Here is a 115343-nt window from a genome sequence, read left to right on the forward strand (position 1 = left end):
GGCCGAGGCCGGTGCCCTTTCCGATCGGCTTGGTCGTGAAGAACGGCTCGAAGATCTTGTCGAGAACGTCGGAAGGAATTCCGAGCCCGGTATCGCGGACGTCGATTGCGACGAAATCGCCGATGAGGGGGGCCTCGTTCAGCATGACGTTGCGCGCACCTATCGTCACCGTGCCGCCGTCCGGCATCGCGTCGCGCGCATTGATGACGAGGTTGAGCAGCGCGGTCTCGAGCTCGGAGACGTCGGCCTTGATCGGCCAGGTGCCGGAGTCGATCTCGAAAGCGAGACGCACGGAGCTGCCGACGCCCGCGTCGAGCACCTCGCGAATGGCTGCGATGCGTTCGCTAAAATCAATCGCCTGCGGGTTGACGCTTTGCCGCCGCGCGAAGGTGAGGAGCTGGTTGGTCAGCGCTGCGCCGCGCTTGGTCGCGGTGTCGATCGCCGAGATGGCTCGCTCGAGCTTGGGATCGTCGGCAGCGCCCTTCTTCAGGATGTGAAGGCTGCCGCTGATGATCATCAGAAGATTGTTGAAGTCGTGGGCGACCCCGCCGGTGAGCTGCCCGAGCGCATCGAATTTCTGCGACTCGGCCAACTGCTTCTGCATCGCCTCGAGCTTGAGCTGGGCATTGCGGCGCTCTGTGATGTCGCGTGTGATCTTGGCGAAGCCGATCAGCCTGCCGTCCTCGTAGATCGGGTCGATCACGACGCTCGCCCAGAAGAACGTGCCGTCCTTGCGGACGCGCCAGCCTTCCTCCTCGTACCGGCCCTTTTCGCGCGCGATTCCGAGCGCCCGCGCCGGCTTGCCATTGGCGCGGTCGGTTTCGGTGTAGAAACGGGAAAAATGCTGGCCGAGGATCTCCTCGGGGGAATAACCCTTGATGCGTTCGCCGCCGACGTTCCAGCTCGTGATGATCCCGTTAGGGTCGAGCATGTACAAGGCGTAGTCGGCAACCCCCTCAACCAACAGCCGGAAACTGCGCTCGCTCTCGAACAGGTCTCTCTGTTGACTGAACTTTTCGACCATTCCCGGACCCCGCCTCGACGGGAACAAACGCGGCATCCGCGAGATGGTTCCCGCCCTGTGGGACATTTCTAGGCAAGCTTTACGGACCGTATGCAAGGCGGGTCCTTGACAAGAAAGCAAGTTCGTCAGATATTTCTGTCATGACAGAAATAACCGAAAAAAAGAAACTCCCCGCCGCCGTCGAGCGCTTCATCCTGCACTGGGGCGACATGGGCGACGAGTGGGGCGTGAACCGCTCGGTAAGCCAGATTCACGGGCTGCTTTATCTCGCCGAGGCGCCGATGACCGCCGAGGACATCGCCGACACGCTCGGCATGGCGCGGTCCAACGTCTCCAACTCGCTGAAGGAGCTGCTCGCCTGGAACCTGATCCGGCGGGTCCCGATCCTGGGCGATCGCCGCGACCATTACGAGGCCGAGACCGACATCTGGGAGATCGCCGCGAGGATCGCGGCGCGGCGCAAGGAGCGGGAGATCGACCCGGCGATCGCGGCCCTTCGCGCCTGCGTGTCCGATGCCACGGACGATCCCGGCATCAGTCCCGTCGCAGCCAAGCGCCTGAAGGAGATGCTGGCGTTCACCGAGCTCGCCGACCACTGGTTCATGCAGATGCTGAAAGTGCCGCGGCCGCGTCTGGTCGCCTTGATGCGGCTTGGCGAGAAGATCGCCAACCTGCTGCCGATCGGCAAGGTCAAATAGCATCGAGGAGGTTGCGATGACGTCGGCAAGACTATCGGGCTCCAACGCATCGACCTCCGCTCACGTAAGACTGCTCGACGACCGGCGTTTCCGCGCGCTGCTGTCGGACGAGGATTGGGGCCGCCTGCCGCTCGCGACATGGCGGCGCTTCTCGAAACGCGTCGCCGACGGCGACAGTATCGTCTATGTCGGCGTGGTCGACGAGATCGCCTTCAGCGATTTCGGCTGGTGGTTTGCGCAGGCCGCACGCCTGATCGGCGGACCATTGCCGACCGGCCGCGACATCGGCGTGCCCATGATCGTCACGGTCACCGAGGACGGCGCGACCGGCGGCCAGACCTGGACGCGCATCTGCGCGCGCAAGCGCGGTTTTCCGCAGGTGATCCATTCCGCCAAGCGTTTTGCCGGTCCGACCGGGCTCGAGGAATATGTCCGCTTCGGCGTGTCGATGGCGCTGCGCATCGCGGTCGAGGATCAGGTGCTGACCTTTCGCAGCGCCGGCTACGGCCTCCAGCTTGGACGGCTGTGGCTTCCGCTGCCGGGCTGGCTGACGCCGGGCGAGCTCACCGTGACGCACCGAGATCTCGGCGAGGGCGCTTTCCGCTTCACCCTCGATGTCACTCACCCGCGTCGCGGCGCGCTGATCCATCAATCCGTCCTGTTCAGGGAGGCCGTATCATGACGCCGCTGTTGTGGACGCTCATCGCCATCCAGATCGTGATGGGCGTGTTCGACACCTTATATCACCACGAATTCACCGAGCGCCTGGCCTGGCGACCGTCGCAGCGCTTCGAGCTGAAGCTGCACGGCATCCGCAACATGCTCTATGCGCTGCTGTTCCTGGTGCTCGGCTGGCTCGAGGTTCACGGCGTGCTGGCGCTGTTGATCGTCGTGGTGCTGGTTGCCGAGATCGTCATCACCTTGATGGATTTCATCGAGGAGGACCTCAGCCGCAAGCTGCCGCCGAGCGAGCGCATCAATCACACGCTGCTTGCGATCAATTACGGCGCCATTCTGGTGCTGTTGATACCCGTGCTAATCGCCTGGGCGATGCAGCCCGTCAGCGTGATCGTCGTCTATCAGGGCCTGCTCAGCATCGCCGCGACCGCCTGCGCATTTGGCGCGGCACTGTGCGGCCTCAGGGATTTCGCGGCGGTGCGGCGGCTCGCCCGCATGCGAAGCGTGCCGGCGGCCGGACTTGTCGAACAGCTACCCGGCCGCAAGACCGTGCTGATCACAGGTGCCACCGGCTTTATCGGCAGCCGGCTTGCGGCAAGCCTCAGCGGGGCAGGACATCACGTCATTGCGCTGATCCGCAATCCCGCGAAAGCCCAGATGCTGCCGCCTCCCGTGACGCTGATCACCAGCCTCGACCAGCTCGCCGCGGACACGCCAATCGACGCCGTCGTCAATCTCGCGGGTGAGCCGATCGGCAACGGCCTTTGGACCGACGCGAAGCGTGCGAAGATCATCGGCTCGCGCATCGACACGACCGGCGAGATCGTCAAGCTGATCGCGCGGCTCGCGCGCAAGCCCGAGGTGCTGATCAGCGGCTCGGCGATCGGCTGGTACGGCCTTTGGGCCGACCAGGTGCTGACGGAATCGGCAAAGTCGCATGCCTGCTTCAGCCACGAGCTGTGCGCGGCCTGGGAGACAACGGCGCGGCCGGCGGAGGAGCTCGGCGTGCGCGTGGTGTATTTGCGCATCGGCCTCGTGCTCGGCACGGAAGGCGGCTTCGTCACGCGCATGTTGACGCCATTCGAGTTCGGCCTCGGCGGCCCGCTCGGCACCGGGCGGCAGTGGATGTCCTGGATCGAGCGCGACGATCTGATCCGGCTGATCGCCTATCTGATCGCGACGCCGGATCTGTCGGGTCCCGTCAACGCCACGGCGCCGATCCCCGTCACCAACGCGAAATTCACCGAAGAGCTCGGCCGCCGCCTGCACCGGCCCGTCGTGTTCCGCATTCCCGGCGGCCTGCTGCGCCGGATCGGCGGCGGCTTTGCCGACGAGCTTCTGCTCGGCGGCCAGCGCGTGCTGCCGAACAAGGCGCTGAGCCGCGGCTTCGTGTTCCGCCACGAGACGTTGCGCAGTGCATTCGAGGCGATCTTGTGAGCGTTCAGGTCGGCGCCACACTCCGAAATGTCGCCGCCACCGCACGCAGCGCCGCGAGTTTCGCAGGATCGCTGACCTTCGAATGCAGCATCACCTTCGAGCTGCCGAGCTTCGGCAGCTTGTGCGCAGGACCGATGTCCATCAGCCCGGGCGGCGCGATACGCCGCGCCAGCGGCGCGATCGCAAGCCCCGCTAGCGCGGCCGCGACCACCGCGGTGACGCCGCCGCCGACGAAGCGCTCGCGCCAGGAGATGCCGGCCTTGTCGAGCGCGCGCACGGCGACGGCGCGGACGCCACAGGGCGGGGCGAGCGTTGCGAGCGGCAACGGCTCCCCTTTCGGCAGGGTGAAGCGGCGTGCGGCGAACCAGCCGAACTCGTCCTCGGCCAATTTTTCGCCGCCGCGGCGGCTGCCTTCCTGGCGCACGATCACCGCATCGAGCTCGCCCGCATCGTAGGCATCCTGCATCTCGCGCGAGAAGCCGATGGTGACGGCGAGGGTGAGGTTGGACGACATGGCGTGCAGGCGCTCAAGTAGCGGCACCAATTCGGGGCCAGCGGCGTGATCGGAGATGCCGAGCGAGAGCGACTGCGCGGCCGGCGCGTCGCCCGACAGCGCGAGATCGTGTGCCGTCATCAACGCGCGGGCGCGATCGAGGAACGCGGCGCCATCGGCGGTAAGGCGGACTGCGCGCGGCGAGCGCTCGACGAGGCGCTTGTCCAGCAATGTCTCCAGCCGCTGCAGCTTGAGACTGACGGCGGCCTGCGTCGTGCCGAGCGCTTCGGCGGCGCGGGTGAAGCTCTGAAGGTCGGCGACCAGAAGGAAGGCCTGGACGGTGGCGATGTCGAGTGTGGGGTTCATTATAAATCATTATCACTGATATCAGGATAGATAAGATACCAAAATGACAGCGACAGGTCTAGTTTCTCCTCCAACGCCGCGCAACTTGCGCAGCTTATCGAGGAGAACGACAATGCCCCTGATCACCGTATCTTACACCACGTCCCGCCAGTCCCCCTCGCTGAAGGCCGATATCGCGAGCGCGGTATCCGAGCTCACCGCAAATATCCTGCACAAGGATCCCAAGGTCACCGCCATCATCGTGAAGTCCGTGGATGCCGGCGACTGGTTCGCTGGCGGCAAGTCGCTCGCCGAGCAGAAGCTCGCGAGCTACTGGATCGACATCCACGTCACCGAGGGCACCAACACCAAGGACGAGAAGGCAACCTATCTCGCCGCCATGTTCAAGCGCATGGCCGAGATCCTGGGCCCGCTGCATCCCGAGACCTACCTGCATGTCGACGAGGTCAAGGGCGACGCCTACGGCTTCGGCGGCCTGACCCAGGAGCGACGCTACATCGCAGGCAAGCTCGAGGTTTCGCTGCAGGCGGCGTGATGCGAGAGGCCGCGGGTGAGCCATCTCACCCGCGGCCTGCAGCCATCAGCTCGCCGCGCGGAATTGCACTTCGGCTTTGTTGATGAAGCATGTTTTGTCGAACAGCGTCAGGTCCAGCGGGTTGGGCAGGCGGACATCGCTGAGATCGGGGCAGGGCTTCGCTGCGGGATCATAGGATCGATCGATCTGCGAGATGAAGACGACGATCAGCCCCGTGTCGCGCGCGAACGACCTCAGCGCCCGCACCTGCACCGTCAGGTCGGGGTTTTCCCGCCTCTGATCGAGCAGTTGCAGATAGTCGATCACGACGAAGGTGCCGCGCGGCGCCGCTTCCATCTGCTTGACGATGTAATCGGCGCTGATTGCGTCCGAGCAATCCACCTCGAACAGCTTGTCGAACTGTGTGGGCTCCACGCCGATCGCACGGAGGCGGTCCAACACATCTCGCTCGGTGTACTCCAGTGAGAAGAATGCGGCGCGATGGCCGGACTTCACGGCTTCGACGGCAAGTTCGAGGCTCATCAACGTCTTGCCCTGGCCGGGACGGGCCCCGACCAGCACCAAATCGCCCGGCCGGAACTGCGCGAACAGTTTGCTCGCCGGCGTCAGTGCGGCTGCTTTCGCCGCGAGCATGCTCCAGGCGGAAAAGCCCTCCGTCGCAGCGATGCGGTCAAGCGCGTCGTGGAGCGGAATGCCGGCCTCGCGGGACAGGCGCCTGGCCTTGCGCTTCAGATGGTAGATGGGCGCAGACAGTTTCATCGTCAAAACCTCCCATTGCGAGCATGGATCGCAACCCCTCCTTATGCCTGGCGCTCGAACAGTCGGCCGATGATCAACTCGCCCGGCATGAGGTCTGCTTTCCCGGCGGAGGGAGGAGGCGTGGGCGGCACCGAAATGAAGCGTAGCTGATTCCGCGACGGTCGGAGAGCGGCGCGGTCGGCTCAACAAAAAAAGTATTAGACTGCCGCTTCCGGCAGCAGCGCGCGGGTCGGTCCGAACAGCTCTTCGAACGCCTGCCTGAGCGCGATGTCGACGTCGGCCATGGTCACGAGCTGGCCGAGATCGACCAGCGAGGTGACGCCGTAACGGGGGTCGACGACGCCGCAGGGCACGATGCCGGCGAAATGCGACAGCTCCGGCTCGACATTAATGGCGATGCCGTGAAACGAGACCCAGCGCTTCAGGCGGACGCCGATCGCCGCGATCTTGTCTTCGTGTCCAGGTCCCTTGTCGGGCCGCCTGACCCAGACGCCGACCCGGTCCTCGCGCCGCTCGCCGCGGACGTTGAAGGCGGCGAGCGTCTTCAGGATCAGCTCTTCCAGGCTCGCGACATAGGCCCGCACGTCCGGCCGGCGGCGCTTGAGGTCGAGCATGACGTAGGCCACGCGCTGGCCGGGTCCGTGATAGGTGAGCTGCCCGCCGCGCCCTGTCGCGAAGGTCGGGAATCGGGAATCGAGCAGGTCGCTTTCCTTGCCCGAGGTGCCGGAGGTGTAGAGCGGGGGATGTTCCAACAGCCAGACCAGTTCAGGGGCCTCGCCCGCGGCGATCGCCGCGACACGCGCCTCCATGGCGGCCACGGCCTCCGGATAGGGCACCGGGGCATCCGAAATCCGCCATTCGACGACTTCGCCGCCTGCGGCGGAAAACGACGTCAAATCGAGGTCTTGGCGGTGGCTTTCAGGGGAATTAACCATTGGCTAACCATAACGTGGTGATCATCTCTGGAGCAAATGAAGAGTCCCAAGTCCCAAGTCTCAAGTTGCGGCGGTCCTGACAGTGCCCACTCTCGACAAAGTCACCGTGGATCTCATGGTCGTCCTCGGGACGACCACGATGCCGATCCATCAAGTATTACGTCTTTCCCGCGGCGCCATCATCGAGCTGGACGCAACTGAGGCCGACGAAGTCAAGGTGCTCGCCAATAATCTGCCGGTCGCCTCCGGCGTTGTGCTGGTCGACCGCAACAGAATCGCGGTCGAGGTCAAGCAGATGCTGCCGCGCTCGCCGGGGACGCGGTAGGCCCCCGGTCACACGGGACCGGGCAAGCGGTAGCGGCCTGGGTATCCTATAAGGCCGATCTCCTGGGGAAGGGCGGCGTTTTTCCTGCCAAGCTTGTGGAATTCAGGGCTTTTGCAGGCTTGTATCCCCCTGATGGATTTGTTAGATCGGCGCCGCTGATCCGGCCGCCCGAACGACCTCAGGCCGGCATCTCCTAGCGCTCGTGGCGGAACTGGTAGACGCGCTGCCTTGAGGTGGCAGTGGGTAACACCGTGGGGGTTCGAGTCCCTCCGAGCGCACCACAATTTGCAAATCGCTGGCGGGTTGCCCACCGTGGCGGTGAATACGAGTGTGCAAGAGCCGTCGAAAGTGAACGCAAGCTCACTGTGTGGCTTGCTCGTTGCCCTCAAGATTTCACCCCCCATCCTAAGTAATGATGAGTTTCAGCGGAGAGCTGGCCGCAATGACCTCACGCCCGTCGGGCACGTTGCGGACGATTGGGGGCGGGGTAATCCGGGAAAATGCCTGGCATGCTCAGTTGCCGACGCTGCTGTTGAGCTCGCCAAACAAGCGGCGGATCGCGTCCACGTTCTTCGTCATCGAGTAGAGGTTGCACACGTTCAGGTCTCGGGAGGTGTCTGGCGAGGACGGTTGTCAGTTGCGGGTTTGGCATGCGCCAGCTCGCGGGTCGGTCAGACATACCCAGCTAGAACATAATGGGAACGAAAGAGGCGATACGGTCGCTCGTTATCGTTCTCCTCGCCCGTTGGGCATCGATGAAGCGGTCCTACACTAACGGGGATACAGAAGAGCGTTTGCAATTCCATGCTGGCCTTCAACTCCAGGGAGCATAGTCGTCACAATTGCCCCTGAACTGCGGATGCCTTGCGTGCGATGTCTCATGCTCGGCGGCCTCGGGCGCGCGATGCCGACGATGATCGTCGTCTTTGTCCCGAGCGCCGTGCTTCCGCCCTTCTTACTCTCTCGCGGAGCCGCCTCAATTGGGCCAGCAGGCTGACGAGCTCGATTCTTGTGTCACGCAGAACAGCCAGGCTGGAAATCCCACTACTCACTACAACACCCCCAAACAGGCCTTTGCCGAATTCGTGACGGAAGCTCGGATTTGTGGCGACGTGCCAACAACGTCTAAGCGATGGCCACCGGGGGCGTCGGTTCGTTTTACGACAATGCGCGAAAATATTCTAAATGGTTGCAATGCATTGCAACAGCAACGCGCTATCGGAAGGGGAATATCAACACACTCTCCGAAGCGCGCGCGTCATTTGCATCAGCACGTTGGCGCTGTACGAGCTACCTCTACTGTTCTGACGATCGGCTCCTCGACCCAGGCCTCGCGGGCAAACCAGTTGTGATTGGCCCGACAGTCCGGACAAAGAGTATTGCCGAAAAACACGATGCTTCGCAGGAAAGTCTCACGATCGGATTTGATGCCGGTCGGAATCGCGCGGCCGGATTGCGGACACTTGACCATGATCATGCCCATACGAGCCTCCCTGAAACACGTATTTGTCGAGAAAAAGGGCCGGCCGGCTGGAGTGCGCTCTCGTCGGTGCGGGTGACTTGGGGGGCATCGCACCTGGGGTCGTTGTTCGAGCAAAAGGGCAGCTTGCTCGTGACGACGCTTCTCCAACCGACCGGATTCCTGCTTGGCGAATTCTTGGGATAGCTGCGGGCTTTCGCCGCAACTCTGAATAATGTCCGACCTCAACCGAACGCTTCTGGGAGGCGCCTAATAACCGTCATGTCGAAATACCCGCGACTTCGTGTCGAACGTTCCCCCTGCGACAAAACCATCAATTTCCTCTCGACGGACAGATCAGCCAACCGCATCACTGGTGTCACTCCCCTCGGTGCAGTCCATTAACTATTCTCTTTTTTATTATTTGTGCAAATTAAAACTCGCCTTGTCGGTCTGATTTACGACTCTCGGCTGATTTATTTTTTTGCGCGGCGCGATGCATTACCGAAAAACGTCAGTCCCTTTTCTCGTAGGCTTCTGCAGGCCACCATTCTCAAGTCGGTTCGGCACGTGGTTGCGCTTTGTCACGGTATTGAATGCTCGCCCGAGGTTCAAATATGAAACAAATTTTGATTATAAGCAAAATCTGCAAATCTCGTTGGTTAATTGCTGCCGATCACGTAAGGTACACTCGTCTAGGTTTCTTCGGCTGGAGGAGACAATGTGGGAATTAATTCTTAACGAGTACAACCTCACCTCGGAGACGCTGCAGCTGGCTCAGATGCGCGCAGAATTGGTCAGCATTGGCGAGAAGGAACGCATTCTAAGAGAACGGAGTGCCGATCGCGAAGCTTATCGGTACCTATTGGATGCTCATCGGTCGATCGCCAGGCCGAGCCTCATGGGAGAGCAGGGGTTGAACATTTCTCCTCAAGACGGGGGCAAGGACGGTCAGCTCGCGGCATGACCAGCCGGATTGACATGTCCAAACGAGCCGGACCGGTGGCGTGTGTTCGGGTGAACGAAATCGCAGGCGCCGCAGACCGGGTTAGATTGAGTCTCGCAGGTGGCGGCGGGTCCGCTTGTCCGGTGCCGCGACAACATCGCATCCCGGAGGCTGTCGCCGCCTCGCCGGTACAGGCGAGGCAGAATGGTTCACATTGGTGGAAGCCGTGCTGGAAAGATCGTCGGCAGAGATAGTATTGAGACCGGCTCCGGATGCAGTATTCGCGCTGTTGGATGGTCGACCAATGATCTTCAGCGAAGCGGGGCAGAAGATTTTTGAACTCGACCGAGTAGGGGCATTCATCTGGTGCAAGTTAGGGGAAGGCTCCTCGCTTGGAGACATTTATCGGGGGCTTGCGGCGCAAGGCATTGACGAGCACACGGCACGCCAGTTCACGCGACAGGTCGTAGAGATCTGGGTCGATCGAGCGTTGCTCGAAGGCGATTGGCGAATGCCGACCGATTGCGCCTTCTCAGCTCATCTGGGTCGCCACAGAATAGACATCCGGGCTGCAAATCCGGACCTCTTGAGGCGGCTGCTGTCGCCATTCAGTGTGTCGGACCAGAGTGCCGGCGGCGACGGCGACATCGCGATCGAGGCAATGATGCTGGATGAACAAGTGTTCTTGCGCGCAGAAGATTCCAGCATTTCCAGATGCGAAGTCGATGCACTAGCCCCTACGATCAAAGCTCACGTCACCGAGCGGCTTATTCGAAACATTCGCTGGGTGTTCTCCCTTCATGCCGCTTCTCTCGTGAACGACGGCATGGGCCTGTTGTTATGCGGCCATCCGGGAGCAGGAAAGTCTACCCTCACATTGCAGCTGGTGGACGCCGGATTTCGGTACGCTGGCGATGACGTCGCGCTGGTTGGCGGTGACGGAACGATCTGCGGAGTACCGTTTGCGCTCACCCTCAAGGAAGGATCGTGGGACTTGCTCTCGCGACTACATGGCGACCGCTACGATGCGACGCATTGCCGCTCCGACGGCGTTCGGGTGCGGTACGTACCCATTCCTGATGCGCAGAACGAAAGCTTCTCCGCAGGCTGGATCATCTTCTTGAACCGGGTCGCGAGCGGTCCGACCGAACTAACCGAAATAGATCGTTTGGATTCGATGAGGCGGCTCATCGAGCACGCATTCGCCAGCGATGGTAGACTGTCGCAGACTGGCTTTCTTGCTTTAAGGCGGATTGTCGCGGGTGCGCAATCGCTTCAACTCACCTACTGCGAGGCCGGAGAGGCTCGGCGCCTGCTTGTGGATCTGTGCAATGGCAAGGCATAGCAGCGCGGTCAGGAGCCTCTGCAATTGCTTGCGAGGCATGCCGCCTGTCGACATAGAGTGGACCTCAGTCATCGGGCTCGCAAATCAGACCCTGACGACGCCGGCGCTCATCGACTTTGTCGACAAATTCGCGTCGGTGCTGCCGGAGGACGTCTGCGCCTATATTCGCCATATCCACCGCCGAAACGGGCTGCGCAATAACCGCCTCGTCGCTCAACTCGAAGAGGCCGTCGTTGCGCTGAACGGTCATGGCATTACGCCGGTCCTACTCAAGGGGGCTTCGACACTGGCGACCGCGCCCGAGGCGCGAAGAGGTGTTCGGATAATGTCCGATCTGGATATCATGGTCATGCCGGACGAGGCCAGAACGGCAGTCGCCGCGCTATCTGGAATTGGTTACGATATCCATAACCAGACCCCTCCCGAAAGCCATAGATGGTATGCCGATCTGAATCGCCCCCAGGATGTCGGGTCGATCGACCTGCAGCAGGCAGCTCCAGGTCCTGCGTACCTCTACCAGAACTTCGGGCATGCGCTGAACCATTGTATTCCTGCGCCGCTCGGACGGGCGCGCGTATATATCCCCACGCCAACCTTCCAAGCGCTGATGTTGATCATCCATGATCAGTTTCAAGACTATGGTTATTGGCTCGGCGACCTCGACCTGCGGCACCTTGTTGAATTGCGCGACCTAAGCCATTCAGCCGAGCCTGTCGATTGGGAGAAGCTTACCTCTCGTGTCTCGGGCGACTTGATGAAGAACGCGGTTGAAACCCAGCTGATCGCCGTTGCCGAGCTGCTTGGCGTCGATATTCCACACGCGTTGCGCTCCCGACTGATTCCTCGCCTGCAGTTCATGCGTCAGTTGATGCAAGCACGCTTTCCGGCTACGCGCGTGCCTCTCCTGGCGATGAGCCTTCTGGACTTCAGAAACTACCGCAGAGAGGCAACTATCGTCTCGACAAAAACAGGGGCGAACCGACGGGGATTGTGGACTGTGCCAAGAGCTAGCACCTTACGACTTCTTTTGAACGCGACGACCGCAGCTCGTGCGGGCAAGGTCTAAGGCCAGCGAACGTCATCGCTTTCGCGATTGAGGCGTCGGTTGGCCAAGCGGGTTTTCGATCCGCCGCCTGTTCGAGGTGGAATTCGCCGCTCGGGACGCACGGTGGAAATTCCCAGCTCAATGCGGTGTGTCCGACTTTCGCGCATCTAGGAATGCTCTCGACCACCAGCATTCCGTTCGGACGATTTACCGTTCTCGGGGATCTTGAACTCCTCGAGCGTGTGGCCCGATTGCAGGGCGGCAACGAGCCAGCGGGGCTGCTTACCACGTCCGGACCAAGTCTCTGTTGGCTGAAGCGGATTGAAGTATTTCGGCACGACCTTCGGGTATTTGCGACGAGGCGGCTGGCCTGTTCCCGCCTCAGTCGCCCCGCTTTCAGCTCCGCCGAGTTGATCCGGCTGGTTGAGCTGCGCAAGACGCTTTTCTAGCTCTCGCTTTTCGGCGGTGATCTTTTCGGCGAGAATCTTTGTCAGCTCCTCGTGAAGGAGCCAAAGTTCCTCAAAATCCATGGCTTCGAGATCTTGCCTTCGCATTAGCATTTCTCGACACCGTTCGACTGACCCGTCGTCATCCAGCCATTCTTCGTCCGAGTGACAAATGAATGTTTGACCAAATCAGTGCTCAAATTGACCATGCAATAAATCTATTATATATTATTTAATAATTAATGCGACGATTATTTTATTAATTGATCTTGGTGGCAAAGAATCTTGCGAAGATGCGTAGAGGAGGCATGGTTTGATCGAGTATCCTCTTGAACGTCTTCAGGATTCAGTCGGCCGGTTTGCGGCTCCGTCGACCGTGTTGTCCGATATCCGGGCCCTGAGCTTCCAAATCGAGCTCAGACGGCGCGCGCTGAAGGATATTGGGATTATTAGCTGCCGTTTGCGTCGCTGGGGAGGCCGCAAGGCGGTAGGCCAACCGAGGCTTAACAAAAGCAGTCCGGCGCGTCAGCATCTAATGCTGCGGCGTGGCAGCGGTCCCTGACGGGATCGGCTCATATGCCATCTCTGATGGGGCTTGAGCAGTTCCCGCGCGGTGATTAAGCAAATAGATGTGCGCATCTCCTGTACGCGGTTAAACTGTGCGGATCGCTCATTTTCCCGGCTTGATTATTAACGTGGACCCAGTTATCTGGAGCGCCAGTTCCAGTTCGGTTCCAAACATTCTTCTGGGATAATCGGGCTCTCTGTCTTGATTAATATATCGACAGAGGCAATATTGGGTTGGGCGCAACTACACGGTGAGATCATGGCGGCTAAGAAACTTGAGTTAGAAGCGATGTCCCTTGACGATCTCTGGTCGCTTCATGAGGAAATCAGCGGGATCCTGTCTGACCGGATCAAGGCGGAAAAGAACGAGCTGGAAAAGCGCTTAGCGGCACTTGGGGGCGGGATGGCTGTTTTGGCGGATTCGAGCCCGGCAGGCGCGTCTTCGACCGGCAAGCCGAGACGCAAATATCCTCGGGTGCTGCCGAAATATCGGAATCCGCAGACGGCCGAGACCTGGTCGGGACGTGGTAAGCGGCCGCGCTGGTTGGTTGCCGCAATGAAGTCTGGCCGGAGAATTGAAGAGTTTCGCATTGGCGAAGCAAGTCCGAAGCTTCGCCAGCGCGCGTGACTAATCGGTAATTGGCAGGAGTGTAAGGGCCAATAAGAGGCGCTACTCGCATGATCTGTGCTCTAGTAGGCATTGCGCCCTCGCAAGACCTCTACCGGAGTTCGCAGGAGGATTGCGAGATCCAACCCAAGACTCCAGTTGTCGATGTACCAGAGATCATATTGGACACGTGTTTCGACCATGACTGCTGTGGGAGTGGCGCCCCGGCAGCCATGGACTTGAGCCCAGCCAGTCAATCCCGGCCTGACCCGGTGCCGAAGCGCGTAGTTTCGCACAAGCTTGTCAAATTCACTGTCGTGAGCCACGGCGTGAGGACGCGGGCCCACGAGCGACATGCTGCCATCGAGAACGTTTAGCAGTTGCGGCAATTCATCGAAGCTCATTCGGCGCAGCCATTTGCCGACGCGGGTAACGCGTCGATCGGCGCGGTTGGCCTGAAGGATTACGGGCCCGTCCTCGAGCACACGCATGGTCCGGAATTTACGGATCAAGAAGATTCGGCCGTTAAAGCCACAGCGTTGCTGCCGAAAGAATACAGGACCCGGGGAATCTAACTTGATCGCCGCCGCGGTGAGCGCAAGCAGCGGGGCGAGCATCACCAATGCGAGGCCCGCACCGATAACGTCAATCGTCCGCTTGATCGCGCACTCCAGCGGTGTGAGGGGGCCACGCTGGAGCTCTACACAAACGGCGCTTCCAAGACTCCGCTTGGGGTGTCGAAGCAATTCGGATGTCGTGCCAACGGGCACGAATATAATCGGGAAGGGCAAAACGCGCAGATCGGCAACAAAGGCTCGCAGTTCGGGCCATCGCTCCGGTTCAGCTTCCACCACCACCTGATCAAGATGGCAAGTGCGGATGTAGTCGATGACGCGCGTCGTGAGCCGCCTTCGGCAGGCAGGACCGAAGCCTAACGGAGGCAAGCTGAACCGTTTCTTCACGAGATACCCGTGCATCGACAAGGTCTCGGACAATCCCACGTTCTTCGCCAATGGTTGATCGCTGATCAGAACAATGTTTGTAGTGGCGAACCTCCTGCCGCTCAGGGCCCTTCCGAGAAGCACCTTGACTCCCCACCGTTCGCCCAAAAGTAAGCTCAGGCTCAAGACCGCGAAGAGCAGGCCTGGGTGCTGAGATGTCTCCGGGCGAATTGCGAAGCCGTACACCGCCAAGATGAAAAGTACTGAAGACATCCAAGCTAAACAGACCGCGCGCATCTGGTTTCGGAGGACGAGGAGCTCAACCGGCTGATAAAGGCCGTAGGTCTTCAGCAGGCAAACGAGACAAGCTGCGCTAACCAGCGCCAAGCCAAGGGCGTTGGCCAAGTTGGCCGCGGCTTGCCCATACTGAGCTTGGTAAAGCAATGTAGAGACGAGACTGGCGAACAGAATAGTCGCAACATCAGCACCGAGCACCACGTGCTCGATCGCGTCATAACGGAGGGGCCATTTGGGCTCGCGGAATACCGTCGGTTCGGGACTGAGGCGATCCGTAACCTCCCGATCGGGGAAATGTCGGTTCACGAAATTCATGTGCCGGGGGCTCTGCGATTTAATATTTAATTATTTATTAATTAATCGCGCTTATCAAGCAAAAACCCGGGTTCCGCAAATTTAATGGCGTGCGCCCCTTTGTCGCCGATCTGCGATCGTGGCGTGGGCTGAGGCGCGGCTCTTGAGGTTATCGAGAACCCCTTTGCGAACTCTGCGCGTGCACCTGGTCGAGGAACGTCGGATCGAGTTCCGAAATCAGGCCTTCGAAATAGATCTTACCATCAGCCGAGGCTGACCGGTACGCGGTCACAAGGGCTGGCTTGAGGGCAGGGCGATGCCTAACGACGAGGCTGACGTCCCGTTTGATCAATTCCCGCAGGTCGGGCTCCCGCACCATGACATCTGCGGCGAGTGCGACCGATACGCGCAACGGAAGCAGGTCCAAATCATTCGGCGCAGTATAGTATGACATTCTGAGCATCGCCGCCGTGTTGGGCTGGGGCGAACTGTGCTTCGACGTCGCCGCGAGCAAGAGCCAAATGTCGCCGCGGAGTGGCGAAGAGCGCAATGCACGGGCAAACTCGTCCGAAGTCATGGGAGGAGCTGTCCTTTGTTCGTCGGCAGCCAGAGCTGAATCCCGGTTGAATGTTGATTCCCCTCGGATCAACAAATCTTTGCGCGCTGCCGCAAGGGAAATCGTCTTCGACATCGCGCTCGGCCCTGCTGCTGCAGTCGACAGAACTGCCGGCAAAGACGATCTTGCACCGAGATACCGCTCAGGAAGGGCCATCCACGCTGCCTCCACGATCAGCACAATACCAAGTACCATCAGGCTAACGCGGGGCCAAATGGCGACTACCGTTGGGGTCGACGTTCGGCGAGGCGCAGGTGCTTGAACTGCAATTTGGTCAGACGTCGCTTTCGGCTCAGGAGATATGGCGTCACGTCCTGCGTCGGAGAGGCTTTGACCGAACGCCAGCCCAAAAAGCGCAGCGACCAGAAGCGATGCTCCTAAACCCAGAATACCATGATCGGAAAACGCGAGTATCGTCACTGCAATCAATGCACCGGCGCCCAGCGCTGGGAAGACGTAATCGTAAGCACGCGACAGAGCACGTCTGATCAGCACAGAAGCGCAGAGCAAGGCAGCAACCACGACCGCGCAGAGAAAAGCCCACCCCATGTCTATAACGATCGTGGCGGCGGCGGTTGGTCTTTCCAGCGAGTCGCCAACTCCGGCGTCCTGATAAATCGGCAAAAGTACCGTCGAAGCACCCGCACCGGATCCTGCCGGCGCGACGTCCTGCAGCATCCGTTCTGTCGCGGCCTGACTGCTCATTGACAAGACGATCGTCAGATCGGTGTTCGTTCTGAAGGGAATGACCGTAGCCGTGGCAATGAAGACAATCGTGGCAGTCGCAAGGACGCCAGCGGTACCCCACAATCCCGGGAACCACCTGCGAACCGCGAACACCGAGAGCAAGATTTCTGAGCCGAGGAGGGCCGAGACGAGTGCAGTTGAGTTGCCCCGAATGAGCAGCGCCGCCATACAGACAATCAATGCGATGGTCGCGACGGACAACGCAGGGAGAGGGCCTAGCGCAATTGTTCCTGGCCGACTGCGTCGGAGTATTTGATCGACCGCACGAATTGCCGTTGCGCAGGAGAGCAACACACCGAGCACCGCGACGGTTGAGCCATCGGGCCCAGCCACACCGGTTATTTCCCTGCCGAACCACAAGGCGGTAACGATTGTGGCTATCGACAGCAGAATATGTAGCAGTCGCGCTGCGCGATGTCGGTCAAGCGCGATGACTGCTGCAGTGAGACCTGCAGCAAGCACGGCGCAATACTGCACGAGCGAGAACATGGTCGCCGTGGTGTCGACTGTGATTTTTTCGGCGAGGGGCTCATTTAAGGTCGCCGATGCAGTAGCCCAAATGGGATTGCCGAGTTTGCCAATCGGCATCGGCACCGCCTGCAAAGCCATCCAGAGCGCCGGAGCCGCGAGTACAACGACGAGACTAGGACGGAGCAGTTTAGCAAGCCCGAGGGAGGAGGGAGGTAGAAAGATCGCGACCGTTAGCGCCGCTGTTGCGAGTACGACCGATATCAATACCCAGGCCTGCAGGCTTTCTGGCATTGCAAACGCCGCGGCAATCGCCACCAACTCGGCCAATATGACAAGCCGGACCATCATGTGAACACCCGTGGTATTGTGCGGTCACTCCGCTGGTCCCTCAGGCCAGCTAAAGGGGCAGGCCGCTATGAGCGAGCCTCAAGAGCCAGAAAGACCATAACGGATGTAATGGCTATCATGGTAATAGTAGCTCCGATGACCGTCATATCGAGCCATCGCCTTGGTATCGGTCTTGCTGAGAACTGCCCCAATCAGAGATTCGTGAACGTTTGGTGCCGTGTGCAGTGCGTGTTGCACGACATCAATCTTGGTCCGGCCCCATTCAACAACGAGAATGTAGCAGTCAATCAGGGATGAAGTGGCTCGAACATCCACCAACGGCGTCAAGGGCGGAAGGTCGACGATGATGTAGTCATACTCCGCTCGTAAACGGTCGAAGAGTTTGCTTATCGAGTCCGCGCAAAGAATTTCGCTGGTGTGGAGCAAAGGTCCGCGACGCACGGCGGGCAGAAATGCAAGATTGGTCGTCGGGTCCCTCCAGACAGCTTCGGCGAGCGACCGGCTACCGTTTGCTACTTCGATGATCCCGCAGGCCGCCTTGGGCGCGAAGATGCCGGTTAGTGACGGATTCCTGAGGTCGCAATCGACGATGATAGCTCTTTTGCCGGTGTGCCCGATCAACTGTGCGAGCGAGGCTGCAATCGTGGTCTTCCCCTCATTCGGTAACGCAGAGGTAATGCCGACGACCTGGGAAGAGATTTTCGCCGGGTTGTGGTCGATCGCTAGCTTGATGGAACGAATGGCCTCCGTATATCGAGATAGTGGCATCCCGACCACGGTCTGATGAATTGCGGTTGGAGACGAGGCTATCCGTCGCTGAACATCATCATCGGTCTTCTGAAGGCGGATTGGTGGTTTGGGAGATTTGCGGGCCGGCAACAACGGGACCAAAGATAGACAAGGCAACTCCAGTACGGTTTCCACCTGTGAAGAGGTCCGAAAGACGCGGTCCATGAGGTCTCTGAGGAGCGCCAAGCCGATGCCCAGCGCGAGACCGCCGAGAATGGCAAACGCCAGGATCAACCTTGCTTTCGGCTTGCTCTTGCTCGCCGGCGGCGAAGCCGGAAAAAGTACCCGCGTATCCGAGGTGGGAAACGTCTCCTGCTGTGTAGAGCCCATGTAGCGCTGAAGGAAGGTCTCGTACAAGCTATGCAGGCCCTTTGCCTTGCTTTCCAAGTCCTTGATGGTCAGCTCAGCAGAATTGACCGAACGGGATTGCGAAACGGCTTTGGATAATTGCTTTTCGATCTCTTCCTGGCGCTGTTTGGCCAGTTCGAATTCGCTTCGGCTGACCTCGGCAAGTCTCTTGACCTCGTCAAAAATGGAGACGCGGAACTCTCGCGCGCGGTTCCGGATATTGACGACTGCCAAGTGGTCACGACCGACCCTCGCGGCCAACTCGGCCTCCCGTCTGGTGAGCTCCAGATATTGCTGGCGTAGCCCGGTAATAATCTGGCTGTTAAGCGCATCCGTTCCAATAGCATCCAGATTGTCTATCGAGGACGGCTTTTTCGGGTCGACGGCAAGGAGAGTTTCATAACGAGCCAACTTGGCGGTGGCTTCAGATGTCTGAGCACGTGCGGCGGCCAATCGATTGTTGATCTCCGTGATCTGCTGCTCGTCGATGGGCTTTCCACCCAGAGAAACAATGTTGTTCTGAGCCTTGTAGACGTCGACGGCACGTTGCGCGGCGAGGGCTTGGTCCCCCAGATCACGTAGCCTCTCCTGCAGCCAACTGGTTGCCTTGCGATTGGCGTCGAATTTTGCATTGAGCTGGTCTGCAACATAAGTGTCGGCTATCGCATTCACGATCTCCGCGGCCCGAGCTGCGTTGCTCGAGCTGTAGCTGATCTCAATGACCCGGCTGTACCCGACACGTCCAGCGGAAAGCCGACTGAGAAATGCGTCTACGAGAGTGTCCGATGGTTCGCCATTCGTCTCGGGTGGCGCATCCTTCTTCGATCTAGTCGAGGGCCATGGCCAAATTCGTTGCCAGAGCGCCTGCAAAGAGAGGCCGGATGCACTAAAGTCCGGATCCTCGGCCAGTTTCAACTTGTCAATTACTGCAACCGCATTGGCCTTTGATCTCAGGAGCTGAAGCTGTGTCTCGATTTGACTGAGATCGAAGGCCGGCTCGGCGAGGAGTGATTGCTGCTGGACAAATTGAGGCCTGGGATTGGCCAAAAGGATCTGAACCTGCGCCGTATAGGTTGGGGAAGCCACACGGAGATAGAGCAAGCTGGCCGCAGTGGCGAGTACGGCGGTAACAAGGATTACGAGATACTGACGCCGTAGAAGCCCGATGCCGAAATTGATGACGTCGGTGATCCCTCCACCGTCCGCCTGGGCGGGTTGAGCCGGTCCGTTCACCGGCAGCCGCATTCTATCCGCATGTTGAAGATTGTTCTGAAGCATCACGTACCTGTCCGACGATTGGTCACATTGCGCCCGCCCGCCCGCAGGCGGCATTTAAAGCGATCTGCGAGATGGTATGAAATTATATACCTTATAAAAACCTGCTTGCCAAATTAAATAGACAATATATTAATCGAAGCGGAGATGAAAAATGCAGGTGTGGCGGCTTTGCTCAAAGGGGCGTTTGCTAATGCCCTGAGATTTCCGTGACTTGCAGGCTGATCTAACGGCTTTCGCCGAAATCGTGCGACGGTTTCGTGGTTGATTGTGAGCGTGAAGATTAATCTCGACGGGGATTATGGTCCGCCTCAACGAATTGAGAGCGGACAGAAGGGTACCCAATGTTGGAGCTGCGATCCTTGGCGATCCCTGATGTCAAAGTCATTCGCACAGATCGGTTTTCCGACGCCCGCGGTTACTTCTCTGAGACCTTCCAGCGATCAGCGTTTGCAGAGAAGGGAATTCTCCATGACTTTGTTCAAGACAATCAGTCCAGCTCGGATCAGATCGGCACGGTGCGCGGCCTGCACTTCCAGCGGCCGCCGTTCGCCCAGGCGAAGTTGATACGGGTGTTGAGCGGGGCGATTCTCGATATTGCAGTTGACCTCCGGCGTTCATCGCCCAGCTTCGGCAAGCACATCGCGATACAGCTGGACAGTGAAACCGGCGAGCAGGTGTTCATCCCGAAGGGGTTTGCGCACGGCTTCTGTACGCTGCAGCCCAAGACCGTCGTCTTATACAAAGTCGACCAGGTCTATGCCCCAAGTCATGACGGTGGCGTTTATTGGGCTGATCCAAGGTTAGCGATCGAGTGGCCCGTGACGTCCTCAGAAGCCCACGTGTCGCCAAAGGATCAGACTCTTCCTACGCTCAGCCAGCTCGGTTGCGTTTTCGACTAGTGGAGACGAGTAGAATGCGTATCTTGGTGACCGGCGGAGCGGGCTTTATCGGTTCTGCGGTCTGTCGCCGTTTGGTGCTACAGACCGGTGCCGCAGTGATCAACATAGACAAGTTGACGTATGCAGCCAATCTGGCTTCGCTCGCGAGCATCGAGAAGCTGGAGACTTATGCGTTCCTGCAATCCGACATCTGCCATCGCGCGGCCATGGATCTTGCGTTCGCTGACTATGAGCCTGACGCGATCATACATCTGGCCGCCGAAAGCCACGTCGACCGCTCCATCAACGGACCCGACGCCTTCGTCAATACCAATGTGGTTGGCACCTACACGCTCTTGGAGACGGCCAGAGCCTACTACGAACGTCTACCGGCTTCGAGGCGGAGGCACTTCCGATTCATCCATGTGTCGACAGACGAAGTCTACGGCTCGTTGGGACCAGATGATCTATTTCGCGAGGATACGCCCTACAGGCCGAGCTCGCCCTATTCGGCGAGCAAGGCCGCCGCGGACCACCTCGCACTCGCGTGGTTTCGGACCTACGGCCTGCCGGTGATGGTGTCGAACTGCTCGAACAATTACGGGCCGTATCAGTTTCCGGAAAAGCTCATCCCGCTGACGATTCTCAATGCGATCGACCGGAAGCCTCTGCCGGTCTATGGCGACGGAAGGAATATCCGCGACTGGCTTCACGTCGATGATCATGCCGCGGGCTTGATACGACTTTTGCACGAAGGAAGGCCCGGCGAGAAGTACAACTTCGGCGGAGATGCCCAGCGATCCAACCTGGAGGTCGTCACCCGGATCTGTGACGTTGTGGATCGCTTATCTCCGGGCGCGGGGTGCAGACGTTCTCTCATTACGTTCGTGCCGGATCGTCCCGGGCATGATGCCCGCTATGCAATAGACGCATCGAAAGCACATCGCGAGCTCGGCTGGAAACCGATCAGAACCTTCGAACACGGCCTGTTCGAAACCGTCGGATGGTATCTCAAGAACCGCCCCTGGTGGGAGCGTGCTCGTAGTGGGGTCTATGACGGCTCGCGTCTGGGTCTCCTGGCCGCCCAAAACTGAGGTGGAGATGACAGATCGACCAATCCTCTTTGCCGGACGGAATGGTCAGCTGGCAATGTGCCTTCGTGATCTTGCCACAACGCGCGGTTTGCCTGCGGTGGCTCTCGGGCGCCCAGAACTCGATCTGGAGAATCGGGAAGGTATCGACAAGCTCATTGCGTCGATCGGGCCGTCTGCGATCATCAACACGGCCGCCTATACGGCGGTAGATCAGGCCGAATCTGAAGCGGCGAGGGCCTTCAGCATCAATCGCGATGGCGCGGCCACGCTGGCGGATGTCGCGTGGCAAATGAACATTCCGCTCATCCATCTCTCGACCGACTATGTATTCGACGGTGCGAAACCCGAGGCGTACGACGAAAGCGACATTCCGGCGCCGTTGAACGTCTACGGCGCATCCAAGCTTGCCGGGGAGGCTGCTGTATTGGCAGCGCACCCGCTCGCGACCGTGATCAGATGCTCCTGGCTTTACAGTCCCTATGGCAGCAACTTCGTCCGAACGATGCTGCGGCTATGCGAGACGCAGCAGGTCGTAAGGGTTGTCAGCGACCAACATGGTAACCCGACTTACGCGTTCGACCTCGCAGAAGCCGTCCTTCGGATCGCTCAGCAATCACTAACCGACGATCGCAGGGCCACGGCCGGCATCTTTCATCTCGGTGGCCAAGGTGAGGCAAGCTGGTACGATTTTGCGCAGGCAATCTTTCACGAGTGTTCCCGTCGTGGAGCGCGGATTCGGGCGCTCGAGGCGATCACGACTGAGGAGTTTCCGACCGCTGCGCGCCGGCCTCTGAACTCGCGTCTGGACTCATCCAAGGCCGAACGCGTGTTCGGGATCCGCTTGGCGCCTTGGCGCCATTCACTCCAAGCTTGTCTGGACCAGCTGGTCGGAGAAGGAGAAGCCGATGCTGAAGGGAATCGTGCTGGCTGGCGGCAGCGGAACGCGCCTCTATCCGATCACACGAGTGGTCAGCAAGCAGTTGCTTCCGATCTATGACAAGCCCATGATCTACTATCCCCTGTCGACGCTGATGCTGGCAGGGATCCGCGAAATTCTGATCATCACCACGCCGTCGGATCGGTGTCAGTTCGAGGGATTGCTAGGCGACGGCAGCCAATGGGGGATCAAGCTTAGCTATGCCGAACAAACCCGCCCCGCTGGTCTGGCAGACGCGTTCATTGTCGGGGCCGATTTCATCGGAAGCGATCGCGTGGCGATGGTGCTTGGGGATAATATTTTCTTCGGCGATGGCCTGAGCGAGTTGCTTGCCAGGGCGGCAGGTCGCGCGGAAGGCGCAACCGTCTTTGCCTATCACGTGCGAGACCCAGAACGGTACGGCGTGGTCGCGTTTGATGAAGCGGACCGCCCCGTGTCGATCGAAGAGAAACCCAAACGGCCGGCTTCGAACTGGGCAATCACGGGGCTGTATTTTTTCGACAACCGCGTCGTCCGCTACGCTCGCCGTGTCGAGCCATCGGCGCGCGGCGAGCTCGAGATTACCGATCTTCAGATGCGTTACCTTTCGGCCAATGCGCTCCACGTTGAACGCATGGGGCGGGGATTTGCGTGGTTGGATACCGGCACGGTCGAATCTCTCATCGACGCAGGAACGTTCGTCCAGACCCTGGAGAAGCGGCAGGGAATGAAGATTGCGTGCCTCGAGGAGGTCGCGTTCAGACTTGGCTTCATTGATCGCGATCAACTTCTAGCGTTGGCTCAACCATTGGAGAAGAGCGGCTACGGCAAATATCTGAGCGAAATCACGCGACTGCCGCAGTTTGCCTCGCGTTAGCACCACTCGGCCGATATCGAAGCCGGCTTAAATTATATGTATTGAATTGACCATGGTTTAAAATGTAATTAAAATATTAAGATGCGATTATTCATTTAATCGGTATGCTCATGCTGATTCAAAAGGCGACCGCCTTCGGCCGTGGAACTCGGCACGTTTTTTGGGAGCAGGATATTCCAGCCCTTTGGCAGGAATCGCCGGTCGCGAGCGCTTTCACGGGTTTCGACGCACTTGGCCTCTGGGCTCCGCGGGTTGTTGATCGATCAGTAAGCGGATCATTCGCTCCAGTGAGAGACGCCGCGTTCTTCAAACAGGCGCATCGGACCGACTCGGCGGGCTTGCGCGGCGTTATGCCCGCTCTCTTCGCTGCACCTTCCAGGTCGCGATTGCCTGCGCTGCTATCTTCGACGTCTTTGACGAGCGGTCATAATGGCCTGGCGCCGACGTTCTCATCTGTGGCGGGCGAAGCGGCGCAGAAATCACAATCGGCTTCCACTCCCGGCGCCACTCACTGGGTCCATCCGACTGACGGCGCCTGGAATGTCGCAGCGAACTGGAGCGCCGGGCTCCCAGGCGCCATCGACGCTGCCTTCCTCGATGCGGCAGGAACGTATGTCGTCACGAGTTCGGCCGGTGTTGATATCGGGAGTCTGATCCTCGATGCAGGTGCGACGCTTTCGTTGGATGCCGGCTCGCCGTTTATCGTCGAAGGCGATGTGCTGAACAATGGGACAGTCGAGGTTGGAGCGTTCCTCGGCAATCGCATTCCGACCGGGGAGTTCAGGGGTGACGTCAGCGGTACTGGATCTTTCGAGATTGCAGACAAGGCGATCTTGGAGATCGGAGGTTCGGTTTCCGGCCAGTTCTTGAATGGATCGTTCTCCGGCATAACGGTGTCGTTCGAAACGGGAACTGGGACGCTTGTCCTCGATCAGTCGGCCAACTTCCACGGCTTGATCGCGGGTTCGTCGCCGGGAGCGCCGCTTGCGCCAGGCAACCTCATCGACTTGAAGGATCTCCCCTTTACATCGTCGATGTCGGCGACCGTCCAATACGACAATAGCTCGAATATCAGCACGGTCGATTTCAGCAACGGTGCGGCCAATGTCTCCTTGCTGTTCTCGGGGATGGACTTGAATTGGAATTTTGAAAGCGATGGGCAGGGAGGCACCATTGTTTCCGATCCGCCCACGAATCCCATTGTACTGGAAAACCAGAAGCCAGGTACGCCGAAGAGTGTCTGGCAGATTCAGCCGGGCGAGAATTCAACTCTGACAGAAGGATTTGCGACAGCAATCAGCACCAATGTCGGAGGGACGGTCCAATTCAAGATCAACAACCTGACCGGCAACCCGAACTATCGCGTCGATGTCTACCGGCTCGGCTATTACGGCGGCGATGGTGCCAGGCTGGTTACGAGCCTGCAGCATCAGGCCGCAACGGCGGTCGTCCAACCCGATCCATTGCGCGATCCGTCGACCGGGCTCGTCGATGCCGGCAATTGGAGCGTGACCGATTCCTGGAGCGTACCGGCCGATGCGGTCTCGGGCGTCTACATAGCCAGCGTCGTCAACGGCACCGAGATTTTCCAGATCCCATTCATCATAAGGAACGACGCTTCGCACAGCGACATCGTCCTCCAGACAAGTGATCAGGACTGGCAAGCCTACAATGGCTGGGGAGGGGCCAACCTATATTTCGGGAATGGTCCGGGCGTCCGTGGATCAGCCTACGCGGTCAGTTACAATCGCCCCCTCATAACGCGTGACGGCGAGGGAACTTTTTCCGAGGGGGGAGACTCCCCGTTCACGGCTGAGTTTGCGGCCATTCAGTGGCTCGAGCAAAACGGGTACGACGTTTCTTACATTTCGGGAATCGATGCTGCGACAAACGGCTCGTTGTTGCTCAATCACAAAATCTTCATGGACGCGGGGCACGACGAGTATTGGACCGAAGCTCAGCGTGCCAACGTACAGGCCGCAGCGCATGCTGGCGTGAACCTTGCATTTCTCACAGGCAACGAGATCTATTGGAAAACAAGGTTGGCACCCAGCATCGATGGCAGCGGATCAGCCAATCGCACACTCATTAGCTACAAGGATACGCACGCAAATGCGTTGATTGATCCAACAGGACAGGCGACCGGCAATTTCTCTGACCCGCGGTTCGGTCCGCCTCTCCCCTCGAACGAGTTGACCGGTACATTGTTCGCGGTCAACGCATTCCGGTACGATACGATCACGATACCGTATCCAATGACCCAGTTGCGCTTCTGGCGCAATACGGCTGTCGCGCAAACGTCACCCGGGCAGACCGCCTCGCTCGTACCTGGCCTGTTAGGCGTTGAATGGGACACGGCGCCGGACAACGGATTTCGCCCAGCGGGGTTGATGAGTGTCTCATCTACCACATTGCAGGTGAATGGACAGCTTCTCCTCGATTATGGCAACACGTTCGCAAACGGCACGGCAACCCACAATCTCGTGCTGCATCGGGATCCCGTCAGTGGCGCACTGATATTCTCGGCCGGTTCGATCAACTGGCCGTGGGCGCTTGCAAGCGACCACGACGGACCTGCGACTCCGGTAGACCCTAATGTCCAGCAGGCGATGGTCAACCTTTTCGCTGATATGGGCGTTCAGCCGGCGACGCTGCAAGCAAACCTGACGGCCGCGATTCGGTCGACCGACACCACGGCGCCGACGTCTAGTATCGGCAATCTCTCGGCTGCCAGCGTTGTCGAGGGGCAATCGATCACGGTGACGGGGACGGCCAATGACGCGGGCGGAAAGATTGCCGGCGTCGAAATTTCCACAGATGGTGGAAACACCTGGCACCCAACCAACAGCAATGTCGGCGCGGCGACCGTGACCTGGTCATACACGTTCGTCACAGGGGCCAAAGGGACCTATAATCTCAAAACCAGGGCGGTCGACGACAGCCTGAACCTGGAAACATCCGGTGCGGGCGCAACCTACACGGTCACACCATCTTCCAACCTGACACTCTTCAGTAGTACCGATACGCCTGCGTTGCTCTCAGACAGCGACTCCGCCTCGGTTGAGCTCGGCGTCAGATTCGTCCCGGCCGTGTCGGGGAAGATCACCGGCATTCGCTTCTACAAAGGGCCTCAGAATACTGGCACCCACATCGGAGATCTCTGGACCGCAAACGGCACGCTGCTTGCGAGCGCCACCTTCACCAACGAAACCGCGAGCGGCTGGCAGCAGGTCAATTTCGCCACGCCTGTGAGCGTGAACGCTGGCACGACGTATGTTGCTTCCTACCACGCGAACACCGGTCACTATTCGTCGACCGACTTCTACTTCATCGGTTATGGAGGCGTTACGAAAGGTGCGCTCACCGCGCCGGGTAGCAGTCTCAACGGTGTCTATGCCTATGGCAGCGGCCCGACCTTCCCCAGCACCGTTTCCTCCACGAAGGCCCCGAATTACTGGGTAGACGTCGTTTTCGATGATTCAGGCGTGGCGTCGCCACAAGCTAATGGCGACAGTGGCTTCACAGTTACCCAGAATGGCTTGCTGAATATTGCGGCATCGACGTTGCTTGCGAACGACACCAACCCGTCCGGGCTGGCTTTCTCGCTTACCAGCGTCGGTAACCCGGTCAACGGAAGCGTAAGCTACAACTCGCAGAACCAGACGGTGACCTTTGCTCCTACCGATGGCTATGCCGGCGCGGCGAGTTTCACGTACACGATCACAGACACGAGCGGCCAAAGTGGTTCCGGCCAAGTGTCCCTCAAGGTCAACTATCCGGTCTCCTCGCAGAGCCTGTTCGGCACCAATGATGCGCCAAGCGTCCCCAATTCCGGGGATACCAGCCCCGTCGAAGTCGGAGTCAAGTTCACCGCATCGGTGAACGGGACGATAACCGGCCTGCGCTTCTACAAGGGATCGTTGAATACGGGTCCCCATATTGCGGATCTCTGGAGCTCGACCGGAACTCTGCTCGCAACTGCGACGTTCACGAACGAGACAGCCAGCGGCTGGCAGCAGGTCAACTTCTCTACGCCTGTGGCGATTACGGCAGGCACCATTTATGTCGCGTCTTACCATACCAACGGCAATTATTCCGGTACCCAGAACTATTTCACGACATCGCTTGCCAACGGGCAGCTAACAGCTCCGGCTGGCAGCAACGGAGTCTATGCCTACGGATCCGGAAACACGTTCCCGACGAATACCTTCAAATCCTCGAACTACTGGGTCGACGTCGTCTTCAACGGCTCCTCTAGTCCCAACAATACGGCGCCAACTGCGGTCGCCGACACCGGTGATGCCACCGAGAAGGGCGGCGTGAGCAACAGCGTCGGTGGCACGGCGGCGACTGGCAACGTGCTGACCAACGATACCGATCCCGACGCGGGCGATACCAAGACGGTCACCGCCGTCAGCTTCGGCTCGACCGGCGGCACACTCGGTTCAGCGCTGTCTGGAGCCCACGGCAGCCTCGTGCTCAATGCCTCGGGCGGCTTCACATATACGGTCAACGAGACCGATGCGGCCGTGCAGGCCTTGCGGCAGTCGACCGACACGCTCAGCGATATCTTCAATTACACGATGCGCGACGCCGCCGGCGCCACGGCATCGTCCACACTCACCGTCACAATCCATGGCGCCAACGACGCGCCGGTGCTGGCCGCCCAGACCGGCAATCAGACCGCAACGGTCGGTACGTCATTCTCGTTGACGCTGCCTGCGGGTACCTTCACCGACGTCGATTCCGGGGATTCGCTCGCCTACACGGCGACAGCCGCCGACGGCACGGCACTTCCCGCATGGCTGACCTTCAACGCCTCGACGCGGACCTTCAGCGGTACACCAACGTCCAGCAATGTTGGCACCCTCAGCATCAAGGCCTCGGCCACCGATCTCGGCGGCCTGTCAGCCAGCGAGACGTTTGATCTCACCGTGACGACAACGCCCTCAACCGTGAGCCTGTTCTCGAGCTCGGACACGCCGGCCATCCTGTCGAATTCCGATGCGTCGCAAGTCAATCTTGGCGTGAAATTCACGTCCTCCGTGGCCGGCACGATCACTGGCGTCAAGTACTACAAGAGTGCAAACGACCCCGGGACTCATACGGGCTCGTTGTGGAGCAGTACCGGCACGCTGCTGGCGAGTGCGACGTTCACCAACGAGGGCAGCAGTGGCTGGCAGACCGTCACATTCAGCAATCCCGTGTCCATCTCGGCTGGCACGACCTATGTGGCGAGCTTTCACAGCAATGGTCATTATGCGTCCACCACCAACTACTTCACCACCGCGCGCACCAGCGGTCCACTCACGGCTCCTGCGAGCATCAACGGCGTCTACACCTACGGCGCCGCTAACCTGTTTCCGACCAGCACGTACAACGCCAGCAATTACTGGGTCGACGTCGTCTTCAACGGAACCAGCGGCAGCAACCAGCAACCGGTGGCTACGACTGACAGCAGCTTCCACGCCACTCAAGGCGTCCCTCTCACTATCGACGGGGCGGCACTGCTTGCCAACGATACCGATCCGAACGGAGACGCTCTGACGATCACTGGCGTGAGCGGTGCCGCTAATGGGACCGCCAGCTTCAACGCCCAGAACAATTCGGTGACGTTTACGTCAGCGAGCGGCTTTACCGGGCCGACTTCTTTCGACTACTCCATCTCAGACGGCCGTGGCGGCACTGCAAGCGCCTCCGTCAACGTGACGGTGCATGCCCCATCGTCCAACGTCGTTAGCCTGTTCAGCTCCAATCCCACGCCGAGTGTTGTATCGGCCAACGATGGCCAGGCGATCGAGGTTGGTATGAAATTCCAGGCCTCCGCCCCAGGTGATATCATCGGGCTACGCTTCTACAAGGGACCGTCCAACACGGGTACGCACGTTGCCGATCTGTGGAGCAGTACCGGCACGCTTCTGGCGACGGCCACGTTCACCAACGAAACGGCGAGTGGCTGGCAGCAGGTCAGCTTCAGCACTCCGGTGACGATCGCGGCGGGGACCACGTATATTGCGTCTTACCACAGTGCGGGGGGCTATTCTGCGGATCCAAACCTCTTCGCCAGCTCCCTCACGAGTGGACCGCTAACGGCTCCGTCGTCGTCGTCGAGCGGCGGCAACGGCGTTTACGCGTATGGGACCGATAGTTTGTTCCCGACGAGCAGTTTCAACGCGACGAGTTACGCCGTAGACGTCCTGTTCAGACCTCAGCTAGCAGCATAGGAGACGTAAGATGCACGCCGAACTTTATACCGATGGAATCGAAGAAATTACCGTCAGTGGAACCATCGTCCGCGTCGATCTGGTCAGTCTTTCACCGACAGAGCGTGACGCCAACAACGCTCCGAAGCGCGTATTTTCTCAGCGGCTGATCTTTTCGGTCGAATCTTTCGCTAACTCGGTCGACGTAATGCAGAAGGCGCTCCAGGGCCTGGTCGATGCGGGCGTCGTCCGGCGGAACCAGCCAGCTCAATCGCACAACGGTGCGTCGGGAGTACGTGATGCGCTGGCGCACAACACACGGTCTCTGAATGTCTCTTCGAACTTCCGCTGACATCGATGCCGCTGGCGGCGCGAAGGACCGGGTTGCGGACGCGCCCGCGCCCGGATTGTCGACCCAGACGGCATTGGAATGCCTGTCCAAGGTTTCCAGTCACCATGGCATAGATCTGCCGGTCGAACGCTTGAAGCATGCGTATGCGGTAGCCGGCCCGCTCTCGTTGAATCTCCTGCTGCGCATGGCGAAGGATGCAGGCCTGCGCGCGAGGAGCACGAAGCTGGATTGGGGCGCGCTGATTCATCTTGGAGAGGCCTATCCGGCGCTGGCGAGGCTCGCCAATGGCAACTGGATCGCCGTTCTTGGTGCGGGACGGCGAACTGATGGTACCGAGGTCGTCAGCATCTTCGACCCGCTCGCCGACCGCAAGCACGAGGTCTTGGTTGTCGAGCGCGATCGATTCTGTGCGCAGTGGGCCGGTGACACGATCCTGATCAAGCGCGAGCAGTTGACACAGGATGGCCGAGGGAGTTTCGGCCTCCGGTGGTTTGTGCCGGAACTGCTTCTTCAATGGCGGCTGTTCAGGGACGTCGCCATTGCCGCCATCCTGCTCTATGCGTTGGGCCTCGTCATCCCGATATTTTTCCAGCTCGTCATCGACAAGGTTTTGGTTCACGAAAGCTTCACCACTCTGTACGTACTCGCGGTAGGAGCGGCCGTAGCGCTCGTCTTTGACGCGATATTCGGCTTTCTGCGGCGCTACTTGTTGCTATATGCGACCAACAGGGTCGACATTCGCGTCGCTACGAAGACGTTCGGTCATCTCCTCGGGCTACCGGTTACGTTTTTCGAGCACATGGCCGCCGGAGTCCTGGTCAAGCACATGCAGCAGGCGGCGAGGATCCGTGAGTTTCTGACCGGGCGCTTGTTTCTGACGACCCTCGATGCGCTTTCGCTGTTCGTCTTCCTGCCGGTCCTTGCGCTTTATAGCGTCAAATTGACTTTGATGGTCCTGGCCTTCACCGCCGCGAGCGGCGCCGTCGTCGGCCTGCTCATGGGTCCATTTCGACGACGACTGTACGATCTATATCAAGCGGAAGGTGCGCGGCAGGCTCTCCTCGTCGAAACAGTTCACGGCATGCGCACCGTGAAGTCGCTGGGGATGGAGCCAGCGCAGAGCAGGGTTTGGGATAGCCGCTGCGCGCAGTCCGTGACCATGCGATTCGGTGTCGAGAAGATCTCCGCAGGCGCCCAGGCGCTCACCGGATTTCTCGAGAAGATCATGACGCTCGGAATCATCTCCGTCGGGGCACTCGATGTCTTCGCCGGCGAAATGACAATCGGCGCGTTGGTCGCCTTCAATATGCTGGCCGGCAGGGTCTCCGGACCGCTGGTCCAGCTCGTGACCATGGTGCATGAATACCAGGAAGTGGCTCTTGCCGTGAAAATGCTCGGCGAGGTGATGAATCAGAAGCCTGAGCGCGACGGTCGGAAAGATGGGCTGCGGCCCGACCTTGCCGGCAAAATCGAGTTCGAAAGTGTCTCTTTTCGCTACGGATCCGAGGGATCCCCGGCGCTTGATGATGTCTCCTTCACCGTTGAGCCAGGATCGATCTTCGGGATCGTGGGACGGAGCGGCTCAGGCAAGACGACTCTCACCAGGCTGATTTCGGGCATGTATCCGGTGCAGCAGGGGCTGCTGCGCATCGACGGATATGACTCGAGGGAGCTCGACCTCGCGCATCTGCGCCGAAACCTTGGGATCGTCCTGCAAGACAATTTCCTGTTTCGCGGGACGATTCGCGACAATATCGCCTGCGTGAAACGTGATGCCACCTTTGCCGAGGTCGTCGCTGCAGCTCAGCTCGCAGGCGCCGACGAGTTCATCGAACGGTTGCCGCGTGGCTTCGACACCATGCTTGAGGAGGATGCATCGAACCTGTCCGGCGGGCAGAAGCAGCGGCTCGCGATTGCGAGAGCTCTGATCGTCAATCCAAGGATCTTGATTTTCGATGAAGCGACGAGTGCCCTCGATGCCGAAAGCGAAATGATCATCAGGCGCAATCTCCGCCGTTTGGCGGCAGGACGTACCGTTATCGTCGTCTCGCATCGGTTGTCGATGCTGACCGAAGCAAGCCAGATCCTGGTGATGGACCGCGGCCGAATCGTCGATATGGATCGCCACGACCACCTCCTGTCGAAATGCACTATCTACAGGCATTTGTGGAATCAACAGATGAAGCAGATTGCATGAGGGAGACTGGTCCATCACGCGCGGATGTGAATCCGAACGGTCTCGTTCCGGCCAGATCGGTCGAGCGCCGCCGCAAGCTATTCAGGCCAGTACCGAGGCGAGCGCCAGTCATCGCCGAGTTCCAGTCCGATGCGACCGAACTCGAGCAGCAAGCGCCACCGCGGCTCGCGCGCTTCATCCTTTACGGCGTACTTGCACTAATTGCTTTCGTGGTCATCTGGGCTTCCGTTTCGCAGGTCGAGATGATCGTCACGGCGCAGGGAAAACTTACCACGACGCGTCCCAACCTGGTCGTGCAGCCGTTGGAAACGTCGGTCATACGCGAGATCCACGTCAAGGCCGGTGATCGCGTCAACCGCGGCGACGTTCTGGCGACGCTCGATCCGACGTTTTCGCAGGCGGATTTCGACCAACTGCGCGGCAGAGTGGCTGGATTCGATGCGTCGATCGATCGTCTGAGCGCTGAATTGAACGGAATCGAGTATGCCGTCAAAGAGCTGACGAACGCGGATCAGATCCTGCAAGGCAAGTTGTTCTTGCAGAGGAGAGCCGCCTACGAGGCGCAGATTCAGAACTACGACGCACAGATCGCATCCGCGCAAGCCAATCTCAAGACGGCACAGAATGAAGAGGCGGTTCTCCTTCAACGGCTCGACACGATGCGTTCGATTGAAGCGATGCGGACCACGCTGATGGATAAGGAGGTCGGTTCGAGGCTGAACTTCCTGCTGTCTCGCGATGCTCGGCTCGAGGTCGAAAGCAATCTGGCGCGTGTTCGCGGCAGTATCGCCGATAGTACCCATCGGCTCGAAAAGGCCCGCGCTGATCAGAAAGTGTTCGCCGAGGAGTTTCGTCGCACCACCTATCAGGAACTGGTGGAGACGCTGCCGAAGCGCAATAGCGCGGCAGAGGAATTGAAGAAGGCCGAGCTTCGTCGACAGTTGATCATCCAGCAGGCGCCGGCAGATGCCGTGGTGCTGGATATCGCGAACCGGACAGTCGGCTCGGTGGTTCGCGAGGCCGAAACGTTGTTTGTTCTGGTTCCGCGCGACGTGCCGCTTCAGGCGGAGGTCAACGTCGAGGGGCGGGATATCGGTCAGGTGGCGCTCGGACAGTCGGTTCGGATCAAGTTCGAAGCGTTTCCCTTCCAGAAGTATGGAACTGCAACGGGAGAAGTCCGCGTCATCAGTCAGGATACGTTTTCCCCGGATACGAAGGCCGAAGGTGCGCGCCGCGCGCCAGCTCCCTATTACCGCGTACTGGTCGATTTGTCGGACACGCACCTTCGGCTGCCGGCTGAACGCATTCAACTGATTCCGGGTATGGCGGTGACGGCCGAACTGAAAGTCGGCAAGCGCACCGTGATCTCCTACTTCCTCTATCCATTGCTACGCGGACTGGATGAAAGCATCCGGGAGTACTAGGTAATTCAGCGTAGATGCCGGTTCAGGTAGATCAGTCCTCATCCGGAGAGGGCGCGCGCTCGCGAGAGTCGAACTACGCCCTTTGAGGCTTGGTGCTGCAGCCCGAACATGGCCGCCGGGCGCACACCCATCGTCTGGATGGATGTTTCCCGACCAGTAAAATCGCTCGCAGGAGGCGTGATCTCCAAACGCCCAATGTGTTGCTTGTCTGTCCACCTGCCGCCTGAGAGCACTAGGCCTTAGCAGATACTTCGTCCAACGTCCCTCAGCTGACTGCACTTCAGGGCCGAAGTATGCCTTCGGGGTGGCATCACAGGCGATTGTCGAAGAGTGCTGCGCGCGCTGTCGGGTGCGCGTGTCGGCACTTGCATCGAACTGACGGAGGAAGTCGCGGCGGTGGAGGGCAAAAGCGCCGCACGCTGTTTCATTCCATATCGTCAACCGCGGGGCCGAAAGCTTCAAAGTCGCGAACAAATACCGCGAGAAAATAGGGACGGATCTAAAATTTTAATTTATTTATCTTCTTGAAAATAACCGCCCGGACGGTATTATAGAATAATAATTAAATGCTGTTTCGATTGAATAATACATTTTTCTGCAGAGGGTTGCGGTGCGTGCGTGGATGTTTGCGATGGTCCTTCGATACTCAAGGTATGGCCGACACCGTCGATCTCGCGAGCGCGGTTGTGGGCTGGCCGGCGTTCGACATCTTCGCATGCGCAGTGGGCGTCGCCTCGTATGTAGTTCCACCGCGAATGGCCGGACCGCATTTGTCAGGAGCCAAGTCGCGTGTGGTGGCGGTACGTCACCTTGTTCGCATGTCAAACGCATCTATGAAGGACTCGCGTTATGATTTTCGTAACAGTCGGAACGCAAGTGCAATTCGACCGTCTGATCCGAACGGTCGACGAATGGGCCGGTGCACGCGCAAGGAGCGATGTTTTCGCTCAGATCGGGCCATCAAACTATCCATTCAAGCACATCCGTACCGAGCGGTTCATTGACCCAAGTCGATTCAAAAGTTGCGTCGAGGCGGCAAGCGTGGTGATCGCTCATGCAGGCATGGGCTCCATTATCACCGCCCTCGAGCTCGGAAAACGAATTATCGTCATGCCACGCCGTGCGAGCCTGGGTGAACACCGAAACGATCATCAGATCGCAACGGCAAAACAGTTCGCCGCGCAAGGCCGTATTGAGGTCGCTTTCGAAGAACGGGAATTAACGGACAAATTGGATCAGTTGGACATCGTCAATCGATGCGAACGCCTCGGTGGTGAAGCATCGCCGCAGCTGATCATGGCAATTCGGAGTTTCATCGAAACGGGACATGTTCGGTCCGGACCTAACAGCGCTTCAGCTTAGGCGGTGGATATGAAAATACAATACGGCCGAGCCTCTTCTCCTGTCCAGTCGTGCCGTAACGATGACGGAGACCTCCGCCTAAGCCAGCAACGAAGATTGCCAAAAGCGCACCGCCCTGCTCGACGTCGCCATGGCAACCGTGAGCTGGAATGTCCTAGACACACTGCGCGTCTGTCCGTGTTCACTTGGCCGCGGAGGTCAGCGGTGTGGCCATCGCCAGGACTGTCGAACTAACCTAGCAAGTTGAAAACCTCACGCGAGTTTTGATCACTGGTGCAGTTATGTCGAACGATACAGTTGGCATTGGGGTTGTCGGATACGGCTATTGGGGACCGAACCTGGTCCGCAATTTCGCTGCTCATCCTTCGGTACGTCTAGTTGGTATAAGCGACCTTGATCCGGAGAAGCTCGCGACCAGCAAGCGTCTTTATCCGGGAGCGATAACGACGTCCTGTTACGACGAATTGTTCAAGAACCCGGCCATCGATGCCGTGGCCATCGCTACGCCGGTTCATACACATTATGAATTGGCGCTATCCGCGCTCAAGGCGGGAAAGCACGTTCTGGTTGAAAAGCCGCTGGCACAAAGTTCAGATCTGGCCCGACGCCTGATCGATGAGGCAGCTCGGCGCGGTCTAATACTGAGCGTGGATCACACTTTCGTCTATACGCCGGCCGTGCGGAAAATCCGCGAGCTCTTGCTTAAGAAGGAGCTCGGTGAAGTCTATTACTACGACAGCACGCGGGCCAGCCTTGGCCTGTTCCAGAGCGACGTCAACGTGATCTGGGACTTAGCGGTGCACGACATTTCGATTATCCACCATATCTTGGATGAGAGGCCTGTTGCAGTTTCGGCGACGGGATCGTGCCATGTGGCCGGCTCGCCGGAAAGCATGGCCCATATCACATTGTTCTTCGATAGCACATGCGTTGCCCATATCAGCGTCAACTGGCTCTCGCCAATCAAGGTCCGGCAGACGTTCATTGGAGGCAGTAAGAAGATGATCGTCTATGACGATCTTGAACCGACGGAAAAGATCAAGGTGTATGACAAGGGTATCACCGTGGACGGCCCCTCCGATCACGCCCATCAATTCCGGATCGGTTATCGGGCTGGAGATATGTGGGCGCCCCACGTCGCTCCTAAGGAAGCGCTGCAGGTCGAGGTCGAGCATTTCATCGCTTGTGTGCGCAATGGGACGCCACCGATCTCGAGTGGCATGTCCGGACTGCGGGTGATCGAGGTCCTGGAGGCTGCATCTCGGTCGATCGCCGAACACGGCAAGCCGGTCCTACTGAAACGGCAGGAGTACAGGAGTCCGGAACGTGCGACGGCGACGGTTTGAAGCATTGGCGGGCGACACGGTATCCGCGAACAGCGCGACGGTCTCGCGATGAATTCGGTAGAACGTTCCATCCTGTTTTCAGCGGCCGACCGCTATGGCAGCCTTATCCTGGTCTTCGTTGCCACCGCTATCCTCGCCCGTCTGCTTTCGCCGGCAGAATTCGGGGTCTATGCAGTCGTCACTGCCATCACGACGGTGATTGGCGCATCCTTTTTTGAGTTCGGGGGCGGAAACTATCTGATTCAGAAGCGTGAATTATCCACGGCGGACGTTCGCTCCGCGTTCACCATCACGCTCGGAATATCGGTAGCAATTGCGCTTCTGCTGTTCGTGCTTGCGGGCCCGCTCTCGGAGCTCTTTGCCCAGGACAGTCTCAGAAAGGGCATCCAGGTGGCGGCGCTGAATTTTGTTCTAGTCCCGTTTCACGGGACAACATCCGCTCTGCTCCGCCGCGACATGAAATTCGGCACGCTGGCCGTGTGCAACCTGGCAACCGGAGCGGCGACGGCCGTCGCATCGATCGTGCTTGCGATGGCGGGATTCAGCTACATGGCGCCAATCTGGGGCGGATTGGCGGGGAGCATTGTATTCACCGTGATGCTGCTTGCCAATCATCGGGACTGGGGCGTCTTGCGTCCATCGCTGCTCGGGCATCGCGAGGTAGTCAACTTCGGTCTTTACTCCAGCGCGGTCAGCGTCATCAATCTCGTCTACAATCTGGCGCCGCAGCTGCTGCTCGCCAAGATCCTGGATTTTGGATCTGTCGGTCTGTACACCCGGGCTACCAATCTGACACAAATGTTCGACCGGCTCGTCGCGCAGGCTCTAAATCCTGTCATTATGCCGGCGATTGTCGCACAACGCAGGGCAGGGGCGGATCTGAAGGCCGTCTATCTCGAGGCAGTTGAACTCCTTTCGGCTGTGCAGTGGCCGTTCTTGATTTTTGTCGCGCTCATGGCTCAGCCGATCGTTCTGATTTGGCTCGGGCAGACGTGGCTGGAAATAGTTCCCTTGGTCCGCATTCTCTGCATTGCAAATCTTGCGCTATTCGTGGCTTGCCTTACCTATCCCGTGTTCCTCGCTGTTGGAAGCGTACGCGACGCCTTGGTGTCTTCGCTCATCTCGCTACCACCTTCGCTTCTGGTCGTTCTGGGCGCATCGTTTTTCGGCGTAGAGGCTGTCGCAAGCGCGGCCCTCGCAACACTGCCGTTCCAGACCGCCGTGGTGATATATTTCCTCAAACGTCATCTGGCCTTCAGTTCAGGGGAGTTTTTCCGCGCCTCTCTGAAGAGCGGCCTGGTGACGTTCGCTATGGCCCCCGGTGTACTGGCTTGCGCCGCATTGATCGAAGCGGGCATGCTTACTTCCCTGACCGGCCTGATACTGTCGTTCCCCATTGCCGGCCTCGGCTGGTGGTGCGGATTGACAATGACCGGCCATCCGCTGCTGCATCAGCTTCGCCACGTTGCAGACGGGCTCTTCCGGAGTGCGCCGAGGCTGCGTCGATCACGTCCGGCATAATCTGGAGGACAACCATGCCTATAACGAAGGATGTGAAGCTAGGCCGTGACGTCAGGATATTTCATCCCGAGCTGGTCAACCTGTATGGTTGCACCGTTGGCGATGAGAGCAAGATTGGAGCCTTCGTCGAGATTCAGGCGGGGGCAAAGATAGGTGCGCGTTGTAAGATTTCGTCGCATACCTTCGTCTGCGAGGGCGTCACGATCGAAGACGAAGTTTTCATCGGCCACGGTGTGATGTTCACGAACGACAAATATCCGAAGGCGACAACCGCAAATGGTCGTCCTCAGCTGGCTTCGGACTGGACACTTCAGCGCACTCACGTCGGTAGGAGAGCCTCCATCGGCTCGAATGCGACCATTCTATGCGGCGTGACGATCGGAGAGGGGGCCTCCGTAGGTGCGGGAGCGGTGGTGACAAAGGACATTCCCCCCGGCGCAGTCGTGGCCGGCGTGCCTGCTCGGATTCTGGCCGCCGCTGACGACGGGGTGCCAAGCGGTCGTAGCTCAGCAGAGCCGCTTCAGAAAGACTATCACCGGTAATATATATTCTGCTTGAATTTAACGCTTGATTAAATTTAATAGTGGGATTTAAATAGCCGATATAATGTCGATCAAATCAAGGCTTTGAATCTTGATACCCTTCCTGGACCTGAAAGCGCAATACAGCCAGATCAAGCCGGAAATCGACGCCGCAGTGGCGAGGGTCGTCAGTAGCGGGCACTTTGTGCTCGGACCCGAGGTCACAGCCTTCGAGGAACGCTTTGCAAACTATTGCAGGACCACCGCTTGTCGCGCGGTGAACAGTGGCACCTCGGCGCTTCACCTTGCCTTGCTGGCGGCCGGCGTCGGATCCGGTGACGAAGTCATCACGGTCTCCATGACGTTCGTCGCAACAACCGCAGCTATTCTCTACAGCGGCGCCAGGCCGGTATTTGTCGACGTTGACCCGGTAACATGGACGATGGATCCCAGCTTGATCGAAGCTGCGATCACACCGCGAACCAAGGCGATTCTGCCAGTTCACCTCCACGGGCTGATGGCCGACATGGATCCGATAATGGCCATAGCGCGTCGCCACGGGCTGGTCGTCATTGAGGACGCCGCGCAGGCGCACGGCGCGGAATATCGCGGACGTCGCGCAGGCTCGATCGGCGATCTGGGATGTTTCAGCTTTTATCCGGGCAAGAACCTCGGAGCGTTTGGCGAGGGTGGGGCGGTCGTCACCGACCGGCCTGAATTCGCACGCCGCGTGTCCCTGTTGCGGGATTGGGGGCAGGAGGCGAAGTACGACCACGTCATTGCCGGATACAACTATCGCATGGACGAAATCCAGAGCGCGGTACTGAATGTCAAGCTGGACTATATTGAGCATTGGACGGACGCACGTCGGTCGCTGGCTGAGCGATACAATGCGCTGCTTTCTGGTCTTCCATTCGCGCGTCCCCAGCCGCCCCAGTACGCCCGCCACGTGTATCACGTCTATGCGGTCAGATCGGAGCGCCGCGACGACGCGCTGAACCGGTTGCGTGATGCCGGGATTGGCGCCGGGATTCACTATCCCGTCCCAGTGCATCTGCAGAGGGCATATGCAGAACTCGGCTATCGGGCCGGTGATCTCCCCGTCACTGAGATGCTCGCGAACGACTTCCTCTCTCTTCCCATCTATCCCGAGTTGCCGCCGGAACGGACGGCCGAGGTTGTCGGAATATTGAGGAGTGCGGCGCTGCGGCCTAGCGCAGACATCAGCACCCGGTCGGAGCATCCACAAAGCTTCATGACATGGTCCCACAACAGGAGAGCGTCTTGATCGATATCAAGGGTAAACGCGTTCTGGTCACCGGCGGGGCGGGATTTATCGGCTCCCACATCGTTGATCTGCTCTGCGACGAGGGCTGCATCGAGATTGTTGCCCTCGACAACATGATCAGAGGCCGGCCGGAAAATCTCCGGCGGGCGCTCGGGCGTGGGCCCGTAAGGCTGGTTCACGGCGACATTCGCGATCGCAAGCTGATGGAAGCGTTGGTCAAGGCTGCCGACATCGTCTTTCACCAGGCCGCGCTCCGCATCACTCATTGTGCGGCCGAACCGCGCCTGGCTAAGGAGGTCATGGTGGATGCCACCTACGACCTGCTGGAGCTGTGCATCAAGCACGATATTGAGAAGATCATCGCGGCCTCTTCGGCATCGGTATATGGCATGGCCGAGGAGTTTCCGACGACAGAGCGGCAGAATGCCTACAATAACCGAACCCTATATGGGGCCGCCAAGGCGTTTAACGAAGGGCTACTGCGGGCTTTCAACGATGCATGCGGCCTCGACTATGTGGCATTCCGGTATTTCAACGTCTATGGCAGCCGGATGGACATCCACGGACGGTACACCGAGGTCTTGATCCGCTGGATGGAGCGGCTGGAAGCCGGATTGCCTCCCGTTATCTTTGGCGACGGCCGTCAGACCATGGATTTCGTCCACGTCCGCGACGTCGCGCGTGCCAACATCCTTGCCGCCAGGGCAAAGATTACCGATGAGGTCTTTAACGTCGGGAGCGGCACTGAAACAAGCCTGACCGAGCTGGCTACGGTACTTGCGTCGGTGATGGGACACCGCGGCCTCACGCCTGAATTCGCGCCGGAGCGCTCGGTCAATCCAGTACCGCGACGGCTGGCCTCGACGGGTAAGGCAGAGCGTTTGCTGGGCTTCCGCACCACGGTTTCGCTGGAGCAAGGGCTCGCAGATCTCGTGAAATGGTGGCGATCCGAGCGCGATCTCGCTTCGGAACATCAGCGGCAGGCGGCGGCATCGTGATTCCGATCGCAATGTCGCTACTTGCAGATCAAGAGACCGAAGCGGCGCGCCTGGCCGTTCTCTCTGCTTGGGCGTCGGAGCGTTCGAGGCCGAGGCGGAACGCGCGGCCCTGCCATCCGGCTAGGTTCGGTAGAGTCCGCAGACGGGGGTGAGCACGGGTTCGCCCCTGTAGTCGGCTCGGTCGATGCCTGTGCGGCGCCCGCGGAAAGCCATCGGCTGTGAGGCTGAACCACCCCATGAGGCTGATCGAACCTGTGGCAGCCTCAGATACGCAAATTTGATCGATCTCGACCGGACCATTCATGATTTCGATCGTCGTCCCAGCCCACAATGAGAGTTCTGTGATCGCACGGACGTTGAGGCAATGGGTTGGCAACCCAGCTTCGGACCAGATCCGTGTGGTCGTCGTCTGCAACGGGTGCTCAGACGACACTGCGAACGTCGCCCGGCGTTTCGGCCCAGCCGTCAATGTTGTGGAATCGAACATCGCAAGGAAGACCCACGCACTGAACCTTGGCGATCAAATCGCGGACGTTTTTCCGCGGATTTATGTTGATGCCGATATTCTGATTACCGTTGATGCCATTCTGGCTTTGGCAAGCCGCCTCGATGAAGGTGGCGTTTTGGCGGTCGCGCCTACAGCCGACATCAATCTGGCAGGCTGTTCCTGGCTCGTCCGTAAATACTTCGGAATCCGGTCACGGCTGCCATCCTCGCGTGAGGGTATCGGCGGTTCTGGCGTGTATGCCTTATCTGAGGCGGGACGCAAGCGGTTCGGCCAATTTCCAGACATCACCGCTGATGACACCTTTGTTCGACTTCAGTTCAGACCAGAAGAGCGGGAGACACTGCCCCGCGTTAGGTCCACGGTATTCGCCCCACGCACTCTGCTGCAGCTTATCGCCGTCAGAACTCGTGCCTACAGGGGAACATTCGAGCTCGCCCGGCGCTTTCCTGAACTGCGCGTCAACAAAGGACCGGCGAATGGCCGGGCGCTCATTGCGCTGTTCAAGGAACCTCGCTTATGGGCCGGACTATTGATTTATTGTGGGGTCAACATTGCCGCTCGCTGTAAGGCTACCCTGGGTTCCCGACTTGGAGCTCATCGTTGGCAACGCGACGACACTTCCCGTGCGGTACTATCAGATTCAATCAAGTAAGATTCTAATTCGGCTGGCCTGACAGGAAATCGGACGTACCGCGCATATAAATCGCTTGATTTTAAATGGCGGCATGTTAATTTAAATTAAAATATTAAATGCAGGCGCCGAGGACCCGATCCGTACATGGGAGCTTGCGAGCTTGCAGCGTTCTAGGGAGGCCAGCCCATGCTTCTCAGCCCGGTTTTTCACCGCAAGACGTTGCTCAAGAACAACACGCCGCGGTCACCCGGCACTCGGCCGAAACTGCTGGCGGTCTCTTCGGGTGGGGGCCATTGGGTGCAGCTGTTGCGGATCAAACCCGCCTTCGAGCATTGCGAAGTCACGTTCGTCACCGTCCACGACTCCTATCAAGCCCAGGTGCCCGACCACAAATTCTACCTTGTCAATGATGCTAACCGGTGGACCAAAATCGCGCTGTTGAAGGCGGCGCGCAGAATGGCCTGGATCGTTTGGAATGAAAGGCCGGACATCGTCGTTTCGACGGGTGCCGCTCCGGGATATTTGGCACTACGGTTTGGACAAATGATGGGTGCGCGCACTATCTGGCTCGACAGCATCGCCAACATCGAGCAGCTTTCGATGTCGGGAGACCGTATTGGTCATTGCGCCGACCTCTGGCTGACGCAGTGGCCCCATCTGGCGCGACCTGAGGGACCTCATTACACAGGCGCGGTGCTATGAGTTTCCTGGCGGTCGGAATGCCGTCACAGCTGGACCAGCAGCTCCATGTCTTCGCGCATCGTGATTTCTCGTGAAGGCATTGCTTGCATGATTACCTCAAGCTTGAAAGTGGATGATAGTCATGCCTCCTCGAGGGGGACTGGATCGCAGTTGCCTCCGGGCGACCATCTGCGCTGACGCGGTGGTGTCGCGTGACGTTCGGCTACGCGACCGTAGTGTCGTGCGCATCGGCTGCAGGAAGGCAGGTTGGCGCCTGACAGCTGCCCCCGATAGTGGCGACATCTACATTAGATTGATTTATTATCGTTGGGTTAATTGACTTAATATAATAATCTATGACAAATAAATCGCGACGCCGCATCGCGCTCCAGGAATAGGAATAGTCCTTGATGCCCTTGTCAGGTTTGAAAGCTCAAGATCGTCGGGCCAGTTCTGAGATCGATGTAGCGCCAAGTCCGGGCAGGGGTTGGTCTGGGCGGCTCGCCAGCAGGAGGGCGATAATCCCGTGATTCCGATCGCATTACCGTTGGTTGCTGAGGAGGAGGCCGACGCAGCTCGCGCAGCTGTGCTCTCCGGCTGGGTCTCGCAGGGCCCCCAGGTGGCAGCCTTCGAGCGCGATTTTGCGGCCCTGGTCGGTGCGCCTTATGCCTGCGCCGTTTCCAACTGCACAACCGCCCTGCATTTGGCGCTCGTCGCCCTGGAGATTGGGCCTGGCGACGAGGTCATCACGGCCAGCCACTCGTTTATCGCCACGGCCAATTGCATCCGATATTGCGGCGCGACTCCGGTCTTTGTCGACATCGATCCCGGTACATACAATATCGACCCTAACCGGATTGCCGAAGCGATCACTCGGCGCACACGCGCGGTGATCGCCGTCCACCAGATGGGTATGCCCTGCGATCTGACAGCCCTCGCCACGCTGGCCGATCGCCAGGGCATCATCTTGATCGAGGATGCGGCGTGCGCCGCCGGCAGCCAGATCCGAGTGGATGGCAGCTGGGAGCGCGTCGGCAAGCCGCATGGACGGATCGCCTGCTTCTCCTTTCATCCCCGCAAGGTCATCACGACCGGCGAGGGTGGGATGCTCACCACCTCCGATGCGAAGCTCGACCATAAGTTCAGGCTGTTGCGCCAGCATGGCATGAGCGTTCCGGACATCGTGCGGCACGGCTCACAGCAGGTGATCTTCGAGGACTATCTGGTAGTCGGCTACAACTACCGCATGACCGATATACAGGCTGCGGTCGGACGCGAGCAGCTCGAGCGGCTGCCTGCACTGGTGTCTCGACGCCGCGCGATCGCGGCCCGCTATCGAGAAATGCTCGGCAATTTCGGAGGCCTGAGACTGCCGATCGAGCCCGAATGGGCGCGGTCCAACTGGCAGAGCTATTGCGTTGGGCTGCCGGACCGCGTCGACCAGCTCAAGATCATGCAAAGCCTGCTAGATCAGGGCATCGCGACTCGACGCGGCATTATGTGCTCGCACCGGGAAGCGCCCTACGCCAAGGACAAGCACCGCCACGATCTGCGGCACTCCGAGTTCGCGCAGGACAATTCGATTCTGTTGCCAATTTACGCGCAGATGAACGAGGAAGACCAGGAGCGGGTCGCCTGCGCGTTGCGAAGGGAGCTCCAAGCCTCTGCATTGTAATAGGCCGCGTTCCTCAAGGCCCAAGACGCTCTGTGCGTTCTTCATGGCGCGTCATCGAGCAAGTTACCGGCTTAGGCTCATCAAAGTGCGGATCCACAATAGGCGAGTTATTCCAAATGCAAAAGCCGCTTGTTAGCTTTGTCGTCCCTTGCTACCGACTGGCTGCTTTCTTGCCAGAATGTGTCGACAGCATCCTCTCGCAGACCTTTGAGGATTTCGAAATCCTCATCATGGATGATTGCTCTCCGGACAACACGGAAGAAGTTGCCAGAACATTCACAGACAGTCGCGTTACCTATGTCAGGAACGAGCAGAACCTGGGAGCGCTCCGGAATTACAACAAGGGAATACTCTTAAGTCGAGGGAAGTACGTTTGGCTTATATCGGCTGATGATCGCTTGCGCCGACCGTACATACTGCAAAGATACGTCGAAACCCTGGAAAATCATCCGGAGGTCGGCCTCGCGTTCTGCCCCGGGGTTAGCCTGAGACGTGGAAAAGAAGGTGCAGTGATAGATTACTCGACCTATGGAGACGTCGATACGATCGTCAGGGGAGAGGAGATCATCAAGCACTCATTGAAAGTAAAAGGAAATGCGATTCTGGCTGCGTCGGTGCTTGTTCGACGTGACTGTTACGAGAAACTGAGCCTCTATCCGGTCGACGTGGTATGGGCCGGAATTCCGGTCGATTTCATATGGGGCGGCGATTGGTACATGTGGCTATTGTTCTCCTTGAACTATCACGTCGCATACTTTGCAGAGCCGATGGTGTGTTACCGTGAACATGAACTCAGTATGACAAACGCCATCACTCAAGAGAAGATCGATATCTGCTGGCACTCCGAGTTGGCCGTCATCACGATGATATCGCAGGCTGCCAAGGAGAAAGGCGCCCTGACAGTATATAAGGCTTGCTTGGGTGCGCTCGCCAACTTCTATGCCAAACATTGTGCCTCAAAACCCTATTCGTGGATGGGGCAGACATCCTGGTCCACTATAGATCTTCAGCAGGTGGAAGCGACACTCGATCGCAGCCCTTATACTGAGCAGGAGAAGGCGTGGATCCGTTCACGCATTATGGTGGCGCTGGCTGAGATCTATTATTCAGAGGGCGATTCTGTATCAGCGAGATCATACTATTTGAAGGGATTGAAGCTGAAGCCTTTCATGCTGCCGGTGTTCTTGAAATTGATTGTTCTTTCATTCGGTGGTCCAGGCCGGCAGGTTCGCGAGTTGCTGCGAACCGCTCGAGAGCATTTGGTGCGAGGCTGATTGAAGGATCAGTTTCCGAGTTTAACCGACTCTTTTGCTGTAAGTTCGATGAAGAAGACCCTAGTGATCAGCGACAGGTTTCCTCTGCCTGAGAAGTTTGGCGCTGACATCAGAACCATGAATCTCGCACGATACTTTGCCGGCCTTGGGCCCGTCGATATTGCGTATCTCTCGGATTTGCCCTCCGGCCTGCGACAGATGGCAGGAGCGGGGGGACATCTCGAAAAGGAGGACGTATTCTCCGGGAAGTATTGTTTACAGAAGCTGGAGTACCCTAGAACCTTGCGGGGACGGTTCGGAATGTCGGTCCGTGGCTTTCCGTATCCCGTTAGAGAGTATAGCAAAGCCTCGATGGAGAAGTTGGTCGCGCTAATAGAGTTTGGCGGCTACGATTTTGTGCTGGTGCGATACCTCCGGAATACCGCCGGGCTTTTTGGATTGTCACAGACGGCGAAAATGAAGGTCATCGTTGATATTGATGACGTCCTGACTCTTTCACTCTATGATACGCTGTTTACCCCGACGAATAATGCCTTGAGGAAACTGTTCCGTGCCATCAACAAGGTGCTCCTGACTTACTATCAAACTCGTTGTGTGACCGCCTTTGGCGCCTGCTTGGTATGTTCCGAGAAGGATAAATTGGATCTGTGGGGTGAAAAGGCCTCTGAAAGTATCTTCGTTGTGCCAAACACGTTGGGGATGAGAGGTCCAGGAAAACTCCCCATGGGGAGCGGGTTCGCCGGCCGACACATTTTGCTGTTTATTGGTGCGCTTCACTATCAGCCTAATGTCAGCGGCTTGCTCTGGTTTTTGGAGAACGTGTATCCGCTCTACAGGAATGTGTACCCCGATGCCGTTCTTTTGGTTGTTGGACGTGACCCATTGCCAGAGGTGACCGAAGCTTGCGCTCGCTCAAAGGGAGTCGAGTTGCATCCCGATGTCCCTGATGTCGTCGAGTACTACAAGGACTGTAGAGCGGTTGTTGTGCCATTGCTCGAGGGTAGCGGGACGCGGTTAAAGGTTTTGGAGGCGGCACTCTTGGAGAGGCCCATTATCTCTACAAGGAAAGGTGTAGAAGGGCTGGATATCGTCTCTGGCGTTCATTTTTTGGAGTTCAATGATGATCGTAGCTTCTGCGAGGCGTATAGGGCCTTAAGCAACGAATCGGTCTATGACGCGCTTGTGGCAAGCGCTGAAACCATGGTTCTAGAAAGATATTCAAACAGCGCTCTTTCTGCGTCAATGAGCAAGGTGGTTGCATATATCGATTCAAGGAAGGCCAAAATGTCCTCGCCGAGGTCTCACACCCCCGCAGGGCAACCTTCCGATGAAGCTTTCAACTAGCTACGAATTCTCATCCGTCCAGAGCGCCACTGCCCAGGTGCGGGACCGGGAGGACCCCTGCAGTCCGCGCCGCATGTCGCAGGCTTGGCCGATCTCTTAGTCAATCGCTCTCATGCCCTTGCACTTCAAGCGTGAGCCTCGGCTTGGACTTACGGTGATCCAGCCCTAGGCAGCGTTCAGCAGGAAAGCTACCTGGTCGCCCTGCTGTTCAATATTCAGCGTTGCCGCCCTCTTGGCAAACTCTCTCATTTCCCGCCGGCTGAACACATCATCTGGTCTGGATGATGCGAGCGGCTTGGAGCTCCTGTACATTTCGCTTCCCCAGAACTGAAATGCAGTCGAGTCGTCGATTGATTGCCTAACACGCAAACCACAGCGCTCCGCCAATGCACTCATTCCCTTGCGAGAGGGTATCACAACGTGGCGCGGCGCATCCAGTTGCACCCAGTTCGGGCCGTACTCTCTCCACGCATGCGAGGATGAAGTTGGGATGCGAACCAGAATGCGGCCACCGGGCGCAAGTAGCCTTCTTGCATTGCTAAGACTTTGGTCCGGCTCAGGCATGTGTTCTAACGAATGATTGAACATGATGAAGTCGAACTCGCCGGACATACTCTGAAGATCCGATTTTCGAATCGTCACGGCACCTGCTGTTGGTTCGACAATGTAGGGATCGACTCCTGTAAGATTCTTGAACCCTGCCGCAGACATTCTGTAAAGAAGTTTCCCGGACCCGCAGCCTACGTCAAGCACCCGAGAACAGGGATTAATTCCAAAGCATCCGATGACCGCTACGATGGGGTCGTACCTCACAAAGGACGCCACGGCTCCCAATATGCTTTTGGTGCCAAGTGCGTGCGCGTCCCTGACGGCAGTAACACGCGAATTTCGCGACGGTCTGGAGAATGAGTAATACCCATCGGGGTAAAGGCGGCTCTCATCGGCTACGTCCGATAAGCGCTGGATCGTCCCACAATCACTACATTCCTGGTACTCAAACCGCTCTTTTGTGCCAAACATCATCTCAATAAAGACGTGGTGGCGATGTTCGCTGTCTGACAAGCAAGTTTTACAAATCATATCGAGTACCTAGCCACAACGGCGGATCGACTGCCGGCTCAGCGATCGGTGAGGCCGTAGAGGTGCAGTGTCCTCACTATGATGCGAAACTGACGAGCTTGCCGACGCCTTCGGCCTGATCGCTCTGTCCAACCTTCTTGATCGGGCCGTCACTTTGCATGCCCCGCCTGTCGTTCTCGCCGGGTTGCGGCCCGCGGGCAATCAAGCGGAACTCCGTTGGCGCCCGGGGGTCGAAGCTTCTTGTATCTGCAATGAATATAATAAACAAACTGCCGGCTGTCCAAATTAAATAGGCAAAGATCGTATGTTTAATTCCGAGAGCTTCCTCTTAAAGTTCAACCGAAGCCCGCGTCGCCCGGGATTAGGCTGCGCCGGCGTGGGCTTTGCCGGGCGCACCCCGTAAACGTTGAGCATAGTCGGGGCGCGAGGCCGGTATTTCAGTCGAAGCTCGATGTTATAATATAACCAAAACGCTCCCATATATTTAAATAAATGGCGATTGAAAATTAAATCAGATTTAATTATGTTGAGGCGCGGAGGAGCCTTCCGAGGGGCTCCGGGTCTGACAGGCGGGATGCCATGCGTCCTGAGGCGACACGGAGTTTTATTCTTGAGTGCAGACAAAGCGGTGAGTAGGTGGAATTTCATGTGCTTGCGGACTGCGTCTCCGGCGGGCCCGAGAAAGCCATTCTTGGTTTGCGCGCTGAAGAATTGCAAAAAGTCTGGCGAGCGAACCGGGAGGTCGTGCAGATGGCGCCGGCGTGTCAGGCTCGACTGAGCAGGAGCATTTCGTGATGTCCAAGGCACATCCGCCCAAGGCTGGAGGAAGGGCTGAAGACCCCTTGGTCACGGTCGTGATGTGCGTGTACAACGCTGGTGAATATTTTCGACCGTCGCTGTTGAGCATAATTAATCAGACATATAGGAATCTGGATATTCTTATTGTCGACGATGGCAGTTCGGACGGTTGCTTCAGCTCAGTTCAGGATTTGCTGATAGACGAGCGTGTTCGCGTGATCCATCAAGCGAACTCAGGCAAGCCTGTTGCTATCAATCGAGCGCTCGATGAGATCCGCGGCGAGTTCTACGCAATTCAAGACGCGGATGACATCAGCTATCCAACTAGAATCGAAAAGCAGGTTCGTGCGCTGCTGAACAGCCCGCATTTGGCTGCCGTATTCTGCGGCAACGAGCTCATCATCAACGAGAGATTCATGGCACCCGTGTTTTCGCCGAAAAGCGAGAGCGACTGCCAGTCCGAGATCAGGGCCTTTCAAATGCCGGCTCTCGATCCCACGGGAATGTTTCGAATGTCATTGGTTGGCGATATACGGTTCGAGCCATCATTAATGGTTGCCGAGACCTGCGATTACATATGGAGAGTCGGGGAGGTGCATCCGATGATCGTATTGGGGGAGTGCCTTTATGCCTACCGCATTCTTCCCAATTCCCTCAGCCGACGGGCGCCAACCTGGCGGAAGCAGTTTGAGGTCGATGTCTTCAGGCGAGCATGCGAGCGGCGCGGTTTGCGGTTTGAGCAGGGTTGCGCGGATGCGATGTGCGGCTACAGACGATCTAACAACAGTTTATTGGACAACAACATCGCCGCCCATTTCATCAAGAGCGTGCTGGATTGGCGTAGGTCGAACCGTCGGTTGTCGGCATTAAAGACGGGTTGGCAATGTGCGTGTTTGCACCCAGCGGATCCGCACTACTACAAAGCGCTGGTTTACGCCTTGATTTCACCCAGCGTAGCGAGCCGCCTGCGTCGTGACTTCCTGGCGACTCCCCTGGAGACGACGAAATGAAGCGCCTCGTAGGGAGGAACCGTCGCTTTGTGGGGCGCCTCGGCTTCGAGCGCGCTGCTTGTTTGCAGAACTTCTCAGATATTTGAGGTACTCGCGTTGACCCGCAAAAGCTTAGAATTGGAATCGGGTTCTCAGCTTACGTATCTGTATGGTCGGCAGCGGAGTCCAGTTGGTCGCGCGGCGGGGGCGCCGCGTTGGGGGACGGAACTGTATCTGAAGCTATTGTTGGTCGCGATTGTCTTGCCCGAAGGGCTGTCTTTCTTCGTCGGCGATTTTCGCCTCTCGGTTGCTCGAGTTCTAATTTTCTGTTCCTTCATCGCCGCGCTACAGCAGCTTGGACAGCGTCTAGGCACGCGAACCGTCGTCTGCGTCCCATCGGATATCTTGGCCCCGCTTACGGGCGTTTGGATGATGTTGGCTGCCACAGTCACTGATGGTCCGGCGGGTTTTAAAGGGGCTGGAATCGAGGCACTCGAATTTGTGGGCGCATACCTGACGTTCCGGTTTCTTCTCGGGCCGGTCGATAGTTCCGTTCGAATAGCACGGTTCTCCTGCAAGCTGATGATTGTGATCGTCGGCATAGCGCTCCTTGACCCGCTGAGTGATAAACTGTTCACCTATGAGTTCATCAAAGGTATTACCGGCTATGCGAAGCTCAGTTACGATGGACCATTAGCAATCAGGGCTGACACGTTCTATCGGGACGGTGTCGTTCGCGCCATGGGGCCGCTCGAGCATTCGATATTGTTCGGTGCTGTTTGCGTTTGGTTTGGTGTCGTGGCCTTCACTACGTTTAGGCACCAGGTACTCGGCTGGGGTGTGGCGGGCATCGCCCTCATCGGTGTGTGGTTTTCGCAGGCGCGCAGTCCATTGTTAGCCTATTTGATCGGATTTGCGCTGGCGAGTTTCTATGCCGCAAGCCCTCGCTTCGCTGCCCGATGGAAGTTGGTCGGGTTGTGTGTGACCGCGCTACTCCTTGTTGTTTTCACTTTCTCTGGCAGCCCGGTCGCAACCCTTGTGCGCCTCAGCGGAGTAAGCCCGGAGGCGGCATGGGCTCGCCAAGCGATTTGGGACACGGGAGGACCTGTGGTCCTCGGTTCGCCGATCTTCGGAATTGGTTTGAACGGCGACTGGAATTGGCAGTCGCATGGCGCGCTCGTGAGTTCGAGCGTAGATGCCTTTTGGCTTGCCACCGCAATGTCGTATGGAATTCCGGGAAGCGCGTTGGTCCTTTTGACAATTGCCAGCGCATGCTGGCTTGGCTCGATCGACAAATCGCCTCACCTTACTCCCGAAGAGAGACGGCTGTCAGTGGCGCTCGGAATTGTAATAGCGACGATCGCTTTTCTAGGGTTCATTGTGCACTTTTGGGGCATTTGTTGGATCCTCATCGCTGTGTTTACCGGGATGCGAGCGAACCTCGCGGAGACCGCCATATTGCGCGATAGAGCCGCACCAGCGGCGCGAATGAGATGCGACCCGATTACCGGAGACATTTGAAGACGGTGGACCGCGAGGTCATTACGCTGGCAGGGATGCCGATCAGGATTTCTCGCTGCGCAGGACTAAAGCATGAAGGTTTCCATTATCATACGAACTTACAATCGTGCGTACATCATCGGGGAAGCGATCGAGAGTGCCTTGAATCAGACGTATGGGAATCTTGAGATAATCGTCGTTGATGATGGATCCACAGACGGCACGGCCGCAGCGGTGAAAAAGTTTCGAAGCGACAAAGTGCGTTACATTAGGCATGATCGCAATCGCGGGGTGAGTGCGGCAGGCAACACGGGTATAAAGGCCGCCAACGGCGATATCATTGCTCATCTGGATTCGGATGATCTGTGGAAGCCGGAGATGCTCAGCAGTCTCGTCGATGTTTTGCGTCGTCATCGTCAGATTGGCGCGGTGTTCTGTGACGTTGAGGTCGATCGCGGCAGATCCACGTCGTCAATTGTCTCAAGCATGCGTGCATTTCCGAAACTGCTCGCATCGCGCGCGCGCTCTGATTTCGATGTCTTTCTCTTCAGCAGCCGTGAGATGTATCTGTGTTTGCTGGAAGAAGTGCCTATCAAGCCGACTGCGGTATTGATTCGGCGCACTGTTCTGGATGAGTTTAGAGGTTATAATGAATCATGGTGTTCGGGCGAGGACTGGGAACTGTACCTGAGAATCTCGAAGCATCATGGATTTGGATACGTCGATCGCAAGCTCGCGGTTATGCGGGTGCTCGAGGATTCAACCCTATCGAAACTCCAGGAGGAGGATAAGTCGTCCTTGCTGCAGCTGGCAGTGAGCGAGAAGAAGGGGCTTCGGCGAGATCGCGAAGCACTCGAAGCGGCAAATCGTGCAATCGCTCGGCATTGCAAGGATCTGGGATGGATCTATCTGCACTCGGGAAGGCGAATGAAATCGATCTCAACCTACGCTCGCGGATTTGCCGAAACGGGACACGTACCTCTCGTTATGAGAGCCGGCGTGGCTCTTATGCCTCTGTCGCTTACTGCGGGTTTGAAAAAGCTACTTCTATCCAGCGATCGCTCGCTCGCTCCATGAGAGATCTTTCCGGCGAAGTGGTCGATGGTCCCTGTGTGCGTGAATAGAATGACTCAAAACCACATCTCCGACAGGCCGGCGGCACGGCGGATTGCATTCGCCACGATCGGGGATGGGCGCCAGGTCAGGTTCTGGTCCGGTACCCCGTTTCACATGTCGAGATCGCTCGCAGGTGAAGGTCACGAGTTGGTCCATATCGGTCCGTTGAGCGCACCGATACTGCCCCTATACAAGACGTATTCCAGGCTTTGCCGTGCCTTTCGCAGGCGCGGCCGTTCCCCGTTGCATGCGGGGGCGGTCGTTGCACAGTATGCAGCGGACTCAGCGCGTAAAATCCGAGCGGTGTCGCCCGATATCGTCTTCGCGCCGGCCGGCTCTACCTTTGCATGGAGTGTGCCTAACGGCGTTCCGCTCGTCTATGCGTCCGACGCGACCTTTCGGCTCATTGAGAACTACCATCCTAACTATCGAAACTTATCGCGAGGTGCTCGGGACGTCGCTGAACGCGTGGAGCGGGACACGATCGCGCGCGCGGATCTGATCCTCTACCCTTCGGAATGGGCAGCCGAATCTGCCATCAGGGACTACGGTGCCGACCGTAGCCGGGTGCATGTCATTCCTTGGGGCGCCAACCTTGAAGAAGCGCCGGATCGTGCCTCCGTGCTAGGTTGCCGCAAGCCGGGTCCCTGCCGTCTGCTCTTCATCGGCGCCAACTGGGAGGAGAAGGGCGCTGACATCGCGGTCGGCGTCCTCGCTGAACTGAGGAAGAGGGGCATGGAGGCGGAGCTCGTGATCTGCGGATGTACTCCGTCGAAGTCAGTTGCTCAGGATGGCCTGACGATCATCCCTTATCTCGACAAGTGTGATCGCGAACAGCGCAACCGATTGGATCAACTCTATCGGGACGCGGATCTATTTCTGCTGCCGACCCGGGCGGATTGCTATGGAATCGTGTTCTGTGAAGCCGCGGCCCATGGAGTACCGAGCATTGCGCCGGCCACTGGCGGCGTCCCCTGCGTCGTCCGCAACGGGGAGACGGGCTTGTTGTTGCCACCGAACGCGACGAAGGCGGACTATGCGGCGGTCATCTTCGAGACCTTTGCTAACCAGGATCGGCTGGCACGCCTGAGACAATCGAGCCGCGACGCCTTCGAGGCCCGATTGAACTGGCAGGCTTGGGCCCGGCGGGTTTCAGATCTGATAGAAACTCTATGATCGTCTTGAATTATCATGAGCTGGTGGAAGCCTCGCCTTCGAACGCGTGGTGCCTGACTCATGAGGCGTTCGAAGTGCATCTCGCACTTTGCGGGGAAGCGCTGGTCTCGCCCCAGAATTTTCTGGAGCATTGCTGCGATCCGACATCCCACGGCACCGGCGCGGTCCTGTTGACTTTCGACGATGGATTTATTTCGGACTATACGCATGTCTACGCTCGTTACATGACGACCGGTCGTATTCCGGGTTTCATGTCCTTTATCCCGGTAGACTTTGTAGGCTCGCCGGGACGTATGAGTTGGGACATGATCGAGGAGCTTGCCAAGGGGGGTGTTGCGATCGGTTCACATGGCATGGCCCACGTCGATTTGACGACCGTCTCGGACGCAGAGCTCGAGCGCGAGCTCGGTGTGTCCAAGTCGATGCTCGAGGATCGCCTCGGTCGACAGGTAGCTCTCTTCGCTTTCCCATATGGACGGTTTTCCCGACGGGTCTGGGAGGCGGCGCTGAGGGCTGGCTACACACACCTCTTTACAATCCAGCTTGGATATCATCGCGGCTTCGAATCTTTTTTGTACTCCCGCCTTTGTATGACGAACAACATGGATGCTGAGTACATGCGCCGCCACTTGCGCGATCCGGATGCGATGCGCGGCGTTTCCTGGAAAATCAGCACAAAGCTCGGGCTCTATCGCCAACTCATGCGCTTGCGGTATCACTAACGCTTTAGTATTTGGGCGGTTTCAGTGCTGTGCAAAGCCAGGACATCGCCCGTTGAGTCGTCTTGGCCTCGTCGATCACCTCGAATGCTCGTTTTGCCTCCCGCAACACTGCCAGTGATCGCCGCGATGCGGTGTAGTTCGAGACGATGATGCAGCCTCCCGGTTTGAGTGATTGCGCGTAACGCTCGAGCGACCGAACGGGGTCGCGCAAATAGAAAAGAGACTCGTTGAAGACGATGACATCGAAACGGCCGTCGGGCTCGTACACGTCGCCGTCAGCCTGAGAAAAGTCAGTGCGATCGTCGTTGTACAGACGGAGCTTCTCGATTGCCACGTCAGAGATGTCCACTCCGACATAGCGTTCATATCCAAGCTGCTTGAAGCGCTCGAATAGCATGCCGTCTCCGCAGCCGATCTCGAGGTACTCGCCGCCACGTCTAAAAGCGTCCATGAAACCAATGAGTGTCCAGTAGCGAGCTACTTCGCGCTGCATGTAGGTCCAGAGGCCATCGCTGTACTCGGCGTCCCAAGTGGATTTCGCTTTTGGGCTGTCACCGAACCCCTGCGCAGTCTCCCACTCGCTAACGGCACGCCCCAGCGCGTCGCCAAAAGGCAGCCGGGCCAATCCGAAGGCATAGTACGCGGCGCGCACCCGGCGCCATGCGTGGTAGTGAAGTGCTGCAAGCATTCCCAACCTGCCAACGCGTATTCGACGTCAGATAGTTTAATACAGGTGAAGTTATCGACAGATCAAGAGTGTACGGCGGGCGAGAACTGCAGATTTCATAGTACCTGTGAGGTGAGCTTCGCCCGGTCAATTCGCCTGCGCATCTCGGACCTTTGTCCGTGAGCCGCCAAGGAACGATTCCCGCAAATGTCTTGCGCTCCTATCGTTCCGTGATCGGATCGAGAGTACCACGCCCCGCAGAATCACAGCACGTCCCAATAACTCGCCCCGCTGCCAACGCGCGGGCATCATCAGGTAGTGGCTGGACGCTGCCACATCGGGTCTTCCGTTGCCGCGGATCGGGTCTAAAGCATTGTTTCTAGCTGAAAGCCGGCCGGGAGTATTGTCCGCGAGAAGGTAGTGCTTTTGGCAGGAGCTACACACTCCGAATATTCGGAGAAATGGGTTGGCTTGTGCAATGCAGAAATTAAATGCCTATTAACAGTTGACGGATGTATTTAACTGCGCCTATCATTATTCGTTTTTGCAATTTGTGACAGAAAATCAAAGCCATGAGTAATGGTTTTGCGGAAGCGATAATTTCCCTTTCATTGCATGCATTGCCAGGGCGGTTGCGCCTAAGCGTTAAACCCGGAGCGCTCGGTTACCGGGTTGGTCGACGGATTTGTCTTAAGTCGCTGTTTACAGCTGGTGGCCCATCGCTGTCCGCTTGGCATGCTAGCCCCCGACCAATTTTCGCTTGAAGGGAGTTGTCATGCAGATCGGGCCGGCGCTTTCAGGTGTATTAGGTACCACGACGATTGAGGAGTTGCGGCGCCCGGGAGCGCAGGATGCGATCGTGATCGGCGGGGGAGCCGCCGGGGGATTGGCGGCGCTCTTACTCGCCGAGGCTGGCCTGCGCGTGCTTGTGCTTGAGGCCGGCTGGCAGAATTCGCCGCGAACGACTGGGATGCGCCGAGCTATAGCCAGGATGAGCCGTAGGCTCGCGGACCCTGCGACACTTCGGTTGCTCCCTCCTGCGGTTGTTCCCTTTGGCAAGATGGCCTTGAGAGGCCTCGGCATGTTGCGCCAGCCCATCCAATCTCGCTGCAGCATCTGGGGCCGAGCACCGGACTCGTTTGTAGACGATCATGATCTGCCTTACGTGACGCCACGGAGCCAACCTTTTGTCTGGATACGCGCGCGAACGCTCGGCGGACGCGTGGGCCTTCCAGGGCACGGCCGGCAATACTATCGGCTGAACTCCTCCGACCTTGCGCCGTGCGATGGATTGAGCGCGCCTTGGCCGCTAGAGCCGGGTGAGTTGGACCCCTGGTATTCGATGGTCGAGCGACGGCTAGCGCTTGCCGGTGCCATGGATGGCGTACCATGGCAGCCTGACAGTCACCTCTCGCGAGAACTTGAACCTTCACTGAATCAGTTCGCGCTGATGGCAGCGATCCGCGCACGGTGGCCTCACTCGCGGCCGATGCTCACGCGCTTTGCCGCACCGCTGGATGCCTTGGAAACTGCTGCTCTTACAGGGCGCCTTCGATGCCGTGAGGGCGCAGTCGTACGGCAAATCGATGTTGATCGATCAGGTCGCGTACGCGGCGTAGTCTGGTTCGATCAACAAAGTGGAACCGACGTACGTGCTTGCGCTCCGTTGGTCTTTCTGTGCGCGTCCTCGTTAGAGTCGACACGAATACTCTTGCTTTCGCGTTCATCCAAAGGGGGCCAGGGGCTCGGTGCAGGATCTGACGCGCTGGGGCGCTACTTGATGGACCATATTGTCGTAACTGGGTGGGGTGGAGGTGCGCCGCTGAAGCCCAGCCCAGTGCTCGAAGATGGGTGCGCGATTTACCTTCCACGCTTCGATGCGCGCGACGGGCCCGCGCCCCTCGGCGGGCGAGGTTTTGGCGTGCAGTTGTATCAATTTCCAGGAGGGCACGGGCGTTCCCATTTTACTGCGGTTAGCTTCGGTGAAATGCTTCCTCGTGCCGAAAACCGAGTAATGCTACATCCTACACGACGGGATATATGGGGAATCCCCGTATTGCATATCGACTGCCGCTATAGCGAAGCGGATTTGGCGCGTGCCCGCGATCAGGCAGCTGCCATACGCGAGATCGCCGCAACAGCTGGCGTGACGTTGAGCCGCGTTAATGAACGGCCGGCCCCGCCTGGCTCCGCGATTCATGAATGCGGGACCGCCCGGATGGGTATCGACCCCGCGACCTCCGTGCTCGATCCAAATAACCAGTGCTGGGACGCACAGGGATTGTACGTTACGGATGGTGCCTGTTTCCCGTCCCAGGGCACGCAGAATCCCACGTTGACCATTCTCGCTCTGACCGCGCGCGCATGCCATCATGCGGTGAGCACCGTCGCCCAAACAAAGCGAGAAGCTGCATTCGGACTAGCCGGAGGCGCGTCATGACGGTGGCTGCTGCCGCGCCGTTTCGAGAAATCCTTCCGCGAAACATGCTCCCCCTAGGTTTTGGATCCGGCGCACTGTTGAGCAAGCGACGAACCCGCCGTGAGGCTCTTAAGTTGCTCGAAGCAGCTATGGATTGTGGGGTCACATATTTTGATACTGCGCGAATGTATGGCGCCGGTCGCGCAGAGGGCATTCTGGGAGAGTTGGCGGCGCGAAAGCGGGAGCGCCTGGTTCTGGCAAGCAAGGCGGGCATTGTCCCACAAAGTCATGCACTTCATGTCCGCGCAATGGGTCGTAGCATTCGTCTTCTGCACAATGTCGCGCCAAGCTCAAAGAATTACCTGCCTGTGCCGTCCAACTATCTGCCGCGTTTCGGAGCCTTTGGTCTCGTGGAGTTCCGAAAAAGTGTCGAGACTAGTCTCAAGGAATTGCGTACAGACTATCTCGATATTCTACTCCTGCACGAGTGCAGCGCTGCCGACGTAGAGGAAACGGACCTGATCCGTCTTCTCGATAATCTCAAGCGTGAAGGGAAGGTTCGCGCCATTGGCATAGCGACAGGCATAGAGGAGACGGTGTCCATCCTCCAAAGACATGCAGCGCTGTTCGACGTTGTGCAGATTCCAAATGCCATCTGGAATATGAACGTCAGGAAAGTTCCGGCAACTAACCGCCTCGTGATTACGCATTCGTCTCTTACCAGCCGATTTAAAATACTGCTTGATCGATTGTTGTCCGATGAGCGGATGGCGGCTGAATGGCGTTCGCTGACGCAGGTAGATCCACGTGATTCGACAGAACTGGCTCATCTACTGCTGGCCCATGCGCTGAATGCAAATCCAAACGGGATCGTCATCTTTTTCTCATCCAATCCGTCGAATGTTGTGGCAAACGTGAGATCTGCCAGCAGTCGAGCTATCGACGAGAAGCAGATCGCGGGTTTGAACGCATTATTGGCGAGAAAGCATGTTGCCGAATTTCTTGACGCGAGCTTTCGAGATCTGAGTTTCTGATCGGTGCAGACCGACGACGGTGGCTTGACTTTGCATCAGTCAGACGCGGCGGAGTATGGTCAGGTCGTCGGCAGGACCTGATCGAACATCTTGTTGCGACCCTGCCGGGGAAGCGGGTGACTGTGTGCTGGGCTCGGGGGACATCAACGATCAGGATAATCGGCGCGCGCTCGTAACTCTCGATCTGAATGGTGTGTCCGCAACGGCATTTGCTTTGCTTGGCGTTTTGCGGATGGCGCTGGATGGGCCATTACCTGAATCGGGCAATATGGGTTCGGATTGTTCGCACCGCGATGTGTGCTCAAATGCTCTTGCTCGACGCTCGCGCTCTTGATTGTCCGGACAAAAATTATGTCGTGTTTGGCGGCGGATAATCTGTGGATCGAAATATTTAATTGGTTTTCTGCTGTGGCGCCGTCGACGACACTTGGTAAGCTGTTGTCTAGTGGCGAAGGCGTAACATCGATTCCGGCATACTTTTGTATATCTTCGACCGCTCCGTGTGGCCCTCGTTCAATGCGGTGCACGAGTGGTTGATCGGACTGAAGAAATTTCCGGCATTTAATTCGCGCGATGCGAATGTGTCTAGGGTAGCTCAGGAAATTACCTTGGGTGAGCCGTCGTGTCGTCGCAAAAAAGCCTCCACCCGCCGGGAAGACGCACCCCAACGGCGCTGCGCCAGCAGAGTCGCACTTGGGGTCGCGTCGCTTGGGGAAACAATTGGGCGCGTGCCAGGGGCAAACCAGATTGAAATTAACAGGAGAAAACTAGATGGCATCCATTCCTCTGACATGGAATGATCCGATGTTTAGCGACCAGACCAGTTCGGGGACGGTCTGGCTTGGAAATGGAGAGACGATTTCGGGTGTGAGCATTTCCGACCAGAGCGACACTGTCGCCGTCGGAGGGAGCGGCTCGTTCACCATCGACGACGTCCGTATTTCTTCAAGGGAAGGCGTGCGCATTGGGGGCAGCGGTGATGTCACCATCAACAATACGTACATCGAGACAACGGGACTGTCGGGCGATCACGCCGACGGAATTCAGGCCTATGCTCCCGGCGCCACCGGGAATCTGACCATTACAAACTCGACGATTGTATCGCACGACCAGAATGCCACTGCTGGGCTGTTCATCGCAGATGGTTATAGCGGAACGTTCACTTTCAATAACGTGGTGTTCGACGGTGGCCCCTTTGGTCTGCGCATTGCCGCGGACGCAGGAGCCGGTCACGATGACTACCTCGCCCTCAAGGACGTGTATTTTGTGGGGCCATTTGCGTATGGCGCGCTTTGGTTGGAGGAGGTCAATGCGAACATACACATCACGCAATGGGAGAATGTTCGCTACGCAACGATCGTGGACGGTCAACTCATCCCGGGCGACCTTATCCCGCCTCCGCTTCCGGTTGAAGGACCGACCGCACCCAGCACGCCGACCGTGCCGGATGCTCCGACTATCGCGTCGTTCTCGACCGACAGCGGCACCGCTGGCGACAAGATTACCAACGACAATACCATCGAGCTCAAGGGCACCGCGGCTGCCGGCAGCACGGTCAAGATCTACGACGGTACGACCCAAATTGGTTCGACGACTACGGACTCGAGCGGCAGTTGGGACTACATCACCAAGATCCTGACCGACGCCAAACATACGCTGACCGCAACGGCGACCAGCTCGTCGGGTCAGACCAGCGCGGCGTCGTCTGCGTTGGCAATCACTATCGATACCAAGGCTCCGACTGCGCCGACCATTGCCAGCCATACCGTGAACACCGCCAATCAGGTGGTGATGTCGGGCAGTGCCGAAGCGAGCAGCGTCGTGAAGGTGTTCGACGGCACGACCCAGATCGGGACCGCGACTGCCAACAGCACCGGCGGGTGGAGCTATACAACCAGCGCCCTTGCGGCCGGTTCGCACAGCCTTACCGCGACGGCAACGGATGCAGCAGGCAATACCGGCCCGGCGTCCACTGCGTTCACCGCCAGCATCACCGGCACCTCGGCGCCAGCCACACCGACCTCGCCGACGTCACCGACGTCGCCGACTGCCGGCACGGTGGTCGAGTCAGCTGGCGCGACAACTCTCGTTGAGAGCGGCGGCAAATATTACCTCAATGGCAGCACCGGATCGGGCCCCACGCTGAAGGACAACGGTGTGCAGTTTGTGAAGGGGTCGGATGGCACCTGGACTCCCATCGGTGCGGAGAAGACGGCGACGGGCTATGTGGTTGCGTGGAAGGAGACGAGCACGGGTCAGTACACGGCGTGGAACACCGACAATAACGGCAACTACGTGTCCCATGTCAGCTCCCTGACCGGCTCCACAGACGGTGGCTCGGTGTCGGGTACTGACTCTGGCCTTAAGTCGCTCGAGACGAGCTTCCATCAGGATCTGAACGGTGACGGGCAGGTAGGTACTTCCACTGCGACCATCCCGACGTCGCCAACCCCGACGACTGGCAAGGTCGTCGAATCGGCTGGTGTGACAAGTCTCGTTGAGAGTGGCGGCAAATACTACCTCAACGGCAGCACCGGCACTGGCCCGACACTAAAGGATGACGGCGTGGATTTCGTGGGCGGGTCCGATGGCACCTGGACTCCCATTGGAGCGGAGAAGACGGCGACGGGCTATCAAGTTGCCTGGAAGGAGACGAGCACCGGTCAGTACACGGCGTGGAATACCGACAATAACGGCAACTACGTGTCTCATGTCAGCTCCCTGACCGGCTCCACGGACGGTGGCTCGGTGTCGGGTACGGACTCTGGCCTCAAGACGCTGGAGACCAGCTTCCATCAGGACCTGAACAGTGACGGGCAGATCGGTACGTCCAGCGTAGCTACGTCATCCACTGCAACCGGTAGCAACGCGGCTATTGCGGGCAGTACGTTCATCGCTTCGCCGGGCAACACGACCCTGACCAGCACTTCCGGCGATGACACCTTCGTTGGCAGCAGCCAGGCCGATACTTTCGTGTTTGGCGCGAACTTCGGCAACGACGTCATCAAGGGCTTCGTTGCCCGCGGACCTGCTCACGACACGATCGAGTTCAGCAAGAGTGTGTTCGACAGTTTTGCCAGCGTTCTTTCCCACGCGACCCAGTCCGGCACCGATGTCGTGATCGCGACGGGGAGCGATACGCTCACGCTGAAGAACGCCAAGCTCGGCTCGTTGACCAGCAACGACTTCCACTTCGCGTAGGGGACGGCATCCACAGAGAGCAATCTTCAACAACTGCCTTGGGGGATCTCTTGAGGGATCTTCCAACAAAGGCGCGTTTCAGGGGCAGAAGCCATGATTGACTTTGGACGGCGGGGGGTATTCCCCCCGCCCGCAAATCTCTATCGAATTCCATTTCTTCACATATCAGGACTCTGGTCAGCCGGACGGCAGTGGGCGGAAAACGCTCAACTGCAGACGCCGCAACTGATCGGCTGGGCAAAGGGCCTGATCGAAGTGCTGCGGTCACGGATATTCGCTGGTCGACCCCGGCCAGTGGATCACTATGACGAGTCGCAGTCAGAGTTGTCGGCGTTCCTGCGGTCTTGCCGCCGGATCTTCTGGGCGCTAGCGGCATTCAGCGGCATGAGCAACCTTCTCATGCTCACCGGCTCGTTCTTCATGCTGCAAGTCTATGATCGGGTGCTGCCCGGACGCAGTATACCGACTCTTGTCGCTCTGTTGGCTCTGGCAACGGTGCTCTACCTGTTTCAGGGCGGGCTCGACTTCGTCAGGAGCAGGATCAGCGCCCGGGTGGGCCGGTATTTCGATGAAAGTCTCGGGGTTCGCATCTTCGAGGCTCTTGTTCGCCTGCCTTTGAAGACCAGAGCGGATGGCGATGGCCTGCAGCCGGTGCGGGACCTCGATCAGGTCCGCAGCTTCCTGTCGAGCGGCGGGCCGACGGCGCTCTTCGATCTGCCCTGGATGCCGATCTATCTCGGCGTCTGCTTCCTCTTTCACTTCTGGATTGGCATCACTGCGCTGGCTGGTGCGTTGGTGCTGGTGGGCATTACGATGCTCACGGAAACGCGTACCCGAGGTCCGGCAAAGGCGAGCTCGCGTCTTGCCATTTCGCGAACTGCCCTCGCGCTCGAGGGACGGCGCAATGCCGAAGTTCTGCAGGCCATGGGTATGCGGCAACAAGCGGCTTTGCGTTGGCAGGATGCCAATGCAAAGTACCTCGCAGCCCATGAACGGGCCAGCGATGTCGCAAACGGACTCGGTGGTGCCTCGAAGATTTTCCGCGCGATCTTGCAATCGCTGGTTCTTGCCGTTGGCGCCGTCCTCGTCATCAACCAGGAATCGACGGCCGGCATCATCATTGCCGGGTCGATCCTCACCGCGAGGGCCCTTGCGCCTGTCGAAATGGCAATTGCGAACTGGAAGGGGTTCGTCGCGGCGCGCCAATCGGGACAACGGCTCGATTACTTGCTGAAACTTCTTCCTCAGGAGGAGGAGCGGTTGGCATTGCCTGCGCCTGTGGAAACCCTTAGCGCCGAGAACCTCTATATCAGTGCTCCGAACTCCGAGAGACCCACTCTCAGCGAAGTGTCATTCCAGCTGCGGAGTGGGCAGGCGGTCGGAATCATCGGTCCGAGCGGATCCGGCAAGTCGACGCTGGCGCGTGCGCTGGTTGGCGTGTGGCCGTGCATTCGAGGCAGGATCCGGCTCGACAACGCCGCCCTCGATCATTGGTCTTCGGACGACCTCGGCAAGCACATCGGTTATCTGCCCCAAGACGTAGAATTGTTCGACGGCAGCATTGCGATGAACATTGCACGCTTCGACCCGAACGCAACCGCCGCCGCTGTTCTGGAAGCCGCCCGCGCCGCGGGCGCGCATGATCTCGTCCTCTCACTGCCGGACGGGTACAGCACGAAGATCGGCGAGGGAGGGCTGGCGCTGTCGGCGGGGCAGCGGCAGCGTATCGCGCTTGCGCGCGCTTTTTACGGCAAACCCTTCCTGGTCGTGCTTGACGAACCATCTTCCAATCTCGATGCGGAGGGCGAGGAGGCTCTGACAGAGGCGATCCTGAACGTGCGACGCCGCGGAGGGATTGTGGCCGTTGTCGCTCATCGGCCGAAGGCGCTGGAAGGTGTGGACCATGTATTGTGCCTCGGCGAAGGCAGAGTTCAGTCCTTCGGCAAGCGAGAGGAGGTACTCAAGAGAGTGCTGCGGACCCCGGTGCCGCTGAAGGTCGTCGCAGAAGCTCAAGGAGGCGGCCGATGAACGATCAGATAGCGCCGGCGTTGCAGTCCATCCAACGTTACATGATCGTCGGAATGATCATGTTCGCTTTGGTGACTTTTGGGGTCGGCGGCTGGGCGACGACTTCCCAGTTGTCGGGCGCGGTGATCGCGCAGGGCGTGGTCGTGGTGGATTCGAGCGTCAAGAAGGTCCAGCACGCCACGGGTGGAATCGTCGGAGAGTTGCGCGTGCGCCAGGGCGATCGGGTCAATGCAGGCGACATTCTGATCCGCCTCGACGAGACGCAGACGCTCGCGAATGCGACGATCGTCACCAATAGCATCGACGAATTGCTGGCGCGGCAGGCCCGTCTCGAGGCCGAGCGCGACAGTGCCGAGCAGGTCGTGTTTCCAAAGGTACTGCTCGACCGAGCCAAAGAGAGCAACTCCGAGGCGAGCCGTGCAATCGCCGCGGAGCGGAAGCTGTTCGACCTGCGTCGTCAGGCGAGGAGCGGCCAAAAAGCGCAGTTGCAGGAGAAGAGCGCGCAGTTGGAGAACGAAATCAAGGGCTATATGGGGCAGACGGAGGCCAAGCAGAAGGAGGTGGAGTTCATCCGACAGGAGCTGGAGGGCGTGCGCAGCCTCTGGCAGAAGAACCTGGTGCCGATCACCCGGCTCAATTCCCTGGAGCGCGACTCCGCCCGCATCGAGGGCGAGCGCAGCCAGCTCGCAGGAATGATCGCTCAGTCGAAGGGCAAGATCTCCGAAATCGGACTCCAGATCATTCAGATCGACCAGGACCTCCGTACCGAGGTCGGCAAGGACCTGATCGAAACCCGCTCGAAACTCTCCGAGCTGGGCGAACGCAAGACTGCGGCGGTGGATCAGTTGAATCGGGTCGATATCCGGGCGCCACAATCCGGTCGCGTCCACGAGCTCAGCGTCCACACGGTCGGGGGGGTGATCTCTCCGGGCGAGCAAATCATGCTGATCGTTCCTGACGCGGACTCGCTCGCGGTCGAAGTCAAGATCGCACCGAAGGATATCGATCAGGTCTACGTGGGGCAGACCGCTACAATGCGCTTCGCAGCGTTCAACCAGAAGACCACGCCCGAAATCGACGGCGAGGTCAGCATGGTCTCGGCAGACATCACGCAGGATCAGCGTGCCGGCACGAGTTACTACACAGGCCGCGTCTTGCTGAAGACGGAAGAGCTGGTGAAGCTCGGCTCGGCCAAGTTGCTGCCCGGCATGCCTGTCGAGGTCTTCATCAAGACGGCAGGGCGGACCGCGTTGTCCTACCTGCTCAAGCCGCTACACGATCAGGCGCAGCGCGCATTCAAAGAGCGCTGAGCCCTTTGGATTTGAAATGACACAGCCCCGAGTGGACCCGCACTCGGGGCTGAGAGGAATCTCAAGAGTGTGTCCATTGCTGCGAACAACATTGATGTTCAAGACGAAAAAGAAGCCCAAATGAAAAGATAACGACGGGCTTGCAGGCGTGCCGTGAGCTGGGTGAACACCGAGGAGAGCTGCTCGCTGCGGATGGCTCGCCGCTAGTCGCATTGCATCCGAAGCCTATCGTTTGGCTTCGACCGCCCGGAGCTCAAGATTGCGCCGCGAGATCGATCGAGTCGATGCGGGGTAGACCGCAACGTTGGCCGCATCAACGAGCACCGAGCTGACGACGAGCCCCTGCAATGAGGCTGGAGGTGGACGGCGTGGCTTGAGGGCGCTCTGGCCGCCAGGAACGAGCCACAAGGGTGGACAGCTTTCGCACCTTCGTCAGGCTTGATTGGGCGTGTCTGAGCAGCCGCCAGAGATTGGCTGGGGTGAGCTTGGCAATACCGATCCACGTCGTCAGCGCCGACAGCAAAGCTCCTGCGCGCGCACGGACCGAGTATGGCGCAGGCTTGCTGTGTTGGCCGGCGGACCAGCTAGCCGCCCGGCGGTGCAGCCCGCTCAGCACATCCATTCGCTTGTTGTGCAGAGTCATCGCTGTGACGAAGACAAGCAGGATGGCTTCAGCCCCCAAAATGACGAGCAGTTCTTCCGGCATATGCAATCTCGATTGTGAGGCGGAGAGGTCGTTCGGAATACGATCTGCCGGGGGGCACATTAAATCAACGATTAATTCGTCGGAGCCGTTAAATTGTTGCCTTATTTGCCGGCGATGCGCCGGGGGCCGGGACGCGTCTGCGGGGGCGATCTGCTTGTGGCTGTACTGGATAATGCGCAAACGGATTATTTCTTCCTGCCGATTATATTTAATTGACAATTAAATTAAATAAATTAAAGATGAAATATGGTTGCCGCGGGACTGTCGGTGTCAGCCTGCCAGCGGATCCGAGCCTCAGTTTTGCGTTTGCGAGGGGATCGGCAGATGTATCGAACCTTCGGCTCCGTCGTGGCGGTCGCTATCATGCTCGGAGGAGTTCAATGGGCGGGGGCGGGGCGCATGTCCTTGCCGGCGACGCCGCGGTCAGGGCAGCACATTGAACTGGGAAACCCGACGCTGCCGCCCCTTGCGTACACGGTGTTCTGCCTGCGCTACGAGGCGGAATGTCTTCCGCCGCGCTCGTTTCGTGGTGGGCCGATCCGGCTGACCGAGGACCGCTGGGCGGCTCTGCAGGAGGTCAATCGCGCGGTCAATCTCGCCATCGTGCCGGCGCGCAACGAGCTCGGCCTTGCCGGCGAGGAATGGGTCATCAACCCGAAGCACGGCGATTGCAATGACTACGCCGTGAGCAAGCGCCACGAATTGCTTCGGCGCGGCTGGCCTGCGCGAGTCCTGCTACTGAGCGAAGTCGTCGTCAGTTCCGGAGAGCACCACCTCGTGCTTCTCGTGCGCACGCGAAATGGCGATTTCGTTCTCGACAATCTATCACCCGAAATCAAACCATGGTCGCGCGTTCACTATCGCTGGGTTCGGGTACAAATGCCACGCCACATTCTGTGGGCGAGGATCGAAGGGAAGGGAGCATGAACCCGACAACCATTCAATGAAATATCTCTGGTTAAGATCGCCTGCGGTGTGAACGCGCAATCCGCATGGTCGCAATCATTTGAAGGGGAAATCTGTGAAGAAATTATCGCGTTGGCGAGGCTTTGGCTGGGCGCAAATAGCCGCCGGCTTGTGTTACGCCGGTTCCGCACTGGCGGATCAAACACTTTCCTCCAGCCAAGCGCCAGGTCCTGCCTCCTCGCGTTTGCCTTCTCCTGCGTCGGCTCCTCCACTCTCATTTGATGACCCCCGCTTTGCTGGAAATTCCTCCGAGCCATACACCCGTTACGGGAAGTTCTTCAGCAACGGTGAAGTCGTCGAGCATCGTTCCTGGGACCACAACAACGACGGAAGCTCGGTCGTTTGCGGGGATTGCACTCTGAAAAATTCCCGCATTCGATCCAACGAGGGATTCCGGTGTATTGGCTCCGACGGTATTGGCGGCATCAACATTGATGGCGTCTACATCGAAACCAAAGGTTTGCCGGGCGATCACGCAGACGGGCTTCAGTGTTATGATCCTGGCAAAACCAACGCCATCACGGTTCGCAATACAACATTCAAGACCTACAACAACACCAATGCAACGGCCGGATTCTTCTACGCTGATGGATTAGGGGGCTCAGTTAGCTTTGAGAACGTCCTGTTCTGGGGCGGACCTTACGGGTTGCGAATGCATCCCGATGGCATGAACGTCACTGTTTCCCTTAAGGATGTGTATTTCGTTGGCCCGTTTCTATACGGCGCATTTCTGATCAACAATGCGGGCGGCGGAACAATGACGATCACCAAATGGGAAAACGTCAGGAGTGCAACCATCGTCAATGGCCAGCTCGTCCCGGGGAGTTTGCTTCCGCAGCCTCGGATCCGCTGATCCATTTTCCTGCCCCAGCCCCGCGGCTTGCATTCTCGGATTAAGGTCGCCCGTCCGGAAATAATAACTTGCAAATTAAACCAATTTAATAATATAAATGTTTAATAGTGGGTTCCAGCCGGTTATGCCATACAGAAGACGAGGAAGGCTGTCGTTTCCATTTGAGCTTGGGATTCGCAGTGGATGTGGGTGGTAAAATGGTGGCCGGCCCGGGCCGCACGCAGCGACCGGGCGGTGCAGTTGCGAAGGAACCGGGAAAAGCTCGTGTTTACAGGAGCGCGCACTTAGCATGGCCGACCTGGGTCGCCAGGCACTCACCACATTGATGAGCCAATTCCGGATGGTTTGGCGACCATCAGGAAGGACGGGCCTGACAAATCGCGTTCGAGCGAGATGGTTGTCGAAGATGGGTTCGGTCGAACATTGAAGGGGGGGCCGGACGTATCGCATGAGGCTGAATCCCATGTCGGATGCAATTTATGGGGCCGCTGAGCCCGACATTTCGATCATCATCGTGAGCTACAACACGCGCACCATGACGCTCGAATGTATTCGATCTGTCTTGGCACAAACAACGACAGTACTCTACGAAGTCATCGTTTTCGATAACGCTTCAACAGACGGATCTCCGGAAGCCATTCGCGCAAACTTCCCTCAACTCGAGCTCATCGCGTCGCAAGAAAATCTTGGGTTTGCCGGCGCCAACAACATCGCCGCGATGCGGGCGCGGGGGCGCCGGTTTCTGTTGCTCAACCCGGACACCCTGATCTTGAATCACGCAATCGATCATCTGCACGAGTTCGCCGATGCGAATCCGCGCTTTGGGATCTGGGGCGGGCGCACCGTGCTGTCTGACGGCCGCTTGAATCCTGGCTCCTGTTGGGGAGATGCCACCTTATGGAGCATCTTCTGTTTTGCTACTGGTCTGACCAGCTTGAAGCGCAGCAGCTCGGTTTTCAATCCCGAAGGATACGGCGGTTGGAAGCGTGACAGCATTCGTGCAGTCGACATTGTCACGGGCTGCTTTCTTCTCATAGACCGCGAACTTTGGAAGCGACTTGACGGCTTTGATCCCGAGTTTTTCATGTACGGTGAAGAAGCGGACTTGTGCCGCCGGGCGCGCAAGCTTGGTGCATCCCCAACCATCACGCCTGCAGCTACCATCATTCATTACGGCCAGTCTTCCGAGCCCGATCAAGCAGAGCAACGCATCAAGGTCCTTGCCGGCCGGATCACGCTGTTGCGGCGTCACAATTCTGCTGCGACGATTCTCGCAGGCAAGACACTGTACATGCTTCTCCCCCTCCTTCGCTTGCTTGCGTACGGAACGGCCGGCCTGATCTCCGGCAGAAGTGATTTGCGTGAAAAGGCGCGAAACTGGCGCTATGTCTGGCAGCATCGTCAACGTTGGGTGAATGGCTGGAGCAATGTCGGCGTGAGGAGAGCGCGCGGCAATCCGCGCAACAACCTGCCAGAGGAGGTAGCTGCTGTGGAACGTCCGTTAGGGGACGCGTTATCCCGCTCGCGCCAGGGATAGCCACTGATGCGGCGCGACGTTACCATTGTGGTCTATCATCATATCGCGGACCATGAAGACCCGTTAACCGGCAAGCTTGGAGTTGTTACAAGGCCAGAGGTTTTTGAGAAGCACGTCAAGTATTTCGCGCGTCATTTTGACGTGGTGAGCGGATCGGACCTTGTAAGTGGCACTCTGCCGCGTAAACCTTTGCTGATCACCTTCGATGACGCATATCGCTCAGTTCTCGATACCGCAAGTACTGTCCTTAAAGCGGCAAATGCACCTTCGCTGTTCTTCGTCAATCCGACAACGCTGCTCGGAAGCAGATTGCCAGTGGATAATATCCTATCGTTGGCAGCGGTGGTGCTCGGTAAACAGCAACTGATAGCTCTCCTGAACATCAACGAAACCGGACCAACATCAGTCCCTAGGCTCATCGCCAACGTGATTTCAAAATGGACTCAGGCGCAAATTGCGGAGGCGAAGCAGCAGCTGTGTACCGCAATGGGCACCAATGAATTGGAGCTCCGGCGTACATCGAAGCTTTTTCTTAATATCACCGATATCAAGCGGTTTGCGAGCTTAGGGATTGAAGTAGGAAACCACTCGATGAGCCACACGTTCTTTCGTTCGCTTTCATCGAGCGAGTTGGAGACCGAGATCGTGCAAAGCCGAGAGCTTCTGGAGAAGTTATCGGGACAAACGGTTCAATGCCTGAGTATTCCTTATGGGAATGCATTGGACGCGACCGAAGGTGCGCTGCGCGCCGCACGGCGTAATCACAAGGCGATCTTTCTAGTGCATGCGAAAAGCAACCGCTTTAAACCAGCGGCTGACATTTTCTATCGGATTAGCCTGGGGAACGCCGCGCCAGAAGAGATTCCGTTCAAGCTCCGGATTATGCCTGTACTACGGTGTGCGAGAGATTGGCTATGGTAGCTGGGCAGCCCGAACCAAAGAGAATAGTGATTCTGACGCGGGATGGCCCAGAACATCGTTATGTCGCAAACATGCTTTGCGCTGGACTCTCCATTGACCGCATCATTGTGGACCGGTCAGCACGGAGAACAAGACTGCGGCGCGCCGTACGGAAGGGGTTGGTGCATTTCTTAGGAAAGGCAACCCGTGCTGTCTTTCTCAAGATGACTCGAGACGATGAGGCCCGGACTCGGTCACTTGAAAGTCTGTTGGGGCAAAAGGCTCAAACATTCTATGCATCTGATCGAATCGACTATGTCGAGGGCATAAACGGCACCGCAAGCTTGGAAGTCCTGCGGCAGAGACGCCCCGATGCGATTCTTATTTACGGCACGTCGGTCGTGAAGAATGCGGTCCTCGACTCTGCAACCGATATCTGCATCAATCTGCATACAGGTATTAGCCCGCAGTATCGCGGAACCGCGTGCAGCTTTTGGCCTGTAGTCAACGACGAGTTGGACATGCTCGGTGCGACCATTCACGAATGCACGTCCGGCGTCGACAGCGGGCCGATCTTTGAGACAGTGCATTCGAGATACGAGCCAGGGGACGATTTGCATAGGATTTTTGGCCGAGCCGTGATGGTCGGTGCCGAAGCGTATGTACGAGTGGTTCAACGCTATGTGGCGGGCACCTTGAGCGGAGTTTCGCAAGATCTCAGCCTTGGGCGCGAGTACCGTGGAGCCGATTTGACCATTGGTCCGGAATTGGTGGCGCGACGCCGGCTCGCCCGTCTGAGGTCCATCGCCGAAATCTCGATCATTGGTCAAAACGACAGGGTAGTTCGCTGACGCGCAATCGTGCAAAAGCTCGCCTTATCGGCCGAAATCGTAAGCCGCCCCAGCAGATCGTCATCGATGGGGAAAGCCGTGACCGGCGCCTGCTAGGACGACGCTGCGAGCCCCAGCGCCGTAACCGCTGAGGGGTCGACCCAACGTCGGATAGTGCCGTCAATCAGATTGGCCCCATACATCCAGCCATCAGGGCCCTTCTGCATGTCGACGATGCCTTGTACGTTGTCCACCAACTGGACGCTGGTGACCTGCCGGCTTGCGTTCAGGGTCGCAGCGAAGATCGTTCCGTTTTGGACATCGTCGAAAAAAATGGTGTTCTGATTGTAGAAATCTCCCGCGGTAATCACGTGGGCATTGTCGGGGGCCCCGTGGCTTAGAGACAGGATCGGAAATACGGCGGGCGGGTCTGACGTATTGTTCCGATTGCCATTGTTATAGAAGGTGATTGCCTGCGCGAGATTTTGGTAGCTGCCGGTCCTGTCGGGGCCTTCGAGATAGGGCCATCCAAAGTTCGAGCCGGCTGGCCCCGTATTCAGCTCTTCCCAGCTGTTCCAGCCCACATCTCCGAGCACAGGAAGATTAGTAACTGGATCGAAGCTGAAGCGGTACGCGTTGCGAACACCGTAGTAGAACACCTTCGACGCATTACTGTTTGGATCGCTTGCCTGATAGAACGGATTGCCGGGCACTCCCTCACCTGTAACGGGATCGATCCGCAACAACTTGCCCGATAGATTGTGGATGTCTTGGACGCGCACTCCCCGGGGGTCGACGAAGTTGTACGACACGCCATCGCCGACGGTGAGGTAGAGATAGCCGTCCGGGCCGAAATGAACAGCGCCTACGCCGTGCGAATCGCTATCAGTCGCCAGATAGTCACGAATGTTTTGGTTCTGGATGCCGGTCCGATCCGGATCGTTGTCCTGCGATCCACTCTCGATCTGGCTCGCCGGAGCTGTGATCGTGGTGCCGTTGACGATGCCGGAAGGAGCGATGCTCGGATCGCCTGTGCTGTTTACGTCGGGACGGCTCGTATAGGCCCAGATGCTGTTCTTTCCGACCAGCACTACCTCGCTCGCCGGATCGGCAATCATTGTGGTTGGGTCAACGGTGACCCTCACCAGGCGAGCAGGTCGGTTGCCGGCCTGATCGGGGCCGGCAAGGCCGGGCTGGCCCGCCGTTTCGGGTGGATCGTAGGTATAGAGCAGGTAGACATAGGGGTTCGTTGCGAAATTCGGGTTCACCGCGATACCCAGCAGTCCGCGATCATTGACGTCATTTACCTCGCTCGAAATGTCGATCAGCGGAGTTGATCGAAGTTCTCCGTTGTCCACCACACGCACCACGCCGTCCTTTTGGGCAATCAGCATGTAGCGGCCGTCTGGAGTCCAATCGATCGCCGTTGGCCCGCCGGCATACCCCTGGCCCAGTCCCGTCACGTACGTCTCACCCGCCAGATTGCCGAGATTGGGGTTGTCATTATCCAGGATTTTCACAGTCGTCGTTGTCTCGGCGCCGAGAGTGGCACCGGTCGGGTTGCTCAACGTGACCGTGAAGGTCTCATCATTCTCCGGTGTCGCATCGTTGATGATCGGTACCGTGATCGTCTGGGTCACCTGGCCAGCAGCGAAAGCCACCGTGCCTGACGAGGCGGTGTAGTCGGAACCCGCGAGGGCGCTGCCGTTGCTTGTCGTGAAGCCGACAGTAGCTGTTTGACTGGTGTTGCCGCTGCGCAGCAGCGTAATCGTTGCCGTCTGTGTATTCTCGGTAACGCTTATCGCCGCGTCCGCCATTGAGATCGCGACGGGCGAGTCGTTGTCGATGATGGTCACGAGCACTGTGCGCGGGGTCCCGAGGGAGCCGGAACCGGGATTCTGAAGCCCGACCGCGAACGTCTCGTTACCCTCGGTGAGCTGATCGTTCACAATTGAGATGGTGAAGCTCTTGGTGCTCTCTCCCGGGTTGAAGACGACCTGACCGGTGTTCGACCGGCCATTAAACGTGGGCTGGATGAAGTCCTGGCCTGCCGTAGCTGTGCCGCCGGTGCCGATTTCGTTCGTCGTGTACTCCACGGTTGCTTGAGATTGGAGGTCGCCGGAGCGTACGACGGTGATGGTAGCCATCCCTCCCGTCTCACTGACATAGACTGTGGAACTGCTAAGTAGTGAGATGACGTTGCCCGCAGCGAACACGACGTCGCGGAAATAGTTTGCATTCTGATAGACATTGGTGGGGAAGGCGCCCTTGGACAGGTCGAAGACGCCGGCACCCACTGGAGCGTTCAGGCCACCATTGCTGATGGCTGAGGCGAAGCCCTGCGTGGTGGAGACGTAGTTGCTGTTGATGTTGACGGAGACGATGTAGGTCGTGCCGGCCTGGATGGTCAGCGGCGTGGCGAGCGCCTGCTGCTGCCAGCCCGATGCGCCTTCGTTGGTAAACGTGACCGTCGCCAGCTCCTGGCCGGTAGCCGACCAGATGTGGCCGATATGCGTGCCCGTCTCGCCCGGAGCCTTGTAGTACCGGATTGCCTGGATCGAGCCGGAGGTGTCGCTGGTGAAGCGCATCCCCAACTCATAACCTACTCCGTCGCTGGCATTGGTGATGACAGGCGTCTGGGTGGTGAACAGCGTAGTGGTGGCACTCGCAGCGGCAACCGTCGCCGTGGCCGCGCTGGTCACATCCTCGCTGGCGCCGAACAGGTCGGTGTAGGTGGCATTCACGCGGATCCGCTTGCCGACCAGGCTGCTATCGAGGGTGAGGCTCGAGGTCGTGGCGGTCAGGTTCGTCCAAGTGGTGCCGTCGGGGCTGCTCTGCCAGAGATAGGTGATGCTGGCGGGCGCGCCGTCGGGGTCCGCGACGCTGGCCGTCAGGGTCTGGTTCTGGGTCGCGGTGCCGTTGATCGTGACAGCGCCGGGGTCGTTGACGTTGGCCACTGTCGTGGCGGTCGCGGTGCTCACCGGGGCTTCGGTGCTGCCCGAGAGGTCCGTGTAGCTGGCGGTGGCCCGTATGAAGCTGCCGACCTGAGCCTGGCCGAGGACCAGCGTGCTCGCGGTCGCGCCACTGATGTTGCTCCACGAGTTGCCGTTCGCACTCTGCTGCCACTGATAGGAGACGGTGCCCGGCACTCCGTCCGCATCGCTCACGGTCGCGGTCAAGGTCTGGTTCTGCGTCGGCGTCCCGCTGACGCTTACCACACCGGGGCGGTTATTGGGCTGTGACGAGCCCGCAGCGAACACGACGTCGCGGAAATAGTTTGCATTCTGATAGACATTGGTGGGGAAGGCGCCCTTGGACAGGTCGAAGACGCCGGCACCCACCGGGGCGTTCAGGCCACCATTGCTGATGGCTGAGGCGAAGCCCTGCGTGGTGGAGACGTAGTTGCTGTTGATGTTGACGGAGACGATGTAGGTCGTGCCGGCCTGGATGGTCAGGGGCGTGGCGAGCGCCTGCTGCTGCCAGCCCGATGCGCCTTCGTTGGTAAACGTGACCGTCGCCAGCTCCTGGCCGGTAGCCGACCAGATGTGGCCGATATGCGTCCCCGTCTCGCCCGGAGCCTTGTAGTACCGGATTGCCTGGATCGAGCCGGAGGTGTCGCTGGTGAAGCGCATCCCCAACTCATAACCTACTCCGTCGCTGGCATTGGTGATGACAGGCGTCTGGGTGGTGAACAGCGTAGTGGTGGCACTCGCAGCGGCAACCGTCGCCGTGGCCGCGCTGGTCACATTCTCGCTGGCGCCGAACAGGTCGGTGTAGGTGGCATTCACGCGGATCCGCTTGCCGACCAGGCTGCTATCGAGGGTGAGGCTCGAGGTCGTGGCGGCCAGGTTCGTCCAAGTGGTGCCGTCGGGGCTGCTCTGCCAGTGATAGGTGATGCTGGCAGGCGCGCCGTCGGGGTCCGTGACGCTGGCCGTCAGGGTCTGGTTCTGGGTCGCGGTGCCGTTGATCGTGACAGCGCCGGGGTCGTTGACGTTGGCCACTGTCGTGGCGGTCGCGGTGCTCACCGGGGCCTCGGTGCTGCCCGAGAGGTCCGTGTAGCTGGCGGTGACCCGTATGAAGCTGCCGACCTGAGCCTGCCCGAGGACCAGCGTGCTCGCGGTCGCGCCACTGATGTTGCTCCACGAATTGCCGTTCGCACTCTGCTGCCACTGATAGGAGACGGTGCCCGGCACTCCGTCCGCATCGCTCACGGTCGCGGTCAAGGTCTGGTTCTGCGTCGGCGTCCCGCTGACGCTTACCATACCGGGGCGGTTATTGGACTTCACCGGCACGTCAGTTGTACTCCCCCAGCTAGTCAGCGTGACTACATGCTATCTAAAATAGCAACACCAGCTGTACGGGTTGTAGTTTCGGTCGCGGCAGTCACGTTGGTTCGTATTTAACAATATAAATAACATTAAAAATATTAAATCGGAAGCGGTTTTTGACTTTGGAGTAGCGCCGTTCGTCAACTTCCTCTTGAGCTTGAAGAAGCGGGCGTGCGTCACGGATCTCGTGCACTCAGCGGGATGTGCCGTTTGCCCAGCTTCGAACGCACTCGCGATGTGCAACTCTTATGGTTCCATCCGCTTCGCGATTAGGTCGGCGAACTCACCCAGATTCCGCGCCGCCTCGACCTCGCCAACGCGAAATCGAACGCGAAACTTCTGCTCGACGGCGATCACGAGCGAGATCTGCATGAGCGAATCCCACTCATCGACGTCCGCCGCCGAGAGCTCGGGGGTGGCCGCGATCTTCTCGAGGAAGATTCCGTCGAATACTTCCTGCAACTTCGCTAATACTTCAGCCTGCTTCATAAGCTCTCCGGGCAACATCTATCTTTGTCGAACGCACCTGATACTTCCTCACCTCCAGCTCGAACTCTTTTCGGGTAGCGGAGTCTTCCGTACGCGCGAAACCAAACTCCTCGTAGAATTCTGCGACGATACGGTTCTTGGTTGTCGGAAGATAAATGCCGCGCACTTTCGTGCAGCCGGCAGCCGCTGCGAGCCGGAAAATCTCATTCATGATCTCGTCCTCGACCTGGCGCTTCAGCACGCGGCAACTCATGAGCCAGGTATCGAGAACGAAGACGCCACCATCGATCTTTGCAATGACTACGGAGATGAGCCCGGAATCACCGAATCTATCCTCGAGCCGCATCGTGAAGCACCGGTACTCCGGCCTTCCTAGGAGCGCCTTAATCTCAGTCTCGGACCGACGGGCCGTCGTCAGGTTGAACTGGTTGCTGCGCGCGATCAGCTGGGCGATGCGAGGAACATCGAGCGAGTCGAATTCTTTGATCGTGCCTCGCATCTCAAGTGAGGCGAGGTAGGCAGGCATGTCGGTGACGCTCGCTGCGAGCTCCGTACGTCGCCGTTCTTGCCTGTACTGCGCCGTCCGCTCGAGATCCTCCTCGGTGATGGTCCGTGGCTCGAAATGACGTCCGGCCTGGATGCGAACGATGAATTCGGCGGGGTCCGGCCCGAGGAGTACACCTGTAACCAACGGCTGAAACTGGCGCACGATCTCGATTTCCGCCGGGTTGTCGTCGGCAAACACGAAGCTGTCCAGGCCAAGGCGGAGTTCCTCCGCGATCCTCTGCAGGTTGTCCGACTTCGGGTCCCAATTGGCTTTGAAGGCCGCGAAGTGCTCCAGCCGGACAACCATCTCAGGATGTTTCTCGAATACCTCGATTGCGCGTGCATGGTCGTTCTTGCTGCATACCGCAAGCAGGACGCCGCGTTGGGAAAGTCCAAGCAGGTACCTCTGGAAATCCTTGAACGCTTCACCACGGGGGGACGAGTTGCCAAGTTCGATTCCCTCGATACCGTCCTCCGCGATCACGCCGCCCCATAGCGTTTGATCGAGGTCGATCGCCAGGACCTTCTTGGGGCTCTGCTTCCGGGAGGCGATCAGATGGCTTAGCTCTTGCGCGATGTCGACGAGAAAGTCAGGTGAGCCGAGCTGCTTCGATTCATACCACGCTCGCGCATCCGCCGCGGCTGAGATCCCTCGCTGCGCCGAGAGGAACTCGACGTCGCAGATTTGCACCTCAGCTGGGGCCCGAAGCCCGAGCTCGAGATTGACCGCCTTTCGGAAACTCCAGTCGGTGCCAAGCGTACGTGAACGAAACGAGCCGAGATCGAGGCCGTCGGGCAGCGCAAGATTGGCGAGGATCGCCGCCGCACCGGAGCGCACGGTGAAAGTCTGCGCGAGGTTGAGGAGGTGCTCAGCGGCGCGGACTGCGGCTTCGCGCTGATGTTCGACGTCATCGAGGAGCGAGCCTGAAAACCGGCAGTGGCTCGCGCTCGGCAGTATGAAGGCGAGATCCGGCTTGAAGGCGTACAGTGAGCTCGAGCCGTCAAGGATCTCCGAGACGAAATTATCGTACTCGCCGAGGAAACGTTCGCACTCGATCCCACGAATGGCCAGCAGATGTTCAACCAGTTCGTGCAACGGATAAAGGTTGTAGCCGCCTATGAGGGCGAGGCGGAGTCTTGGCTGGACGCTTCCGGGTGCATAAAGCTTCGCCTTTTTTCGAAGCGTCGACAGAAAGAACAGCTCGGAGAAGCTCGTCGCTTGCCGCGAGCGGGCGACAAGATGCCCCCAGGACGTGGCATCGCCTGACAACGCCAGGGACTTGAGTTCGGCATCATTGATGCGCCGGTCCGGCTGGGGTGCTGCAGCGAGAATGGCGAGCCTCCGTCAGGACAGCGACTTGATGTGATTGTCCCCTACGCTAAATGATGATATGGCTCGGGTCAATTAAATGTATTTAAATCACTGATTAAGGTATAATAAATAGATGATGGTGCATATCAGGCCGGAGCCGGTGAGCCCAAGCACGCTTTCCACGAAAGCCGAGAATCTCAAACTGCTTCCCGGAGGAAATAACCTGCTTCTCCGAGAGCTCCGGCTGGAGGACTCCGCGCAAGTCATCGCTTGGCGGAATGATCCCGTTCTCGGTAAGTTCCTGACCCGCGAGAAGCTGACCTTGGCTCAGCAGGAAGAGTTTTTCCGGAACTATCAAGCGAGGGTCGACGATTACTATTTCATTGCCGAATTCAAGCGCTCGAAGAAGCCGGCTGGCAGCATCGCGCTGGCGAACCTGGATTTCGCGGCGGGACAGGGCGAAGTTGCGCGGTTGATCGTCGATCCTGCCGCGCGCCTTTTCCTGGCAGAGATGTTCGACCTTTTACTCGAATTCGCATTCGAGCAGCTGGGGCTTTCGGCCGTCGTGGCCAACGTTCAAAGCCGGAACAAAGCCGCGAAGAACTTTCATATTCGCCTCGGCTTCCAAATTGAAAAGGTTGCGCCGAAAGCTTGGTGGAACGGCGACGACGTGATTACGTTTCGGATGTCGCGCTCAGACTATCCACGGCTAAAACAGGCCTGGTCGGCGCTGCTCCTCGATGCACGAGAGGGTTAAACTGTTTGAGCAACCAGCCAGATTCCGTTCGACGCCGCCCGTCTCCTTAGGCTGCCAGGGAAGGGAGGAGCAGCGCATGGATTTGCACTTTCATCACGTGGGAATGGCGTGTCGAAAGATCGCGGCGGAGCTGCCCGAGCTCGCGGTCGTTGGCTACAGTCCTGAAGGCCCCATGTTCGAGGACCCCATCCAGCAGGTTCGGATTCAGTTTGTATCAGGCGGCGGTCCGCGTCTGGAGCTCATTGAGCCGATCGGCGCACAATCGCCGGTGGCAGGTATCTTGAAGCGCGGCAGCAAGTTCTATCATCTTGCTTACGAAGCAGCTCGGTTCGACGACGCGATCGCTTGCTTTAGGTCGGAGCAATATCTTCCTGTATCGTCACCCGCGCCGGCGGTCGCGTTCGACATGCGCCGCATAGTGTTTCTTGCCTCCGCGACGCTCACGCTCGTTGAGCTCATCGAGGCGAGGGCCTAGCGCGAGTTGGCGATTGATCCGGATGCCAGGTAACGATTTGCGCGAGCCCGTCAGACGACACAGCTCCGCTGCGCCGAACCCATTCAGCAGCGCGCAGGCCGCCGGCCTGCAGTCTCACGACCGGCTCGGGGCCAAGCTCGGACAGCAGAATGCCCATGTGCCCTGATCCAGGAGGCGTTGTTGGCCAAACGCCCAACCCATTTTCTGACAATACGGTTCGATCGATGTCGCCCCAAAACTGCACGACAATGGCGCTAGGGGGCGCGCACGCAACGAGGTGAGCTGCTTCCGGCGCGCCGATGCGAGGCTTAGCCGCCGGTCGCAGCGCAACGATGATTGCGTCCCATTGGTCATGATACAAGGTCTGGACGTCCTCGAAGACGTCCACGCTCGCTCCGGAGCTCACGAGACCGGAGCGAAGCGAGCCAATGAAGTCGTTGTCGCACAGCAGGGCAATGCGATTCTTGTAAGCGGATAAGCCGCTATCGTGCAGTTGCTTCACGCACAGTGGACCGAGAAATGAGAAGACATCGACTGAGGGGTGACGTTCGTTCACGCCGACGATTGGAATTCCGCGCCGCAAGCATGCGTCCATGTCGAGGTCCTCGGAGCGAAGTTCCCAGGCCTCGTACATCAAGGCGATGACGGCTTCCTTTGGTAACTCATCAATAAGCGCAGCGGTCAGAGGCCGAAGATGGCCGCTGTTGGTTACGATATCCGTCTGATGGATGATATCGGGGGTGATCTGCTCCAGGATGTCTATGCGATCGGCCACGCCGACCGAATCTGCGAGCTTGAGGGTCTGGTCCATGGCTTCAGCCGAGGTGCCGTGCCGCGTAGTTTTCGTAAAGGCATAGACGTGCCTGGCTCCGGCCATCGCTGCGAGAACGGCCGTCACGGCATAGGCCCCGGTCGCAGCCTCGGTGAGAACCGTTAGTTCCGAAAGGTCTAAGAGAGTTTCGGTGAGGGCGCGGCTCATCAGGGCGCCCAGACGTGGCAATGAGAAGCCTGGTCGTAAGGTGGTGTCGAAGCGAGACCGCAATTGCCCGAACGCTACACCGGACTCGGTCCCGATCATGAAATCGCCTCTCGGTTTCGTCAGGTGGGAAAGCGGTCGCTTGGGCGCATGTGCGGCGACTGCTCTAGCCCCGTTTTGCGCCGAAGCGGCGCTGAAGAGCGATGTGCCGCCTCATTTAATATATTAAAATATAACAGTAACGCGCTTTGTGCATATAGGTCGTTTGGTATAATCTGCCTCTGGACCTCGTTTTGCGCAGGAGTTCACCGATGCGCCGCGACGGGAGCGTCGGCATGCGATAGTACTCAAGGTGTTATTTGCGTAGACAATTTAAAAGGCGAGATTAACATATTTAACTTGCGACGCATCCAAAACCGCTTATTTTCTATGACCATCGCAGGGAGAGCGCCGATGAACCCGACTGACTCCAATAGTGAAGACCGCCGTGAGTTCTTGAGAAGCTGCGGAAAATTTGCCGCCGTCACTCCTCCCGTGATGACACTGCTGCTTTCAACCTCTCTGACCTCATCCGCCATCGCTAGTTCTGGCGGAAACGTTGTGCAGGGCAATAATGGCAAGGGCAACGGTGGTGGGGACGGCAGTCCTAACGGGAAAGAAGATAGCACTCGCTAAAGTGACGCCTGGCGGCCCAGCCCTGACACCACCGTCCCGGGGACCGGTCGGAGGTTCAGCCGGCCCGGCGGCGCCGTTGTGCGGACGAACGGTCGATCAGGAGATCGTTTAGCTTCTTGCCGGCGCGAAGCTGCGCCTTCAGCCATCGAGGCTGCTTACCACGGCCGGACCAGGTTTCGGACGGGTTCTTAGGGTTCTGATACTTCGGCAGCACGGGAGGGTAGGGGCGGCGTGCACGTCCCTCGGTCTGCCCCCCGGTCTTACCTTCGATCTTGCGAAGCCGCTCTTCGAGCTTGGCTTTTTCCGCGGTCATCCTGCGACTAAGAACAGCAGTGACCTCATCGTAGAGTCGCCACAGCTCAGCTGTGGTCATAGATGCCCAGTCATCGTTCTCCATGGAAGCCGTCCCCACTACCTCCGAACCGAAACAGGAGGGGGGCTTATCAGGTCAAACCGGGGTCCGGCAAGCACGATCGCCCGTGCCGCTGCGCCAGTGTGCGTGGTGGTCGGAGTTACCGGCTGGGCCCGTGCCTCCGAACCAGCGGTCGCTTCGCCCTCCGCCCCCGGGCTCGTCGCCTCGGCGCAAGCAATCGCTGCTCGGCCTTCGACACGCGGCTACGCAAGTTCTGCAATTCAGTGAATTGAATGATGAGAGCCTGATGAGTTTGACGCAAAACTGCTGAAGAATACATGTGACCACCTACTCATTGCCAACGATGCCCTCCATGACCGCTCATTGAAGTTGCTGAATTGACGAATATGCAGCTCCAATATGGGTGACCGGATTTCGTCGTTGCTACACTGGCTGCGCGACGCAGCCGTTTTCGTGCTTTACTAACCAGCTTCGCCTTGATGAATAGTATTACTTTTCCTCCCTTCAATAACATGGCTTTTTGAACGATCTCGTGTTCGTCGAAACTTCGTCGAATGTTAGATTTGAATCGTGAATGACCCAATATATCGTTGGTAATAACGGTGCCAACGAAGTTAATTGGATGTTGACCATCATGACACAGCAGCCGATCCGTGCGCCTAGACATTCTATGGGAGAATTTTCTGATCGAATCTATCATGCGTTGTCGAAATTTGGCTTTCGTCTACAAGCTTGCGGCCTCGAATGTTGAGCACCGCATTCTTACGGTGCTGCGCATACTTGCCGGTCAAGTTACCGTGGCGCAGTCGTCGAACGTTCGGCTGTCTAGGATTTGAGACTGTGTGACATTGTCGCCGAGCGGACCCGTCATCCTCGCGTTTCGAAGAAATTGTTGGATTAAACGGCTGCACGGGGGGTTGTTAGCGATAGGCAGGGGAAGCATGCACCGCACCAGAATTGTCATCGCGGATCGACATCCGATCGTTTTGCAAGGGATCAGGAGCGTTCTTGCAGCGCAGCGTGATTTTACGATCGTTGCGTCCTGCAGCGATGGCGCAAGCTGCAATGAGGCAATCCGATTTCTTGTGCCGGACGTCGCGCTCGTCGATGCTGCACTGCCTGATGTCAGCCGGCAGCAGATCCTCGCTCCCGCAAACGCTTCAGGCCCAAGTCCCGCGGTAGTCTTTTTCGCCGGTGTCGCGGCGGATTGTGAGTTGCAAAGGCTGGCCTTGGAGGGCGCCTGCATCGTCCTCTCGAAGGATTCGGATGCCGAGATGCTGGTCTCAACCCTGCGGAAAGCCGCCCAGGGCCAAGCAGCGGCCTCGCCGAGCGCATGGCTAGCCAATGATGAGGCCCGCCCCGATGAGAAGCCCCTGGCACAACTGACGGACCGGGAGCGGCAAATCATGCGGCTTGTGTCGGAGGGTCTATCGAACAAGGAGATTGGACGTCGGTTGAACCTTGCCGACGGTACGATCAAGGTCCACCTTCATCATATCTTCCAAAAGCTGGACATCAGCAATCGCACGATTCTCGCGGCATTGGCGATTTCGCGAAACGAGCTGCATGCCGCGTCACGTAAGATGGATCCCCCTGATCTGTTGCATCAGGATCCGGCGAGCGTGAAATAATGGGAGTGTCTGGCTCTTCCGAACGTGCGCGGGGGTTATCGTGGCGCCAGAAGCCCAGCCATGTCGCTGCAGGCCCCTTCGGCCTCGGCTAACGTTCGAAAGGGCGAACCGCCAATCTTGATTGCGGCCTGGTTTTTGTGGAGCGGACGCCAACTCGCCAAATAGCCGGCGCGGCCATGAAAGCCGGGGCCTCTCGGGCTTCCGAAGCTGATCACGAACGAGAAGCCCTCGCTGGTTGCGCTCCAGATCTCCATGTCGCGGACAGACCGGTGGAATTGCAGTGGCATCGTCATCATCCGTTGCAATCGAGCCCTGCGCTCGACGTCCGTTAAAACGCAAATTAATCGTATTAAATGGCGAGCGCAACTCCGAAGCTGCGCCCGAAGGCCAGGAAGTACAGGAACGAGTACGGAAATTGCCCACGATCAATTGACGGCGCACGTCAAGAAACACCACTCACATAAAGAAAATTATCGGTTGAAAATACATTTAATGTATAATACCGTAATTAATATTTTAAACCGAGGAGAGCGTGTTGTGACCCGGGACGGCAACGAAGATGACGACCGGCGGGCGTTCTTGAAAACCTGCGGAAGATTTGCGGCCGTCACACCCCCAGTGATGACTCTGCTTCTATCCACTTCCCTGACCTCAGGAGCCATTGCAAGCTCGGGGGGCCTGCGTGGAGTGACGCAGAAGGATGGGAGGCAATCGTCGTTCTTCGATAACGACCGGTCGTCCGTATCGGGACCGGGGAGCTCCAGCGGCGGGTCAACAGGGGGCGGGGGAGCCCCTGGCGGGGGCTCTGCTAAATCATCTCGCGCCGGAGGAGGGGCAGCCGGTGGCGGATCCGGCGGTAGCGGCGGGTCTGGCGGTGGCGGAGGCAGTGCGAAGGGGCCTTTCGCAACCGGCGGCAGCTCTGGAATTCCAAACGCAAGTGGTGGGCTCGATTGCGCAGAAGAAGACGAGGAAAAGCGCAAGGCCGAGTGTCCGGGAGCTAACACCAGGATTTCGAGTGCAGCCGAATCCAGCCGATAGCAGTCTTCTCAGCCCATGCGGGAGCCTGCGGCGCCGTACGGTTTGGCAGGGCTGGACCTTTCTTAAACTCCGGCCGAGTCGTCCCTTGTTGCACCGCCGCAGCGCGATTTGCGGTGTAAACACTGCCAAATGTTCATGCGATTGTGGTGAATTACATACTTTTCCTGACCTTATGCGACTTCTTCTCAAGACCTCGATCAGGAGCGTGTCATGAATATCCGCGTTCGAGCGGAGAGTCCTGCGGCGCTGCTTCGAGAACGTCTCGAGGCGCTGGTGGCAGAGCTTGCGGAACTTGAAAAGCTCAGAGAGCGGGTAGGTCGAGAGGAGAATCTTCAGCGCAAGCTGCGCAAGGCAGGCAGCGCCAACAACCCCGCTCGGACCGCGGGTGGGCCTTCCGGCTTCGCACAGGCAAAGCTCATGGCCATACCGCTCATTCGCAAGAAGTCGGGCTGTTGTGACGAGCGTCCCAAGGCGAGTGGATGACAGGAATTTTCGTCCATTGTTCGCTTCGGCCGGGAGCCGGCCGCAAAGTCGAAAAAAATGCCGCGCAGGATCGGACGTTTGCAGCGACCGAGCCTCGCGCGGTTTGCCGAATGGTGCGGGCACATGCGGGGTGGTTCGCGAAAACGAACTGGTTCTAAGAGCCTGTCCCGGCTATTCGGCCGCCAGGCGAGCGGGAGGCGCTCCGCGCTGGAGGCCTATGAACGAGCCCGACCGTGCTCTGCGAGACGATCCGATCGATTCTGCGGCTCATGACCTTGTAGCATTCGCATGCCATGGCTTCGAGCCGCGGCCGATCGATTTCAAGCTGGCCACGTCGATTGGATCTTAGTGCTCTTGATGTTCGCATTGTGCTCACGACATGTGTGACGGTGGTGCGGCGGACGCCCAGCAATTCCGACAACGTTTCTTGGGTCAGCGGGAGGAGATCGCTGCCATTTGCCCGATCGTGAATGTGAAGCAGCCAGCGCGCCAAGCGGGCTTCGACAGAATGTAATGCGTTGCAGGCAGCCACGTGCTGGAGTTGCGTCAGCAACGATCTCGTGAACACTTGCACCATCGCTGCGACGGCGGGGCTGCAATGTTGCGCTGTCAGGAATTGCGCAGGCGAGATCTGCAGCGCGGTCCCGGCGATGCGAGCAACGGCCGTCACGGGCGAGTGGGATGCGCCAAGCGCTGACGTCAGACCCACAGCCCCTTCATGACCCACTATCGTCGTGGCGACCGTCTGCCCGTTCGGCAGCTCCATGATAGTGGCTATCGCGCCGCTCAGGGGGAAGAGAAGATGTTCGATCCGATCGCCTGATCGGACGAGCACCGTATCGCGCTCGATGACGATCTTCCGCAGATGAGGTGCAAGCAAAGCAAAATCCGCCGGCGGTAACGCTGCTAACAACCGATTACCAACCCTGGTCGCGTGGTCCATCATGGGATCAACCCCCGACGGATGTTCGGCGCGAGAACTCATGCCGGCTCGTCGAGCTGCTGTCCGGCGTGCAGCTCAACAGCAGTCAACTGGCAACCACAGATATGGTTCCTGCGATGAAGGCTAGCATGCGCTGGTCTGCCAATCGCAGGAACGGCTTGCGCCCGCGACTCCAGCTTGCGCTTATACAGACCTGTCGCTGACCTGCAATTGATGTCGTCGACTCGCCGACGGCAGCCTGCGCTGCGGCTGAACAGCATCCCAGCCAACGATCATTCTCCGAACAGCTGATCGGCCTTGAGTTGTGAAGCGCGCCAGGCGCGGATCGCGAGCGCGCTCTGAAAGTCTCGTCTCAGGGGCGGACAATTTCCAAGATGGCGTTCTGGCCGCCGGGACCAATAGCGTTGGAATGACGGCCGTGAGCCGTTCGTGTGCCCCACTCGAAGCCCACCCAACGGCCTGGCGTCGCCGTACTGTTCGGCAAAAGGCTAGGACTTACGGCAAATGGGCACATTTGCACGTAAAATTCGCGATTTTAGATATGGTTAAACCGGATTAAATCTCTTTCTTTATTCTATTCGTTGTATTTTAATGACTTCACTCGGTCTCGGCTATATGCCGAAGGACATAGACGGCCGGGTCGAGGCAGAGTCCATGTTAGACACGTCTGCGAAAGAGCGGATACTCAAGCCCGTCCGGCTTGTGATCGTAGATCGACAGCCGATCGTTCTACGGGGGCTAGAGTCGATACTCGGGGCACAGCCGGACTTCGACGTCATCGCGTCGTGCAGCGACGGGACAAGCTGCATCCAAGCGATGCGGAATTTGACACCCGACGTTGCACTCCTTGCTGACACCCTGCCAGATCTAATGGCATCCGAGATCCTCGTCATTGCGAAAGCTGATCGGCTGCCCACGCGCCTGGTGTTCTTTACAGATTCCGACACGGACCACGATCTTACCTTGGCCATCGCTGCTGGCGCGTGTGATGCAATCGCGAAGCATGTTGCACCGGACGCTGTGCTGCGATCGCTGCGACTGATGACGAAGCGTAGCTTTTTGGAGCAGTCCGATCTCTCGCCAACCGTCGAGAAAACCGACAGCAGCAAAATCGACAACCTACTGGAGCTATTGACGCCGCGCGAACGTCAAATTGTACGACTGGTGTCAGAAGGAATGTCGAACAAGGAGATCGCGCACCAGCTAAACGTTTCAGATGGAACCGTTAAAGTACACCTGCACAACATATTTCAGAAGCTTGAAATAACCAACAGGACGGTGCTCGCCACCCTCGCATTGCTACAACGCCCGTCCGGGTTCGGAATGCTCTCGCTGGCTCTCCTGGCGGTCGCCATTGCGGACGAACTCAAGGCGTCGGAGGCAAACGACATTCTTCCGCATGACGACAGCACCGGCCCCGCGGTGGAGTATGCCGAATATGAGCTCTGGAAGCGAGCTATCCTCCGTCACGCCATCGTCGCGGATTCCGACGAAAAGCCGTCGCTCACTCAGAGAGGCGTTTTTGTCGGGGCGAGCCAAATCTCGACCGCGGCCTCGGCAATGGAAGCGCCTCGCACCGCTGAGCAATCCGCAGGCTCGAAATCGTGGAAGGACTACAGTTCTGTTGGATCAAGTACGCCCGGTTTGGCCACACCTTCCCTGCGAGGAATGAACGACGCGAAGATTGGAGGTGACTCCACCGCGGAACATCTATTCTCGCGGCTGACATCCAATCCGACTTTGATTCACGGAGGGTATGGTACTTTCGCCACTCTCACCGGTGCGTTGATCTACACACTCAGCGATCCCCATTTGGCATTGCCGTCGCATGACCCGGCCAAAGCGCCGCTCGACAGCTTCGTGGACGTTACCGGATACAATGCGGCCACCAAACTGGCTGCGATCACCAATGCCGACGATCATCATGTAGACGATTCAGTCCCGGGTTTCCTTGCGCAGGCTTCTCGCCTGCCTTCCGCGTTTGTGGTCGTTGAAAATGAAAGCGCCGCCGGAGAAGGCACTCGGGGCCACTCGAGTGATGGTACCGTTGGGGAGACTCTCCAAAAACTTGCCGGCCTCGTGCACTTCAGTCACGATGTCGGCAGTAGCGGATATAGCCACGATCAGCTGATGGGCGGCAACGTCGCTGAAAACGTTGTTCATCGCGACCCGACCGATTCCAGTTCTACCTCTTCCGACTCTGTCTTCAACTTCGCGTCTGGGCCGAGCAGGATCAATCTTGCGGCTTTCGGAGCCCTTGCCAGGCTTCATATGACAGCAGCAAGCAAGTCCATACCGCCACACACCGTCGCTTGGATATTCAACTCCGCAAGCAATGAAACGATCGTCTACGTGAATGCGACCGATCGTGTTCTGGAGATCGGAGACCGCGACCTGTTGGAAATCCATCTGCCGGGGATTGTATCCATCGCAGAATCGGATTTTGTCGGCCAGCCGACAGCCGCGGCGGCCGCTCTCACGTTGGAGCAGCTCGAAGAAGCGCTGACATCCGTGATTGCAATCGAAGCTATTCTGAGTACCGACAGTGCCCATGCAAGTATCGGGACGAGAGAGAGCACATTCGGGACCGCTGGAGTTTGGGACAGTCTGGCTGATGCCGGCTTGAGGACTGAATTCGCGCCGGCCCGCACAACGGAAGAGAGCGTCGATGGGACCGAGGGGTCGGCTCGCATATCACCGATCGTGCTTGCTCATGCTGCAGCGGTAACGGAAGTTGAAAGTCTTACATTGAAGAGTCAGCGGAACGATGCAGGCACCGGCCCCAGCATCGCAGCGGCCGGTAGCGCGGGCGGCAGTAACTCACAGCATGTTCTGGAGCCATGGCCTGCAAAGGAAACAGGTGCGGAGCAGACGGACGGTGGCTTCATACCTGGGAGTGATGTCGGTGATGAGAACGAGCATCAATCCCCGGCTTCGGATCCTTCGGGAAGGTCAGGGAAGACGGCAGAAACAGGCGGCGCGGAACATGGCAAGCCGGTGCATTCAACCTCTAAAAACGCATCGGAAGCAGCCGATTTTGGTGAATCGAGCCTCGCGACAGCGCACAGGGACGACCGCGAAGGGCCGCAGCACGCTCCCGAGCAAATGTCTGCAATGGCCGGCGCCAGAGATACGGCCGACGTGAAGTCCATACCGGGCAATCGCGCTGGCAAGGACAACGCGCATGATTCATTGGCTTCGGACGATTGGTCAGGGCCAGCAAAAGCGACCGAACCAGGCGGCCGGGACCACAGCAACTCGCACGCGTCGGAGCGAGGGTCGGCAAAGGCAGCCACGGAGACGGCCGAAGCGAAGTCCATGCCGGACAATCGCGCCGGGAAGGACAACGCGCATGATCCACCGGCTTCGGACCGTTCGTCAGGGTCAGCGAGAACGGCCGAACCAGGCGGCCTGGACCACAGCAACTCGCACGCGTCGGAGCAAGGGTCGGCAAAGGCACCCACGGAGACGGCCGAAGCGAAGTCCATGCCGGACAATCGCGCCGGCAAGGACAACGCGCATGATTCACTCGCTTCGGACGATTCGTCCGGGCCAGCGAAAACGGTCGAACCAGGCGGCCTGGGCGCCAGCAACTCGCACGCGTCGGAGCGAGGGTCGGCAAAGGCGGCCACGGAGATGGCCGACGCGAAGTCCGTATCGGGCAATCGCGCCGGCAAGGACAACGCTCATGATTCACTGGCATCGGACGATTGGTCAGGGCCAGCAGCAGCGGCCGAACCAGGCGGTCTGGACGACAGCAACTCGCACGCGTCGGAGCGAGGGTCGGCAACGGCGGCCACCGAGACGGCCGAAGCAAAGGCGACACCGGGCAATGGCCTCGGCAATGACAATGAGCATCATTCCTGGACTCCAGCCTATACGCGCGAGTCAGCGAAGATGGCAGAGCCCAGCGGCGTGGAGCAGAGTAACAAATGGGAGCATTCGACCTCTGCTCACGGCCCGAAGGCTGACGAAAATGTTGCAACAGCGGAGCCGGAGCCTGTAAAGGCGACAACCACCGAGTTGGCTGAAACTGTCTTCATGTCCGAGAAGAGTGTCGGTGAGGGCGACAATCATCGTGCACCGAACGCAAGCGCGTCGGCAGCAGTGGCCACGACAAAACTGGCTGACCTGCAGCATAGCAATTCAGGATACAATTCACACTCGGCCTCCGCAAAGGCATCAGCAGCAGCCGAGATCGCCGAATCGAGCGCCACAAAAGGCGATAGTGCAGGGAACGGAAACTCGCAGCACGCTACGCAACCTGCTGCAATCGCATCGGTGGCCGCACAGCCGGCTAAAGCTGCGTTCGAGACCGGCGGCGCCGATCAAGATCGGGTGTTCCGCTTCGACAGCGACGCAACTCCTTTCACTCCCATCGTCAGGAATGAACCTAGAGAGGTCCACATTCCGCTCGATCCACGCGCCAAGCCCGATCAGGCGGCCACCCTCGATATCCTCGTCAAAATCCTACCCAACGCACTGGACGATCCCGCGGCCAACCATGGCAATAACGGACCCCATCACGCCCCTGTAGCTGCGCATCATGACCTGCTGATTTGAAATGTTGCATTGTCTCGCGAGCAGGACGCAGGGCCGATGTTTAACAGCCTGCTCCGTATACTGGTCGGTTGATATGCGCCCCTTATGCATTGATAGTCCTCGATAACTCATTGAAATCGCAGTAAATGCGACCGTCCTCCGAGCGCACCACCTCGCGCTGCACGCCGCGATTCGGAACCAAAGCCCTCGCCCCGCATTCGCAACTGGTCGCCGAATGCGCTTGAAGGTGGAGGACGATGAGGGACGCTATGTCCGATGTTGCCGAGATCCGCGGCGCCGTTCACCTGTGCATCGACATGCAGAACATTTTCGCCCCCGATGGCCTTTGGGCGACGCCTTGGATGGAACGGGTGCTGCCGACGGTCGTCTCGGTCGTTGCGCGCCACGCGGAGAGAACGATCTTCACGCGCTTCATCACCCCGCAGGATCCGGAGGACCGCCCGGGGCAATGGCAGAGTTATTTCCGCCGCTGGCGCCAGGCGACGCGCAGGCATCTGCCGTCATCGGCTCTGGAGCTCGTGCCGGCCTTGGCACGTTTCGTTCCGCCGGCGGCAGTGATCGACAAGCCGGCCTATTCCGCGTTCAGCAATCCCGGTCTTGCGAGCCTGCTTGTCGAGAAGAACGTCGGCACCGTCGTGATATCGGGCGCGGAGACGGACGTCTGCGTGCTCTCGACGGTCCTGAGCGCCGTCGATCTTGGCTTCAGGATCGTCCTTGTCGAGGACGCGCTGTGCAGCTCGTCCGACGTCGGCCACGACGCGCTCATGACGATGTACCGCACCCGCTTCCACGGCCAGGTCGACCTGGTGACAGCGGAAGAGCTGGCCGAGGTCTGGCGGGAGTAGGGTCCGACGTCATTGAGCCGCGCAAGGTCCTCGCGCCCACGAGGCGGATCAAGCGACCGCGACGTCGGCCGCCACCGGTCTCGCATGCGGCGGCCGAGCATCGTCCGCGCCGGACCGCATGCTCAGGTAGGTTGGGTCGAAGCCGGCGAGCCGGACCAGGCCCGGCCAGTCCGTGATGGTCAAGGTCTTGCCCTGCCATTGCAGCAGATGGCAGCGGCGCAGCTCCTGGATGGTGCGGTTGGCATGGACCGGGGAGATGCTGCAGGCTGCGGCGAGGTCGGACTGGGTGAAGGGCGAGGACAACCTGAAATCCCGGGCGAGCCCGACGGTTTGCAGCCGCACTGTGATCTCGCAGAGCAGGTGCGCCACACGTGTCAACGCGTCCCGGCTGCCGAGGTTCACCGTCCAGTTGCGCTGGATGGCGTGATCGGCAAGCAGCATCAACAGCAAGGCGTGCGACATTGCCGGAGATCGCACCGCGAGCTCGCGAAAGAAGCGGTGCGGCACGAGCGCGACGATTGCGGAACCGAGCGCGGTCAGGTTGCCCTCGATGCGCGGGCGATACAGGCTTTGCAGGTTGGCGATGTCGCCGGGCACGCAGATCGCGGTGATCTGGCCATCTGCGCTTTCGTCATTCTGCCAGGACAGATATCCCTGGAGCACCAGGCAGCATTGCGTTGCCTCATCACCATGCCGCAGGATGGTCTGATGCGCGCCGAAATGCGCGATGCTGCTCGGCATGTCCGCAAGCAGATCGAGATGTTCCGGGGTCAGTTCGACGAGGCTCGTCAGGCGGTCGGCCAGCCTCGAGAAAGCAAATCCTGCCTGCATTTGATCTCCGACGGCCCCCGTCGGCCCAAGTGTGGCCGATAATGACGGCGGAAAGCATTAACGTTTGATAGGTTCGTCTGGAGTATCGGCGAGGCAGCAGGCCGCTTGCCGATACAAGATCCTCACGTTCAATTGACGTTGTCGCCGAGCATGTTGCGGACGCCTGTGGTCACGGCGGCGAGGCCGCGCGTGCCGTGCATCAGCGCGATCTCGCCCTGCTGCTCGTGGCGGATGGCATGCGCCATGATGCGCAGACGAGGGTCGCCGCGGCTGTGCCACATCTGGTCGGCCATCCTGACCGCACCGCGGTGATGCCGGCTCATCGCCTCGACGAACAGCGTGTCGAACTGGTCCGGCGGCGCGGTCTTGACCTGGCGCATCTCGGCCGGCGTCAGGAAGCCCGGCATCGCCGCCCGCTCCTCGGTGCTGCAATCGGGCATCTCCGTGTCGAACCAGCTCAGCCACCAATTCTCGAATATGCGGTTCTCTCCGGTCTGGCTCGCGACCATCAGCATTGCGAGCTTGCGCAGATGCGGATCCTGCGCGCGCTCGGCAGCCGTCCGCGCCAGCTCGATGCCCTGGGCATGATGCGTTGTCATGTGACGGATGTAGGCCTGGTCTTGATCCCTGTCGCGGCCCATCCACGGCAGCTCGTAGCCATGACCGCCGAACAATGCGACCGCCCCGAGCACCGCAATCAAGGCCAGCGCGCCCGTCATCCACATGTTGGTGAACCGCACGTCGCTGTCAGGCGCAGTCCCGCGCCTCCAGCGCAGGCGCGCGAACAGGGGATACATCACGGCGGAGGAGCCATGCACCAGCAGCCCGATCCAATAGGGTTGTTGCAGCGTGAACAGCGGCTGCCAGAACGGAAACAGCGGCACCAGCACGAACCATTCCATGCCTGAAGAGAACGCGGCCCAGGGCAGCGCCAGCAGCAGGATCGTCATCGGCCGCAAGTCGGCCGTCCAGCGTCCGAGCACGCCGAAGAAAACCAACGCCCAGGAAAAATCGGCCCATTGGTGAAAGGCGATCCCGGCCAGGATCGCGCTCCAGGATGGCTCGGAGCTGATCGCCCAGTCGCGCGCAGGAATCGCGGCAACCGTCATCCAATCGACCGCCGCATCGCGGCCGATGTGGGCAGCGAAGAGCTGGCTGACGATGGTCGAAAAAGTGCTGCTGATCAGGCCGAGTGCGGCCGCGGCAATCCAGCGCGAACGCCGCCGCTCGCCGGTGGTGCGCCGCGCCCCACTCATGAGTGCTGGTCGCGGCTCGGCGTTCACGTCAGCTGCTTGAGCTTCTTCAGCGGATTGAGTTCGCTCGGCTTGTCCTGTTCGTCGCGCCCACGCTCGGCTTGCGCCTTGCCGTCATCGTGCAGATCCTGGTCGCCGATGATCTCGCCGACGGCCTGCTTGGTCTTGCCGGCGATCCGCTGCTGCAGACCTTTGGTCTTGCCCATGAGCTGCCTCCGATATGTCCTGCCGTGGCTCACGCCGCTACCCCGGCGCCCTGAAGGGGGCGTGGGCGCCGGGGCTGCGGTCTTGCAAATTGCCTCCGGCGGCGGGGGGAGACGCCGGAAGCCTTGATCAGACTCTTCGCGACGCGGATGGTTCCTCCTGACGTCACCGCGCTTCGAGCGCGATGATCACGCCTTCGTTGCCCCGGAGCAGGATGGACGCATCCGGCACCGGCTCGGGCGGCCGATCCAGATGCGTCGACATCAAGAAACGGCCGCGACCTTGCCAATGGAATTTCCGCGGTTCGGCCGCGAGATTGAGCGCGACCAGAATTTCGTTACGGCCTGCCGTCCGTTTAAAGGCCAGGACATCGTTCTGCGAGCGCAGCGGCTCGTAGCCGCCCCGTTGCAGGCCGGCACGCTCGCGCCGCAGCGCCATCAGCGCGCGAAACAGAGCGAGGATCGAGCGCTCGTCGCGCTGCTGTGCGGCGACATTGGCCGCACCATCGGGCGGCTCGAGCGGCAGCCATGGGCGGCCCGTCGTGAAGCCGCCATCGGGGCTGTCATCCCATCGCATCGGTGCGCGTTCGGGATCGCGGCACAGGCCATAGCCGGGCACGAGCTTCTCGAAGGGATCGCGGACGCGGCCCTGCGGAATCGGCACGCGCTTGCGGCCGATCTCGTCGCCCATGAAGAAGAACGGCGTTCCCCGCAGCGTCATCAGCAGCATCGCAAGCACGCGCATCTGCGTCTCGCCGATCTTGCTCGCGATCCGCTGCTTGTCGTGGCCGCCGATGACCCAGACCGGCCAGCCATCGTCAGGGATGGCGTTGAGATAGGCGTCGACCGTGGCCTGCAGCGAGAGGGCGTCCCATTTGGAATCGAGCAGGGCGAAATTGAGCGGCAGATGCAGGCGCGGCCGGTCGTTGCCATAGAAGTGGCCGATGCGGTCGATCTTGCCCTGGACCTCGCCGCACAACATCCGTCCGGGATAGGCGTCGATCACCTCGCGGATGAACTCGATGCAATCCATCGTCTCGGGCCGATCGTCGGTGAACACCGTCGTGTGCCGCTGGGGCGGCGGCTTGCCCTCGGCTTGCGGATTCGCCGGATTGTCGCGCAACAGCCGGTCCTTGATCAGGACCGCGCTGGCGTCGACGCGAAAGCCGTCGACGCCGCGGTCGAGCCAGAACCGCATGGCGTCGGCGATCGCGGCGCGCACTTGCGGGTTGCGCCAGTTGAGGTCGGGCTGCTCCACCAGGAAGGAATGATAGTAATATTGCCGGCGCGACTCGCACCATTCCCAGCCGCTGCCGCCGAACCGGCTCAGCCAGTTGTTGGGCGGCCCGCCGTTCTCGGCCGGATCTGCCCAGACGTACCAATCCGCTTTCGCGCTGTTGCGCGAGCTCGCGCTCTCGACGAACCATGCATGGTCGTTCGCGGTGTGATTGGGGACGAGGTCGAGGATAAGCCGGATGCCCGCACCGTGCAGCGCTTCGAGCAGGCGATTGAACTCCTCGAGGCTGCCGAAGGCGGGATCGATCGAACAATAGTCGGAGATATCATAGCCGAGGTCGCGGAACGGGCTCTTGTAGATCGGCGTGAGCCACACCGCGCCGACGCCGAGCCATTTCAGATAATCGATGCGTGATAACAGCCCGGCGATGTCGCCCTTGCCGTCGCCGTTCGAGTCCTGAAAGGAGATCAGCGCGATCTCGTAGATGACGGCGGATTCCCACCACGCAGCTTCATCACGGGACGCGTCGCTCATCGCCTTGCTTCACCTCGTTTGTCTTGTCGTTTGTCTTGGCATGCGCCACGATCTGCCTTGCCGCAATTCGGGCGCTCTCGATGCCCTTGGGAAAGCCGCTGCGGTTCGGATAGAGCTTGCGCCGTGCATCGCGCGGCGGGCGGCGCGGCTTGGTGTCCTGCGCGGCGCGGTAGTCGAGCACGGCGATGCCGCCGACCATCAGCAATGCCAGCGCGATATTGCCCTTCTTGGGATTGTCCGACGTCAGGCCGGACAGCAGCGCGGCGGCATCGAGGCCGTCGCCGCCGACGCGGGCCCACAGGCCGGCGTTCTTGTCGACGGAGAGCGACATGATCCCGGCGAGGATCTCGCGCACGCCGAAGGCGCGGACCAGCGTCTCATGGCCTTCCATGCCCAGCGTGTGCGTGACGCGCCTCGGCGCGAACAATTCGACCACGCCGAGGCCGATGCTGAACCAGCCGAGTGCGCGCGCGAGCTGGTCCGCCGGCTGCTTCAGGCTCGGTCCGCCCTCGACGATCTTGGGGTCGCCCTTGGTGCGCACGATGTTGGAGAAATGAAACATGGCTAGCTCCTTCAGGGCTTCAGCACGACCTTGACGCAGGAATCGCGCTTGTCGCGAAACACCTGGTACATCTCCGGTCCCTGGGCGAGCGGGACCGTGTGGGTGATGACGAAGGACGGGTCGATCTCGCCCTCTTCGATGCGGCGGAGCAGGTCGTCGGTCCAGCGGTTGACGTGGGTCTGGCCGGTCCGCATCGTCAGGCCCTTGTTCATGAAGGCGCCCATCGGAAGCATGTCGGACAGGCCGCTGTACACGCCTGCGACCGAGATGATGCCGCCGGGACGGCAGACATAGATCATCTCGCGCAGCACGTGGGGCCGGTCGCTCTCGGCCATCACCATCTGCTTGGCGCGGTCGAGCAGAGTGTCGGGCAGCGATGGCATCACATGCGCCTCCATGCCGACGCAATCGATGCACTTTTCCGGGCCCTTGCCGTCGGTCAGCTCCTGGAGCCGCTCCACCACGCTCTCGGTCTCGAAGTTGATCGTGGTGGCGCCGCCGGCTTCCGCCATGCTGAGCCGCTCCGGCAGGCAGTCGATCGCGATCACCTGGTTGGCGCCGAGCAGGATGGCGCTGCGGATCGCCATCTGCCCGACCGGGCCGCAGCCCCAGATCGCGACCGTGTCGGTCGGCTCGATGTCGCATTGCACGGCGGCCTGCCAGCCGGTCGGGAAGATGTCGCTGAGGAACAGCAATTGCTCGTCGGGAATGCCAGGGGGCACCTTGATGTGGGTGGCGTCAGCAAAGGGCACGCGGAGATACTCAGCCTGGCCGCCGGGATAGCCGCCGGTCAGATGGGTGTAGCCGAACAGGCCCGCCGTCGTGTGTCCGAACACTTTGTCGGCCAGGTGACGCTTGCGGTTGGTGGTCTCGCACACTGAGAAATTGCCGCGCTTGCACTGGTCGCATTCGCCGCAAATGATCGTGAACGGCACGACGATGCGGTCGCCCTTCTTCAGCTTGCCGTCGACGCCCGAGCCGACCTCCACCACTTCGCCCATGGTCTCGTGGCCCATGATGTCGCCGGGTAGCATGCCCGGGATGAAATTGTGAAAGAGGTGCAGGTCGGAGCCGCAGATGGCGCAGCTCGTCACCTTGATGATGGCATCACGCGGATCCTGGATCTCCGGGTCGGTGACGGTATCGCACCGGATGTCTTCCTTGCCGTGCCAGACCAGCGCCTTCATCGTCGTCCTCCCGGTTGAGCCACGTGCCATCTAAGTCCAGGCACGAACGATGGTTGCTATTGCCGCGTGCAAATTCTTCGCACTGCGCAAATTGGAACGAGAGAGCAGGGCAGCGATTGAGCGTGATCACCTCATTCCAAAGGCTCAATCACAAGGATTTGCCGCATGTCCGCCAATCAGCTCGCCGTCGTCACAGGCGCCTCAACCGGTATCGGTCTGGAACTCGCAAGGTGCTGCGCGCAGGCCGGATTCAACCTCGTCGTCGCGGCCGACGAGTCCCAGATCGAGCAGGTGGCCGTCGATCTCCGGCGGCTCGGCGGCAGCGTGGAGCCGGTCGAGACCGATCTTGCGACCACCGAGGGCGTCGACAAGCTGTGCGCGGCGGTCGGCGACCGGCCGATTGACGCGTTGCTCGCCAACGCCGGCATCGGCCTCGGCAAGGCGTTCCTCGACCAGGACTTTGCCAGGGTGAAACACCTCATCGACACCAACATCACCGGCACGCTGTATCTGATCCACCGCGTCGGCAATGAGATGCTCCGCCGCAATGCCGGCCGCATCCTGATCACCGGCTCGATCGCCGGCTTCATGCCGGGCAGCTTCCAGGCCGCCTACAACGCCAGCAAGGCGTTCCTGGATTCATTCTCGTTCGCGCTGCGTGAGGAGCTGCGCGACAGCGGTGTCACCGTGACCTGCCTGATGCCGGGTGCGACCGAGACCGAGTTCTTCCGCCGCGCCGACATGATGGACACCAAGGTCGGCACCGAGAAGAAGGACGGCGCCTACGATGTCGCCAAGGCCGGCTTCGATGCGATGATGCGCGGGGACGCCGACATCGTCACCGGGCTGAAGAACAAGATCCAGACGACGGTCGCGAACGTCACGCCCAACGAGATGCTAGCCAAGCAGCACCGCAAGATGGCCGAGCCGGGCACGGCAAGGTCGTAGAGCGACGCGCGCGCAATGTTGCGGAGCGCGCGAACCCTTTTGCGAAGAGAAAGCAGACCCCCGATTCACATAGCCTAATGCGCTGCGGCCCTCAAACCGTCAAATTGTACGGGCTGAAACAAGAGGGGGGCCGCTGTGGCGATGGATCGCATCGAACAGGCCTTTATCGCGACTGCCGTTACGGGTTTTCTCGTGATGATGGTCGCAATCGTCTGGATGATGTTGAGCTGAAGGTGGGGAGCTTGCCGTCTTGCGCATCGCGCTACCTTACGCCGCAGTTATCCTGTGCCTGGCGGTGACCGCGTGGCTTGCGTTCGCGCATCTGTTCTGATCGTCAATCGGCTGTGACATCGGCGGCCATGGCCCGATCACCGGCCCTCCCGGGCAGCGGCTTGCGGCGTCCCCTTCCAGGTCGTCGCGCAGCCGCTGCGCGCTCACGAGATGATCGCTCTTGCGCAGCAATGCCATGGCCTCGCGGACCAGCTCCCAAGAATGATGCAGGAGCTGCCTGTCGACGGCAAGATTGGGCGCATGAATCATCGGTCGTTCCCCGGTTTTTGCGATGACGACGACGGACCGCACTTCGCCGCGCGTCAGTTAGGCTGTTCGGCGATGAGCCCGGCGAGCTTCTGTGCCATCGCCGCAAGATCGATCGGCTTTTCCAGCAGCGGCACATCCTGGAATTCCGGACTAAGCGTGATCTTCTCGTATCCCGTGGTGAAAAGGAAGGGTACGTTCCGGGCCCTCAGCTCGCGGGCGATCGGAAAAACCATCTCGCTGCGGATGTTCACGTCGAGCACGGCGGCGTCCAGGACGCTGCCGTCGTGCAGGATCTTGAGCGCGTCTTCGAGATGGCCGACGGGACCGGCGATCTCCGCACCCAGCGCGCGGAATGTCTTGCCGATGTCATCGGCGAGAAAATACTCGTCCTCGACCACGAAGATACGGCGCCCCTTGAGCTCTGCGCGCTGATGCGACGATGCCGCCATGCTTCTCGGCCTCCAACGCATAGGAACATAAGCCGACGATCCGCCTTGGTGCAAACTGCAAACGATGCAAATGGAGGCAGGTTCCATGAGCAACCGCGACATCATTGTCATCGGGGGCTCGGCCGGAGCGACTGCTCCGTTGAAGCAGATCCTGGGCCGTCTGCCTGCGGACCTTCCGGCCGCCGTTTTCGTCGTGCTGCACATTCCGGCGCAGGGCATCGGCATCCTCTCCACCGTCGCCAGCAGTGCCGGGCCGCTCCCGGTGCGGCAGGCCGAAAACGGCATGAAGATCGAGCCCGGCCGGATCTACCTGGGTGCGCCGGACCATCATCTTCTCGTCACGGAGGACCGCATCTTCCTCGGCCGCGGCCCGCGCGAGAACATGGTGCGGCCGGCGATCGATGCGCTGTTCCGGTCGGCCGCGCTCTATCACGGGCCGCGCGTCATCGGCGTGCTCCTGAGCGGCCTGTTGTCCGATGGCGCGGCCGGCCTCAACGCGATCAAGCGCTGCGGCGGCTTGGCCGTGGTGCAGGACCCCGCGGACGCGATCTCCGATGAGATGCCGCGGCGCGCCATGGAGGCCACTACGGTCGACCTTTGCGTTCCCGGCGCCACCATGGGCGACGTATTGTCCGAACTGGTCAGGGAGCAGGCCGGCGCTGCACTGCCGATCCCGCCCGAGATCAGGTTGGAGGTCGAGATTGCCGCCGGTGAGCGGATTGGAAGCGACAATCTCGTCTCGATGGCTGCCCCCGTCGCCCTGACCTGTCCCGGCTGCGGCGGAGTGCTGTCCGAGGTGAAAGGCGCCCGCCCGATGCGATTTCGTTGCCAGGTCGGCCACGGTTACACCGCCGATGCGCTCGCCAAGGAGCAGGAAGGGCGCGTCGACGAAGCCTTGCGCGTGGCGCTGCGGATCATCGAGGAGCGCGCGGAGCTGGTGCAGCGCATGGCCGCCGACGGCCGGCGCAGCGGCCGGGCCGCCGTCGCCGAGATGTACGACGCTCGAGCGCTGGAATACCGCGAATATGCCGACATGATCCGGCGCGTCGTGCTACAGTCGCTCGTTCCTTCCGGGCGCAAACGGGAGGCCTGACGGCGGCTCTCATGGCCATCTTCTCCCTTGCCGAACGCATCGCGCAGCTCAATACCGAGCTACGCCTGCTGGTGAAGGCAGAGCAGGACATCGAGAGCGGCTGGCAGCGGGTCCGCGACCAGGAAGACCGGGTGCGTGCGCTCATGGCAGGTGGTCACGACACCAGCCAGGCGGAGCGGCTGGTCGATTTGCTCAAGCAGACGCTGGTCGAATGGGAGCGCCACCGTACCCTGATTGAGCAGCACGTGACCTATCTTCAGCGCGAGGTCGATCCGCAGGCGTAGGGCGCCCGGCGCCGATCTCCCGGCCGCGCCGCTCGACGCAGCGCAGCAGCCAGCCGCCCAACTCGCTCTTGCCCCTTGAATCGGGCTATCTGAATCGAACCCGGGCCGGGACATTCCTGCCTTTGATGTGTTGGGATAATATCGAATTCTGCTATTTGCAGGGCGGGGGCCCATCGGGGCTTCCGCCAGCCAGTGAGCCACCAGAGCCATGACCGAAAACGGCGACCAGCCGGTCGATGCACAGCGCCAGAGCAGGGCACCTCTGATCGTAGGGGTCGGCGCTTCGCCAGGCGCGCTGGACAGCATCGAGCGGTTCTTCGCCAAGCTGACCGTCGGGGGCGACCAAGCCATCGTGCTGGCGCTTCAGCACCACGAGGCGTTCGACGAGCCGCGGCTCCGCGCCATCGTGCAAAATTCGAACGGCAGCAAGATCGCCGAGATCGCCGACGGCCACCCGATCGAGGGCGGTACCATTTATCTGTGTCCACCCGCCATGATCACCACCATCCAGGGTGATCGCTTCGCAATCCGCAAGGCCGAGCAGGCGCCCGGTGAACGCGCCACGATCGACAGCTTCCTGGTCTCGCTGGCAGAAGAGCGAGCCGAGCATTCCATCGGCGTCATTCTTGCGGGCACCGGGGGCGACGGCACGCTCGGCGCGGCGACACTGAAGGATCACGGCGGCCTCGCCATCGCCGAGAGGATTGCAGACACAGACCAGGCCGGGCATCTCGACGGCAACACACCTGCAGCGATCGCCGATTATGTGCTGCCGCCCGAAGATATCCCGGAGCATATCCACGTCTATGCCCGTCATCTCAGACGTCTGGAGGAGAAGCAGGGCTTCGACGAGGTTCTGGCGGCGGCCGCCACCTCGCTGGCGCGCATCGCCGACATCCTGCGCAACAAGACCGGCAACGATTTTCACGGGTACAAGCAGAACACCTTCCTGCGTCGCGTGCAGCGGCGAATGCAGGTGGTGCGGATCGACGACATTGCCGCCTATGTGGATTTCCTTCGGAACGACAAGGACGAGGCCCAGCACCTCTTCAACGACCTGCTAATCGGCGTCACCGAATTCTTCCGCGACAAGCGCGAGTTCGAGGTGCTGGAAAGTCAGATCATTCCGAAGATTTTCGAGGGCAAGGGCGCAGGCCAGCAGGTGCGCATCTGGGTGCTCGGCTGCGCCACCGGCGAGGAGGCCTATTCCATCGGCATTCTCCTGCGCGAGCACATGGCGCGGATGGACGCCGTGCCCCAGGTCCAGATCTTCGCCACAGACATCGATGGTCGGGCGCTGGCGACCGCGCGCGTCGGGCGCTATCGCACCAATATCGAGATGGACATGACCAGCGAGCGTCTGGCGCGCTGGTTCGTGCGCGAGGGTGACACCTATTGCGTGGTGAAAGAGCTGCGCGAGATGTGCATCTTCTCGCAGCACAACGTCATCAAGGATGCGCCGTTCTCCAAGCTCGACCTCGTCTCATGCCGCAATCTGCTGATCTATCTCAACGCCGAGCTGCAGAATCGCGTGATTCCACTGTTCCATTTCGCGCTGCTGCCGGAGCGCTATCTGTTCCTCGGCAATTCCGAGAACGTGACCCGGCATCCGAAGCTGTTCGTGCCGATCGACCGCCGCGCCCGGATCTTCAAGAAGCTCGACACCGGAACGCGGCTGCCGCCTGAGTTTCCGATCACGACGGCGGGCAGGGTGCCGGTCGAGGTGCCGGCGATGCGCGCGTTCGGCCCCGATGTCGGCCTGGAGCGCCGCGCCCAGCGCATCGCGGAGCGCTATGCGCCGGCCTATGTCATCACCGACGACAATTTTCAGGTTCTGCATTTCTCCGGGCGCACCGGCCGCTACATCGAGCCGACCGCAGGCGCTGCCACGCTCGATCTGATGCAGCTCGTGCACCGCGATCTCAGGCTGGAATTGCGCACCACGCTCGGCCGCGCCGCCGAAACCAACGAAACCGTTCATGCCGAGCAGGTGCAGCTTGGCGTGAACGGTCACCGCGTCCTGGTGGACATTACGGTCGAGCCGATCCACGAGGGCAACGGCAGTCAGCGCAATTTTGTCGTCCTGTTCAAGGACGGCCCGGCGCGGACCGTCGAAGGCGGCAAGAGCAATCCCAACGCGCTGGTGCGCACCGAGCACGTCGAGCGGCTCGAAAATGATCTGCGGGCCACGCGCGAGCGCCTGCAGGCAACTATCGAGGAGCTCGAGAGCACCAACGAGGAGCTGAAATCATCGAACGAGGAATACCAGTCACTGAACGAGGAGTTGCAGTCCGCCAACGAGGAGCTGGAGACTTCGCGCGAGGAGCTGCAATCGGTCAACGAGGAGCTGACGACCGTCAACGGCGAGCTGGCGCACCGCGTCCAGGAGCTGACGCGCGCCACCAGTGACCTGAAGAATTTCCTCGAGAGCACGCAGATCGCGACGGTGTTCCTCGACAATGATCTGCGCGTGATGAACTTCACGCCCGCGATCACGCAGCTCTTGCATCTGGTGGAAACGGACACGGGTCGGCCGATCAGCCATATCAAGGCCCGCATCCCGATCGAGGAGCTCTACGACGACATCCGCCGGGTCCTGCGCACGCTCGCCGGCGTCGAGCGCGAGCTGAGCGCGGTGGACAGCGGCACGCGTTACATCGTGCGTATCCTGCCATATCGCAGCATCGACAACTTCATCGCGGGCGTCGTCATCACCTTCATCGACGTCACCGCAATCACCCGCGCCGAGGAGCGGCAGCGCCTGCTGCTTGCCGAGCTCCAGCACCGGGTTCGCAATACGCTCGGCGTGGTGCGCTCGATCGCCCGCCGCTCGGCGGAAACGAGCTCGACCGTGGAGGAATACGCCTCCCATCTGGACGGCCGTCTCAATGCCTTCGCCCGCACCCAGGCGCTGGTGACGCGCGATCCCGAAGGCGGCGTCGATCTAGAGTATCTCGTGGTGGAGGAGCTGCTCGCCTACAATGCCCGCGAAGGCGAGCAGATGCGAGTCTCGGGTCCCAAGATCCGCTTCCAGCCCAAGGCCGCCGAAACGTTCGCGCTGGCCATCCACGAGCTCGCGACCAACGCGCTCAAGTACGGGGCACTCAGTCAGCCAAGCGGGCGGATCGAGGTCACCTGGCGCGTCGATGAGAGCACCGAGCCGGCGGAGCTGGTGTTCGAGTGGCGGGAGCGCGGCGGGCCTGCTGTCACGACAAGGCCGCGAAAAGGATTCGGGACCGAGCTTCTGGAGCGCACACTGGCGTTCGAGCTGAAGGGGCAGACCACGATGGCATTCAATTCTGCCGGGCTGCAATGCACGATCACCATCCCCTTGACAAAGCGCGCCTTCCACACGCCGGTGGTGGCTGCCTGATGCCGCTGTCGACAGCCGATCGCAGCGTTTTGGAGCCGGCCATTCGTCGGCTGAGCGCGCTACGGCCGTTGTCGGCCGAGGCTCGCGCATCGCTGGAATACGCCATGCTCGAGGGCCTCCAGCGCGCCGGATCCGGCGAGGATCTGATCAGCGAGGGTGATCCCGTCGATGCCGTCCGCGTCCTGTTGTCGGGCTGGCTCGGCCGCTACAAGACGCTCGATGACGGCCGGCGCCAGATCGTCAATTTCATCTTCCCGGGCGAAAGCTGCGATGCGCATGCTTACCTGCTGTCGGAGATGGATCATTCCATCGTGGCGCTGACGCCCGTGGTCTATGCCGAGATCAAGCGCATTCGCTTCGAGAGCCTCCTGGCCAACAATCCCACGCTGTCGGAAGCGTTCTGGTGCGAGACGCTGCTCAACAATGCGATCCAGCGGGAATGGGCGATCAATCTCGGCCGTCGCGTCGCGTTGGAGCGCGTGGCGCACCTGTTCTGCGAAATCTTCGAGCGGCTTCGCCCGGTGGGAATGGTCGACGGCAATTCCTGCCTCATGCCCGTCACGCAGACGGATCTCGCCGATGCGACGGGGCTTTCGGTCGTTCACCTCAATCGGACGCTCCAGGAGCTGCGCGCGGCGAAGCTGATCGTGCTGCGCGAGCGGACGCTGACCATCCCGGACCTCGATGCGCTCAAGAACGCGGCGCTGTATTCGCCTAGCTATCTCGGGATCTACCGGGCGACTGAAGCGGTCCGTTGACGCCGTTCCGTCGCGGCCAGACGAGTCATTTCGCTGACATGGGCCGGAACAGGATGTCGTCCTGCTCGCAATCACGCCGGTTTGGAGCGCTGTCCGTCCTGCACACCAACATCGTCTTCACTCGGAAAAGGCTCGTGAGTTTTCCGGCCCAGGAACGTATCCGGTCGAGGAAGCGTCAATACCTCCAGCGATTCACGGATCGCCTTGCGAACCTGCTGCACGTGCTTCTCATCGGACTGCAACGGATAACGAGTTGGCTTCGCCATCAGGCGCTCCCCCGGTCATGCAGGCGGGAGCGCCATCGGTCTCTCAGCCACCGGCGCCTACGGCAGAGCCACAGCCGGTGATGAGGTGACCGTACACTGGCTGCGGCGCTTCAGCTAAGGAAATCGGGGATCTCCGGGTCATTTCTTGTTCCAGGCCGCCCCCCGGAGTTGAGAGCGGTCCCCCCGGGGTTGTAGCAGCTTGATCCAGGTTAATCGCCGGCGCTTTTTGAGCCGTTGGCGCGATTTGAGTAACTTATGCAAGGGCGCTCGCGCCAGCTCTGTTGCATGATGCCTGATGCCAGACGCCCTGTTTGCCCGCGCAACACGCGCTATCGAAGAGAGTCGCGCCCTCCGGGAGCAGCATAGACAAGTTGCGGGCCGCTACGGCGACACCGTGAACGATTTACGTTTGGCCATTATGGACAGCGCCATGCTTCGCTCCGAGATCAGGGCGCGCCGGGACAACGAGGAATCGTAACTCCGGTCTTTTTCCCCAAACAGGCAACCGTTCCCTTTCTGGAACGTTAGATCCTTGGCCAGGCTGTGCAGCCTGGCATCAATACCCGTCGGAACGCAACGGCGCGATCGACCTCATGCACCAGGAGGACGCCTGATGAGGACGCGACATCGATTCAAGCAAGTCGACACTCTGGAAGCGCGGCTCGCCGCCGAGGCGGAGCGGCTACGCGAACAGGCCAGCTTGCTTCCGCCCGGCGCGGCGCGCGACGAAGTCCTGCGCAAGGCGCGTCAGGCGGAAACGGGGTCTCAGATGAGCGAGTGGCTGAGGTCGCCGGGCCTGCAGCCGCCAAGCTAGCCCGGCGCGATGCGCGTCGTCAGCGCCGCTTCGCGGCCTTGCTTCGCCGATTGTACGGGGAGCGGTTGACCGGCCGCAGCGATATTCCTTCGCGTTGCGCCTTGCTGCGAATGGCCGTCACGGGGCGCTGCAGCTTGATGCTCATCACGCCGGTCGGCGTGTTGCCTTTCGCAAGCTGCTTCAGCTTGCTTACATCCGCCGCTGTCCACGGCTCGCGCGCGCGGCGCTTGTAGGCGGGATTTGCCTTGCGCGGTCCTTTGCGGCCGATCGGTGAGCCCGGTCGTTTCCATGCTGCTCTTGCCATGATGATCCTCCTTCAAGTCGTCCTTGAACATACGAATCAGCATTTCGGTTCCGGCGCGGTCCAAACCGATCGGTCCTGCGGTTGTGCTTTGCGCAAAATCGCGCAGCGTTAACTTATTGAAATGCTGGAACCGGCTGTTGCGACGGAAGCTACAATCGTTGCCGGGCCGAGCCGCCTCGACCGGCAAGCGACTTGAGTGACAAGAGAACCTGGGCCCCGGCGCCCGATCCCCCGCCGGGGCCGATTCCCTTCCAACCAAATTCTCCACGAAAGTACAAAAGTAAAAATGACCGCCAAACGTAACCGCAGGAAACAGACCCAAACGCTTCAGGAGCGACTGGCCGCTTTTGCCGAAAGCGCGCGCGAGCGCGCCCGCAACTTGCCGCCCGGCAGGGAACGCGAGATGCTGCTGCGTCGCGCCAAGCAGAACGAAGTGACCTCGAACCTCACGGATTGGCTCAGCGCACCCGTCGCTCCAAGGCGAGGACACCTATAGTGGCAAGTATCAAGCACTACCGCGCGTTCCAGATCGATCCGGACGGGCACGTGTTCGGATGCATCAACCTCGTCTGCGACGACGACGAGCAGGCCAAGCGCGAAGCCGCCTCGCTCGTCCTGGTGCATCGCATCGAGCTGTGGCGGCTCGATCAACGGATCGCCAAATTCGATGCGCCGCAGGAGCTTGTTCGCCAGTAAGGCTTGGGAACCGCGCGCTGGGCGCCGGGTTGGGTCGGAGGGATTCGACTTCGCCAGGAGCCAGCATGACGGACGCCGACATTCGCAAGGGGATGCCGCCCGTCAAGCTGTCGCGTGAGGAGTTCGAGCGGCGCTACAAGCGTCAGTTCGTCGATCCCGCCTTTGCTCCGCTTGGGCGCGAGCTCGATGCCATCATCGCTGCGGCCTGGGACGCCTACAGCCATTCGCGCAAGGCACCGTTGACGCGGAAGGCCGGCGCAGGCTTTTCCGACCCGAACTACGATCTTGCCGTCGACTGGCTCGATGCGCGCTCAAAAATCCTGGAGGCGCAGCGTCGCCACGACGATGCCGACGAGACGCCGCGCATCCTGATCATCAACGGCTCGGCCCGCAGCGAGCACACCTGTCCCGGCGAGATGTCCAAGACCTGGCGGATGGTCAAGCTGGCCGAGCCCGTCTTCATCGAGATGGGATTTGCCGTCGACATCCTCGATCTGTCGCGCCTCGCTTCGGAATTCGGCAAAACCATTCATCCCTGCAAGTCCTGCGTCGGCACCGCCATGCCGCTGTGCCACTGGCCGTGCAGCTGCTATCCGAACTACTCGCTGGGCCAGACCCACGACTGGATGAACGAGATCTATCCGCTCTGGGTTGCCGCCCACGGCATTCTGATCGTGGCGCCCGTGAACTGGTATCACGTGCCCGCCGGTCTCAAGGCGATGATGGACCGCATGGTCTGCGCCGACGGCGGCAATCCCGATCCGACCTCGACCCACGGCAAGAACGCCGCGGAAGCCAAGGCGATCGAGCTGAAGGGCTGGCCCTATCCGCGTCATCTCGCCGGCCGCCATTTCGGCCTCGTCGTTCACGGCGATGCGGTCGGCGCCGAGGGCGTGCGACGGGCCTTGTCCGACTGGCTGACCGACATGCAGCTGATCTCGGCAGGGCGCTACGCCGAGCTCGACGGTTATGTCGGCTACGACGAGCCATACGCCACATCCCATCGTGAGCTCGACGAGGACCGCGAATTCCAGCAGGAAGTGCAGAATGCGGCGCGCGCGCTCGGCAATGCCGTCCGGCTCGCGCGAAGCGGGCGCCTCGATGAGCCCGGCGCCGGTCTTGCGGACCCGAACCCCAAATGACCGGCGCGCCACCCCTTGAATGCCTGATCGTCGGAGGCGGGCCGGCGGGACTGATGGCCGCGATCTATCTAGCGCGCTTCCGCCGCCGCGTCTGCGTCGTGGACGCCGGCGCGAGCCGGGCGGCCCTGATCCCGCGCAGCCACAATGTCCCCGGCTTCGTCCACGGCCTGTCCGGCGCGGAACTGATCGAGCGGATGTCGGCCCAGCTGAACGAGCTCGCCGTCACACGCGTGGAGGCCGAGGTCACGGCGTTGCAGCGTCACGAACACGGTTTTGAAGCGAGCTGGAATGGCCGCGGGCATGCGGCCGCCACAGTCATTCTCGCCTGCGGGATCGTCGATACCCATCCGCCGTTCGCGGAGTGGCGCGCGGCGGTCGCGGACGGACTCCTGCGCTACTGCCCGATCTGCGACGCCTTCGAGGCCACCGGCCGCCGCATTGGCGTCGTCGGGCCGCTGGATCGTGCCGCCGCAAAGGCGCTCTTTCTGCGTGGCTATGCGCGCGACGTGACGCTGCTTGCGACCGGCGCGGACGACGCGAAGGCCGCAACGTCGGAGCTGTCCGAGGCGGGCGTCGGAATCGTGTTCGCGCCCGAGCTGCGCCTGGCGCGGCGAGGCGGCGGCGTGGAAGCGGATTTTGCCGACGGACGTACCGCGCAATTCGACATCGTCTATCCTGCGATGGGCGCGGAGGTCCGCTCCCAGCTCGCGATGGCGCTGGGCGCCGACCACACTGCGGACGGTCATTTGAAGGTCGACGATCACCAGCGCACGTCGATCGCCAGGCTCTACGGAATCGGCGACGTCGTCACCGACCTGCACCAGATCTCGGTCGCGTTCGGCCACGCGGCCATCGCGGCCTGCACGATCCACAACAGCCTGCCGCCGCGATTTGCGTGATGGGACGGCGGTGAGCCTCACAATCGACTGGAACCGGGAACGAAGCGCGTTGCCCTGCTTTGGTCGAGCGGAGCGGGGCGCGCAACTGGAGACAACCGATGGCTCAATCCGAAGACATGACCCGCTGCATCGCGCTTTGCATGAGCTGCTACCAGACATGTCTCGGCACGGCGATGAACCATTGCCTCGAGACCGGCGGCAAGCATGTTGAGCCGAAACATTTCCGCCTGATGATGGCCTGCGCCGAGATCTGCCGGACCGCCGCGCACTTCATGCTGATCAACACGCCGCATCATAAGCACACCTGCGGTGAGTGCGCCGAAATCTGCACCGAATGTGCCGAGGATTGCGCCCGGATCGGCGGCATGGACGAATGCGTCGCGACGTGCCGCTCCTGCGCCCAATCCTGCCGCGCGATGGCGGCTTGAGGAGGTGCCCATGCTGGAAGAGAAACTCAAGGAAGCGATCGTCGGCGAATTGCAGCGTCAGGCCGCCGACCGGCCGCAATCGCTGAAGGTGCAGGGCGCGGGAGACGCAGCGGCCTCCGAGGAGCTGACCGTCAACGGCAAGATCGACCTCGGCGCGCTTGTCATGGTGATCGCAGGATCGGTCGCCGGCGGGCCTTGAGCTCGATCGTCGACCGCGGCCTCAGCCATACTCCTCGCCGATGCCGTATTCCCGGTAGATCTGCAGCGGGTCGAGCTCGGGAAACAGACGGCATTTGGCCTGCGCAAGATGCAGGCTCACCGCTGCCGGCTCCTTGCCGTTCGCGAGCAGCTTGCGGATGTCCTCCATATGCGCGTTCGGCTGGTGCTTCGGTTCGAGCTGCTCCAGCGCGACCAGGGCGGTCGCGAGTGCCTCGGTCAGAACCCAGTCGTCGTGGCCCGTGATTCCCTTCTTCATCGGAAGAATCCCACATCTGGTGACGGTCACAGTTTACCGCGCCTTCGGCCAAATCGCCATTGAGCCGTTGCGGGCCGTTCGCGCGCGCGAGGCCATGGGCCATGCTCCGGCTTGCCTTATGGCCGCCTCAGGCTAAAAGGCGGCTAGTTGCGGGGGCGGCAGTATCTTTGTTGAAACAAACTTGGCGTAGACGGGCCGTATCCAGGCTCGCCGTTCCGGTCTGGGTCCCGATCCCGCACGTCGCAACACCATGGGGTTGCGACCCCCTCAAGGTTCGAGCCAGCATGGTTTTTCTCAGTTTCGTCTACCGCTTCCTCACCAATTTCGCCTTCATGGCGGTGGTCTATTTCAGCTTGAACTTCATGGAAAAGTATCCGAACCGGGCGATCCTGGCGATCCTGGTGCTGGTCTATGCCGCCATGCGCGCGGCCTCGACGCTGCGGGCGTTCTACTTCTTCCAGAAGATCGAGAAGCTGGAGGCCGAGACCAAGCGCCTTCAGGCTCCGATCAACGACGGTTCGGGCAGCACCACCGCGCGCAAGCAGGTGATCACCGACGTCGCGCGGCTGCGGCGGGACGGCGAGCTCAAGTCCTACATGGACCTGTTCTTCCTGGCGCTGATCGTGCTGCTCTGCGTCGCCGCCATCATGCGGCAATAGCAGCTAAAGCATAATCCGGAAAAGTGCGAAGCGGTTTTCCGAAAAGATCATGCATAAACAACAACCTAAAGCGCGATGATGATTCATCCTAATCTCATCGCGCTTTAGGCGCGTTTTTTCAGGCTGGCGACGCGGGTCGGACGGGGCGGCACGCCCTTGGAGGCCGCGCCATTGGCCGCGGCGCTCTTCGCTGCGGTACTCTTGGGTACGATGTCGACGGGCTGCGCGGCGTGATCCGCTGCAGCCGGCGCCGCCTGGGCGGTACGCCGCCCATGCAGCTTGGCCGTCTTGCCCTTCGCGCCTCTGCCCTGTGCTGCCTTGTCCTTGGCCGGATGTGGCCTCTCGGCCGCCATGGCGAGCCGGGTCGCGGCGCGCCGCGATGAGGTCGTCGACATCAGCACCTCGACCGAGCCTTCCGGAATCGCGAACAGATCGCGACCCGGGACGGGCAGGGTGGATGCGAGGTCGATCTGGCCCTTGCTCCGGCGCGGCAGCAGCGACTGATGCTCGCCCTGCACATTGAGGTTCGCGAGCGCAGGCGCCGGCAGCGTCCTGGTCTGCGTGAACACGAAATGCGGCACGCGCGGCCAGCGCGCGATCGGCGTCGTCTCGGATGGCGGATGCATCAGCCATTCGACCGGCGTGGTCGGCGTCGCCGGCCGCTCGGGACTGGCGGGCACCACATGCACGATGCGATAGCCGCGCGCCTTGAGGTCGCGGATGATCTTGGGCAGTGCCGCCACCGTGCGGGCCTGAATGTCGTGCAGCAGCAGGATGCCCTTGCCCTTGGCCTCCAGCCGCTGGATCGCGAGCTGGTAGACGCGGTCGGACGACACGTGCCGCCAATCGTCGGCCGGGAAGTCGGCGCTCCAGACCTGGAGGCCGCGCGCAATCAGATGGTTCTCGATGCCCTCGGCGCGCATCAGTCCGGGAATGCGGAAGAACGGGGCGAGCTGCGACGGATCGGTCATCGCGGCCGCGGTCCATTCGATGCCGCCATTGATCTCCGCCTCGGCCTTCTCGATCGGCATCCGGTCGAAGGTCAGCGGATGGTCCATGCTGTGCGTGCCGACGGTATGGCCCGCCGCGACCAGCTTGCGCACGCCTTCCGGATTGGCCTTGGCCTGGTTGCCGACGATGAAGAAGGTCGCCTTGATGCATTCGTCGGCCAGGATCTTGAGCACCTGGTTCGAATATTTCGGGATCGGACCGTCGTCGAAGGTCAGGACGACCTCATGGTCCTTCAGCGGCAGCGTCTCGCGGTACTGCATGGTGCCGATCAGCGGATGTTCGCGCGGATCGACAACGAGGGTGCGGGAGGTGCCGAGGGCGTCGGGGTGGCCGGGACACTCGGCTGCGAGCGCGGCCGGCGAACCGGCGGTGAGCATTCCCAGACAGAGGACGATCCACGATCGCGTCCGCAAAACAACGCTACTTCCGATCATGAACCTCGTCTGCCCCCATGCAATTTGGCGCCCTAGATAGGTCGGAGATGGCTCAAAACGGTTCAGCCGCAGCCGCTCTCATCTTCACGGGGTAGCATGAACAGAGTGTTAATTGGCCCCAAATCACCCCATTTTGCCCGGGCGTGACATTCCGGCATCAGCGCGTATCGGCGCTCTTCTGTGATGTGCCCGCCGGGACGATGTGGACCACCCGATAGTCGTTCTCCCTCAGATACCGTAGAAACGCCGGCATCATTGCGGCCGTGCGCGCCTTGTTGTCGTGGAAGAGGATGATGCCCTTTCCGCTCGCGGCCAGACGCTCGGTGACGAGCTTCAATTGCTGCTCCGGCGTCAACTCCTCCCAGTCGCTGGCCCATAAATCGGCCCCGAACACAATGATGCCGCGCGACTGGAGCAGGTCGAGCTGCGCTTGGGTCGACTCGAAATAGGGAAAGCGGAAGAACGGCGTCGAGGGTGTCGTCGTCGAGACTCCGTGTAGCGCCATTTCGTCTGCGGCAATGCCCCGATCGATGTCGGCCATGGCCTTCTCGAACGGAATACGCCCCATGAACGGATGCGAGTAGGAGTGATGCCCGACGGTGTGGCCCTCGCGGGCGATGCGCTTGACCATGTCCGGGTGCTCGGAGGCGTGCTGGCCGATCAGGAAAAAGGTCGCGCGCACGCATTCCTGTGCCAGCGCCGCCAGCACTTTCGACGTCGTCGGCGGGTTCGGCCCGTCGTCGAAGGTCAGCACGACCTCGCGATCGGCCAGCGGCAGCGTCTGCGGAAAGCTCTTCAGGCCCACGCGCGGATAGGTCTTGGGATCGACGCTGAAGACGCGCGAGGTGCCGAGCGCGTCCTTGCGCGGGCACTCGGCGGCCTCCGTCTCGGCGGCGCCGATGACGGTCGCGGCATTGCCGATAACGGTTGCGACAAGCGCGCCCGCCATGGTCGAGGTCCACCTTAGTCGCAGCATCTTTGCCATTGCGCTCGGCTTTGCCTTGGTATTGCCTGAAGCCTCAGCTCACACCACCGGTTCCAACCTGTCAAACGGCGAGGCGCGCCATGGATGAACATCTGGACGTTGCCCCATCGGCTGCGGATTCGGTACTCGACCACGTGCCGATGCGCAATGAAGACGGCGATATCAGGCACGAATTCGTCGAGGAGGTCGCCCGTGCGATCGAGGCCGGGGACAGCGCGGCGCTGCGTGCCTGCGTCGCGGAGCTGCACGAGGCCGATCTCGGCGATCTGATCGGCGCCCTCGAGCCCGACGACCGCGTCCGCCTGGTCGAGCTCACCGGCCGCGATTTCGATTTCTCGGCGCTGAACGAGGTCGATGAGACCGTCCGCGAGGAGATCCTCGAGGAGCTGCCGCCGGAGACGGTCGCCGAGGGCGTCCGCGAGCTCGAATCCGACGATGCGGTCGAGCTCTTGGAAACCCTCGGTGCCGAGGAGCAGGAAGAGATTCTGGAGAAGCTGCCGCTCAAGGAGCGCGTCGCGCTCGAGCGCAGCCTGCTGTACCCGGAGAACTCCGCCGGCCGCCGCATGCAGACCGAGTTCATCGCCGTGCCCCAGGATTTCACGGTCGGCCAGGCGATCGACTACATGCGCGAGACGCCGGATCTGCCCGACCGCTTCTACGAGATCTACGTCGTCGACAAGGAACAGCACTGGCAGGGCGCGGTGCCGCTCGACGTGCTCCTGCGCACGCGCCGGCCGGTGGCGCTGACCGAGCTCACCGACGAGGACCGCCGCCGCGTCTCCGTCCTGGAGGACCAGGAAGAGGTGGCGCGCATGTTCGGCAAATACAATCTCGTCGCCGCGCCCGTGCTCGACACCCAGGACCGCCTCGTCGGCGTCATCACCGTCGACGACGTCGTCGACGTCATCGAGGAGGAGGCGGACGAGGACCTCAAGGCGCTCGGCGGTGTCACCAGCGACGAAGAGCTGTCGGACACGTTCCTCACCATCGCCCGCGGCCGCTTCAACTGGCTGCTGGTGAACCTCGCCACCGCGTTCCTGGCGTCCTCCGTGCTCGGCCTGTTCGAGGGCCAGCTGGAGAAGATGGTCGCGCTCGCGGTGCTGGCGCCGATCGTGGCGAGCCAGGGCGGCAATGCCGCGACCCAGACCATGACGGTGGCGGTGCGGGCGCTGGCGACGCGCGAGCTCGGTTCCTCCAACGCCTGGCGCGTGGTGATGCGCGAGGCCCTGGTGGGCCTCGTCAACGGCCTCGCCTTCGCCGTGATCACCGGCATCGCCGCGGTGGCCTGGTTCAAGATCCCGGGCCTCGGCATCGTCATCGGGCTCGCCATCGTCTGCAACCTCGTGGCCGGCGCGCTCGGCGGCATCCTGATCCCGATGGCGCTGGATCGCGTGCGGGCCGACCCGGCGGTGGCGTCGGGCACGTTCGTGACCACCGTGACCGACGTCGTCGGCTTCTTCTCCTTCCTTGGGATTGCGACGCTCTGGTTTGGGTTGAAGTAGGTCTCACCCCATCGTCATTCCGGGGCGCGCCACTTGGCGCGAACCCGGAATCCATTTGTCCGCGTCGACGCTGCACAATGGATTCCGGGCTCGCGCTTCGCGCGCCCCGGCATGACGACAACCGTCTTTAATCCGACTTTAAGCGACCTGCCGCATCATCGCCTTTGCTTGGGGGAATGGGCATGCGGTTGCGGCTGAAGGCGGACGGACGGATCGTCGAATTGCGGGATGGGCAGGAATTTCCGGTCCAGCCGCTTTCGGTTCAGCCGACGGCCAATGCGGCCCCGGCTGACAGCGGCCCGCTCGCGGTGCGCGATCTGCGCCGGCGCGCCTGCCTGACCCAGATGGAGTTCGCGGCCAGGCTCGGCGTTCCCGTCGAGACCATCCGCAACTGGGAGCAGGGCAAGCGCGCCCCGCGCGGCCCGGCCCGCGCACTGCTCACGGTGATCGCGCATGCCCCCGACACGGTGTTCCAGGCGCTCGCCAAGACCTGACGCCAAGGCCTGACGCCAAAGGCCTGACGCCGAGGCCTGACGCACAACCTCCCGTTAGGCCTGCATCGAATATTCTGCCTGGCTGCCGCGGCTTCCGTTGGCAGCATCATCGACCGGGTCCATAATGACGTCTGGGGCTGTCGCAACGGAAGAGATTCCTCATGCTGTTCGTCGAGGCCAATGGCGCAAGGATTCCGGCGATCGGTCTCGGAACCTGGGAGCTGAGCGGAAGGCCGGCCGCGCGCGTGGTCGAGCAGGCGCTACGGTTCGGCTATCGCCATATCGACACCGCGCAGGTCTACGACAATGAGCGCGAGGTCGGCGACGGCTTGCGCGCCTCCGGCGTGCGCCGCGACGACGTATTCCTCACCACCAAGGTCTGGACCAACCATTTCGCACCCCATGATCTCGAACGCTCGGTGAAGGAGAGCCTCGCTCGTCTGCGGCTTCCCTCGGTCGATCTGTTGTTGCTGCACTGGCCCAATTCTCATGTGCCGCTCGCGGAGACGCTGGGCGCGCTGTCGCATGCGAAGACGATGGGCCTGACCCGCCACATCGGCGTCTCCAATTTCACCGTGGCACTGATCGAGCAGGCGGTCGCGCTGTCGGCGGAGCCGCTGGTCTGCAACCAGGTCGAGTATCACCCCTATCTCGATCAGGCGAAGGTGAGGGCAGCCTGCGACCAGCATGGCCTTGCCCTCGTCGCCTACAGCCCGATCGCCAAGGGCCGCATCAAGTCCGACCAGACGCTGGCCGAGATCGGTCGCGTCCACCGCAAGACGGCGGCGCAAGTCTGCCTGCGCTGGCTGGTGCAGCAGAATGTCGCTGCGATCCCGCGCACCTCGCGCATCGAGCGCCTGTCGGAGAACATCGAGATCTTCGATTTCGAGCTGTCGGAAGACGAGATGGACCGGATCGCCGCGCTCGCCAATCCGAAGGGACGCCTGACCGACTTTGGCTTCGCCCCGAAATGGGATTGAGAGGGACCCGGGGTATGCTAGGACCGCGGCGGCAACCCAAGATCGGTCGATGGAACTGGGGAAGATCATACGGACGGACATTGCCGCCTCGGCAATCGCCCATCTGACGCTGGTGGCGCTGATCATCGTGATCAGCGAGGTCCGTCCGTTTCATAGCCAGCCGCCCGAAACCGTCGCGGTCGACATCGTCACGCCGGAGCAGGTGAAGCAGGAGGAAACCAAGGCCGAGGAGAAGAAGGAAGAGGCGAAGCCGCCAGAGCCGCTCCCCGATCTGAAGCTGCCGAAGCCGGATATCACCGACAAGGCGGAGGCATCGAAGCCTGCGGCCAGGCCGCAGGCGGCAGCACCATCGCCGTCACAGCAGGCCTCGCCCGAGCCGCAGCAGAAGCAGCCGCAGGCCTCGAAGGAGCGTGAGGCCAACGCGCCGCCGCCGCCGCCGGCCGCGCCGCCGCCGGCCTATCAGACGCCGCAGCCGGACGTCACCATCAAGTACGGGGTCATGCTGGGCTTGCCACCCGAATTGCCGGTCGAGCCGAAAGGCGCCAAGGACGACGGCGGGGATGCCAACGATTCAATCGCTGCGAAGCTTCCGCCCGAGGTCATCGCGGAGCTTCGCCGTCACTTGCGCGGCTGCGCCAAGCTTCCGGCCGGCGTCGCACCGACCGACAACGTCCATGTCAAGCTGCGCACCGTGTTCGCCACCGACGGCACGCTGGCGCGCGAGCCCATCCTGATCGAGGCGCCGCCGTCCGCCAAGGGCGTGGCCATCGTCAAGTCCGCAACGAGCGCGCTGCAGAACTGCCAACCCTACAAGATGCTGCCGGCCAATCTGTACGGGGAATGGAAGGT

At 60.0% G+C, this 115343-nt stretch carries 98 protein-coding genes, 1 tRNA gene and 1 pseudogene (2 of these 100 running past the window's edge); 69 read left to right on the forward strand and 31 right to left on the reverse strand.

The window, feature by feature from the left end; all coding sequences use genetic code 11:
- A protein-coding gene (locus XF30_RS17560; RefSeq protein WP_109143403.1) for a PAS domain-containing hybrid sensor histidine kinase/response regulator family protein crosses the window boundary here: on the reverse strand, positions 1 to 1024 show its 5' portion. It extends 494 nt beyond the left edge of the window; only the first 1024 of its 1518 coding nucleotides appear in the window; the start codon lies at positions 1022 to 1024; the stop codon falls past the left edge of the window.
- A 140-nt stretch (positions 1025 to 1164) separates the two neighbouring features.
- On the opposite strand from XF30_RS17560, the gene XF30_RS17565 reads away from it, so the two are divergent.
- Genes XF30_RS17565 through XF30_RS17575 form a run of 3 tightly spaced genes read left to right on the forward strand, consistent with a single transcriptional unit; the run spans position 1165 to position 3837 of the window.
- Positions 1165 to 1722 (forward strand): GbsR/MarR family transcriptional regulator, encoded by a 558-nt coding sequence (locus XF30_RS17565; RefSeq protein WP_109143404.1) that lies wholly within the window; start codon positions 1165 to 1167, stop codon positions 1720 to 1722.
- Between the two features lie 16 nt (positions 1723 to 1738).
- Complete coding sequence (locus XF30_RS17570; RefSeq protein WP_109143405.1) at positions 1739 to 2404, forward strand: DUF4166 domain-containing protein; 666 nt, start codon at positions 1739 to 1741, stop codon at positions 2402 to 2404.
- The gene (locus XF30_RS17575; RefSeq protein ID WP_109143406.1) at positions 2401 to 3837 is read left to right on the forward strand and encodes a TIGR01777 family oxidoreductase; all 1437 of its coding nucleotides are present in this window, start codon (positions 2401 to 2403) and stop codon (positions 3835 to 3837) included. The genes XF30_RS17570 and XF30_RS17575 overlap by 4 nt, the downstream gene beginning before the upstream one ends.
- 4 nt (positions 3838 to 3841) lie before the next feature.
- Here XF30_RS17575 and XF30_RS17580 read toward each other — a convergent pair whose 3' ends face one another.
- Positions 3842 to 4696, reverse strand: a complete 855-nt coding sequence (locus XF30_RS17580; RefSeq protein WP_109143407.1) for a LysR family transcriptional regulator — start codon at positions 4694 to 4696, stop codon at positions 3842 to 3844.
- A 112-nt stretch (positions 4697 to 4808) separates the two neighbouring features.
- On the opposite strand from XF30_RS17580, the gene XF30_RS17585 reads away from it, so the two are divergent.
- The gene (locus XF30_RS17585) at positions 4809 to 5231 is read left to right on the forward strand and encodes a tautomerase family protein (protein WP_109143408.1); all 423 of its coding nucleotides are present in this window, start codon (positions 4809 to 4811) and stop codon (positions 5229 to 5231) included.
- 45 nt (positions 5232 to 5276) lie between these two features.
- Here XF30_RS17585 and XF30_RS17590 read toward each other — a convergent pair whose 3' ends face one another.
- On the reverse strand, positions 5277 to 5990 hold the full coding sequence (locus XF30_RS17590) for a DNA helicase (protein ID WP_109143409.1): 714 nt from the start codon (positions 5988 to 5990) through the stop codon (positions 5277 to 5279).
- Positions 5991 to 6187: 197 nt separating this feature from the next.
- Positions 6188 to 6925: a lipoyl(octanoyl) transferase LipB gene (gene lipB, locus XF30_RS17595; RefSeq protein ID WP_036013562.1), complete on the reverse strand. Its 738-nt coding sequence runs from the start codon at positions 6923 to 6925 to the stop codon at positions 6188 to 6190.
- Between the two features lie 82 nt (positions 6926 to 7007).
- On the opposite strand from lipB, the gene XF30_RS17600 reads away from it, so the two are divergent.
- Both XF30_RS17600 and XF30_RS17605 read left to right on the forward strand, forming a co-directional pair.
- On the forward strand, positions 7008 to 7250 hold the full coding sequence (locus XF30_RS17600) for a FliM/FliN family flagellar motor switch protein (protein WP_018647371.1): 243 nt from the start codon (positions 7008 to 7010) through the stop codon (positions 7248 to 7250).
- A gap of 196 nt (positions 7251 to 7446) precedes the next feature.
- Positions 7447 to 7531: transfer RNA gene (locus tag XF30_RS17605), tRNA-Leu, on the forward strand.
- 986 nt (positions 7532 to 8517) lie between these two features.
- Here the strand turns inward: XF30_RS17605 and XF30_RS17615 are convergent.
- Entirely contained in the window at positions 8518 to 8733 is a 216-nt protein-coding gene (locus XF30_RS17615) for a hypothetical protein (protein WP_074448160.1), read from the reverse strand.
- Positions 8734 to 9430: 697 nt separating this feature from the next.
- On the opposite strand from XF30_RS17615, the gene XF30_RS17620 reads away from it, so the two are divergent.
- The 3 genes from XF30_RS17620 (at position 9431) to XF30_RS17630 (ending at position 12066) form a co-directional block, all read left to right on the forward strand.
- Entirely contained in the window at positions 9431 to 9676 is a 246-nt protein-coding gene (locus XF30_RS17620; protein WP_036013565.1) for a hypothetical protein, read from the forward strand.
- Positions 9677 to 9959: 283 nt separating this feature from the next.
- Positions 9960 to 11000, forward strand: a complete 1041-nt coding sequence (locus XF30_RS17625) for a serine/threonine protein kinase (protein ID WP_244608966.1) — start codon at positions 9960 to 9962, stop codon at positions 10998 to 11000.
- Between the two features lie 37 nt (positions 11001 to 11037).
- Positions 11038 to 12066, forward strand: coding sequence for a nucleotidyltransferase family protein (locus XF30_RS17630; protein ID WP_057027322.1), 1029 nt, complete (start codon positions 11038 to 11040; stop codon positions 12064 to 12066).
- A gap of 146 nt (positions 12067 to 12212) precedes the next feature.
- Here the strand turns inward: XF30_RS17630 and XF30_RS17635 are convergent, their stop codons facing one another.
- Positions 12213 to 12599, reverse strand: a complete 387-nt coding sequence (locus tag XF30_RS17635; RefSeq protein ID WP_109145753.1) for an H-NS histone family protein — start codon at positions 12597 to 12599, stop codon at positions 12213 to 12215.
- A gap of 718 nt (positions 12600 to 13317) precedes the next feature.
- Here XF30_RS17635 and XF30_RS17640 point away from each other — a divergent pair.
- Positions 13318 to 13686, forward strand: coding sequence for an H-NS histone family protein (locus XF30_RS17640; RefSeq protein WP_036013596.1), 369 nt, complete (start codon positions 13318 to 13320; stop codon positions 13684 to 13686).
- Between the two features lie 62 nt (positions 13687 to 13748).
- On the opposite strand, the gene XF30_RS17645 is transcribed toward XF30_RS17640, so the two are convergent.
- From XF30_RS17645 to XF30_RS17655, 3 genes are all read right to left on the reverse strand, one after another.
- Positions 13749 to 15218, reverse strand: a complete 1470-nt coding sequence (locus tag XF30_RS17645; protein WP_109143411.1) for an exopolysaccharide biosynthesis polyprenyl glycosylphosphotransferase — start codon at positions 15216 to 15218, stop codon at positions 13749 to 13751.
- A gap of 148 nt (positions 15219 to 15366) precedes the next feature.
- The gene (locus XF30_RS17650; protein ID WP_109143412.1) at positions 15367 to 17379 is read right to left on the reverse strand and encodes a hypothetical protein; all 2013 of its coding nucleotides are present in this window, start codon (positions 17377 to 17379) and stop codon (positions 15367 to 15369) included.
- 78 nt (positions 17380 to 17457) lie between these two features.
- Complete coding sequence (locus XF30_RS17655) at positions 17458 to 19794, reverse strand: AAA family ATPase (protein ID WP_109145754.1); 2337 nt, start codon at positions 19792 to 19794, stop codon at positions 17458 to 17460.
- A gap of 341 nt (positions 19795 to 20135) precedes the next feature.
- On the opposite strand from XF30_RS17655, the gene rfbC reads away from it, so the two are divergent.
- From rfbC to XF30_RS17750, 19 genes are all read left to right on the forward strand, one after another.
- A complete protein-coding gene (rfbC, locus tag XF30_RS17660; protein ID WP_036029165.1) occupies positions 20136 to 20693 on the forward strand; it encodes a dTDP-4-dehydrorhamnose 3,5-epimerase in 558 nt (185 codons plus the stop codon).
- A gap of 14 nt (positions 20694 to 20707) precedes the next feature.
- A complete protein-coding gene (rfbB, locus tag XF30_RS17665; RefSeq protein WP_109143413.1) occupies positions 20708 to 21766 on the forward strand; it encodes a dTDP-glucose 4,6-dehydratase in 1059 nt (352 codons plus the stop codon).
- 7 nt (positions 21767 to 21773) lie between these two features.
- Positions 21774 to 22763: a dTDP-4-dehydrorhamnose reductase gene (rfbD, locus tag XF30_RS17670; RefSeq protein ID WP_109145755.1), complete on the forward strand. Its 990-nt coding sequence runs from the start codon at positions 21774 to 21776 to the stop codon at positions 22761 to 22763.
- Positions 22672 to 23559, forward strand: coding sequence for a glucose-1-phosphate thymidylyltransferase RfbA (rfbA, locus tag XF30_RS17675; protein WP_109143414.1), 888 nt, complete (start codon positions 22672 to 22674; stop codon positions 23557 to 23559). The genes rfbD and rfbA overlap by 92 nt, the downstream gene beginning before the upstream one ends.
- A gap of 110 nt (positions 23560 to 23669) precedes the next feature.
- Positions 23670 to 29783 (forward strand): DUF4082 domain-containing protein, encoded by a 6114-nt coding sequence (locus tag XF30_RS17680; protein WP_244608967.1) that lies wholly within the window; start codon positions 23670 to 23672, stop codon positions 29781 to 29783.
- A gap of 10 nt (positions 29784 to 29793) precedes the next feature.
- Positions 29794 to 30114: a hypothetical protein gene (locus XF30_RS17685; RefSeq protein ID WP_057029412.1), complete on the forward strand. Its 321-nt coding sequence runs from the start codon at positions 29794 to 29796 to the stop codon at positions 30112 to 30114.
- Positions 30092 to 32311: a peptidase domain-containing ABC transporter gene (locus XF30_RS17690; RefSeq protein ID WP_244608968.1), complete on the forward strand. Its 2220-nt coding sequence runs from the start codon at positions 30092 to 30094 to the stop codon at positions 32309 to 32311. The genes XF30_RS17685 and XF30_RS17690 overlap by 23 nt, the downstream gene beginning before the upstream one ends.
- Positions 32308 to 33735, forward strand: coding sequence for an HlyD family type I secretion periplasmic adaptor subunit (locus XF30_RS17695; RefSeq protein ID WP_192893180.1), 1428 nt, complete (start codon positions 32308 to 32310; stop codon positions 33733 to 33735). The genes XF30_RS17690 and XF30_RS17695 overlap by 4 nt, the downstream gene beginning before the upstream one ends.
- Positions 33736 to 34584: 849 nt before the next feature.
- Positions 34585 to 35097: a glycosyltransferase gene (locus XF30_RS17700; protein WP_036029170.1), complete on the forward strand. Its 513-nt coding sequence runs from the start codon at positions 34585 to 34587 to the stop codon at positions 35095 to 35097.
- Between the two features lie 281 nt (positions 35098 to 35378).
- A complete protein-coding gene (locus XF30_RS17705; protein ID WP_036029172.1) occupies positions 35379 to 36443 on the forward strand; it encodes a Gfo/Idh/MocA family protein in 1065 nt (354 codons plus the stop codon).
- A gap of 48 nt (positions 36444 to 36491) precedes the next feature.
- The gene (locus tag XF30_RS17710; protein ID WP_109143416.1) at positions 36492 to 37964 is read left to right on the forward strand and encodes a lipopolysaccharide biosynthesis protein; all 1473 of its coding nucleotides are present in this window, start codon (positions 36492 to 36494) and stop codon (positions 37962 to 37964) included.
- Positions 37965 to 37978: 14 nt separating this feature from the next.
- Complete coding sequence (locus XF30_RS17715) at positions 37979 to 38506, forward strand: acyltransferase (protein WP_036029176.1); 528 nt, start codon at positions 37979 to 37981, stop codon at positions 38504 to 38506.
- Positions 38507 to 38597: 91 nt separating this feature from the next.
- On the forward strand, positions 38598 to 39773 hold the full coding sequence (locus XF30_RS17720) for a DegT/DnrJ/EryC1/StrS family aminotransferase (RefSeq protein WP_036029178.1): 1176 nt from the start codon (positions 38598 to 38600) through the stop codon (positions 39771 to 39773).
- Between the two features lie 5 nt (positions 39774 to 39778).
- Positions 39779 to 40771 (forward strand): NAD-dependent epimerase/dehydratase family protein, encoded by a 993-nt coding sequence (locus tag XF30_RS17725; RefSeq protein ID WP_204524543.1) that lies wholly within the window; start codon positions 39779 to 39781, stop codon positions 40769 to 40771.
- A 302-nt stretch (positions 40772 to 41073) separates the two neighbouring features.
- Positions 41074 to 41931: a glycosyltransferase gene (locus XF30_RS17730; RefSeq protein ID WP_057029404.1), complete on the forward strand. Its 858-nt coding sequence runs from the start codon at positions 41074 to 41076 to the stop codon at positions 41929 to 41931.
- Between the two features lie 168 nt (positions 41932 to 42099).
- Positions 42100 to 42615, forward strand: coding sequence for a UDP-N-acetylglucosamine--LPS N-acetylglucosamine transferase (locus XF30_RS17735; protein WP_225114279.1), 516 nt, complete (start codon positions 42100 to 42102; stop codon positions 42613 to 42615).
- Between the two features lie 505 nt (positions 42616 to 43120).
- On the forward strand, positions 43121 to 44269 hold the full coding sequence (locus XF30_RS17740) for a DegT/DnrJ/EryC1/StrS family aminotransferase (RefSeq protein ID WP_057029417.1): 1149 nt from the start codon (positions 43121 to 43123) through the stop codon (positions 44267 to 44269).
- 116 nt (positions 44270 to 44385) lie between these two features.
- Positions 44386 to 45543 (forward strand): glycosyltransferase family 2 protein, encoded by a 1158-nt coding sequence (locus tag XF30_RS17745; RefSeq protein ID WP_109143417.1) that lies wholly within the window; start codon positions 44386 to 44388, stop codon positions 45541 to 45543.
- Positions 45544 to 45591: 48 nt separating this feature from the next.
- Positions 45592 to 46887 (forward strand): glycosyltransferase, encoded by a 1296-nt coding sequence (locus XF30_RS17750; protein WP_146207714.1) that lies wholly within the window; start codon positions 45592 to 45594, stop codon positions 46885 to 46887.
- Between the two features lie 165 nt (positions 46888 to 47052).
- On the opposite strand, the gene XF30_RS39830 is transcribed toward XF30_RS17750, so the two are convergent.
- Positions 47053 to 47967 carry a class I SAM-dependent methyltransferase gene (locus XF30_RS39830; protein WP_081493009.1) on the reverse strand — a complete coding sequence of 305 codons (915 nt, stop codon included), beginning with the start codon at positions 47965 to 47967 and terminating at the stop codon, positions 47053 to 47055.
- 794 nt (positions 47968 to 48761) lie between these two features.
- Here XF30_RS39830 and XF30_RS17765 point away from each other — a divergent pair.
- The 5 genes from XF30_RS17765 (at position 48762) to XF30_RS17785 (ending at position 54268) form a co-directional block, all read left to right on the forward strand.
- Positions 48762 to 49775, forward strand: a complete 1014-nt coding sequence (locus XF30_RS17765; RefSeq protein WP_109143419.1) for a glycosyltransferase family 2 protein — start codon at positions 48762 to 48764, stop codon at positions 49773 to 49775.
- A gap of 225 nt (positions 49776 to 50000) precedes the next feature.
- Positions 50001 to 51275, forward strand: a complete 1275-nt coding sequence (locus tag XF30_RS17770) for an O-antigen ligase family protein (protein WP_146207715.1) — start codon at positions 50001 to 50003, stop codon at positions 51273 to 51275.
- 72 nt (positions 51276 to 51347) lie between these two features.
- Complete coding sequence (locus tag XF30_RS17775) at positions 51348 to 52331, forward strand: glycosyltransferase family 2 protein (protein WP_050996074.1); 984 nt, start codon at positions 51348 to 51350, stop codon at positions 52329 to 52331.
- A 153-nt stretch (positions 52332 to 52484) separates the two neighbouring features.
- Entirely contained in the window at positions 52485 to 53546 is a 1062-nt protein-coding gene (locus XF30_RS17780; protein ID WP_225151542.1) for a glycosyltransferase family 4 protein, read from the forward strand.
- Positions 53543 to 54268, forward strand: coding sequence for a polysaccharide deacetylase family protein (locus XF30_RS17785; protein WP_036029184.1), 726 nt, complete (start codon positions 53543 to 53545; stop codon positions 54266 to 54268). Before XF30_RS17780 ends, XF30_RS17785 begins: the two co-directional genes overlap by 4 nt.
- 4 nt (positions 54269 to 54272) lie before the next feature.
- Here the strand turns inward: XF30_RS17785 and XF30_RS17790 are convergent, their stop codons facing one another.
- On the reverse strand, positions 54273 to 54956 hold the full coding sequence (locus tag XF30_RS17790) for a class I SAM-dependent methyltransferase (protein WP_057029397.1): 684 nt from the start codon (positions 54954 to 54956) through the stop codon (positions 54273 to 54275).
- Between the two features lie 754 nt (positions 54957 to 55710).
- Between XF30_RS17790 and XF30_RS40165 the strand changes: the two genes are divergently transcribed.
- The 5 genes from XF30_RS40165 (at position 55711) to XF30_RS17815 (ending at position 64927) form a co-directional block, all read left to right on the forward strand.
- Positions 55711 to 57375, forward strand: a complete 1665-nt coding sequence (locus tag XF30_RS40165; RefSeq protein WP_083235134.1) for a GMC oxidoreductase — start codon at positions 55711 to 55713, stop codon at positions 57373 to 57375.
- On the forward strand, positions 57372 to 58388 hold the full coding sequence (locus XF30_RS17800) for an aldo/keto reductase (protein ID WP_158284386.1): 1017 nt from the start codon (positions 57372 to 57374) through the stop codon (positions 58386 to 58388). Before XF30_RS40165 ends, XF30_RS17800 begins: the two co-directional genes overlap by 4 nt.
- 771 nt (positions 58389 to 59159) lie before the next feature.
- Positions 59160 to 61589, forward strand: coding sequence for an Ig-like domain-containing protein (locus XF30_RS17805; protein WP_244608969.1), 2430 nt, complete (start codon positions 59160 to 59162; stop codon positions 61587 to 61589).
- 93 nt (positions 61590 to 61682) lie between these two features.
- Positions 61683 to 63617 carry a type I secretion system permease/ATPase gene (locus XF30_RS17810; RefSeq protein ID WP_225151498.1) on the forward strand — a complete coding sequence of 645 codons (1935 nt, stop codon included), beginning with the start codon at positions 61683 to 61685 and terminating at the stop codon, positions 63615 to 63617.
- Positions 63614 to 64927 carry an HlyD family type I secretion periplasmic adaptor subunit gene (locus XF30_RS17815; protein WP_036029191.1) on the forward strand — a complete coding sequence of 438 codons (1314 nt, stop codon included), beginning with the start codon at positions 63614 to 63616 and terminating at the stop codon, positions 64925 to 64927. The genes XF30_RS17810 and XF30_RS17815 overlap by 4 nt, the downstream gene beginning before the upstream one ends.
- Positions 64928 to 65240: 313 nt before the next feature.
- On the opposite strand, the gene XF30_RS17820 is transcribed toward XF30_RS17815, so the two are convergent.
- A complete protein-coding gene (locus XF30_RS17820; protein WP_109143422.1) occupies positions 65241 to 65633 on the reverse strand; it encodes a hypothetical protein in 393 nt (130 codons plus the stop codon).
- 324 nt (positions 65634 to 65957) lie between these two features.
- Between XF30_RS17820 and XF30_RS17825 the strand changes: the two genes are divergently transcribed.
- The 5 genes from XF30_RS17825 (at position 65958) to XF30_RS17845 (ending at position 70740) form a co-directional block, all read left to right on the forward strand.
- A complete protein-coding gene (locus tag XF30_RS17825; protein ID WP_036029196.1) occupies positions 65958 to 66560 on the forward strand; it encodes a transglutaminase-like cysteine peptidase in 603 nt (200 codons plus the stop codon).
- A gap of 94 nt (positions 66561 to 66654) precedes the next feature.
- Entirely contained in the window at positions 66655 to 67452 is a 798-nt protein-coding gene (locus XF30_RS37780; protein ID WP_146207716.1) for a hypothetical protein, read from the forward strand.
- 463 nt (positions 67453 to 67915) lie between these two features.
- Positions 67916 to 68989 carry a glycosyltransferase family 2 protein gene (locus XF30_RS17835; protein ID WP_109145760.1) on the forward strand — a complete coding sequence of 358 codons (1074 nt, stop codon included), beginning with the start codon at positions 67916 to 67918 and terminating at the stop codon, positions 68987 to 68989.
- A 6-nt stretch (positions 68990 to 68995) separates the two neighbouring features.
- On the forward strand, positions 68996 to 69910 hold the full coding sequence (locus tag XF30_RS17840; protein WP_057029391.1) for a polysaccharide deacetylase family protein: 915 nt from the start codon (positions 68996 to 68998) through the stop codon (positions 69908 to 69910).
- A gap of 161 nt (positions 69911 to 70071) precedes the next feature.
- Positions 70072 to 70740: a formyl transferase gene (locus tag XF30_RS17845; protein ID WP_158284387.1), complete on the forward strand. Its 669-nt coding sequence runs from the start codon at positions 70072 to 70074 to the stop codon at positions 70738 to 70740.
- A gap of 92 nt (positions 70741 to 70832) precedes the next feature.
- On the opposite strand, the gene XF30_RS17850 is transcribed toward XF30_RS17845, so the two are convergent.
- The 3 genes from XF30_RS17850 to XF30_RS17860 form a co-directional block, all read right to left on the reverse strand.
- Positions 70833 to 75011 carry a DUF4082 domain-containing protein gene (locus tag XF30_RS17850; protein ID WP_244608970.1) on the reverse strand — a complete coding sequence of 1393 codons (4179 nt, stop codon included), beginning with the start codon at positions 75009 to 75011 and terminating at the stop codon, positions 70833 to 70835.
- A gap of 282 nt (positions 75012 to 75293) precedes the next feature.
- Positions 75294 to 75536 carry an acyl carrier protein gene (locus tag XF30_RS17855; RefSeq protein ID WP_036025692.1) on the reverse strand — a complete coding sequence of 81 codons (243 nt, stop codon included), beginning with the start codon at positions 75534 to 75536 and terminating at the stop codon, positions 75294 to 75296.
- Positions 75523 to 77352 carry an HAD-IIIC family phosphatase gene (locus XF30_RS17860; protein ID WP_244608971.1) on the reverse strand — a complete coding sequence of 610 codons (1830 nt, stop codon included), beginning with the start codon at positions 77350 to 77352 and terminating at the stop codon, positions 75523 to 75525. Before XF30_RS17860 ends, XF30_RS17855 begins: the two co-directional genes overlap by 14 nt.
- A 175-nt stretch (positions 77353 to 77527) precedes the next feature.
- Between XF30_RS17860 and XF30_RS17865 the strand changes: the two genes are divergently transcribed.
- Both XF30_RS17865 and XF30_RS17870 read left to right on the forward strand, forming a co-directional pair.
- Entirely contained in the window at positions 77528 to 78151 is a 624-nt protein-coding gene (locus XF30_RS17865) for a GNAT family N-acetyltransferase (RefSeq protein ID WP_225125025.1), read from the forward strand.
- 76 nt (positions 78152 to 78227) lie between these two features.
- Entirely contained in the window at positions 78228 to 78626 is a 399-nt protein-coding gene (locus XF30_RS17870; protein WP_157288047.1) for a VOC family protein, read from the forward strand.
- Here XF30_RS17870 and XF30_RS17875 read toward each other — a convergent pair.
- Positions 78607 to 79704 (reverse strand): hypothetical protein, encoded by a 1098-nt coding sequence (locus XF30_RS17875; protein ID WP_244608972.1) that lies wholly within the window; start codon positions 79702 to 79704, stop codon positions 78607 to 78609. The genes XF30_RS17870 and XF30_RS17875 overlap by 20 nt on opposite strands.
- 351 nt (positions 79705 to 80055) lie before the next feature.
- Here XF30_RS17875 and XF30_RS17880 point away from each other — a divergent pair, with 351 nt between their 5' ends.
- Entirely contained in the window at positions 80056 to 80277 is a 222-nt protein-coding gene (locus tag XF30_RS17880; protein ID WP_081493985.1) for a hypothetical protein, read from the forward strand.
- A gap of 55 nt (positions 80278 to 80332) precedes the next feature.
- On the opposite strand, the gene XF30_RS17885 is transcribed toward XF30_RS17880, so the two are convergent.
- Positions 80333 to 80674, reverse strand: a complete 342-nt coding sequence (locus XF30_RS17885) for an H-NS histone family protein (protein WP_036013661.1) — start codon at positions 80672 to 80674, stop codon at positions 80333 to 80335.
- Positions 80675 to 81591: 917 nt separating this feature from the next.
- Between XF30_RS17885 and XF30_RS17890 the strand changes: the two genes are divergently transcribed.
- The 3 genes and pseudogenes from XF30_RS17890 (at position 81592) to XF30_RS37790 (ending at position 83802) form a co-directional block, all read left to right on the forward strand.
- Entirely contained in the window at positions 81592 to 82281 is a 690-nt protein-coding gene (locus XF30_RS17890) for a LuxR C-terminal-related transcriptional regulator (RefSeq protein WP_057029413.1), read from the forward strand.
- 621 nt (positions 82282 to 82902) lie between these two features.
- Positions 82903 to 83163, forward strand: a pseudogene (locus XF30_RS40170) (hypothetical protein); the annotation flags it as partial.
- A gap of 366 nt (positions 83164 to 83529) precedes the next feature.
- Positions 83530 to 83802 carry a hypothetical protein gene (locus XF30_RS37790; protein WP_036013665.1) on the forward strand — a complete coding sequence of 91 codons (273 nt, stop codon included), beginning with the start codon at positions 83530 to 83532 and terminating at the stop codon, positions 83800 to 83802.
- Between the two features lie 154 nt (positions 83803 to 83956).
- On the opposite strand, the gene XF30_RS17905 is transcribed toward XF30_RS37790, so the two are convergent.
- Positions 83957 to 84748, reverse strand: coding sequence for a Crp/Fnr family transcriptional regulator (locus tag XF30_RS17905; protein ID WP_036013668.1), 792 nt, complete (start codon positions 84746 to 84748; stop codon positions 83957 to 83959).
- A gap of 651 nt (positions 84749 to 85399) precedes the next feature.
- On the opposite strand from XF30_RS17905, the gene XF30_RS17910 reads away from it, so the two are divergent.
- Positions 85400 to 89308: a LuxR C-terminal-related transcriptional regulator gene (locus XF30_RS17910; protein ID WP_109145763.1), complete on the forward strand. Its 3909-nt coding sequence runs from the start codon at positions 85400 to 85402 to the stop codon at positions 89306 to 89308.
- 236 nt (positions 89309 to 89544) lie between these two features.
- Positions 89545 to 90153, forward strand: coding sequence for a cysteine hydrolase family protein (locus XF30_RS17915; protein WP_109143427.1), 609 nt, complete (start codon positions 89545 to 89547; stop codon positions 90151 to 90153).
- 48 nt (positions 90154 to 90201) lie between these two features.
- On the opposite strand, the gene XF30_RS17920 is transcribed toward XF30_RS17915, so the two are convergent.
- The 6 genes from XF30_RS17920 to XF30_RS17945 form a co-directional block, all read right to left on the reverse strand.
- Positions 90202 to 90984, reverse strand: a complete 783-nt coding sequence (locus tag XF30_RS17920) for a Crp/Fnr family transcriptional regulator (RefSeq protein WP_036013671.1) — start codon at positions 90982 to 90984, stop codon at positions 90202 to 90204.
- Positions 90985 to 91112: 128 nt separating this feature from the next.
- On the reverse strand, positions 91113 to 92240 hold the full coding sequence (locus XF30_RS17925) for a DUF305 domain-containing protein (RefSeq protein WP_502696121.1): 1128 nt from the start codon (positions 92238 to 92240) through the stop codon (positions 91113 to 91115).
- Between the two features lie 23 nt (positions 92241 to 92263).
- A complete protein-coding gene (locus tag XF30_RS17930) occupies positions 92264 to 92443 on the reverse strand; it encodes a hypothetical protein (protein ID WP_027575113.1) in 180 nt (59 codons plus the stop codon).
- Between the two features lie 163 nt (positions 92444 to 92606).
- Complete coding sequence (locus XF30_RS17935) at positions 92607 to 94211, reverse strand: alpha-amylase family glycosyl hydrolase (RefSeq protein WP_109143429.1); 1605 nt, start codon at positions 94209 to 94211, stop codon at positions 92607 to 92609.
- The gene (locus XF30_RS17940) at positions 94192 to 94773 is read right to left on the reverse strand and encodes a hypothetical protein (RefSeq protein WP_109143430.1); all 582 of its coding nucleotides are present in this window, start codon (positions 94771 to 94773) and stop codon (positions 94192 to 94194) included. The genes XF30_RS17935 and XF30_RS17940 overlap by 20 nt, the downstream gene beginning before the upstream one ends.
- An 11-nt stretch (positions 94774 to 94784) precedes the next feature.
- The gene (locus XF30_RS17945) at positions 94785 to 95960 is read right to left on the reverse strand and encodes a zinc-dependent alcohol dehydrogenase (protein ID WP_036045784.1); all 1176 of its coding nucleotides are present in this window, start codon (positions 95958 to 95960) and stop codon (positions 94785 to 94787) included.
- A gap of 165 nt (positions 95961 to 96125) precedes the next feature.
- Here XF30_RS17945 and XF30_RS17950 point away from each other — a divergent pair, with 165 nt between their 5' ends.
- Positions 96126 to 96908: an SDR family NAD(P)-dependent oxidoreductase gene (locus XF30_RS17950; RefSeq protein WP_109143431.1), complete on the forward strand. Its 783-nt coding sequence runs from the start codon at positions 96126 to 96128 to the stop codon at positions 96906 to 96908.
- A 267-nt stretch (positions 96909 to 97175) separates the two neighbouring features.
- On the opposite strand, the gene XF30_RS17955 is transcribed toward XF30_RS17950, so the two are convergent.
- Together XF30_RS17955 and XF30_RS17960 are read right to left on the reverse strand one after the other, a co-directional pair.
- On the reverse strand, positions 97176 to 97448 hold the full coding sequence (locus XF30_RS17955; protein ID WP_109143432.1) for a hypothetical protein: 273 nt from the start codon (positions 97446 to 97448) through the stop codon (positions 97176 to 97178).
- Between the two features lie 53 nt (positions 97449 to 97501).
- On the reverse strand, positions 97502 to 97897 hold the full coding sequence (locus XF30_RS17960) for a response regulator (RefSeq protein ID WP_109143433.1): 396 nt from the start codon (positions 97895 to 97897) through the stop codon (positions 97502 to 97504).
- 85 nt (positions 97898 to 97982) lie between these two features.
- Between XF30_RS17960 and XF30_RS17965 the strand changes: the two genes are divergently transcribed.
- The 4 genes from XF30_RS17965 (at position 97983) to XF30_RS17980 (ending at position 103405) form a co-directional block, all read left to right on the forward strand.
- Positions 97983 to 98990, forward strand: coding sequence for a chemotaxis protein CheB (locus XF30_RS17965; protein ID WP_109145764.1), 1008 nt, complete (start codon positions 97983 to 97985; stop codon positions 98988 to 98990).
- 11 nt (positions 98991 to 99001) lie between these two features.
- On the forward strand, positions 99002 to 99274 hold the full coding sequence (locus tag XF30_RS17970) for a hypothetical protein (RefSeq protein ID WP_109143434.1): 273 nt from the start codon (positions 99002 to 99004) through the stop codon (positions 99272 to 99274).
- 208 nt (positions 99275 to 99482) lie between these two features.
- Entirely contained in the window at positions 99483 to 102647 is a 3165-nt protein-coding gene (locus tag XF30_RS17975; RefSeq protein ID WP_109143435.1) for a CheR family methyltransferase, read from the forward strand.
- Positions 102647 to 103405 carry a Crp/Fnr family transcriptional regulator gene (locus XF30_RS17980; protein WP_109143436.1) on the forward strand — a complete coding sequence of 253 codons (759 nt, stop codon included), beginning with the start codon at positions 102647 to 102649 and terminating at the stop codon, positions 103403 to 103405. Before XF30_RS17975 ends, XF30_RS17980 begins: the two co-directional genes overlap by 1 nt.
- A 71-nt stretch (positions 103406 to 103476) precedes the next feature.
- On the opposite strand, the gene XF30_RS17985 is transcribed toward XF30_RS17980, so the two are convergent.
- Positions 103477 to 103671: a hypothetical protein gene (locus XF30_RS17985; protein ID WP_109143437.1), complete on the reverse strand. Its 195-nt coding sequence runs from the start codon at positions 103669 to 103671 to the stop codon at positions 103477 to 103479.
- Between the two features lie 613 nt (positions 103672 to 104284).
- Between XF30_RS17985 and XF30_RS17995 the strand changes: the two genes are divergently transcribed.
- Positions 104285 to 104485 carry a hypothetical protein gene (locus tag XF30_RS17995; protein WP_036025636.1) on the forward strand — a complete coding sequence of 67 codons (201 nt, stop codon included), beginning with the start codon at positions 104285 to 104287 and terminating at the stop codon, positions 104483 to 104485.
- On the opposite strand, the gene XF30_RS38160 is transcribed toward XF30_RS17995, so the two are convergent.
- Positions 104482 to 104976, reverse strand: coding sequence for a hypothetical protein (locus tag XF30_RS38160; protein WP_158284388.1), 495 nt, complete (start codon positions 104974 to 104976; stop codon positions 104482 to 104484). The two genes, XF30_RS17995 and XF30_RS38160, sit on opposite strands and share 4 nt — an antisense overlap.
- Positions 104977 to 105075: 99 nt before the next feature.
- Between XF30_RS38160 and XF30_RS18005 the strand changes: the two genes are divergently transcribed.
- The 6 genes from XF30_RS18005 (at position 105076) to XF30_RS18030 (ending at position 108153) form a co-directional block, all read left to right on the forward strand.
- Complete coding sequence (locus XF30_RS18005; protein WP_036025634.1) at positions 105076 to 105285, forward strand: hypothetical protein; 210 nt, start codon at positions 105076 to 105078, stop codon at positions 105283 to 105285.
- Positions 105285 to 105485 carry a hypothetical protein gene (locus tag XF30_RS18010; RefSeq protein ID WP_036013732.1) on the forward strand — a complete coding sequence of 67 codons (201 nt, stop codon included), beginning with the start codon at positions 105285 to 105287 and terminating at the stop codon, positions 105483 to 105485. Before XF30_RS18005 ends, XF30_RS18010 begins: the two co-directional genes overlap by 1 nt.
- 65 nt (positions 105486 to 105550) lie before the next feature.
- Positions 105551 to 106627 carry a flavodoxin family protein gene (locus XF30_RS18015; protein WP_109143438.1) on the forward strand — a complete coding sequence of 359 codons (1077 nt, stop codon included), beginning with the start codon at positions 105551 to 105553 and terminating at the stop codon, positions 106625 to 106627.
- Positions 106624 to 107526, forward strand: coding sequence for an NAD(P)/FAD-dependent oxidoreductase (locus tag XF30_RS18020; RefSeq protein ID WP_036013737.1), 903 nt, complete (start codon positions 106624 to 106626; stop codon positions 107524 to 107526). Before XF30_RS18015 ends, XF30_RS18020 begins: the two co-directional genes overlap by 4 nt.
- A 98-nt stretch (positions 107527 to 107624) precedes the next feature.
- Positions 107625 to 107954 carry a four-helix bundle copper-binding protein gene (locus XF30_RS18025; protein ID WP_036013740.1) on the forward strand — a complete coding sequence of 110 codons (330 nt, stop codon included), beginning with the start codon at positions 107625 to 107627 and terminating at the stop codon, positions 107952 to 107954.
- A 10-nt stretch (positions 107955 to 107964) separates the two neighbouring features.
- Positions 107965 to 108153, forward strand: coding sequence for a hypothetical protein (locus XF30_RS18030; RefSeq protein ID WP_036013742.1), 189 nt, complete (start codon positions 107965 to 107967; stop codon positions 108151 to 108153).
- Positions 108154 to 108174: 21 nt separating this feature from the next.
- On the opposite strand, the gene XF30_RS18035 is transcribed toward XF30_RS18030, so the two are convergent.
- Positions 108175 to 108429, reverse strand: a complete 255-nt coding sequence (locus XF30_RS18035; protein WP_036045754.1) for a hypothetical protein — start codon at positions 108427 to 108429, stop codon at positions 108175 to 108177.
- 284 nt (positions 108430 to 108713) lie between these two features.
- On the opposite strand from XF30_RS18035, the gene XF30_RS18040 reads away from it, so the two are divergent.
- Positions 108714 to 109088, forward strand: coding sequence for a hypothetical protein (locus XF30_RS18040; RefSeq protein ID WP_036013747.1), 375 nt, complete (start codon positions 108714 to 108716; stop codon positions 109086 to 109088).
- Between the two features lie 104 nt (positions 109089 to 109192).
- On the opposite strand, the gene XF30_RS18045 is transcribed toward XF30_RS18040, so the two are convergent.
- Positions 109193 to 110533, reverse strand: coding sequence for a polysaccharide deacetylase family protein (locus XF30_RS18045; protein ID WP_109143439.1), 1341 nt, complete (start codon positions 110531 to 110533; stop codon positions 109193 to 109195).
- A gap of 157 nt (positions 110534 to 110690) precedes the next feature.
- Positions 110691 to 111482: a polysaccharide deacetylase family protein gene (locus XF30_RS18050; protein ID WP_036013750.1), complete on the reverse strand. Its 792-nt coding sequence runs from the start codon at positions 111480 to 111482 to the stop codon at positions 110691 to 110693.
- A 116-nt stretch (positions 111483 to 111598) separates the two neighbouring features.
- Between XF30_RS18050 and mgtE the strand changes: the two genes are divergently transcribed.
- The 4 genes from mgtE to tolA form a co-directional block, all read left to right on the forward strand.
- Complete coding sequence (gene mgtE, locus XF30_RS18055) at positions 111599 to 113020, forward strand: magnesium transporter (protein WP_036025625.1); 1422 nt, start codon at positions 111599 to 111601, stop codon at positions 113018 to 113020.
- 176 nt (positions 113021 to 113196) lie between these two features.
- The gene (locus XF30_RS18060) at positions 113197 to 113514 is read left to right on the forward strand and encodes a helix-turn-helix domain-containing protein (protein WP_109143440.1); all 318 of its coding nucleotides are present in this window, start codon (positions 113197 to 113199) and stop codon (positions 113512 to 113514) included.
- A gap of 161 nt (positions 113515 to 113675) precedes the next feature.
- The gene (locus XF30_RS18065) at positions 113676 to 114494 is read left to right on the forward strand and encodes an aldo/keto reductase (RefSeq protein WP_109143441.1); all 819 of its coding nucleotides are present in this window, start codon (positions 113676 to 113678) and stop codon (positions 114492 to 114494) included.
- A 49-nt stretch (positions 114495 to 114543) separates the two neighbouring features.
- Positions 114544 to 115343, forward strand: partial view of a cell envelope integrity protein TolA gene (tolA, locus tag XF30_RS18070; protein WP_109143442.1) — the 5' portion only. It continues 40 nt past the right edge of the window; 800 of the gene's 840 nt are visible here — the first part of the coding sequence; it begins with the start codon at positions 114544 to 114546; its stop codon lies beyond the right edge, outside the window.

Source organism: Bradyrhizobium sp. SUTN9-2, from assembly GCF_003122645.1.
Classification (GTDB): domain Bacteria; phylum Pseudomonadota; class Alphaproteobacteria; order Rhizobiales; family Xanthobacteraceae; genus Bradyrhizobium; species Bradyrhizobium yuanmingense.

Excerpts from the sequence above, each read along its gene's own strand:
- XF30_RS17565 (WP_109143404.1), top strand. The coding sequence starts at position 1,165 with ATGACAGAAATAACCGAAAAAAAGAAACTCCCCGCCGCCGTCGAGCGC.
- XF30_RS17570 (WP_109143405.1), top strand. The coding sequence starts at position 1,739 with ATGACGTCGGCAAGACTATCGGGCTCCAACGCATCGACCTCCGCTCAC.
- XF30_RS17575 (WP_109143406.1), top strand. The coding sequence starts at position 2,401 with ATGACGCCGCTGTTGTGGACGCTCATCGCCATCCAGATCGTGATGGGC.
- XF30_RS17580 (WP_109143407.1), bottom strand. The coding sequence starts at position 4,696 with ATGAACCCCACACTCGACATCGCCACCGTCCAGGCCTTCCTTCTGGTC.
- XF30_RS17585 (WP_109143408.1), top strand. The coding sequence starts at position 4,809 with ATGCCCCTGATCACCGTATCTTACACCACGTCCCGCCAGTCCCCCTCG.
- XF30_RS17590 (WP_109143409.1), bottom strand. The coding sequence starts at position 5,990 with ATGAAACTGTCTGCGCCCATCTACCATCTGAAGCGCAAGGCCAGGCGC.
- lipB (WP_036013562.1), bottom strand. The coding sequence starts at position 6,925 with ATGGTTAATTCCCCTGAAAGCCACCGCCAAGACCTCGATTTGACGTCG.
- XF30_RS17615 (WP_074448160.1), bottom strand. The coding sequence starts at position 8,733 with ATGGGCATGATCATGGTCAAGTGTCCGCAATCCGGCCGCGCGATTCCG.
- XF30_RS17620 (WP_036013565.1), top strand. The coding sequence starts at position 9,431 with ATGTGGGAATTAATTCTTAACGAGTACAACCTCACCTCGGAGACGCTG.
- XF30_RS17625 (WP_244608966.1), top strand. The coding sequence starts at position 9,960 with ATGATCTTCAGCGAAGCGGGGCAGAAGATTTTTGAACTCGACCGAGTA.
- XF30_RS17630 (WP_057027322.1), top strand. The coding sequence starts at position 11,038 with ATGCCGCCTGTCGACATAGAGTGGACCTCAGTCATCGGGCTCGCAAAT.
- XF30_RS17635 (WP_109145753.1), bottom strand. The coding sequence starts at position 12,599 with ATGCGAAGGCAAGATCTCGAAGCCATGGATTTTGAGGAACTTTGGCTC.
- XF30_RS17640 (WP_036013596.1), top strand. The coding sequence starts at position 13,318 with ATGGCGGCTAAGAAACTTGAGTTAGAAGCGATGTCCCTTGACGATCTC.
- XF30_RS17645 (WP_109143411.1), bottom strand. The coding sequence starts at position 15,218 with ATGAATTTCGTGAACCGACATTTCCCCGATCGGGAGGTTACGGATCGC.
- XF30_RS17650 (WP_109143412.1), bottom strand. The coding sequence starts at position 17,379 with ATGATGGTCCGGCTTGTCATATTGGCCGAGTTGGTGGCGATTGCCGCG.
- XF30_RS17655 (WP_109145754.1), bottom strand. The coding sequence starts at position 19,794 with ATGCTTCAGAACAATCTTCAACATGCGGATAGAATGCGGCTGCCGGTG.
- rfbC (WP_036029165.1), top strand. The coding sequence starts at position 20,136 with ATGTTGGAGCTGCGATCCTTGGCGATCCCTGATGTCAAAGTCATTCGC.
- rfbB (WP_109143413.1), top strand. The coding sequence starts at position 20,708 with ATGCGTATCTTGGTGACCGGCGGAGCGGGCTTTATCGGTTCTGCGGTC.
- rfbD (WP_109145755.1), top strand. The coding sequence starts at position 21,774 with ATGACAGATCGACCAATCCTCTTTGCCGGACGGAATGGTCAGCTGGCA.
- rfbA (WP_109143414.1), top strand. The coding sequence starts at position 22,672 with ATGCTGAAGGGAATCGTGCTGGCTGGCGGCAGCGGAACGCGCCTCTAT.
- XF30_RS17680 (WP_244608967.1), top strand. The coding sequence starts at position 23,670 with ATGCTGATTCAAAAGGCGACCGCCTTCGGCCGTGGAACTCGGCACGTT.
- XF30_RS17685 (WP_057029412.1), top strand. The coding sequence starts at position 29,794 with ATGCACGCCGAACTTTATACCGATGGAATCGAAGAAATTACCGTCAGT.
- XF30_RS17690 (WP_244608968.1), top strand. The coding sequence starts at position 30,092 with ATGTCTCTTCGAACTTCCGCTGACATCGATGCCGCTGGCGGCGCGAAG.
- XF30_RS17695 (WP_192893180.1), top strand. The coding sequence starts at position 32,308 with ATGAGGGAGACTGGTCCATCACGCGCGGATGTGAATCCGAACGGTCTC.
- XF30_RS17700 (WP_036029170.1), top strand. The coding sequence starts at position 34,585 with ATGATTTTCGTAACAGTCGGAACGCAAGTGCAATTCGACCGTCTGATC.
- XF30_RS17705 (WP_036029172.1), top strand. The coding sequence starts at position 35,379 with ATGTCGAACGATACAGTTGGCATTGGGGTTGTCGGATACGGCTATTGG.
- XF30_RS17710 (WP_109143416.1), top strand. The coding sequence starts at position 36,492 with ATGAATTCGGTAGAACGTTCCATCCTGTTTTCAGCGGCCGACCGCTAT.
- XF30_RS17715 (WP_036029176.1), top strand. The coding sequence starts at position 37,979 with ATGCCTATAACGAAGGATGTGAAGCTAGGCCGTGACGTCAGGATATTT.
- XF30_RS17730 (WP_057029404.1), top strand. The coding sequence starts at position 41,074 with ATGATTTCGATCGTCGTCCCAGCCCACAATGAGAGTTCTGTGATCGCA.
- XF30_RS17735 (WP_225114279.1), top strand. The coding sequence starts at position 42,100 with ATGCTTCTCAGCCCGGTTTTTCACCGCAAGACGTTGCTCAAGAACAAC.
- XF30_RS17745 (WP_109143417.1), top strand. The coding sequence starts at position 44,386 with ATGCAAAAGCCGCTTGTTAGCTTTGTCGTCCCTTGCTACCGACTGGCT.
- XF30_RS17750 (WP_146207714.1), top strand. The coding sequence starts at position 45,592 with ATGAAGAAGACCCTAGTGATCAGCGACAGGTTTCCTCTGCCTGAGAAG.
- XF30_RS39830 (WP_081493009.1), bottom strand. The coding sequence starts at position 47,967 with ATGATTTGTAAAACTTGCTTGTCAGACAGCGAACATCGCCACCACGTC.
- XF30_RS17765 (WP_109143419.1), top strand. The coding sequence starts at position 48,762 with ATGTCCAAGGCACATCCGCCCAAGGCTGGAGGAAGGGCTGAAGACCCC.
- XF30_RS17775 (WP_050996074.1), top strand. The coding sequence starts at position 51,348 with ATGAAGGTTTCCATTATCATACGAACTTACAATCGTGCGTACATCATC.
- XF30_RS17780 (WP_225151542.1), top strand. The coding sequence starts at position 52,485 with ATGTCGAGATCGCTCGCAGGTGAAGGTCACGAGTTGGTCCATATCGGT.
- XF30_RS17785 (WP_036029184.1), top strand. The coding sequence starts at position 53,543 with ATGATCGTCTTGAATTATCATGAGCTGGTGGAAGCCTCGCCTTCGAAC.
- XF30_RS17790 (WP_057029397.1), bottom strand. The coding sequence starts at position 54,956 with ATGCTTGCAGCACTTCACTACCACGCATGGCGCCGGGTGCGCGCCGCG.
- XF30_RS40165 (WP_083235134.1), top strand. The coding sequence starts at position 55,711 with ATGCAGATCGGGCCGGCGCTTTCAGGTGTATTAGGTACCACGACGATT.
- XF30_RS17800 (WP_158284386.1), top strand. The coding sequence starts at position 57,372 with ATGACGGTGGCTGCTGCCGCGCCGTTTCGAGAAATCCTTCCGCGAAAC.
- XF30_RS17805 (WP_244608969.1), top strand. The coding sequence starts at position 59,160 with ATGGCATCCATTCCTCTGACATGGAATGATCCGATGTTTAGCGACCAG.
- XF30_RS17810 (WP_225151498.1), top strand. The coding sequence starts at position 61,683 with ATGATTGACTTTGGACGGCGGGGGGTATTCCCCCCGCCCGCAAATCTC.
- XF30_RS17815 (WP_036029191.1), top strand. The coding sequence starts at position 63,614 with ATGAACGATCAGATAGCGCCGGCGTTGCAGTCCATCCAACGTTACATG.
- XF30_RS17820 (WP_109143422.1), bottom strand. The coding sequence starts at position 65,633 with ATGCCGGAAGAACTGCTCGTCATTTTGGGGGCTGAAGCCATCCTGCTT.
- XF30_RS17825 (WP_036029196.1), top strand. The coding sequence starts at position 65,958 with ATGTATCGAACCTTCGGCTCCGTCGTGGCGGTCGCTATCATGCTCGGA.
- XF30_RS17835 (WP_109145760.1), top strand. The coding sequence starts at position 67,916 with ATGTCGGATGCAATTTATGGGGCCGCTGAGCCCGACATTTCGATCATC.
- XF30_RS17840 (WP_057029391.1), top strand. The coding sequence starts at position 68,996 with ATGCGGCGCGACGTTACCATTGTGGTCTATCATCATATCGCGGACCAT.
- XF30_RS17855 (WP_036025692.1), bottom strand. The coding sequence starts at position 75,536 with ATGAAGCAGGCTGAAGTATTAGCGAAGTTGCAGGAAGTATTCGACGGA.
- XF30_RS17865 (WP_225125025.1), top strand. The coding sequence starts at position 77,528 with ATGATGGTGCATATCAGGCCGGAGCCGGTGAGCCCAAGCACGCTTTCC.
- XF30_RS17870 (WP_157288047.1), top strand. The coding sequence starts at position 78,228 with ATGGATTTGCACTTTCATCACGTGGGAATGGCGTGTCGAAAGATCGCG.
- XF30_RS17875 (WP_244608972.1), bottom strand. The coding sequence starts at position 79,704 with ATGATCGGGACCGAGTCCGGTGTAGCGTTCGGGCAATTGCGGTCTCGC.
- XF30_RS17880 (WP_081493985.1), top strand. The coding sequence starts at position 80,056 with ATGAACCCGACTGACTCCAATAGTGAAGACCGCCGTGAGTTCTTGAGA.
- XF30_RS17885 (WP_036013661.1), bottom strand. The coding sequence starts at position 80,674 with ATGGAGAACGATGACTGGGCATCTATGACCACAGCTGAGCTGTGGCGA.
- XF30_RS17890 (WP_057029413.1), top strand. The coding sequence starts at position 81,592 with ATGCACCGCACCAGAATTGTCATCGCGGATCGACATCCGATCGTTTTG.
- XF30_RS37790 (WP_036013665.1), top strand. The coding sequence starts at position 83,530 with ATGAATATCCGCGTTCGAGCGGAGAGTCCTGCGGCGCTGCTTCGAGAA.
- XF30_RS17905 (WP_036013668.1), bottom strand. The coding sequence starts at position 84,748 with ATGATGGACCACGCGACCAGGGTTGGTAATCGGTTGTTAGCAGCGTTA.
- XF30_RS17910 (WP_109145763.1), top strand. The coding sequence starts at position 85,400 with ATGTTAGACACGTCTGCGAAAGAGCGGATACTCAAGCCCGTCCGGCTT.
- XF30_RS17915 (WP_109143427.1), top strand. The coding sequence starts at position 89,545 with ATGAGGGACGCTATGTCCGATGTTGCCGAGATCCGCGGCGCCGTTCAC.
- XF30_RS17920 (WP_036013671.1), bottom strand. The coding sequence starts at position 90,984 with ATGCAGGCAGGATTTGCTTTCTCGAGGCTGGCCGACCGCCTGACGAGC.
- XF30_RS17925 (WP_502696121.1), bottom strand. The coding sequence starts at position 92,240 with ATGAGTGGGGCGCGGCGCACCACCGGCGAGCGGCGGCGTTCGCGCTGG.
- XF30_RS17930 (WP_027575113.1), bottom strand. The coding sequence starts at position 92,443 with ATGGGCAAGACCAAAGGTCTGCAGCAGCGGATCGCCGGCAAGACCAAG.
- XF30_RS17935 (WP_109143429.1), bottom strand. The coding sequence starts at position 94,211 with ATGAGCGACGCGTCCCGTGATGAAGCTGCGTGGTGGGAATCCGCCGTC.
- XF30_RS17940 (WP_109143430.1), bottom strand. The coding sequence starts at position 94,773 with ATGTTTCATTTCTCCAACATCGTGCGCACCAAGGGCGACCCCAAGATC.
- XF30_RS17945 (WP_036045784.1), bottom strand. The coding sequence starts at position 95,960 with ATGAAGGCGCTGGTCTGGCACGGCAAGGAAGACATCCGGTGCGATACC.
- XF30_RS17950 (WP_109143431.1), top strand. The coding sequence starts at position 96,126 with ATGTCCGCCAATCAGCTCGCCGTCGTCACAGGCGCCTCAACCGGTATC.
- XF30_RS17955 (WP_109143432.1), bottom strand. The coding sequence starts at position 97,448 with ATGATTCATGCGCCCAATCTTGCCGTCGACAGGCAGCTCCTGCATCAT.
- XF30_RS17960 (WP_109143433.1), bottom strand. The coding sequence starts at position 97,897 with ATGGCGGCATCGTCGCATCAGCGCGCAGAGCTCAAGGGGCGCCGTATC.
- XF30_RS17965 (WP_109145764.1), top strand. The coding sequence starts at position 97,983 with ATGAGCAACCGCGACATCATTGTCATCGGGGGCTCGGCCGGAGCGACT.
- XF30_RS17970 (WP_109143434.1), top strand. The coding sequence starts at position 99,002 with ATGGCCATCTTCTCCCTTGCCGAACGCATCGCGCAGCTCAATACCGAG.
- XF30_RS17975 (WP_109143435.1), top strand. The coding sequence starts at position 99,483 with ATGACCGAAAACGGCGACCAGCCGGTCGATGCACAGCGCCAGAGCAGG.
- XF30_RS17980 (WP_109143436.1), top strand. The coding sequence starts at position 102,647 with ATGCCGCTGTCGACAGCCGATCGCAGCGTTTTGGAGCCGGCCATTCGT.
- XF30_RS17985 (WP_109143437.1), bottom strand. The coding sequence starts at position 103,671 with ATGGCGAAGCCAACTCGTTATCCGTTGCAGTCCGATGAGAAGCACGTG.
- XF30_RS17995 (WP_036025636.1), top strand. The coding sequence starts at position 104,285 with ATGAGGACGCGACATCGATTCAAGCAAGTCGACACTCTGGAAGCGCGG.
- XF30_RS18005 (WP_036025634.1), top strand. The coding sequence starts at position 105,076 with ATGACCGCCAAACGTAACCGCAGGAAACAGACCCAAACGCTTCAGGAG.
- XF30_RS18015 (WP_109143438.1), top strand. The coding sequence starts at position 105,551 with ATGACGGACGCCGACATTCGCAAGGGGATGCCGCCCGTCAAGCTGTCG.
- XF30_RS18020 (WP_036013737.1), top strand. The coding sequence starts at position 106,624 with ATGACCGGCGCGCCACCCCTTGAATGCCTGATCGTCGGAGGCGGGCCG.
- XF30_RS18025 (WP_036013740.1), top strand. The coding sequence starts at position 107,625 with ATGGCTCAATCCGAAGACATGACCCGCTGCATCGCGCTTTGCATGAGC.
- XF30_RS18030 (WP_036013742.1), top strand. The coding sequence starts at position 107,965 with ATGCTGGAAGAGAAACTCAAGGAAGCGATCGTCGGCGAATTGCAGCGT.
- XF30_RS18035 (WP_036045754.1), bottom strand. The coding sequence starts at position 108,429 with ATGAAGAAGGGAATCACGGGCCACGACGACTGGGTTCTGACCGAGGCA.
- XF30_RS18040 (WP_036013747.1), top strand. The coding sequence starts at position 108,714 with ATGGTTTTTCTCAGTTTCGTCTACCGCTTCCTCACCAATTTCGCCTTC.
- XF30_RS18045 (WP_109143439.1), bottom strand. The coding sequence starts at position 110,533 with ATGATCGGAAGTAGCGTTGTTTTGCGGACGCGATCGTGGATCGTCCTC.
- XF30_RS18050 (WP_036013750.1), bottom strand. The coding sequence starts at position 111,482 with ATGGCGGGCGCGCTTGTCGCAACCGTTATCGGCAATGCCGCGACCGTC.
- mgtE (WP_036025625.1), top strand. The coding sequence starts at position 111,599 with ATGGATGAACATCTGGACGTTGCCCCATCGGCTGCGGATTCGGTACTC.
- XF30_RS18060 (WP_109143440.1), top strand. The coding sequence starts at position 113,197 with ATGGGCATGCGGTTGCGGCTGAAGGCGGACGGACGGATCGTCGAATTG.
- XF30_RS18065 (WP_109143441.1), top strand. The coding sequence starts at position 113,676 with ATGCTGTTCGTCGAGGCCAATGGCGCAAGGATTCCGGCGATCGGTCTC.